Here is a 113,002-nt window from a genome sequence, read left to right as displayed (position 1 = left end):
GACGGGCAGCCGGTGGACGGCTTCGTCGGCGCCCTCCCGCCCGAGCAGGTCCGCGCCTTCCTCGACAAGCACGTGCCGGGCGCCGACGAGCTCGAGGCGCAGGAGCAGGAAGAGTCCGCGCAGGCCGCATTGGCGGAGGGCGACACCGAAGGCGCACTCGAGAAGCTGCAGCACGCGGTTGCGACCGACCCGTCCAACGACGACACCCGCTTCGACTACGTCAAGCTGCTCTTGCAGGAAGGCCGGATCGACGACGCCAAGGTCGCGTTTGCGCCGGTCATTGCCAAGACCTCCCTGGTGCGGCGCTTCGACTCGCTCCAGCGCTGGATGGATGCCCTCGATTTCGCGAAGCCGGTCGGCGGCGGCGCCCCGGCCGTGGCCGACCTCGACGCGCGTATCGCGGCGAACAAACGCGACTTCGAGGCCCGCTTCGACCGCGCCCGCCTGCTCATGGCCGACCAGCGCTGGACCGACGCGATGGACGAGCTGCTCGACATCCTCATGCGGGACAAGAGCTGGAACGAGGACCTCGCGCGCAAGACCTACATCGCGATCCTCGACGTCATCGAACCGCCCAAGGTCAAGGTGGCCGATGGACAGATTCCCCCCGACGATCCGACGGTGGCAAGCTACCGGCGAAGGCTCAGCAGCGTCGTGTTGAGCTGACACCGGCGTCGACTACGATGGCACGCCGATCCATTTCGTTACAAAAGGACAGACTGGCCATGCGTTTTCGTCCCGCCGCTCGCCCGACCGCCGCCGCGCCTTTCGCCGCCCTCGCCTTGCTCGCAGCCGCGCTGCTGGCCGGATGCGGCAGCGGCATCAGTCTGGACGAGCCGATCGAAGGACCGGTATGGCGGCTCGAACAGCTGGGCGACGACCCGGTCGCCCCGAGCGGCGATCCGCAGCGCGACCCGCAGCTCCAGTTCGACCGCCGCAACGGCCAGGTGACCGGCTCGGGCGGCTGCAATCGGGTGACGGGCACCTTCCAGCGCAGCGGCAGCGCCCTCAAGATGAACCAGCTCGCCTCGACCCGCATGGCCTGCGCCGATCCGGCGCGCGGTGCGAACGAAGCGCAGTTCTTCGCCGCACTCCAATCCACGACGAGCTATCGCCTGCAGGGCACCTCGCGCATGACGCTGCTGGATTCGGGCGGCCGGACGCTGGCGGTCCTGAGCGCGCGCTGATCGCCCCGAGGCCCAGCGGGCCGCACTACCAGCGCGCCGGCAAGTCGCGCGCAAGCACCACCTGCCGCTGGACCAGCGACAGGTAGCCGCCGGACTCCAGATCCTTCATCAGCCGGCTCACCATCTCGCGCGAACAGCCGATCTCGCTCGCGATCGCCTGGTGCGTCAGCCGTTCCGCGACGAGGCGCGTGCCATCGGGCTGCGTGATCGCCCGCGACTCGAGCAGGTTCTTCAACCGGCCGTAGACGTCGAGCAGCGCCATGCTGCGGGCGCTTTCGGTGGCGAGGCGGGCGCGGCGGATCAGCCGGACGATCAGCGCCATCGCGAACTCCGGGTCCTTCTCGATGTGGTGCAGCATTGTTTCGCGCGTGACGATGGCGCAGAGTGTGGGCTCCATCGCCTGCACGCTGGCGGAGCGCCGGCCGCCGTCGAGAGACATTTCGCCGACGTAGTCCCCGGGGCCGTGCAGCGCCAGCGTCACCTCGCGCCCGCGCGAGTCCGAGACGAAAGCCCGCAGCCGCCCCGAGAGCACGACGTAGACGGCACTGCCCTCGTCGCCTTCCTCGATCAGCAGGCTGTGCGTGCGGTAGCGGCGCTGCACGCCCAGCGCGGCGAGCTTCTGCACATGCAGCGGCAAGGCGGCTGCGGGATCGGGGCGCGATGCGGCAGTCGATTGCGGCATGCGCGGACTATACGGCCCGCGCCTGCAAATGCGTATGGCCAGACGCCGGGCGACTCAGCCCTCGCCCGCGATCCGCAGCGCCGACACGATCTGCGGCATGCGCGAGACGCGGTAGACCACCTCGCGGATGCTGTTGCTGCCGGTCTTCTGGCGGACGTTCTTGATGTGCGTACGCACGGTGGACATGCGGATGCCCTCCAGGCAGGCGATCTCCTCCGCGCCGTGGCCGGCGCACAGGCGCGCCAGCACGTTCTGCTCCGCCCGCGTCAGGCGCTTGGAGCGCGCGAACATCTGCATCGTGAGCGATTCGCAGCCGGGGCGGCGGCTGCACATCACCAGCACGGTGTCCACGGTCGTGGCCCCATGCAACGCAGCCAGCGGAATGAAGGCCAGCGAGAGCGGGTCGTCCGGGTCATCGAGCTCGATGATGCTGCGGCAGTCGCGCTCGGCATCCTTGAGCGCCTGGCGCAGCTTCGGCTGCAGGCTGGCACTGGCCGGCGCACAGCACGCCGTCGCTGCTACGCAGCGCATGGCCGCTCGACAGCTCCCGGCGGGCGGGAAAGTTGGCGTGCAGGATGCGGCCCGTCAGGTCCAGCAGCAGCAGGCCGTGGTCGATCTCGTCGAGCACACGGGACAGCATGCCGGACTGGATCGCGTCCGGCGGCGACGCGAGCATCCGGTCCGTGGCCAGCAGGTAAGGAAACTGGAACTGGGACGACGTTTCCATTTCGGGCTCCTCATCGATCGGGATGAGGAGAGTTTGGAAGAGCGCCGCCTTCCCGGGGTGTGAGTATTGCCGCGCGCTTTGTGACTTATTCACATCGGCCCGGCGGCGCAACCCCTCAATTGATGAGCCGGTCGAGCGCTTCGCGGTACTTGGCCGCGGTCTTCGCGACGACGTCCGCCGGCAGGCGCGGCGCAGGCGGGGTCTTGTCCCACGGCTTGCCGTTGATGCGCACGGCTTCGAGCCAGTCGCGCACGAACTGCTTGTCGAAGCTCGGCGGGTTGGCACCGGCGGCGAGCGCCTCCTGGTAGCCCTCGACCGGCCAGTAGCGCGAGCTGTCGGGCGTGAGCACCTCGTCCATCAACACCAGCTTGCCAGCCTCGTCCAGGCCGAATTCGAACTTGGTGTCGGCGATGATCATGCCCTTCGACAGCGCAATCTCGGCCGCCGCCTCGTAGATCGCGATGCTGGTGTCGCGGATCTGCTGGGCCAGCGCCGGGCCGACGATCTCGACCACCTTGTCGTAGCTGATGTTCTCGTCATGCTCGCCCGCCGCCGCCTTGGCCGCCGGCGTGAAGATCGGACGCGGCAGCTTGCTCGCGTTGGTCAGCCCTTCCGGGAGCGGCACGCCGCAGACGGCGCGGCTCTCCTGGTATTCCTTCCAGCCGCTGCCCGCGAGGTAGCCGCGCACCACGGCCTCGACCGGAATCGGCTTGAGCCGCTTGACCAGCATCGAGCGCCCCTGCACCTGCGGCACTTCCTCGGGCTTCACCACGCTTTCCGGCGCCTCGCCGGTCAGGTGGTTGGGACACAGGTGGCCCAGCCGGTCGAACCACCAGAGCGCCATCTTCGTGAGGATTTCGCCCTTGCCGGGGATGGGCTCGCCCATGATCACGTCGAAGGCGGAAAGGCGGTCGCTTGCGACCATCAGGATGCGGTCGTTGCCGACGGCATAGTTGTCGCGCACCTTGCCGCGCGCGAGCAGCGGAAGGCTCTGGATGGAAGAGGTGTGGACGGTGGTCATGGCGAAAAGCTGAAAAGCCGTACGAGGCAGGATTCGGGGATTGTGCGCGCGGCGGCAGGCAGAAAAAAGCCACCGCGAAGGTGGCTTCTGCGTCAACGCAAGAGCGTCAGACCACCTTTTGCGCGAGTTCGCCCTTGGCGTACTTCGCAGCCACGACCTGCAGCGAGTCGCCCTTGATCTTGGCGGCCTGGCCTTCGCAGCCGAACTCGATGTAGCGCTGCTTGCAGATCTGCTTGGCGGCTTCGCGCGCGGGCTTGAGCCATTCGCGGGCATCGAACTTCTCGGGGTTCTCGGCCATGAACTTGCGCACCGCGCCGGTCATCGCGAGGCGGATGTCGGTGTCGATGTTGATCTTGCGCACGCCGTGCTTGATGGCTTCCTGGATTTCCTCGACCGGCACGCCGTAGGTTTCCTTCATGTTGCCGCCGTACTGGCGGATGATCGCCAGCAGCTCCTGCGGCACGCTCGACGAGCCGTGCATCACGAGGTGGGTGTTGGGGATGCGCCGGTGGATTTCCTTGATGCGGTCGATCGCGAGGATGTCGCCGGTGGGCTTGCGGGTGAACTTGTAAGCGCCGTGGCTGGTGCCGATGGCGATGGCCAGCGCGTCGATCTGGGTGCGCTTGACGAAGTCGGCCGCCTGCTCGGGGTCGGTCAGCAGCTGCTCGCGGGTCATGGTCGCGTCGGTGCCGTGGCCGTCTTCCTTGTCGCCCTTCATGGTCTCGAGCGAGCCGAGGCAGCCGAGTTCGCCTTCGACGGTGACGCCGACCTTGTGGGCCATGTCGACCACCTTCTTGGAGACGTCGATGTTGTAGTCATAGCTGGCGATGGTCTTGCCGTCGGATTCGAGCGAGCCGTCCATCATCACCGAGCTGAAGCCCAGGTCGATCGCGCCGCGGCACACATCGGGGCTCTGGCCGTGGTCCTGGTGCATCACCAGCGGAATCTGCGGATAGGCCTCGACCGCGGCCTGGATCAGGTGCTTGATGAAGGATTCGCCTGCATATTTGCGGGCACCTGCGCTCGCCTGAAGAATGACCGGAGCGCCGGTTTCCTTGGCCGCTTCCATCACGGCTTGCACCTGTTCGAGGTTGTTGACGTTGAAAGCCGGAATGCCGTAGCCGTTGGCGGCGGCGTGGTCGAGCAGTTCGCGCATCGAGACGAGTGCCATGGAAATACCTCGCGGGAATCTAGGGTGGAAACGGGAAAACTCAGTCGATTCTACGACCCCCTCCCTTTGCGACCCGAGTCAGGAGACCCTGCAGATCTTCAGCATGTTGGTGCCCCCTGGGGCTCCCATGGGCTCGCCGCAGGTGATTGCATACACGTCGCCGGCCTGCACGATGCCGCGCTTCTTGAGGTGCGCCTCGGCCTGCATCAGTGCGGTGTCCCGGTCGCTTTCGGGATCCATCAGCAGCGGCCGCACGTTGCGGTAGAGCGCCATCTTGCGCTGCGTGGACAGCCGCGAGGTCAGCGCGTACATGGGGATGTGGGCGCTGTGCCGGCTCATCCAGAGCGGGGTGGAGCCGGATTCGGTGAGCGCCACGATCGCCTTCGCGCCGAGATGATGCGCGGTGAAGAGCGCGCCCATCGCGATCGACTGGTCGATGCGGCTGTAGCTCTGGCCGCTGAAATCGGCATCGAGGTGCGGGTCTTCGGCCGCCTCGGCGGCTTCGCAGATCTTGCTCATCTCCTGCACGGTTTCGAGCGGATAGCGGCCCGAGGCGGTCTCGGCCGAGAGCATCACGGCGTCGGTGCCGTCGAGCACCGCGTTGGCCACGTCGCTGACCTCGGCGCGCGTCGGCACCGGGTTGGTGATCATCGATTCCATCATCTGCGTGGCGGTGATCACGACCTTGTCCATCTCGCGCGCCATGCGGATCATCTTCTTCTGCAGCGCCGGCACCGCTGCGTTGCCGACCTCCACCGCGAGGTCGCCGCGCGCGACCATGATGCCGTCGCTCGCGCGGAGGATCTCCTCCAGCTTCGGGATGGCTTCGGCGCGCTCGATCTTCGCGATCATCCCCGGCTTGTGGCCGAACTCGGCCGCCGCGACATTGCACAGCTGCCGCGCCATTTCCATGTCGGTCGCGTTCTTCGGGAAGCTCACCGCCACGTAGTCGGCCTGGAAGCTCATGGCGGTCTTGATGTCCTCCATGTCCTTGGCCGTGAGCGCCGGCGCCGTCAGGCCGCCGCCCTGCTTGTTGATGCCCTTGTTGTTGGAAAGCTCGCCGCCGAGCCGCACGATGGTGTGCACCGCGTCGCCCTTGACCGCGGTGACGTCCAGCACGATGAGGCCATCGTTGAGCAGCAGCGCGTCGCCGGCCTTCACGTCGCGCGGCAGGTCCTTGTAGTCGAGGCCGACCTCGTTGACGTCACCGGGCTCGGTGCGCGAGGCATCGAGGACGAACTTCGCGCCCGGGTCCAGCCAGACCTTGCCTTCGGCGAACTTGCCGACGCGGATCTTCGGCCCCTGCAGGTCGGCCATGATCGCGACCTCGCGCCCACTGCGGCGCGCGGCCTCGCGGACCATCGCCGCGCGATCGATGTGGTCTTGCGCGGTGCCGTGGCTGAAGTTCAGCCGCACGACGCTGACCTTGTGCACGATCATCTGCTCGAGCAGATCGAGCCTGCTCGAAGCCGGCCCGAGCGTCGCGACGATCTTGGTGGCATGGCGGGGAAGGCGGGTCGTGCTCATTCAGGTCTCCGATTGTGTATTCCGGACTGTATACACTTTTACCGCCAGCCGCCAGAGCCTTACGAGGCCCTCTTCTCGAGGATCTCGAAGGCCGGGAGCTTCTTGCCTTCGAGCACTTCCAGGAAGGCGCCGCCGCCCGTGGAGATGTAGCCGACCTTGCTCTCGATGCCGTACTTGGCGATCGCGGCCAGCGTATCGCCGCCGCCGGCGATCGAGAACGCCTTGCTCTCGGCGATCGCGTGGGCGATCACCTTCGTGCCGTTCGCGAAAGCGTCGAACTCGAACACGCCGACCGGGCCATTCCACACGATGGTGCCCGCCTCGCGCAGCTGGGCGGCGAGCAGTTCGGCCGTCTTCGGGCCGATGTCGAGGATCAGGTCGTCGTCGGCCACATCCTGAGCCGCCTTGATGGTTGCCGCGGCATCCGCTGCGAAGGTCTTCGCCGTGACCACGTCGACCGGGATCGGCACGCCGGCGCCGCGCTCGCGCATGGCGTCGATCACCGCCTTCGCTTCGTCGATGAGATCGGGCTCGGCGAGCGACTTGCCGATCTTGAGCCCCGAAGCCAGCATGAAGGTGTTCGCGATACCCCCGCCCACGACCAGTTGGTCGACCTTGTCGGCCAGGCTCTTCAGGATGGTGAGCTTGGTGCTGACCTTCGAGCCCGCGACGATCGCGACCAGCGGGCGCTTGGGCTGGGCCAGCGCCTTGGTGATCGCGTCGATCTCGGCCGCCAGCAGCGGACCGGCGCATGCGATCTTCGCGAACTGGGCGATGCCGTAGGTGGTGGCCTCGGCGCGGTGCGCGGTGCCGAAGGCGTCGTTGACATAGATGTCGGTCAGCGCCGCGAGCTTGCGCGAAAGCGCTTCGTCGTTCTTTTTCTCGCCCTTGTTGAGGCGGCAGTTCTCGAGCAGCACGACCTGCCCCGGCTGCACCTGGACCCCATCGACCCAGTCGGCGACCAGCGGCACTTCGCGGCCGAGCAGTTCGCCGAGCCGCTTGGCGACCGGCGCCAGCGAATCCTCGGGCTTGAACTGGCCTTCGGTCGGACGGCCGAGGTGCGAGGTCACCATGACCGCCGCACCGGCGTCGAGCGCCCGGCGGATGCACGGCACCGAGGCGCGGATGCGCGTGTCTTCGGTGATGTTGCCCGCATCGTCCTGCGGCACGTTGAGGTCGGCGCGGATGAACACGCGCTGGCCGGTGACTTTGCCTTGCGCACAGAGGTCGGTGAATCGAAGAACGTTCATGGGATGTCGGCGGAGTGAATGCGAATGAGGGCGCCCCGGCGGGCGGGAGCGGACATTGTAGGTTTCAGCCCACGAGTCCCGGCGTGTGGACGAAGCCTTCCAGCAGCTCGACGAAGCTGGCCGCCGCCGGCGAAAGCGATCGCTTCGACGCGCCGTAGATACAAACTTCGCGATGAAAATCCGGCTGGTCGAGCCGCACCATCTGCAGCCCATGCGCCCGCACCAGGGAAGCCGAGTAGGTCGGGCAGACCGTCAGCCCCAGTCCCGAGGCGACCATGCCCAGCGCGGTGGTCATGTACGAAACCTCCTGCGTCGTCGACCGCAGCATGAAATCGCGCGCGGCGGGTTCGAGTTCGGGCAGCACGCGCTGGCGGAAGTCGCGGGTCGGCGCGATGAAGGTGTAGGGCTCCAGCTCGTGCCAGCGTACCTTGCGGCGGCGGGCAAAAGGATGGTCTGGCGGGCAGATCAGCCAGTGCCGGTCGCGGAACAGTGTCCGTCGCTCGATCGCGCCATCGACCGCCACGTCCTGCCCCACGGCAAGCTCGACTTCGCCGGACACCACGCCGCTCAACAGATGCTCCGGCAGCGTGTCCGCGAGCCGCACGTCGATGTCGGGGTGCCGCGCGCGATACGCAGCGATCACGCGCGGCATCAGCGTGCAAGCCATGAGCTGCGGTGCGGCGAGCCGCAAGACGCCCTTCTTCTTGTCGCGCAGATCGGTCACGCCGGCCACCGCGCCCGCAAGGTCGGCCAAGAGGCGCTGCACCGAAGGCTGGAACTCGCGCCCCGCTTCGGACAGCTGGACACGCCGCGTATGGCGATCGAAGAGCTGCACGCCCATCTCGCGCTCCAGCTCGCGCACCAGCACGCTGAGGGCCGATTGGGTGAGATGCAGACTCGCGGCCGCGGCGGTGAAGCTGCCGGTCTCCGCGACGGCCGCGAAGGCGCGCAACTGGCGCAAAGTCAGATTCATTTGATTGCTTCATCAATCGATGAATTTATTTCGATTGAATCATAAGAAGAACAGCGGCCCAATCCACCCCATCGAGCCCCCGATGGAGACAACCATGCCTGACGAGACTGCCATCGCCGCGCCGCCCGTGCCCGTGCAGGGCCTGCACCACTTCGCATGGCGCTGCCGCGACAGCGAGGAAACGCGCCGCTTCTACGAAGACCTGCTGGGCCTGCCGCTCACGCACGTGATCAAGAGCGACCACGTGCCGAGCACCGGCGAGTACTGCCCCTACGTGCACATCTTTTTCCAGATGCGCGACGGCTCGTACATCGCCTTCTTCGACCTCGGCGACGACATCGCCGCGCTGCCATCACCCAACACGCCCGCCTGGGTCAATCACATCGCGCTGCGCGTCGAGTCGGTCGAGGCGTTGATGGCCGCCAAGTCGCGGCTCGAAGCGGCCGGCGTCGAAGTGCTCGGGCCGACGGACCACCACATCATCGCGTCGATCTACTTCTTCGATCCGAACGGCATCCGGCTCGAACTCACCACGCCCACGGTGCCCCCATCGGAGATGGACGCCCACGCCCTCAAGGCCCGCGCCGCGCTGGACGCATGGTCCGGGCGCAAGGCCGAATTGCGAAGGGCGGCGCATGGCTGAACTTCAACTCGCGGTCATCGACGTCAAGCCCGGCGCCGCGCTCGAAAGCCAGTCGGGCCTGCAGATGCTGCGCCCGCGCATCTACGGCGCGTACCGCGCGCCGGCCGGTCCGAAAAAGCTCGCGGCGATCGTGATGCACCCCACGAGCAACTTCATGGGCCACTACCTGATCGACCCGCTGGCCGAGCGCGGCATCTGCTGCATGGGCCTGAACTCTCGCTACATGGGCAACGACACGGTGCTGCTGATGGAGCGCGCGATCCAGGACCTCGGCGCGGGCGTGAAGCACCTGCGCGCGATGGGCTACGAAAAGGTCGTGCTCATCGGCAACTCGGGCGGCGCGGCGCTGGCGAGCTTCTACCAGGCGCAGGCCGAGAAGCTCACGGCGCACCACTTCGCGGATGGCGATCCGACGCATCTGCATCCGGACGATCTTCCGCCCGTGGACGGCATCGCGCTGTGCGCGGCGCACCTCGGCCGCTCGCGGCTGATGCGCGACTGGATCGACCCCTCGGTCACCGACGAGCACGATCCGCTCTCGGTCGATCCAGAACTCGACATGTACGACGCGCGCCATCGCGTGCCCTACGACGCCGACTTCCTCGCCCGCTTCAGCGCTGCGCAGAAGGCGCGTCTCGACCGCATCGAGCACCGGGCGCTGGAGCGGCTGCGCCAGCTCCGCAGCACGCCGGGCGCACCACGCGACCAGGCCTTCATCGTCTACCGCACGCATGCCGATCCGCGCTGCGTGGATCTGTCGCTCGATGCGAACGACCGCGCGCCGGGCAGCGTCTGGGGCGATGCGCGGCAGGTGAACTATTCGTGCAATGCGATGGGCCGCACGACCTCGCTGACGGCCTTCCTGTCGCAGTGGTCATCGCGCTCGCAGGCCGATGGTCCGACGAACCTCGCACGAACCACCGTGCCCAAGCTTCTGCTGACCTACACCGGCGACCAGTCCACCTTCCCGAGCACGCGCGATGCATGGATGGCGGCCGGCGGCGATCGCATCCGCAACGTCGACATCGTCGGCGGCAACCACTACCTCGCGGGACAGCCGGAGCTCGTGCCGCGCGCCGCGGAGGCCATTGCCGAATGGGCGCACGCCCTGTGAACACGCAGACCCCGATGGAAACCTACACCTTCGCTGCCCCGTACGAACTGCCGAGTTGGCCGTTCGTGCCGCCGCCGGAACTCGAAGGCGCCACGATCGTGCGCCACCCGATCGTGATCGTCGGCGCCGGTCCTGCGGGCCTCACATTGGCCTGCGACCTCGCCAGCCGCGGCGTGCGCGCGGTGCTGCTCGACGAGGACGACACGGTCGGCGTGCGGGGCGCCTCGTCGCGCGGCATCTGCTACGCGCAGAAGAGCCTGGAAATCTTCGCGCGGCTCGGCATCTACGAGCGCATCGCCGAAAAGGGCATCACCTGGTCCTTCGGTCGCACCTTCTCGGAAGACACCGAGGTCTACAACTTCAACCTGAAGACCGACAGCGTTTCGGCGCAACCGCCGTTCATCAACCTGCAGCAGTTCTACATCGAGTGGTTCCTGGTCGATCGCATCGGCGAACTCGGCCTCACGGACCTGCGCTGGAAGAACCGCGTGACAGAGGTGACGCCGCTCGCCGACGGCGTGCGCATCGCGGTGGAGACGCCGGCCGGCAACTACGCCATCGACGCCGACCACCTCATCGACGCCACCGGCGCGAACAGCCCGATTCGCACGCAGCTCGATATCGAGGCACACCCGTCGCGCAGCACCGACCGCTGGTGCATCACCGACGTGCGCTTCAAGAAGCCGCTGCCGGTCGAGCGCTGGACCTGGGTCGATGCACCCTTCAACGAAGGCCGGGCGGTGTGGCAGCACCTGATGGGCGATGGCGTGTGGCGCATCGACTACCAGATGCCGGAAGACTGCGATACCGCCCACATCAGCAAGCCCGAGGTGGCCGGTGCGCGGTTGCGCGAACAGCTCGGCCCGGGCGTGGAGTTCGAGTTCGTGTGGATCGGCCCGTATGGCTACCGCGACCACCTGCTCGACAACTTCCGACACGGCCGCATCCTCTTCATCGGCGATTCCGCGCATGTGGTCAGTCCCTTCGGCGCCCGCGGCGGCAACAGCGGCATCCAGGATGCGGCAAACCTTGGATGGAAGCTCGCGCTCGTCACGCAAGGGCTTGCGGACGATGCGCTGCTCGACACCTACGACGCCGAGCGCCGGCCCGCCGCCGTGGAGAACCTGCGCGTCACCAGCCGCTCCGCGCGCTTCCTTGCGCCACGATCACCGGCCGAACACACGATACGTGGTGCCGTGGTCGCACTTGCGCAGCGCTATCCCTTCGCCCGGGCGCTGGTCAACACCGGCCGCATGTCGGTCGCCAATGACTACCCTGCAGCGGCCCATCTGCCCGCCGGTGCGAAGACGGTCCAGAACCTCCCGCTTCAATGGCAGGACGGAGCACCGACCACGATCGCGGCACTGCTGGCCGAAGGCACGCAATGCCTCGGCCTCTGGTTCGCACCGACACGCGCGCAGGCGGATGCGGCGGCTGAGCTGGATGCATCGCTGCCGTTGCGGCTCGTCGCGGTCGGCGGCGACAGCGGCCTGCCCACGCTGCAGTCCGACGACGTGCTGGCCGGGCATCTCGGCGACGCAGCGCCCGGCAGCCTGTGCATCGTGCGCCCGGACGCCTATCGCGGCGCGCTGCTGAACGACCCGACGCCCGCATCGATCGCCGCCGCGCTCGACACCACGCTCGCGCACCGCCGACCCTGAAAACCATGATCACCGAGCCCCACATCCCCGACCCCGATGGCTTCTACGCGGCCTGGATCGCCGCGCACGAGGGCCTGACCGAAGCCCAGAGCGCCGACTACAACGCGCGGCTCGTGCTGCTGCTGGCCAACCAGTGCGGCGACCAAACCCTGCTGCTGGACTGCATCGCCGCGGCCCGCGACAGCGGCACGCCTCCCCCGACACACAACCCACGCAAACCCACATGAGCACGACCGTTTCCTTCGCTTCTGCCTCGGACACCCGCGAACAGAAGCCGCAGGTGCGCGAACTCGCGCCCGACGTCTACGGCTACATCAGCGACTTCGATCCCAACTGCGGCTTCATCGTCGGCGACGAGCACGTGGTGCTGATCGACACGCGTCCCACACCGCGCATGGCGCGCGACTTCCTGGCCGACATCCGCAAGGTCACCGACAAGCCGATCAAGTTCATCGTGCTCACCCACTACCACGCGGTGCGCGTGATGGGCGCGAGCGCCTTCGACGAGGCCCAGGCCATCATCGCAAGCAGGGGCACGCTGGAATGGGTGCGCGAGCGCGGGCAAGCCGATTTCGATTCGGAAGTCGGCCGCTTCCCGCGCCTCTTCGCCGGCGTCGAGGAAATCCCCGGTCTCACCGAGCCGACGATCAGCTTCGAGCGCGAGATGAGCCTCTGGCTGGGCCAGCGCGAAGTGCGCCTGATGTGCCTTGGCCGGGGCCATTCGGGCGGCGACACCGTCGCATGGCTGCCGGATTGCGGTGTGCTCTTCTCGGGCGACGTGGTCGAAAACCGCTGCGGCGTGTATGCCGGCGATGCCTACATGCAGGACTGGGCCGGCACGCTCGATGCGGTGGCCGCGCTCGAGCCACGCGTGCTGGTGCCCGGCCGCGGCGCGGTGCTTCAGGGCGAAGCCGCCTGCGCCGAAGCCATCTCGCTGACCAAGGCTTTCCTCTCGACGCTGCTTGAGAGCGTGCGATCCGGCATCGCGGCCGGCGATGGCCTGCGCGGCTGCTTCGAGCGCGCCGAGCAGGCGATGAAGCCGCGCTTCGGCGACTGGCCCGTGTTCCAGCACGTGCTGCCCTTCGACGTATCGCGCGCCTACGACGAGCTGCGCGGCATCGAACACCCCGCCATCTGGACCGCCGAGCGCGACCGGGAGCTCTGGCAGATCTTGCGCGGCTAGATGAGCTCGCCCAGCGGCCCGGCGAAGCCGGCTCCGCGGCATTCCTGGCTCGAATCGTGACGGCTCACTGATATCGCATGTAGCCAGCTCGATTGGGGCGACGATCTCGTGCATGATCGCCTCGCCTTTCATCGATGACAGCGACATGCACGTGACGAAACATCTGCTGCCAGCGTTCGCGCTATCGCTCTGCATTGCTCAGGCCCATTCGGCGGGTGCACCCGAGCCCACCCCTTGCCCCGCGCCGGTTCCCGAATCGGCCCGCTGCTACACCGGCAGAGACGACGCCGGCGCCTTCTACTGGATCGCGATCCCGAAGGACTGGAATCGCGTCCTCGTGATGCACGCGCACGGCGGCCCCGAGACCGGCCCGCCGAAGCTGGAGCGCAGCGAGGAAGACCTCAAGCGCTGGGCCGTCACGGTGCGGGCAGGCTATGCGTGGGCCGCGTCGACCTACCGGCGCGGCGGCTACGGCGTGACGATGGCGGCCGAGGACACCGAGCGGCTGCGGCAGATCTTCGTCAGCCATTTCGGCACGCCGCGCCGCACGCTGCTGCACGGGCAGAGCTACGGCGGGAGCGTCGCCTCGAAGGCGGCCGAGCTCTATGCGCCGCCCGGCGCGAAGAGTCCCTATGACGGCGTGGTGCTGACGAGCGGCGTGCTCGGCGGCGGCAACAACGCCTACGACTTCCGGCTCGATCTGCGGGTGGTCTACCAATATCTCTGCCACAACCACCCACGTGCCGACGAACCGCAGTACCCGCTCTGGAAGGGCCTGCCGAAGGATTCGAAGCTCACGCGCGCAGAGCTCGCCGCGCGGGTGAAGGAATGCACCGGCGTCGGCCTGCCCGCAGCGCAGCGCACGCCCGAGCAGGCCGCCCGGCTGAAGACGATCCTCTCGGTCACGAAGATCGACGAGCGCTCGCTCGTCGGCCATCTGTCATGGGCGACGTGGCTGTTCCAGGACCCGGTGCAGTCGCGGCTGGAGGGGCGCAATCCCTTCGGCAACATCGGCGTGGCCTATCGCGGCTCGAACGACGACGCGGCGCTGAATGCGGGCGTCGCGCGTTACGCGGCCGACCCTCAGGCGCAGGGCGAACTGGCGGCCGACAGCCTTCCCACCGGCCGCACCTCGCTGCCGACCGTGACCCTGCATGCGATCGACGATCCGACCGCCTTCGTCGAACTCGAAGACCTCTACCGCCGCATCCGCGAATCGGCCGGCACCGGCGACAAGCTGGTGCAGACCTTCAGCACCGAGCGCGAGCACAGCTATCTGAGCGACTCGGAATATCCGGCGCTCTTCACCGCGTTGCTGGACTGGATCGACAAGGGCGAGAAGCCCACGCCCGAAAGCATCGCGCTACTGTGCAAGGCCGTGATGCCGCGCTATCGCCCGGACGGCAAGAACGATTGCCACATCCAGCCGGGCTGGCATCCGGCTTCGCTGGAAAGCCGGGTCGCGCCACGATCGCCCTGATCGCCTACCAACCCAGGCCCAGGCAGAATTCGCCAGTGAGCGGACGCTGGCGGCGCGCGAGCAACGATTTTGCTCGAGGTCGCGAAGCTACTCCGAAGCGCGTGCACGCCGACCGTTAAGCTGGGAACAATCAGCAAGCATGCCGCCGGTGGTCGGCCGGTTGCAGACCAGTGCTCCTCACAACAGACAGTGTCGGGTATCGGCCTGAAAATACTCAAAATGATGGATTGGGTCCCTATAGTCTTCGTTACGTTCAAGGTTCTCGTGTTCGGCACGGGCATGTTCTTCGCCGTCAAGTGGCACTATGAGCGAGGGAAGAAGGGGAGGGAGAAGCAGAGCGCGGTGCTACGTGCGGGCGGCAAGGTGGCCGCGGTCTTCTTGCTATCGCTCCTGGGCCTCTCGCTCCTCACCTTCGGCCTTGGCAGGATGCTCGGTTTGGACTTGACCTTGCCTTGATGGCCTGGGAATAGTCGGCCGATATCCAGCGATGCGGCAGCCGTTCCTCCAAGTCCAGCGCGCAAGCGTCTGCTGTGGGGAGAGTCAAGGTCGCCTATGGGCGCGAAGGAGTCGGTCCCCGTCGCCGCGCTGATCGCCTGAAGACTCGCCCGGGCCCAGGCGCGCCCTACCAGCCCAGCCCGAGGTGCAGCGGCAGGTAGACCGCCATGCCCGCGAGCATCGTCCCGAGCACGCCGCCGCGCCAGAAGAAATAGGCGACGCCGGCGATCGCACCGTAGAGGCGCGCATCCTGCAGGGTCGTTGTCAGATGGCCCTGCGTCATGACGACCTCGGGAATCACCACCGCGGCCAGCGCGGCAGCCGGCGCGTAGTGCAGGGCGCGATGCGCCCAGTCCGGCAGACCCCACGGCCGGTCGAGGATGAAGAAGAAGCAGCGCGTCAGCACCGTGACACCTGCCAGGCCGACGATGACCGCCAGCGTCCACAGATCGGTCTGCCCGCCGCCGAGACTCACTTCTGGTCCTCCGCATCGGGATCGAGTCCGAACTGCCTCTCGAGCCAGAAGCACAGCAGCACCGCGACACCAATGCCCGCCACGATGTTGAGCTTGAGCGGCAGCGCATAGGCCGCAACCGCGGTCACGCCGGCGACGACCACCGCGAGCACGCGAAGGCGCGTGCTCGCCATCGAGCAGACGATCGCCACCAGGCTCAGCACGCCCGCGAAGCCGAGCCCCCAGCTCTGCGGAATCATGTTCGCCAGCCCGATGCCGAGCAGGCTCAGGCCCATCCATGCCCCCCAGGTCACGCAGTAGTTGCCCGTGAGGTAGGCCTCCTGCGCGCGCTTCTCGGCTTCGGTCTCGGGCGGACGGGTGTACCTGCGCGTGAACATCGCATAGCTCATGTCGGCGGTGAGATAGCCGTGCGTCATGCGGCGCCAGCGCGGCATGTGCATCAGATACGGCCGCAGATGCAGGCTGAAGACCACGAAGCGCAGGTTGACGCAGAAACCCGTCGCCAGGATCACCCAGGCCGGTGCGCCGGCGATCAGCAGCGGGATGGACGCGAGCTGCGAACTGCCCGCGTAGACCAGCAGGGTCATCGCGACCGCCTCGACCACGCTCATGCCGGACTTGAGCATGGCGACGCCGGTCATGAGGCCCCACGCGCCGATGCCGAGGGCGATCGGCGACATGTCGCGAATGCCCTGGCGAAATTCCGGTTGGCGGCGGATCGATCGCGAGAGGAACATCAGCCGAAGACCTGTCCCGGCTTCACGTCGAAGCCTCGCAGGAAATCGGCCACCGGCAGGCGCTTGCCGCCTGCGCGCTGGAGTTCGGAGACGACAACCACCGAGCCCTTGGCCGCGACGGCAATGCCGGTCGGACCGACGGAGAGCACGGTGCCGGGCGCTTCGGACGGCGCTTCGTCACGGGTCTGCGCGGCCCAGAGCTTGATGGTTTCGCCATCGAGCATGCTGCTCGCACCGGGGAATGGATCGAACGCGCGGATGCGCCGCACGATCGCGGCCCCGTCCAGCGACCAATCCACGTTCGCCTCGGCCTTCTCGACCTTGTGCGCGTAGGTCACGCCCTCGCCGGGCTGCGCGACGGCCTGGAGCGCGCCGGCCTGCGCCTGCTCGAGCGCCAGGACGATCATGCGGCCGCCGAGCGCCGCGAGCCGGTCGTGCAGGCGCGCGGTGTTGTCGTCGCCGACCGGCGTGGCTTCGCGCAGCAGCATGTCGCCGGTGTCGAGACCGGCGTCCATCTGCATGATCGTGATGCCGGTCTCGGCGTCGCCGGCTTCGATCGCACGGTGGATCGGCGCGGCCCCGCGCCATCTCGGCAACAGACTCGCGTGGATGTTGAGGCAGCCCAGGCGCGGCGCATCGAGCACCCACTGCGGAAGGATCAGGCCGTAGGCGGCCACGACCATGACTTCGGCTTTCGAATCCGCGATCGCACGGCGCGCGGCCTCGGCGTCGTCGGGATACTTGCCATCGAGCCGCAGGCTTCGCGGCTGGATCACGGGCCATCCGCGCGACACCGCGAACTGCTTGACCGGGGAGGCCTGCAGCTTCATGCCGCGCCCGGCCGGGCGGTCGGGCTGGGTCAGCGTGAGGACGATCTCGTGGCCGGCCGCGGCGATCGCTTCGAGCGCGACGCGGGCGAATTCGGGCGTGCCCGCGAACGCAACCTTCATCGCACTCACCGGTTGATGAGAAAGACGTTCAGGTCATCGCCCGTGTGATAGTGGTCCACCACCCCGTCCGGCCTCACGTAGATATAGAGCAGCCGGCGCGCATTCATCGACCTGTAGCGCCAGCTCCAGACATCGCCATGGAAAGAGCTCACGCGGGTGATCTCGTAGGGCCGCCCGTAGGTGCGCAGCACATCGTCGACGCGCCAGACGCCAGGCTTGATGGTGCTGTCGAAGAGGCCCTCGAAGAGCTCCTGCCGGATGGAAACCACATGACCGCTCGCGTCGACGTCGATGTTCGACACCTCGAAGCCCATCGGCGCACGGGAATACTGGAGCCGTTCGCCGCCGCCCTGCAGCGGATAGGTCGCCGTCGGGGTGCCGAGTTGCAGAAGCGCCTGATCGCGCGTGGTGCCGAGCGGCAGTCGCGTCGGCTCGCTGGCACAACCCGTCAAGACGGACGCCACGACAACGGCCGCGAGCCACGCACGCTTCATGATCACCGCCGCCCTTCGCGCTGTTCGAGTTTCTGTTCTTCGCGCTGCTGCTTGAGCAGCTTGCTCTTGATGCGGTTGCGCTTCAGCGGCGAGAGGTATTCGACGAAGACCTTGCCCAGCAGGTGATCGAGTTCGTGCTGGATGCACACTGCGAGCAGGCCCTCGGCCGCGATGGTCTGCAGCTCGCCTTCGGCATCGAGCGCCGTCACGCGCACCGCGGTGGAGCGCTCCACGCCGTCGTAGATGCCCGGCACCGAGAGGCAGCCTTCTTCATTGACGACCTTTTCGTTGCTCGCCCAGACGATCTCGGGATTGATGAGCACCAGGGGCTCGTCGCGCTCCTCGGATACATCGATCACGACCAGCCGCTCATGCACGTCGATCTGCGTTGCGGCGAGCCCGATGCCCTTCGCGTCGTACATGGTCTCGAGCATGTCGGCGACCAACGTCCTGATGCGCGCATCGACGCCCTGCACTGGTTTGGCCACCGTGTGCAGGCGAGCGTCGGGGTAACTCAAAATGGTTCGTTTTGCCATGAAAGCGGGGAAAAGTTGTCGCTATTTTCGCCATTTCCGCGACGGCTCGACGCGGTGCGCGGGATTTACATTGCCGTATCTAGGGCTTCAGCGCAAAATTCGTAGCAAATTGTGAGGATTCGTACGTTTTGCGTGGCGCAGTGTGTGCACACCATCAACCATGAATAAATTCCGAACCAACGAACGCCTGCGTCCCAGCTTCCTCGCCACGCTGGCAGCCCTCGCCTTGGCGAGTTTCGCAAGCGCGACGGCATCCGCACAAAACTACCCCGTCACGCCGCAGCAGCGCGCAACCGCCCAGCAAACCGCGCAGGCCGGCATTCCCATCAGCGAACTCGCGCCCAACGCACCCGACGAATACACGGTCAAGCCCGGCGACACGCTGTGGGCCATTTCCCGGCTCTATCTCCGCAGCCCGTGGCGCTGGCCCGAGCTGTGGGGCATGAACATCAGCGAGATCTCCAATCCGCACCGGATCTATCCGGGCCAGGTGCTCTACCTCGACAAGACCGGCGGCCGCGCCCGTCTGAGCACCCGGCGCGGCTCCGGCGGGCCCGAAGGCACCATCAAGCTGTCGCCGCGCACGCGCTATGAATCGCTGTCCGGCATGGCGCTGCCGACGCTCAACCCGAGCCTGATCGAACCCTTCCTCGCCGAGCCGGTGGTGGTGGACGACAACACCCTGCGCACGGCACCGCGCATCGTCGCCGGCAACGACAGCCGGGTGCTGCTGTCCCGCGGCGATCGGGCCTATGCACGCGGCGACGTCAATTCGCCGCTCGTCGAAACGGCCGGCCCGATCAAGACCTTCCGGATCTTCCGCGACGCCACACCGCTGAAGGACCCGGCCACCGGCGAGATCCTCGGCTACGAAGCCCAGTACCTCGGCAAGGCCCAGTTGCAGCGCGGCGAGTCGACCCTGAGCGAAATGGTCGACGGCAAGGAGGTCGTCAGCGTCGTGCCGGCCACCATCGACATCGTTTCCGCACGCGAGGAAATGCGCGCCGGCGATCGCCTGTTGCCGGAGCCTCCGCGTGAACTCCTGAGCTACGCCCCTCGCGCCCCGCAGCAGCCGATCGAAGGCCGCATCGTCTCGGTCTACGGCAATGCGGTGCAGTTCGCCGCCCAGAACCAGGTGGTGGCCATCAACAAGGGCCTGCGCGACGGCATCGAGTCCGGACACGTGCTGGCGATCCTCAAGAACGGCGAAACGATCGTCGACAAGACCGGCGCCGCCAAGGAGACGCTGAAGCTGCCGAACGAACGCATCGGCCTCTTGATGGTGTTCCGCCCGTTCGAGAAGGTTTCCTATGCCCTCGTGCTGGAGATCAACGACACGCCGCGGGTGGGCGATCTGCTGGTCAATCCCTGAGGCGCCCGTCGGATTCGAGTGGAACGCGAGGAACTCGCCGCTTGGCTGCGCCTTGCGCTGACACCGGGTGTCGGCAACACGGCCGGGCGCAAGCTGCTGGCCGCGTTCGGACTGCCTTCGCAGGTTTTCACGCAATCGCGAGAGGCGCTCCTCCAGGTCGTGACCGACGCGCAGGCGCAGGCGCTGCAGCGCGTACCCGACGGATTCGAGACACAGCTTCGCCAGACGCTCGACTGGCTGCAGGGCACCGAGGATGAAGGCGTTGTCCGGCGCATCGTGACGCTGGGCGATGTGGGCTATCCGGCTTCGCTGCTCGAAACGGCGGACCCGCCGCTGATGCTCTACCTGCTCGGCGCACCGGCCTTCGATCTCACACAACTCGGCCGCAGCATCGCGATGGTCGGCAGCCGCAATCCCACCGCACAGGGTGAAGAGACCGCGCGCGCATTCGCACGCGCGTTCGGCGAAGCCGGCATCACGGTGATTTCCGGCCTTGCATTGGGCATCGACGGCGCGGCGCACACCGGCGCACTCGAGGCCGGCGGCGCCGCCGACCGTCTCGCGACCGTGGCCGTCGTCGGCACCGGGCTCGATCGCGTCTACCCCGCCCGGCATCGCGATCTCGCGCATCGCATCGCGGCCCACGGCTTGATCGTGAGCGAATACGCGCTCGGCACCCCGCCGCTCAACCAGAACTTTCCGAAGCGCAACCGCATCATCGCGGGCCTCGCGCGCGGCACGCTCGTGGTCGAGGCCGCGCTTCGCTCGGGCTCGTTGATCACCGCGCGGCTGGCTGCGGAACAGGGCATGGAGGTGTTCGCGATCCCCGGTTCGATCCATTCGCCGCAATCGCGCGGCTGCCATGCGCTGATCCGCCAGGGCGCAAAGCTGGTCGAGTCGGTCGGCGACGTCCTCGAAGAGCTGCGGTTCGACGCGCCGGGTCCTGCCGCGCAGCCCGAGCAGGTGGCGGCCGACGAATCCGGCTTGCTCGCCGATCTCGGTTTCGACCCGGTCAGCCTCGATTCGCTGTGCGCCCGCACCGGCTGGGGCGCGGCGGAACTGCAGGCCCGGCTGCTCGAGCTCGAACTGGAAGGCCACGTGGCCCGGCTGCCTGGCGGATTGTTCCAGCGCGTCGCGCGGGGCTGAGTCCCTCTTCACGCAAAGATCGTCGTGTTCGCGCAACTGATGCGGCGCGGCACCTTGACTGGGCTATATTGAACCCATGTTCGAAGTGCTTGTTTTTGTCTACGAAAACTACTGGCGCGGCGATGTGTGCCCCGCACCCGAACAGTTGGGCCGCAAGCTCAGCGCTCAGGGCTTCGATGCGGACGAGATCCGTGAGGCACTGCACTGGCTCGACGGCCTGAATCTCGCCACCCAGGGCATTCAGCTCGTCCGCCACGCCGACAACGCCACTGCCACGGTGGGCGTCCGGAATCGAAGCGATGACGTCATTCCCCAATCGCCGGATTCGATCCGCGTCTACTCGCATTCCGAGCAGGAGCACATCGGCGCGGAGTGCCTCGGCTTCATCAGCTTCCTCGAATCCTCCGGCGTGCTGCCGACGGGCATGCGCGAAATCGTGATCGAACGCGCGATGGCCACGCCCGGCGAGCCGCTGACGGTCGACGAACTCAAGATCATCGTCCTGATGGTGCACTGGTCCACCGGGCTCGAGCCCGACGCACTGGTGCTGGACGAGCTCTGCGACGACACCGACGGTCGCATCGCGCACTGATTGAGCTCGCCCCCCAGCCTCGCTCACTGCGTGTGCTCGGACACCCCCTGCCGGGGGGCAACACCGGCGGCCCGGCAAAGCCGGCTCCACGGTGTTTCACCAGCGGGCCCGGCTCCGCCGGCCCTTGGATTCTGGCGTTGTGGCTACTCTTGGCGGCGCGCAGCGCTCGCCTGTTCGCGGGCAGTCGCGGAACCGGCTTTGCCGGGCCGCTGACTGCGCCCCCGGTAGGGGGTGGGCGGCTACACGAAGTGAGCAAGCCTGGGGGCGAGCCAATTCACGAGCTAGTTCAGCAGACGCTCGGGGTTGGCGTCGAGTTTGGCGAGAGCTTCGCGGGTTGCGCGGACGGTGAGGGTCTCTTCTTCGGCGGGCACGAGCAGGCCGGCCTGCAGGTAGGACGCCAGACGCCCTACCTGGATCAGGAAGCTGCGTCCGTCGCTCGACGCAAACAGGTGAAGCTGCTTGCGCTCGCTGCGCCACACGAACTGCACCTGGCTGACCCGGTCGTTGTGGTCAAGCATGAACCAGTTGCCCACCTGGAGCTCGTGCGCCCAGGCGAGCATGTCTTCGCCGACCTTGGTGCCGGTGTCGGGCACGACCTCGATCGAGGCGGCGTCCACGCCGAGCAGGAGCTCGATACTGGCTGCGTCCAGCGGCACATCCATCGTGCCCTCGTCGGACACGAAATCCTCGAGGTTGGCAAGGCGCTTCGCCATCGCCTCGATCTTGGCCTGCGGGATCGCTTCGGTTTTCGACATGAACGCATCGGACAGGGTCGCGCCGATGGTCTTGATGTGCTGCTCCTGCGTGTCGCCGACGATGCCCAGCAGCGTCATCCCCTGCCGCAGACGCTGCAGCAGCTTCGGCAGGTCCTGGATCACACGAGTGCGGTCGTTGCGGTTCGGCTTGGCGCTCGCGGCCCAGACGAGGTCGGAAGCGGAGCGCTTCAGCATCACGGTCTGCTCGTCCTGCGGGCCGTAACGCAACGCGGCAATGGCCAGCACTTCGGCCCAGACCTTGAACAGGAACTCGCGGATCTCCTCGCGCACCGGCATGTCGTTGAGCATCTTGCGCAACTCGATGGTGTACTGGATCGCCATCGTCTCCTTCTGCTCGACCTGCTGGGCGACGCTCATCACCTTCTGGGCGGTGTCGCTCTGCGTGAGGTACTTGTTGAGGAAGGCGACGAATTCGTCGAACACCAGCTTGAACACGCGCTGGCCCGTTTCGGGGTATTGCTCGATCACCTGCACGACGCGGCGGATCTCGCCTTCGAGCGCGCTGCCCGAGATGGCGGCGGCATCGAAGCCCATCACGCATGAGCCCATGCGGTCGATCAGCATGCGCGCCGGGTGCTGCAGGGTGCCGAAGAATTCAGGCTCGGCGATCGCCACGCGCAGCACCGGCATCTGCAGGCGCGCGAACCACACGCGCGCCGAGAACGGGATGCGCTCCTCCGCGAGGATCGCCTGGAACATCAGCGCCACGATCTCCACGGTGGCCTTGTCGGCCGTCGTCGGCGCCTTCTTCTTGAGCTCGGCGCTGCGGCGGCGAAGGTCCACCGTGGCCTGGAGGACGGCCGTGGCCTCGTCCCCGACGATGTACTGCGATGCGGCCGCCTGGTAGGCGACCTCGGCATCGGCGATGGCGGCGGCAAATGCCGGTGCACCCGCCACGCCCGCCGGCCCACCCACCACGCCGCCGGCTGCCGGCCGATGCTGGCTGATGTCGCCGCCGATGCGCGCCGTTACGAAGCGCTTGAGATTGAGCAGGACGCCCTGGGCCCGCTGACGCGCAACGAGCAGCGGCGAACCACCGGTGGCGCCCATCACGTCGCCGGACGTCACGGCTGCGCCGCCACGCCCCATGCCGACGCCGATCGCGGCCGGGGCGAAGCTGCCCGCGGGCAGGGCATAGCCACCACGTGGGCCCTGCTGCTGCGCCGAGATGCCCATCGACGCGCTTCCCGAGGCATGGGAAGCCGCGAAGCTGCCACCGAGCGCCGCAGCGCCCGAACTCACCGAGCCGGTGCGGCGCACGAAGCTCTTGAGGTCGATCTCCGGCATCACGTTCCGGCTGATCAGGTATGCATTGGCATCCTTGTAGGCATTCACCAGGGCATCGACCATGTGTGTCTGCATCTGGTCCTGGATCTTGATCCAGAGACCCCGGCTCAGCCCGCTGGCGAGCCATTGGTCGACCAGCACCTTGGCGAACGCCTCGGGTTTCAGCACGTCCTTGGCATCGAGCTCGTGAGTCCCTTCGAGATGCTGGACGCGCAGTCGCAGGTCGTTGAGCTCGAAGCTGGCCTTGTCCTGGATGGCCTGTGCGAGCCGCGACGACAGGATGTTCGTCTCGACCACCTCGTCGCCGATCAGCTCCAGGCGCAGCGAATTGGAAGACGAGCCGCCCGATGAACTGCTGGCCAGCGCCTTGCGCCACGCACCACGCGTATGCGCGACCCAGTCGGCCCCGTGCGCCTGAAACGCGAGAAAGCCATCCCGGTTCTCCTGCATGTCCCGCGCGTTGCCGGTCTGAGAGGCCAGCGCCACCAGCCTTTCGCCGATCGCATGGGCCACCGGCTCGATCAGCGCCTCGGTGGCGGCGACGAAACGCTCGCGCGTCTCGCGGGAGATCTGGAGGGAAGAGGCGTGGGACCGCGTGGCCATGGAGGGTCAGTCAGGACGTCTGTTTGATGATTCGACAATCACGAGCTTGCATCGGGAAGAGCAAGCGCACAAGGGCCGGCAATGCTCGGCAACCCCAACACCACGGTCACGCAGCGCCGGCCTTTCATGTTCAGACGGTTGCGCCCGCATTCGGATCGTCCGGATCACCCTCGCGCTTGACCGGCCCCTTGACCAGATCCTCGCGCTTCACCCCGAGCCACATCGCGATGGCCGCGGCGACGAACGCCGACGAGTAGATGCCGAAGAGGATGCCGATGGTCAGCGCCAGCGCGAAGTAGTGCAGCGTCGGGCCGCCGAAGAAGAACATCGAGAGCACCACCAGCTGGGTCGAACCGTGCGTGATGATGGTGCGGCTGATGGTCGAGGTGATCGCGTTGTCGATGACCTCGCGCGTGGTCATCTTGCGGTAGCGCCGGAAGTTCTCGCGCACCCGGTCGAAGATCACCACCGATTCGTTCACCGAGTAGCCCAGCACCGCCAGCACCGCAGCCAGCACCGCCAGCGAGAACTCCCACTGGAAGAAGGCGAAGAAGCCCAGGATGATCACCACATCGTGCAGGTTCGCGAGCACCGTGGCGAGCGCGAACTTCCATTCGAAGCGGAAGGCGAGGTAGATCATGATGCCGACCACCACCATGCCGAGCGCCTTGAGCCCGTTGGTGGTGAGTTCCTCGCCCACCTGCGGCCCGACGAATTCGGTGCCGCGCAAGGTGGCGGAAGGATCGACCACCTTGAGCGCCCCCATCACCTGCTCGCTCTGCTGGGCCGAGGTCTGGCCCTTCTGCACGGGGAGGCGGATCTGCACGTCGCGCGACGTGCCGTAGTTCTGCACCAGCACGTCCTGGTAGCCGAGCTTGCCGATGGTCTCGCGCACCTTGCCGATGTCGACCGGCTGCTGGTAGGCCACTTCCATGACCGTGCCGCCGGTGAACTCGACCGAGAGGTGAAGCCCGCGGTGGAACAGGAAGAACACCGCGAGCAGGAAGGTGACGGCCGACACCGCGTTCAGCACCAGCGCGTGGCGCATGAACGGGATGGTCCTGTGGATACGGAAGAATTCCATGGCTTCTGTCCCTTACTTCGAGCCGGCGGCGACCTGATTGGACGGCTTCCACACGGTGCCGATCGACAGGGTCTTGAGCTTCTTCTTGCTGCCGTACCAGAGATTGACGAGACCGCGCGAGAAGAACACGGCCGAGAACATCGAAGTGACGATGCCGATGCAATGCACGATCGCGAAGCCCCGGATCGGGCCCGAGCCGAAGGCCAGCAGCGCGACGCCGGCGATCAGGGTGGTCACGTTGGAGTCGAGAATCGTGTTCCACGCCCGGTCGTAACCCGCATGGATCGCGGCCTGGGGCGACGCGCCGCCGCGCAGTTCCTCACGAACGCGCTCGTTGATCAGCACGTTCGAATCGATGGCGACGCCGATGGCGAGCGCCATGGCCGCGATGCCCGGCAAGGTCAGCGTGGCCTGCAGCATCGAGAGGATCGCGACCAGCAGCAGCAGGTTGACCGCCAGCGCGATCGACGAGAAGACGCCGAACAGCGCGTAGTAGATGCACATGAACACCATGATGGCCAGGAAGCCGTACATCACGCTGTCGAAGCCCTTCTGGATGTTGTCGGCGCCCAGGCTCGGGCCGACGGTCCGCTCCTGGATGATTTCCATCGGGGCCGCCAGCGAGCCGGCGCGCAGCAGCAGCGCGAGATCGTTCGCTTCGACAACATTCATGGCACCGGAGATCTGGAAGCGGTTGCCCAGCTCGCCGTTGATCGACGGCGCCGTGAGCACTTCGCCGCGGCCCTTTTCGAAGATCAGGATCGCCATGCGCTTGTGCATGTTCTCGCGGCTGACGTCGCGCATGATGCGGCCGCCCTTGGCGTCCATCGTGAGGTCGACCTTCGGTTGCTGCGTCTGCGAGTCGAAGCCGGTTTGGGCGTCGGTGAGGTTCTCGCCGGTGACCAGCACCTGCTTCTTGACGATCACGGGACGCCCCGTGCGATCGAGGAACTTCTCGGAGCCGAACGGCACCGGCCCCGTGCCCTGCTCGGCCGCGCGCCCTTCGGCGCTCTCGTCGACGAGGCGCATTTCGAGCGTGGCGGTGCGGCCGAGGATGTCCTTGGCCTTGGCGGTGTCCTGCACGCCCGGCAGCTGGACCACGATGCGGTCCAGGCCCTGCTGCTGGATCACCGGCTCGGACACGCCGAGTTCGTTGATCCGGTTGTGCAGCGTGGTGATGTTCTGCTTGAGCGCCGCGTCCTGCAGGCGGCGCGCGGCCTCGGGCTTGATCGAGATCGTCAGCTTGTAGTCGGCGCCTTCCTGGCTCGGGGCCGCAACGAGGTCGGGGAACTGGTCCTGGAGCAGCGCCTTCGCCGTCTCGAGGCCGGCCGTGTCACGGAAGCGGACCTCGATGGTCTGGCCGACACGCGTGACCGAGGTGCCACGGACGCTCTTGTCGCGCAGGCCCGTCCGGATATCGCCCGCGAAGGATTCGGCGCGCTTGTCCAAGGCGCCCTGCATGTCGACCTGCAGCAGGAAGTCGACGCCCCCGCGCAGGTCGAGACCGAGGTACATGGGGAAGGCATGCAGCGCGGTCAGCCAGGACGGCGAGCGCGACAGCAGGTTGAGCGCCACCACATAGGGCGGATCGCTCGAATCCGGCACCAGCGCATGTTGCAGCACGTCGCGTGCCTTGAGCTGGTCATCGGTGTTGGTGAACCGCGCGCGCACCGAGGTAGCGTCGAGCGTCAGCAGGTCGGGCGCGAGCCCGGCGGCCTTGAGCGCCTCCTCGACGCGGCTGCGGGTGCCGGCATCGACCTTGATCGTCGATTTGGCTGCCGACACCTGCACTGCAGGCGCCTCGCCGAAGAAATTGGGCAGGGCGTAGATCAGCCCCACGAGCAGCACGATCACGATGATCGCGTACTTCCAAACAGGATATCTGTTCATGATTTCGGCCGGCGAAGCCCGGCCCATTGGTGAAACACCGCGGAACCGGCTCGGCCGGGCCGCCGGTGTTGCCCCCGGCAGGGGTGCCCGAGCACACGAAGTGAGCGAGGCTGGGGGCGAGCATTATTTGATTGCGCCCTTCGGAAGCACCTGGACGACGGCGGTGCGCTGGATCTGGATTTCCACACCCTTGGCGATTTCGATGGTCAGGTACTGGTCGCCGAGCTGAGTGATCTTGCCGAGCACGCCACCCGCGGTGGCGACTTCATCGCCCTTGGCGAGCGCCTCGATCATGGCGCGGGCCTCTTTCTGGCGCTTCATCTGCGGCCGGATCATGACGAAGTACAGCACCACGAACATGAGGAGCAGCGGCAGCATGCTCCCGAGCGACGACAGCATGTCGCCGCCCCCGGCAGCGGGCGCGGACTGGGCGAAAGCAGAAGAAATGAACAAGGGAATCTCCAGCAGAGGAAGAAAACAAGCGCGCCGGCCTCCCGTCCAACACGAGAGGTCCGCCGGTCCGCGGCGCTGCGAACACGCCGCGCAGCGCGGGGCCTGGCCGCGCACAGCATCGGGCATTGTAGATGTTGCGGGCTTGTTGCTCGCCCCCAGCCTCGCTCACTTCGTGTGCTCGGGCACCCCTGCCGGGGGCAACACCAGCGGCCCGGCCAAGCCGGTTCCGCGGTGTTTCACCAATGGGCCGGGCTTTGCCGGCGCGAAGCGTTACGCAGCGGCTCGGGCCGCTTGCGGGTTGCGCCACTTGGCGATGAGGTCGGCCCAGCGGGTGCGGGTCGCGGCCAGGTTGCGTTCCTTGACGTGGCCGTAGCCGCGGATCTGCTCGGGCAGGCTCGCGATCTCGACCGCCAGCGCATGGTTGGCAGCGGTCAGCCCGCCCAGCACCTCGTCGATGCTCGCGCGGTATTCGCCGATCAGGGCGCGCTCGGTCTTGCGCTCCTCGGTGCGGCCGAAGACGTCGAGCGCCGTGCCGCGCAGGCCCTTGAGCTTCGCCAGCAGGCGGAAGCCCGTCAGCATGGCCGGGCCGAATTTCTGCTTCTGGAGCTGGCCCTTGGCGTTCTTCTTCGCGATCAGTGGCGGCGCAAGGTGGTAGTTGAGCTTGAAGTCCTTGCCCATCTGCCCCTCGAACATGCCCTCGATCCGCGCAAGGAAGGCCGGGTCGCTCTGCAGGCGCGCGACCTCGTACTCGTCCTTGTAGGCCATCAGCTTGAACAGGTATCGCGCGACCGCCTCGCTGAGGCTGGTCTTGCCCAGCGCCGACTCGGCCTTCTGCACCTTGGCGACGAAGGCCTTGTACTCCTGCGCATAAGCGGCGTTCTGGTAACCGGTGAGGAACTCGACGCGGCGCGCGACCAGCGTGTCGACCGAATCGCGCTTCTTGAACTCGATGACCTGGCCGGGCTGGGCGCGCTTTTGCACTTCCTGCGGCCGCTCTGCCGCCTGCCGGCCCCACTCGAAGGCCATCTTGTTGTTCTCGACCGCCACGGCGTTGAGCTCGATCGCGCGCATCAGCGATGCATGCTCCAGGGGAGCCACCCCTTCTGCCACGCATAGCCAAGGATCATCGGGTTGACGTAGATGCTGTCACCCATCAGCGAGGTCGCCGCCGCGTCGGCATCGAAGGCGCCGACCGCATCGGCGCCGACCGCGCGCGCAATCTCGGCGGCGCAGGCCTCCTGCGGGTTCTGCCAGTTGGCGTTGCGCACGAACGCCGCCGTCGGGCTGCTGTGGCTGTTGAGCGCCACATGCGTGCGTCCTTCGCGCATGCGCGCCATCGTCTCGGCATTCACGCTGACGAGCGGATCGCAGGCGAGGACCAGATCGGCCGCGGCGGTGCCGACGCGCGTGGTGCGGATGTCGTCCTGCGTGTCGCCGATGAGCACGTGGCTCCAGGTCGCACCGCCCTTCTGCGCCAGCCCGGCCGCGTCCTGCGTGACGATGCCCTTGCCTTCGATGTGCGCCGCCATGCCGAGCAACTGGCCGATGGTGATCACGCCGGTGCCACCGACCCCGGCCACCACCACACCCCAGACATGCCCGCCCGCGAGCGAAGGCAGCGCGGGTTCGGCCAGTGCGCCGAGTTCGGCGGGCGCAGCGCTGCCCTTGGCCTTCTTCTTGAGCTGGCTGCCCTCCACGGTCACGAAGCTCGGGCAGAAGCCCTTCAGGCAGCTCATATCCTTGTTGCAAGTGCTCTGGTTGATGGTGCGCTTGCGGCCGAACTCGGTTTCGAGCGGCTCGACAGACAGGCAGTTGCTCTGCACGCTGCAATCGCCGCAGCCTTCGCAGACCAGTTCGTTGATGACCACGCGCCGGGCCGGATCGACCGCCGTGCCGCGCTTGCGGCGGCGGCGCTTCTCGGTGGCGCAGGTCTGGTCGTAGATGATCGCCGTCGTGCCCTTGATCTCGCGGAACTCGCGCTGGATCTCGTCGAGCTGGTCACGGTGCCGCACCTTGACGTTGTCGCCCGGCACGTGCACGCCCTCGTACTTCTCGGGCTCGTCGGTGACCACGACCACCTTCGCCGCGCCCTCGGCGTGCAGGCTTTCGGCGATCTGCAGCACCGAATGACCCTCGGGCCGCTCGCCGACCTGCTGGCCGCCGGTCATCGCAACCGCGTCGTTGTAGAGGATCTTGTAGGTGATGTTCACGCCGGCCGCGATGCTCTGGCGGATCGCCAGCAGGCCGCTGTGGAAGTAGGTGCCGTCGCCGAGGTTCGCGAAGACGTGCTGCTCGTTCGTGAACGGCTGCTGGCCGACCCATGGCACGCCCTCGCCGCCCATCTGCGTGAAGCCGATGGTCGAGCGGTCCATCCAGGTCGCCATGAAGTGGCAGCCGATGCCGGCCATCGCGCGCGACCCTTCGGGCACCACGGTGCTGGTGTTGTGGGGGCAGCCAGAGCAGAACCACGGCTGGCGCACCGCTTCAGCTGCACTGACGATCTGCGGCCCGGCCATGGCGCGTTCCTTGGCTTCGAGGATCGCGAGCTGCGCATCGATACGGGCGGCCATGTCGGCGCCGGCGGCCGCGAGGATGCCGGTCTTCTTCAGGCGCTGCGCGATCGCCTTGGCGATCAGCGCCGGGTTGAGGTCGGCATTGGCGCGCAGCAGGGTGTGCGCGGTCGGGTTGGGCATCGACCATTCGCCGCCCGAGTAGCCCTCGGCCTCGTGAACTTCGCCTTCGTCGAACTTGCCGACCACGTTGGGGCGAACGTCGCCGCGCCAGTTGTAAAGCTCTTCCTTGAGCTGGTATTCGATGACCTGCCGCTTTTCCTCGACCACGAGGATTTCCTGGAGGCCGGTCGCGAACGCGCGCGTGAGCTGGGCCTCGAGCGGCCACACCACGGCGACCTTGTGCAGCCGGATGCCGAGCTGGCGACAGGCGGCGTCGTCGAGGCCGAGATCGATCAGCGCCTGCCGCGTGTCGTTGAAGGCCTTGCCGCTGGCCATGATGCCGAAGCGGTCGTTCGGCCCTTCGATCACGTTGTGATTGAGCCGGTTGGCGCGGATGTAAGCGAGCGCGGCGTACCACTTGTAGTGCATCAGGCGCGCTTCCTGTTCCAGCGCGTGGTCGGGCCAGCGGATGTGCAGGCCGCCCGGGGGCATCTGGAAATCGGCGGGCATGACGATCTCGACGCGCTCGGGGTCGATCATCGCGGTGGCGCTCGATTCGACGATTTCCTGGATCGTCTTCATGCCCGACCAGATGCCGGCGAAGCGGCTCATCGCGAAGGCGTGGATGCCCAGGTCGAGGATTTCCTGCACGTTGGCCGGGAAGAACACCGGCGTGCCGCAGGCCTTGAAGATGTGGTCGCTCTGGTGCGCCGCGGTGGAGCTCTTGGAGATGTGGTCGTCGCCAGCCACCGCGATCACGCCGCCCCACGGCGTGGTGCCGGCCATGTTGGCGTGCTTGAAGACGTCCGAGCAGCGGTCCACGCCCGGGCCCTTGCCATACCAGATGCCGAAGACGCCGTCGAACTTGTGGGTGCCCGGCGGCGCGAAGCCGAGCTGCTGCGTGCCCCAGAGCGCGGTGGCCGCGAGTTCCTCGTTCACGCCCGGCTGGAAGACGATGTTCTGCTGCTTGAGGTATTTGCTCGCCTTCCACAGCGCCTGGTCGTAGCCGCCGAGCGGGGAGCCGCGGTAGCCGCTGATGAAGCCTGCCGTGTTCCTGCCCTGCAGCTGGTCCCGCAGTCGCTGCAGCATCGGCAGCTTGACCAGGGCCTGGACGCCGCTCATGAAAGCGCGGCCGTAGTCCAGTGAATACTTGTCGTCGAGCGTGACCGTTTCGAGGGCCTTGCGGATGTGCTCGGGCAGGGGGGCGTTCATCGTGATGTCTCCAGTCCAGTGGCTTTGCCTTGTGGGCGTGGCTTGCAAGGCCTCCGGGTTGGAAACCTCTCGGCCATCATGTCGCAAAGTGTATGCCTGCGGTTCCGACAGGTGTTTGCTTTCTTTGCCCGCTACGCCATGCTTTCAGAAAGACTCTTTCTTAAAATTGCGAAATATGGAAAGCATCGATAAGTTCGACCTCGCAATCCTGCAAGAACTGCAGGCCGACGGGCGGCTGACCAACGCCGAACTTGCGCAGCGCGTCGGGCTCTCGGCCGCCCCTGCTGGCGCCGGGTGCGCGCGCTGGAGGAAGCCGGCTACATCAAGGGCTATCACGCCGAGATCGACCGGCACAAGATCGGGCTCGGCGTGCTCGCTTTCGTGCGCGTCGACACCGAACGCACCACCGGCGACCTCACGCGCAAGCTCGAGGACGCGATCCGCAAGCTGCCGGAAGTGATCGCCTGCCACTACATCAGCGGCACCGGCACCTTCGAGCTTCAGGTGGTGGCGCAGGACCTGGACAGCTTCTCGCGCTTCGCGCTGCAGCACCTGCTGAATCTGCCGAACGTGAAGGACATCCATACGAGCTTCTCACTCGGCGAGGTCAAGGCCAGCCATGCGCTGCCGCTGGGCCACCTCGAACGGTAACGGTACGGCCCAGGCCAGAAATCCCGTGGAACCGGCTTTGCCGGGCCGCCGGGATTGCCCCCTGCAAGGGGGTGGAGAGCGACACGAAGTGCGCGAGCCTGGGGGTGCGCTCTAATAGCTTCAATGCCGCCGATCTCTCCCCAGGAAACGCCTTCCGCCCTCGCGCTGCCTCCGCGCATCGGCCCCCTCGAACCCTTGAAGCTCCCCGTGTTCCGCATGCTGTGGAGCACGTGGCTCATCGCCAACATCTGCATGTGGATGAACGACGTGGCGGCGGCGTGGATGATGACCTCGCTCACGACCTCGCCGATGTGGGTGGCGCTGGTGCAGTCGGCGTCCACGCTGCCTGTGTTCCTGCTCGGGCTGCCGAGCGGTGCGCTGGCCGACATCCTCGACCGGCGGCGCTGGCTGGTCGCGACTCAGTTCTGGCTCGCGGGTGCGGCGATCGTGCTGTGCCTCGGCGGTGGTGTTCGGCCTCATGACCGCGCCGCTGCTGCTTGGGCTGACCTTCGCCAATGGCATCGGCCTCGCGATGCGCTGGCCGGTGTTCTCGGCGATCGTGCCCGAACTGGTGCCGCGCACGCACCTGCCGGCCGCCCTCGGGCTCAACGGCATCGCGATGAACGCCTCGCGCATCATCGGTCCGCTGCTGGCGGGCACGCTGATCGCGAGCGCCGGCACGGTGTGGGTGTTCGGGCTCAATGCGGTGATGTGCGTGGCCTCGGGCTTCGTGGTGCTGCACTGGCGGCGCGAGCACACGCCCAGCCCGCTCGGCCGCGAAAAGCTCGTCAGCGCGATGCGCGTGGGGGTGCAGTTCGTGCGGCAGTCGCGGCGCATGCGCGCGGTGCTCACGCGGGTGGCGATCTCGTTCCTGCATTCGACCGCGCTGCTGGCGCTGCTGCCGCTCTTGGCGCGCAACCTCCACGGCGGCGGCGCCGGCACGTTCACACTGCTGCTGGCCGCGATGGGCGCGGGCGCGATCGTGGCGGTGCTGTTCCTGCCCCGGCTGCGGCAGGCGATGACGCGCGACCAGCTCGTGCTGCGTGGCACGGTGCTGCAATCCGGCGCGGCGGCGGTGATGGCGGTGGCGCCGAATGCGTGGGTGGCGGTGCCGGCGATGCTCCTCTCCGGCATGGCGTGGATCACCGTCGCCAATTCGCTGTCGGTGTCGGCCCAGCTCGCGCTGCCCGACTGGGTCCGGGCACGTGGCATGTCGATGTACCAGATGGGGATCATGGGCGCGAGCGCCTTCGGCGCCGCCCTGTGGGGGCAGGTGGCCGAACTCACGTCGCTCTACACCAGCCTGGGCGTAGCGGCAGTGAGCGGTGTGGTCTGCATGTGGACCGCCGTGCGCTACGTGACCGACGGCACCGGCGAGGAGGACGACACCCGCCCCGCCACGCAAGGCTGGACCCGGGGCCCGCCCGACAGCCCGCCCGACGAGGAAGGCCGCGTCGTCATCACGGTCGAGTACCTGATCGACCCGGCACGCGCCGCCGCCTTCCGCCTCGTGATGCACGAGACGCGCCGCGCGCGGCTGAGCCAAGGCGCGATCGCGTGGGACCTGCTGCACGACACCGCCGAACCCAGCCGCTACGTCGAGCAGATCACCGACGAGTCCTGGACCGAGCACCTCCGACGCTTCCATCGCGCCACGGCGGCGGACATGGCGCTGCGCGAGCGGCGACTGGCCTTCCACAAGGGGGAATCGCTGCCCGTGATCACGCGCTACATCGTCCATCGTTGAGTCACAATCCGCGGCCATGAGCTTTCGCCTCCTCGGCCTCCTCGTCGTGAGTATCATCGTGGCGCTCGCCGCCGTGGCATTCGCAGTGGCATTGACGCGCGACGACGGCGCGCCGCCCGGCACCTTCCCGCCACCCGCGCCGCCCGGCACCCTTCCGATCGCGGTGGTCGGCGACTCCAACAGCCATTCGTACCAGGACCATGTCGCTTTTTGGCGCGGCGGCGAGGCGCGCGGCGGCCCCCTGCACGATCGCACCTTCCAATGGACCGAGGTGCTCGCGCTGCTGCGCGGCAACGAGCTCGATTTCGGCCCCTGGGTGCGCTGGGGACGACCCTGGTGGTCGGCCTTTGCGCGCGATCTCGTCGGCCTGCCGCCTTCGCGTTCGCCGATCAAGGAGGACTACCTCTACAACTTCGCGTACTCAGGCGCGGCCTGCAAGGAGCTCATGGGCGACAGGCGCGGCCTGCGTTTCCCGCAGGTGCCGCGGCTGATCGCCCTCATGAACGCGCAGCCCGAGCGCTGGCGCCACGGCGTGGTGGTGATCTACATGGGCCTCAACGACTGGGCCTTCCGCCTGGACACCATGGCGCGCGATCCCGACTCGCCCGAATTGCGCGGCGCGATCGACTACTGCACGCAGCAGATCACCCGGTCGATCCATGCGATCCATGCATCACACCCCTCCGTCCGGATCCTGGTTTCCGGCTGGGTCAACGAGGCCGACGACCCGCAACAGCTCGACAAATACCGCGACGCGGTCTCGTCGACCAACATCCGCAAGGCGCTGGCCCGCGCAAACGCGGCGCTGCGCGGGATCGCCGAGGCCGATCCGAAGCGGATCGCCTTCTTCGACGCCGATGCATGGTTCATCGAACGCTGGGGCATGCGCGGCCCGGATGGCGAACCATCGACCAGGACCGTCCGCGTCGGCTCGCTCGTCGTCACGAACACGCTGGGCGACGAGCCCGGCAACGCCTTGCTCCGGGACGACCACGCCGGCTTGGCGTGGAACGCGATGTGGGCCCAGTCCATGCTCGCGCAGCTGCGCGAATCCTTCGGGCTTCCGCTGACGCCGATCACCGACGAAGAGGTGGCCCGCTTCGTCGAGGCGCCGCCGTCGGCCCCTAATTGAAGAAGAGCAGCCGCGTGACCAGCGTGTGGCCGGCCTCCGCGTACATCAGCCCGACGAGCACCAGGAGGGCCAGCGGCGGCACCAGGATGGCGTAGACCAGCGACAGCCGCTCCCACGCCATGTGCATGAAGACCGAGACGATCAGCCCCGCCTTCAGCAGCATGAAGAGAACGATGAGCGACCAGCGCAGCAGGCCCTGGAAGTGGAAGTAGTCGACCAGGTACGACATCGTGCTCAGCACGAAGAGCAGCCCCCAGATCTTGAAGTAGAGGCTGATCGGATGTTGCTGGCCTGACGTGCCTGATGTTCCGGACGGATTCATGGTCGACCTCACCAGAGATAGAACAGCGCGAAGATGAACACCCACACCAGATCGACGAAGTGCCAGTACAGCCCTGCGATCTCGACGATCTGGTAGTTGCCGCTCTTGTCGTAATGGCCGCGCAGCAGCCGGGCGGCGGTCACGAGCAGGTAGATCACGCCCGCCGTCACGTGCAGCCCGTGAAAGCCGGTGATCATGAAGAAGGCCGAGCCGAACTGCGCCGCGCCCATCGGATTGCCCCAGGGCCGAACACCCTCCTCGAGGATGAGCTTGGACCACTCGAAGGCCTGCATGCCGACGAAGATCTCGCCGAAGGTGGCGGTCACGATCATCAGCGTGGCTGCGTTGATCTTGTCGCGGCGATAGGCGCAGTTGACCGCCATGGCCATCGTGCCGCTGCTGCTGATGAGGATGAAAGTCATGATCGCGATCAGCAGCAGGGGCACGTCCGCGCCGCCGACGTGCAGCGCGAACACCTCGCTCGGATTGGGCCACTTCGCGGTGGTCGACACGCGCACCGTCATGTAGCCGATGAGGAAGCAGCTGAAGATGAAGGTGTCGCTCAGGAGGAAGATCCACATCATCGCCTTGCCCCACGAGACGTGGAAGGCGCGGCGATCGGACGACCAGTCGGAGATCAGGCCGCGCAGCCCTTCGAGGGCGGCAGTGCCCGCAGCGGAATGGGGAGCGACAGTCACCGAACTCATGGAAGCCCCCTTCTCAGGCAGTGCCACAGACGAAGCGCGCCACGTCCGGCGTCACCCAGGACAGCATGGCGAACAGCGCCAGCCAGACCGCCAGCATGAAATGCCAGTAGCGCGCGCACAGCGCGATGCGCCATGCGCCGCCCTCGGGTTCGCGCCGGAAGGCGCGCATGACCCAGGCCCAGGCCAACAATCCGCCGGCCACGTGCAGTCCGTGCATCGCGGTCAGCAGATAGAAGAAGCTGCCGGCCGGATTGCCCGCGGGCATCACCTGCGCGGCCAGGAGCGCATTCCAGGCCCAGAGCTGCACACAGAGGAAGGCGATCGCGCAAAGGCCGCCGGCGAGCAGCAGCCCGCGCGCGCGCACCGCATCCTCACGGCGCGACGCCGCGCTCGCGCGCTCGAAGGTCACGCTGCCAGCGACGAGCAGCGCCGTGCTGATCCAGAGCTGCCACGGCAGCGCGAGCGTCACCGCATCGCTGCTGTTCATGCGTATCAGGTAGGCCATCCCGAAGAGCGAGAAGAGCGCCGTGACCACCCCCATGAAAACCCAGAGACCGATGCTCGCCGCGTTCGCGCGCGCGTCACCGGGACCGCGGCCGCTGCCGTGGTCGAGGCGCGAGGCGACCAGCGTGGCGGTCATGCCGGCACTCCATGGGCTTCGCCGCCCTTGCCGTGGGCCTCGGGCTCCACGCCACCGGCTTCCGGCGGTGCGTTCTGCGGGATGTAGTCCTCCTTTGCACCGGGCGTTCCATAGGCGTAGGCCCAGCGATAGACCGCCGGCAGGCGCGGCCCCCAGTTGCCGTGCGGCGGCGGGGTCGTGGGTGTCTGCCATTCGAGCGACGCGGCCTTCCACGGATTGGCGGCCGCCGGCCGGCCGCGCCACACGCTCCAGGCGAGGTTGAGGATGAAGATGAACTGCGCTGCGCCGACGACAAGCGCAACCACCGTGATGAACTCGTTCAGCGCGAACGCCGACTGCGGGATGAACTTGTAGCCATCGAAGTTGTAGTAGCGCCTTGGCATGCCGAGCACGCCCAGGTAGTGCATCGGAAAGTAGATCAGGTAGGTGCCGAGGAAGGTGATCCAGAAATGCAGATGCCCGAGCCGGTCGTCCAACATGCGGCCGGAGACCTTCGGGAACCAGTGGTAGATGCCCCCGAACACCACCAGGAGCGGCGCCACGCCCATCACCATGTGGAAGTGCGCGACCACGAAGTAGGTGCCCGACAAGGGGATGTCCACGCTCACGTTGCCGAGGAAGAGCCCCGTGAGCCCGCCGATCGCGAAGGTGCAGACGAAGGCCAGCGCGAACAGCATCGGCACCGAGAGGTGGATGTCGCCGCGCCAGAGCGTGAGCAGCCAGTTGTAGACCTTGATCGCGGTCGGGATCGCGATGATGAGCGTGGTGGTCGCGAAGAAGAAGCCGAAGTACGGATTGGTGCCGGCCACGAACATGTGGTGCGCCCAGACGACCACGCTGAGCCCGCCGATCGCGACGATGGCCCACACCATCATCCGGTAGCCGAAGATGCACTTGCGTGCGTGCACGCTGATCAGGTCGGAGACGATGCCGAAAGCCGGCAGCGCCACAATGTAGACCTCCGGGTGGCCGAAGAACCAGAAGAGATGCTGGAACAGCAGCGGGCTGCCGCCCTTGTAGTTCGTGACCTGCCCCATCGACACCAGGGCGGGCATGAAGAAGCTGGTGCCCAGCGTGCGGTCCAGGAGCAGCATCACGCCGCTGACGAAAAGCGCCGGAAAGCCCAGCAGGGCGAGGATGGTCGCGACGAAGATGCCCCAGACCGTGAGCGGCATGCGCATCAGCGTCATGCCCTGGCAGCGCGCCTGAAGCACCGTGGTCACGTAGTTGAGGCCGCCCATCGTCGTGGCGACGATGAAGATGAGGAGCGACACCAGCATCAGCTGGATGCCGCCCTCGTAGCCCGGCGTGCCGGGCAGGATCGACTGCGGCGGATAGAGCGTCCAGCCTGCGCCGGTCGGTCCGCTGCCGACGAAGAAGCTCGCCATCAGCACCAGCACCGAGAGCAGGTACACCCAGAAGCTCAGCATGTTGAGGTAGGGGAACACCATGTCCCGCGCGCCGACCATCAGCGGGATGAGGTAGTTGCCGAAGCCGCCGAGAAAGAGCGCGGTGAGCAGGTAGATCACCATGATCATCCCGTGCATCGTGACGAACTGGTAGTAGCGCTCGGGGTTGATGAACTCGAAATGGCCCGGGAAGCCGAGCTGCAGCCGCATCAGGTTCGACAGCACGAGCCCGACCACGCCGACCGCGATCGCGGTGCAGGCGTATTGCACCGCGATCACCTTGTGGTCCTGGCTCCAGACGTAGCGCGTCAGGAAGGTCCTGGGCTCGTGTTGATGCCCGCTGTCGTCTTCGTCGTGCGGATTCATCGCTGTGCCTTCTGTTCTGTGGCGGCCTGCGCGGGCGCGCTGCCAAGGCTCTGGATGTAGGCCACCAGTGCATCCAGCTCTTCCTTGCTCAGGTCGATCTTCGGCATGACCGGCGGGAAGCCCTTCACGCGCCGCGCCGCCGGGTCGGTGATGAAACTGCGCAGGTACGCCTCGTCCACCAGCGCGCGGGAGTCGTCGTCCATCGTCTCGGTCTTGCCGAACAGGCCCTTCCAGGTCGGCCCGACGCGCGGGCTGCCGTCGATGGTGTGGCAGGCCACGCACCCCTTGGACTCGGAGAGCGCGCGCCCCTGCTCGATGCGCGCACCGGCGCCTGCCGCGCCTTCGCCCGACGGTGCCGGCGCCGCCTTGACCTGGGTCTTCGCGAAGGTCGGCAGCGTCGCCTGCCGGGCCTGGAACGCGGTGGCGTCCTCCACCACCACGAAGCCGCGCATGTTCGGATGACCCACGCCGCAGAGCTGCGCGCACAGCGCCTCGTAGCGCCCCGCGACCGTCGGCGTGAACCAGAAGCGGCTGACCTGCCCCGGCACGCTGTTCATCCGCGCGCGGAAGGGCGGCACATAGAAGTCGTGCAGCACGTCGTGCGAGCGGATCAGCACCAGCACCGGCTTGCCGAGCGGCAGGTGCACTTCGTTGGCCGCAACCAGCAGGTCGTCCTGCCCCGCCGGATCGGCCGGATCGAGGCCGAAGGGATTGCCGCCATTGACGAAGCGCGCGTCGGTCGCGCCGAGCTTGCCGTCCGCGCCCGGAAAGCGGTAGCGCCACTGCCACTGCAGGCCGACCACTTCGAGCACCATCGCATCGGGCGGCGACCGCACGTAGCTCGCATAGACGACCAGCCCCGGCGCGAGCAGCGCGACGATGCCGATCGAGGTGCCGAGGATCAGCCAGCGCTCTAGCTTGCGGTTCTCCGGCTCAAGCTGCGCGCGGCGGCCTTCGCGATGGCGAAAGCGGACCAGCGCGTAGACGACGAACAGGTTGATCGCGACAAAGAAGATGCCGGTGATGATCAGGGTGATCGTCAGCGTGTCGTCCATCGACTTCCAGTTGGACGCGAGCGGCGTGGTCCACCACGGGCTGAAGAGGTGGAACAGCACCGAGCCGACCACGATGACGACGAGGACGATGGCCATGACCATGGGCGGCTCCTCGTCTCGTCATCGCCATCGTGCAGCCTGCGGCCTCAGCGAAACGCCGGGACCTGCCGCGCTTCGCCCTCGAACAGCGCTTCAGGGTGCGCCGTCCGCAGCAGCGTCTCGATCTCCCGCGCGCGCGGTCGCGGCGGGTCCACCATCAGCAGGATCCACCCCTCTTCCATCGCGCCCTCGAAGCGCTGCAGGCAGGGACTCGGGATGGAAATGCCGATCATGCTGGCCGACCAGGCGCCGATCGCGCCGCCCATCACGCCCAGCACCACCACCATCTCCCATTCGGGCTCATCGCCCATGACAGGGAAGTCGAGGCCCGCGATCAGGCCGAGGATCATTCCGCAGGCGCTGCCGATGGCCCATCCAGTCTTTACGGCGTGGACGAGGTCCGAGGTCTGCCAGACATTCGCGGCGTGGAGGCCGGCCATGTCCGCGCCTTCCGAAGCGGCGAAATGAATGTGCGCAACGTCGACGCGCGCCTGCAGGAGATCGTGCATCGCGCGCCTGGCGCTCGCCAGGTCCGGCATGAGCCAGTAAATGCGTCTGCGCATGGCACCCTCCTTTCCGTCTTGCGACGAATAAGGAACCATGACGACTTATATGCCCATGGGGCGCGTTGATCAAGTCGGATCGGCGGATCAGCCCAACGGCAGCAGGAGCCGGAGCACTCCGCCGGCGGTGACGAGGCGGCCCGGGTCGTGGGTCTCCTCGAGCACGCCGCTCAACCGCCTCACCAGACTCGGGCTGCGCCGCGCGCGCCAGACAAGGAGGTTGGCGAGCCACGGATGGTCGTTGATGCGATTGGCCTGCTCGTAGGCCGCGAAACGCGGCTTCAGGGCGTCGAGCGCGGCCTCGTAGCGCGCGCAGACCGCTGCGCCCGATCCGGCGTCGCGCGCTTCGGCGATCGTCTCTGCCGCGAGCATGCCGGTCTCCAGCGCCTTGCCGATGCCCTCGCCGGTGAACTGGTAGGTGCTGCCCGCGGCCTCGCCCGCGACCAGCATCCCGGACCGCGACCAGCGCGCGCCTTCGAGCGAACAGCGCAATGGGGCGCCCTTGAAGGGGCCGAGCGGCTCGCCGCCCTCCATCAACTCGCGTGCCGGCGCGTGGATGCGCTTGAAGGCATCGAACAGGTCGCGCAGGTTCACGTCGCCGTCGTGCGTCACGCCGACCCCGATGTTGAACACGCCGGCGGCGCACGGAAAGATCCAGCCGTAGCCGCGCCGCAGCGCGCGGTGCCAGACCACTTCGAGACCCGTGCAGCGCGCCGCCATCGCCTCGTGCTTCACGTAGCCGCGCAGCGCGATGCCGCTCGGCGCCTTGCGCGTGACGAGGCCCGCGGCCGCCAGCGGACCCGATGCCGCGCCGGTGGCGAGCACGGTCCATTTCGCCGTCACCGCCCGCGAGACGCCGCCCGGCAGCGCCAGCCGCGCGCCGGTCACGCGCTGCTTCGCATCGACCAGCGGCGCCTCGAACTTCGCCGGCGCGAGCCAGCGCGCGCCAGCCGCAAGCGCCGCCTGCCGGAGGATCTCGTCGAGCTCGCGGCGCGGCAGAACCGCCAGCCGCGCAGGCACCTCGACCCGCCCGCCGCTCGGGCCCACGCAGCCGACCTGCGTCGAGGCGCGGGCGCGCGCGAGCACTTCGCCCTGCACGCCGAGGCGCGCGAGCGCGCGATGCGCATCCGGGATCAGGCCGTCGCCGCAGACCTTGTCGCGCGGGAAGTCGTGCTGGTCCACCAGCAGGACATCGAGTCCGGCACGCGCCAGCACCTGCGCGCAGGCGCTGCCGGCCGGTCCGGCGCCGATCACGAGCACGTCGCACACGGACGATGGAGGCATCGACGGATTGGGCATCGCAGGTTCCAGGGAGAGGCCGCAGATATTACGTCCGGCATCCGGCGTGAGGCGGCGGCAACGCATCGCATGGAGGGCATCGCCACGAGCCGCGCATCGAGATCGATCATCGGGTTTGCACTGGCGCTGGTCGTCCTCGCCGCGGCGCGGTGGACCATTCGAGGAATCGCAGACGGCCGTGCATCAGCCAAAGCACCGGCTCGAAACGCCAATTTGACCAATCGGTCACTTAAAGATGCCGCCTCTCGCCGCAGTTACTGTTCGTCTCCGAACACTCGATATCTACTTCGGGAAAACTCTAACGATTCTTTTTTGACCAAATGGATAATTTAGCCACGTCAAGATGAATAAGGTGCCGCCCGATGAGTTCGACCCGACCGCGCAGCCGCTTCTGGTCCGATCTGACCAGCGAAGAGTTTTCCCGCCTCGATCGTTCGCGGCTGATCGCCGTGCTGCCGGTTGGCGCCACTGAGCAGCACGGCCCGCATCTGCCGATGTCCACCGACACGGCCACCATCGACGGCATGGTGCAGGCGACCCTTCCGCACCTGCCGGACGACCTGCCGGTGCTTTTCCTGCCCACCGTGCCGTACGGCAAGAGCAACGAGCATTCGCGCTTCCCCGGCACGCTGACCGTCTCCGCCACCACGCTGATCTCGCTGTGGACCGACATCGGCGCCAGCGTGGCGCGCGCCGGCGTGCGCAAGCTGGTGCTCTACAACAGCCATGGCGGGCAGATGTCGGTGATGGACATCGTCGCGCGCGACCTGCGCGAGGCGCACGGGATGATGGTCGTCGCCGCCAACTGGTACACGCTGGGCTTGCCGGAAGGCCTCTTCACCGCGCACGAAGGCAAGCACGGCGTGCATGCCGGCGACCTCGAAAGCTCGGTGATGCTGCACCTCGCGCCCGACGACGTGCGGCCCGAGAAATTCCGCAACTTCCACTCGATGACGGAAGACCTCGCGAAGGAGAACAAATATCTCTCGATCACGCCCAGCGGCAAGCTCGGCTGGCAGATGCATGACATCAACCCCGCGGGTGCCGCTGGCGACGCGACCCGCGCCACCGCGGCCAAGGGCCGAGGCGGTGCTCGACCACGTCGGCCAGCGCTTCGCCCTGCTGCTGCAAGAGGTCGACCGCTTCCCGCTCGAACGCCTCGACAACCAGCCGGCCTCGGCAATGAACATCACCAGCATCCCCGCGCAGCCGCTGGTCAGCCTGCGCAACGTCAGCAAGCGCTTCGCCAACGGCACGCTGGCGCTGCAGGGCATGACGCTCGACTGCGGCGAACACGACTTCATCAGCTTCCTCGGCCCCTCGGGCTGCGGCAAGAGCACCGCGCTGCGCCTGATCGCCGGCCTCACGCGCATCAGTTCGGGCGAAGTGAGGTGGTCGAAGACCGCCGCCGAATCGCCCGGAATCGACCGCGAACTGGGCTTCGTCTTCCAGGAGCCGACGCTCATGCCCTGGGCCAAGGTGTTCGACAACGTCTGGCTGCCGCTGAAGCTTGCCGGCGTCAAACGCGACGCGGCCGAGCCGGTCGTCAAGCAGGCGCTCGAAATGGTCGGGCTCTCGCGCTTCGCCGACGTCTATCCGCGCGAACTGTCCGGCGGCATGAAGATGCGCGTGTCGATCGCGCGCGCACTGGTCACCCGGCCGCGCCTGCTGCTGATGGACGAGCCCTTCGCCGCGCTCGACGAGATGACGCGGATCAAGCTCAACAACGACCTGCTCGCCATCTGGCGCGAGCACCGCTTCTCGATCATCTTCGTCACGCACAGCGTCTACGAATCGGTCTATCTGTCGAACCGCATCGTCGTGATGGCACCGCGGCCCGGCCGCGTGATCGAGGAGATCCGCATCGACGAGCCGTACCCGCGCGGCGAGGCCTTCCGCACCTCCAGCCGCTACAACGCGCACTGCACCGCGGCGTCGCAGTCCTTGCACGGAGCCCTCCATGGCGTCGACATCGATCACTGACAACCCGGCGCTCGCCGACGTGCAGGCCACCCCTTCGGCCGCCGACCTGCAGGCGCGCGACGACCGCATTCGCCGCCGCGAATCGCTGCTGCGCATCGCGGTGCCCACCGTCGTCATTGCGGGCCTTCTGCTCCTGTGGGAAGTGCTGGTGCGCGTGAACAATGTGCCGCACTACATCATTCCCGCGCCGTCGCTGATCCTCACCACGCTGGTCGACAACTGGGACACGCTCTCCGGCGCACTGTGGTTCACCGTCAAGCTCACATTGCTCGCTTTGGTGGCGGCGATCGTCGGCGGCGTGCTGCTCGCGATCGCGTTCGCGCTTTTCAAGTGGGTGGAGATCGGGCTGTTCCCGATCGCGGTGATCCTGCAGGTGACGCCCATCATCGCGATCGCGCCGCTGATCCTGATCTATGTGTCGAGCACCACCGCTGCGCTGCTGCTGTGCGCGTGGATCGTGGCCTTCTTCCCGATCCTGTCGAACACGGTGATCGGGCTCAAGAGCGCGGACAGCAACCTGCGCGATCTCTTCCAGCTCTACAAGGCCTCGCCGTGGCAGCTGTTCCGCTACCTGCTGGTGCCGAGCGCGCTGCCGTACTTCATGGCCGGGCTGAAGATCGCCGGCGGGCTGAGCCTGATCGGCGCGGTGGTCGCCGAGTTCACGGCCGGCACCGCGGGGCGCGAAACGGGCCTCGCATCGCGCATCCTGGAGTCGAGCTTCCGCACCGAGATCCCGATGATGTTCGCGGCGCTGCTGCTGGTGTCTCTGCTCGGCATCGTGATCTTCCTGGTGTTCGCGGCCCTTTCCCGCGCGGTACTCGGCCATTGGCACGAAAGCGAAATGAAGAGGGAGCGGTGACATGAGCGCACGCCCGATCGAACGCCCCGCTGCGCCGGAGGTCGACTGGTCTGCCGTCGCGCAGGACCTGCATGGCCTCAACGTGATCGTCTCGGCGGGCCAGCGCAAGCAGCTGTCGAAGGACTTCTACTGGTACAGCCCGATCCTCACGGAACAGCTCGCCGGCTGCGTGGCCGATCTCGTCGTCAAGGTCTCGACCGAGGACGACGTGCGGCAGGCCGCCGCGGTCGCGGCGAAGTGGAAGCTGCCGATCACGGTGCGCGCGGGCGGCACCGGCAACTACGGCCAGTGCGTGCCGCTCGAAGGCGGCCTGGTGCTCGACGTGACGCAGATGAGCCGCGTGCTCGAGATCGCCGACGGCCGCGTGCGCGTGCAGGCCGGCGCGCGCATGCACGACATCGAACTGGCCGTCGCCGAGACCGGGCAGGCACTGCGCATGTGGCCGTCGACCCGGCATGTCGCGTCGATCGGCGGCTTCATCGCGGGCGGCTTCGGCGGCATCGGCTCGATCCGGCACGGCATCCTGCGCGACCCGGGCAACCTGCTGCGCGCACGCGTGATGACGGTGGAACGCGAGCCCCGCATCATCGAGCTGCAGGGCGACGAGATCCAGCAGGTGCACCACGCCTACGGCACCAATGGCGTCATCACCGAGGTGGAAGTGGCGTTGAGCCCCGCCGTGGAGTGGGTGCATTGCATCGCGCTCTTCGACACCTATCGCGGCGTGCTGGACTTCGGCGTCGCGGCCAGCACGCCGTCGCTGGAGCTTTTTCTTCTCTCGGCGGTCGATGCGCGCTTCTCGCCGTACTACGCAACATTGGGTTCGCACTTTCCGCGGGACAAGCACGCGATGTTCGCGATGGTGGCGCCTGATTCGATGGCCGACTTTCGCGCGCTCGTCGCCGCCCATGGCGGCAGCATCTCGCTCGCAGGCACCGAGGCCCAGCTCCACGCCGCCGGCCTGCCGCCCGCCTACGAGTGCGCCTACAACCACACCACGCTTCAGGCGCTGAAGGTCGATCGCACCTGGACCTACCTTCAGGTGGCGTATGCACAGCCCTTCGACCCGGCGGTGGTGGACCGGCACATCGCGATCTTCGGCGACGACGTGCTGCAGCACCACGAGTTCGCGCGCGCCGGCGGCGAGTACGGCACCTTCGCGATCCTGCTGGTGCGCTGGAAAGGCGAGGCGCACCAGTACGAGGTGATCCGCGAGATCGAATCGCAGGGCGGCTGCCAGATCTTCAACCCACATGTCGTGACCATCGAGGACGGCGGCATGAAGACCATCGACACGCAGCAGATCGAGTTCAAGAAGCGCGGCGACCCGATGGGCCTGATGAACCCCGGCAAGACGCGCGGCTGGCGGCCCGAAATGGCCAGAGACGCCTGATCTTTTTCCAACGACAGAGACAACCCGAGGAACCACCATGCACTTCGCACCCAACTTCATCGCACGTGGCCTGGTCGCCGCGCTCATTGCCGGCAGCGCCGCCGCCGCGCTCGCGCAGGACAAGGTCGTGCTCGCCACCAACTGGCGTGCGCAACCGGGCCACGGCGGCTTCTACCAGGCGCTCGCCGACGGCACCTACAAGAAGTACGGACTGGACGTGGACATCCAGCAGGGTGGCCCGCAGGTCAACAACCGTCCGATGCTGCCGGCCGGCAAGGTCGACTTCCTGATGACGGGCAACATGCTGATGGCCTTCGACAACATCAAGCAAAAGGTACCGACGGTCGTGGTCGCGGCCTACTTCCAGAAGGACCCGCAGGCCATCATCGCCCACCCGGGCCAGGGCTTCGACACCTTCGCGGACCTCGCCAAGGCCAAGACGGTGCTGCTCGCGAAGGACGGCCAGATCAGCTACTGGCAGTGGATGAAGAAGGCCTACGGCATGCGTGACGAGCAGGTGCGCCCGTATAACTACAGCCTGTCGCAGTTCCTCGCCGACAAGCAATCGGTGCAGCAAGCCTACGCCACCTCCGAGCCGCTCGCGGTCGAGAAGCAGGCCGGCTTCAAGCCGGTGGTGCTGTCGCTGGCCGATGCGGGCTGGTCGACCTACGGCATGGTGATCGAAACGCGCCAGGATCTGGTGAAGAACAAGCCCGACATGGTCCGCCGCTTCGTCGAGGCGTCGAACATCGGCTACTACAACTACCTGTATGGTGATCGCAAGGCGGCGGACGACCTTATCAAGAAGATCAATCCCGACATCACCGACGAGTACATCGAGAAGTCGATCCCGATCCTGCGCGCGCACATCGACGTAGGCGACGCGACCACCAAGGGCATCGGTGCGATGAGCGACGAGCGCATGAAGGACTTCTACGACAAGTCCGTCTCGGCCGGCCTCTACAAGCCCACCGATTTCAACTGGCGCGACGCCTACACCACGCAGTTCGTCAACAAGAGAACGGGCGTCGAGCTACGCAAGGCGGCCGCCCGATAAGCAAGCAAGCCGCGAACATGGTCGAGCGCACCCTCACCGTGCAGGTCGCGCGCATCGCGCGCCAGACGCCGGAGATCCTGTCCTTCGAGCTCACGCATCCGATGGGCCGCCTGCTCCCGGGCTACCGGGCAGGCGCGCACATCGACGTGCACATGCCCGGCGGGTTCACGCGGCAGTACTCGCTGGCGCGTGACGCCGGCGCGCAGGACGGTGCCTCGTCGTACCTGATCGGCGTCAAGCTCGAGCCGGCGAGCCGCGGCGGATCGCATTCGATGCACATGCGCGTGCGCGAAGGCGACCTGCTGCCGGTCAGCACGCCGCGCAACACCTTCCCGATCCGCGAGGAGGCGAAACACCACATCTTGCTCGCGGGCGGCATCGGCATGACGCCGCTGCTCGCGATGGCGCAGGCGCTGGCGCGCGCAGGGGCAGATTTCCAGCTCTACCTCTTCGTGCGCAGCGAGGAGCATCTCGCCTTCGCCGAGGTGCTGCACGATCCCGCCATCGCATCGCGCCTGCGCGTGCACTTCGACGATGGCGATGCGTCGCGCAAGATCAACCTGCGCCAGCTCCTGGCGGCGCGCAAGCCCGGCACGCACCTCTACGTCTGCGGGCCTGCGGGCTTCATGCAGGCGGTGCGGCACGCCGCCGCGCACTGGCCCGACGACGTGGTGCACACCGAGTACTTCGCCGCGCCGGCCGATGCCGCCGGCGGCACCGGCAAGCCATTCATCCTGCAGCTCAGGCGCCGAGGCATCACCGTGCCGGTCGCCGGCGACCAGACCGCGGTCGATGCACTGCATGCCTTCGGCATCGACGTGCCCGTCTCCTGCGAGCAGGGCCTGTGCGGCACCTGCGTGGTGGATGCGGACGGCGAGGGCGCCGAGCATCGCGACTTCTGCCTCACCCGCGGCGAACGCGTGAAGAAAGTAGCGCTGTGTTGTTCGCGCGCAAAGGGCGATGAGCTCGCGATCGATCTGTGACCCGTGTCGTTGACCGCTCTCTGGCACCATGCATCCCCCATGAGCACCGCACGCAGCAGCGCCCCGCTGAAATCCGTCGAAGACGGCCCCGAGACCCCGGCCACGCGCGGCCGCGCGCGAAAGTACACGCAGGTGCTCGCGGTGATCTACCAGGCGGCGGTGGAGGTATTCGCGAACGACGGGCTGGCCGGCGCATCCACGCAGGCGATCGCCGACAAGGCGGGACTGTCGAAGGCGCAGCTGCACTACTACATCGAGAGCAAGGAAGCGCTCTACCGCCAGATCCTGCAGGACATCATCAACGACTGGATCGGTGTCTTCGGCTTCAGCGACGAAGCCTTCGGACCGCGCAAGGTGCTGTCGGACCTCGTCCATCGCAAGATGATGTTCTCGTTCGAGCATCCGCTGCGCTCGCGCATCTTCACGGCCGAAATGATGCGCGGCGCGCCGGTGCTCGGGGAGATGATGGGCACGAGCAAGCAGCGCACCGAGCAGGCGGTGGCAGTGATCCAGAACTGGATCAACCAGGGGCTCATGGGGCCGGTCGATCCGATGCTGTTCCTCTTCCACCTCTGGGCGGTCACGCAGTTCTATGCGGACCACGCGACGCAGGTGGCGTACTTCCGGAACACCGCCGAGGGCGACGACAAGGACCGGCGCTACCTGATCGAGCAGGTGACCGACTTCCTGCTCAAGGGCGCATCGGTGCGCTGAAGCCTCCTCGCTTCAGTGCTGGGGCAAATACATCGTGGCTTCCACCTCGACGAGCACGTCGTCACCCGGCAGGAAGCGCGACACCTCGACCACCGTACTCACCGGCGGCTCGCCCGGATAGAACAGACCGCGCACGCGGTTGTACGGCGCGTAGTTCGGCAGGTGCCGGAAGTACTGCACCAGCTTCACCACGTCGTCCATGGTGCCGCCGTGCTCGGCGGCGATCTGGCGGATGCGTTCGAGGACGAACCAGCTCTGCGCGACGATCGGGGCCTCGAAGATGTCGACCGACATCTGCCCGGTGGCGTAGCCCAGCGGTCGCAGCGCCTCGCGCGCCGCTTCGGGGATGTCGTCGTAGCCCGCGACCGCGCGGCGCGTGAGCGGGTCGACCGCAACCACGCCGCTCATGAAGACGAAGTCCCCCACGCGCTTGGCGGCCGCGTAGTTGGCCATCGGTTTGCCCATGCTCATTCAGTGTTCTCCACAATGCGGCCCGCACGGATGACGGTGCGTCGCCGCCCGCGTGGGTCCAGTAGTTCATATTCGTCGGCGGCAGCCAGCAGCACGAGGTCCGCCGGGCAGCCGGGTGCGATGCGGCCGTCCCACGCGAGCCGCAGCGCCTTCGCCGGGCTGACCGTGATCGCATCGAGCCAGTCGGACGCGGGCGCGAGATGCGCCATCTGCACGCCGAGCCCGAAGGTCTCGATCAGGTCATAGCTGCCGTAGGGATAGAAGGCATCCTGCACGTTGTCGGTCGCAAGGCTGGCGCGTAAGCCGAGCGCTGCGGCCTCGCGGATGCGCGTGATGCCGCGCTCCAGCGGCGTGCGGTCCCACGCGCCCTGCAGATAGAGGTTGGTGGTCGGCAGCGCGACGAGGTGAATGCCCGTCTGCGCACACAGGGACAGCGTGTCGTGCGCCGCCGCATCGTCCTGGATCGAGAGCGAGCAGGCATGCCCGCAGGTCACGCGCCCGGCGAGGCCACGCGCAATGGCGAGCTGGGCGATGGTGCGCAGCCCGGTCGCCTGCACATCGAGCCCTTCGTCGACGTGGAAGTCGAGCGCGAGTCCGTGCTCCTGCGCGAGGTCGAAAACGCGCCCCAGCTTGTGGACGATGCCTTCGTTGCGATAGACGAACGCGCCGAGCACGCCGTTCGCGCGCTTCACGGCGCGCGCGATGCGCTCACCCGCCTCGGCCTCGGCGAAAAGATCGAGCGGCGTGAGCGCCACGAACTGAAGCTCGATGCGCTCGCGCCATGCCTCGCGCAGTTCTTCGAACACCGCGAGCGATGCGGGCGCGCTCGCCTCGCCCCAGTCGAGATGAGTGCGCAGTGCGCGTGTGCCGGCACGCCACGCATCGTCGAGCGCGCGGGTCATCCGGGCGCGCAGCGCATCGGCGGTCCAGCCCGCGCGGTGCGCGGCCATGCGGCCGATGGCCGCGAAGAGATCGCCCTCTGCCGCGCCGACTTCACGCACGGTGTAGTTCTTGTCGATGTGCGAGTGCGCATCGACCAGGCCGCTGAGCAAGGTGCCCCGCGCCGGCTGCGCCGAGGGCGTGATCGTCTTGACCACGCCGCCATCGATCGACACGTCGAACGCCTCCGCGCCCTGCGCCACGAAGGCTCGCAGCCGCGGAGGAATGCGTACCGCTTCGAGCTTCATGCGCCCACCGTGCGCGGCAGCGCACGCAACCAGCCGAGCCCGTCGCTGGTGCCGTTCGCGACCGCGCCGCGCCGGGGCCGGTACTCGCAGCCGACCCACCCCTGCCAGCCGCACTGCGCCGACACCTCGTCGATGACGTCGAAGAGATAGGGGTAGTTCATCTCCCCGACGTCGGGCTCGTGCCGCTCGGGCACGCCCGCGATCTGGAAGTGGCCGACGCGGCCCGTGGGCAGGTACCTGCGGATCTTCATCGCCACGTCACCCTCGACGATCTGGCAGTGGTAGAGGTCCATTTGCACCTGCACGTTGAGCGCGCCGACGGCCAGGACAATCTCGTGCGCGTGGTCCTGCCGGTTGAGGAAGAAGCGCGGGATGTCGCGCGTGTTGATCGGCTCCAGCAGCAGGTCGCGCCCGGCCTTGGCCGCTTCGACCGCGGCCCAGCGCAGGTTGTCGAGGTAGGTCGGCTGCACGGTCTCGCGCTCCAGGCCTTCGGGCACGAGGCCCGCCATGACGTGGATGCGCGGACACGAGAGCGCGACCGCGTAGTCGATGGCCTTGCGGATGCCTTCGCGGAACTCGGCTTCGCGCCCCGGCACGCAGGCGATCCCGCGATCGCCGCGATCCCAGTCGCCGGGCGGGCCGTTGAAGAGCACCTGCTCGAGGCCGTTCGCCGACAGCCGCGCCGCGAGCTCGCGCGCGTCATAGGCGTAGGGGAAGAGATATTCGACGGCCCGGAAGCCATCCTTGGCGGCGGCTTCGAAGCGGTCGAGAAAGTCGAGCTCCGGATAGAGCATCGAAAGATTGGCTGCAAAACGGGGCATCTGTGGCTCCAAAGGCCGGGTCACCAGCGGGCGCCGAAATTGCGGCGCAGGTCATTGATTTGGGCATCACTCAGCGCAGCAGGTGTACCTTGCGGCAGGAAACGGCTCATGAACCGGAGCTTCGCCGTCTCTTCCAGCTCTTCGAGCACGGCCATCGCAGCGGCTGGCGTGTCGTGCCAGACATTCGGGCCGAGGCGTTCGAGCACCACCGCGCGGATCGGCGTGCCCTGCGTGCCGTAGCGCTCGATGATCTGCGCGACCAGCGCGGCGGCCTCCGGCGCACCGGGCCGATGGTAGGGCACCACCGGCACATGGCCGACCTTCATCACGAAATACGGCGTGAGGGCGGGAAGCAGCTCCTTCTCGGATGCATCGAGCGTGAGCGCCACGCAATGGGTGCTGTGGGTGTGGATCACGCAGCGCGTGCCCGCATCGAAGTTCCTCGCCGCGCCGTAGATGCGCGCATGCAGCGCGATGGTCTTGCTGGCGAGGTCGCCATGGAGCTGCCGCAGGTTCGCGTCGAGCCGTGCGAGCCGCCCCGGATCGAGATGGCCGAGACACGCATCGGTCGGCGTGATGAGGAAACCGTCGTCGAGCCTCACGCTGATGTTGCCAGCCGTCGCATGGACATAGCCACGCTCGAACAGGCTGCGGCCGATGCGGCAGATTTCCTCTCGGAGATGGGCGTCACTCATTCGAAAAATGTAAAGGCTTTGGAGAAGAAATCGTCCGTGCCGAAGTTCCCGGACTTCAACGCAATATGCAGGCCAGCGCCGCCCGCGGCGTCGCTGCGCGCATGGCACCACGGAACGCCCGGATCGATCTGCGCGCCGATCTGCAACTGCGCGATACCCAGGGCCTGCACGCAGGCGCCTGATGTTTCACCGCCTGCGACCACGAGCTGGCGCACGCCGCGCTCGACCAGGCCGCGCGCAATGGCGGCGATGGTGCGCTCCACCATCGCGCCGGCTTCCGGGGCACCGAGGCGACCCTGCACGGATTTCACGGCCGACGCGTCGGCGGTCGAATAGACGAGCACCGGCCCGCGTTCGAGCAGCGGCGTAGCCCATTCGAGTGCCTGCGCAGCCACATCGACACCGGCAGCGATCCGAAGCGGATCGATCGCGAGCGCGGGCCGGCCTGCCGCCACGAAGTCGGCCACCTGTCGGTTGGTCGCGAGCGAGCAGCTTCCGGACACGACAGCGCGCAGCCCCCGGCCTTCGGCAGCGCGCTCGCGGCGAACGACGGTGCAATGCCGAAGTTCGCCGGCAACCCGATCGCCACGCCCGAACCGGCGGTGACCAGCGGCATGTCCACCAACGCCGGGCCGAGCCGCATCAGGTCGTCGTTGGAGACCGCATCGACGATCGCGACGCCAGCGCCTTCGGATCGCAGTTGCGCGATGCGCTCGCGGATCGCCGCCGCGCCGCGCGCCACCGTCGAATAGTCGATGAGCCCCACCTTGCGCCGTGTCTGGGCCTGCATGACGCGCACCAGGTTCGCATCGGTCATCGGCGTGAGCGGATGGTTCTGCATGCCGCTCTCGCTCAGCAGCACGTCGCCCGCGAAAAGGTAGCCCTTGAACACGGTGCGCTTGTTGTCCGGAAAGGCCGGCGTCGCGATGGTGAAGTCGCAGCCGAGCGCGTCCATCAGCGCCTCGGTCACCGGGCCGATGTTGCCCCTGGGCGTGCTGTCGAAGGTGGAGCAGTACTTGAAGTAGATCTGCCGCGCGCCCTGTGCCTGCAGCCAGCGCAGCGCCTCCAGCGATTGCGCGATGGCCTCTTCCGGCGCGATGGTGCGCGACTTGAGCGCAACCACCACCGCGTCCACATGGGCACCCAGCGGGGCCGCCGGCACGCCGATGGTCTGCACCGCACGCATGCCCGCGCGCACGAGGTTGTTCGCGAGATCGGTCGCACCCGTGAAGTCATCGGCGATGCAGCCGAGCAGGACGCTCATTGCCTGACTTTGGATGGCGGCAGCTCGATGCCGGGGAAGATCTTGATCACCGCGCTGTCGTCCTCCTTCGCATGGCCGGCGGTCGATGCCTGCATGAACATCTGGTGCGCGGTGGATGCGAGCGGCAGCGGAAACTTGCTCGCGCGTGCGGTGTCGAGCACCAGTCCAAGGTCCTTCACGAAGATGTCGACCGCCGACAGCGGCGTGTAGTCGCCCGCGAGCACGTGCGCCATGCGGTTCTCGAACATCCAGCTGTTGCCCGCACTGTGGGTGATGACCTCGTACAGCGCCTCGGGCGAAACGCCTTCGCGCAGTCCGAGCGCCATCGCTTCGGCGGCGGCTGCGATGTGCACGCCGGCCAGAAGCTGGTTGATGATCTTCACCTTGCTGCCCGCGCCCGCGCGATCGCCGAGCCGATACACCTTGCCGGCCATGCCTTCGAGCACGTCGTCTGCCTTTGCATAGGCCTCGGGCTTCGCGGAACTCATCACCGTCATCTGCCCACTCGCCGCCTTGGCCGCGCCGCCCGAAATCGGCGCATCGACGTAGTGGATGCCGAGCGCGCCGAGCCGTTCTTCGAGCAGGGCGGACCAATGGGGGTCCACCGTCGAGCACATGACGAACGCGCTGCCCGGCTTCATCGCCGCAGCCGCGCCGTGTTCGCCGAAAAGCACCGACTCGGTCTGCTGTGCGTTGACCACGACCGAGACGACGACGTCGCATGCGCCCGCCACCTGCGCGGGCGTGCCCCACGCGACGCCGCCGTGCTCCGCGAACTGCAATGCGGCGCCGGGCCGCATGTCGCACACATGCATTTCGAAGCCCCGGCTGCGCAGCGTGGCTGCGATGCCGGCGCCCATGGCGCCCAGGCCGATGAGTCCCGCCTTCTTCATGGAGACTCCCTTGGAAGTCGAACGAAGGCCGGCGCAGCACGAAGGCGCCACGTCGGCACGAACTCGCGATCTTAGGAATCCGCCCTCGTGCCGTACAGCCGGACTAACCCCGCTCGGCTGCTCAGCGCGACGCCAGCGCGTGCCGTGCTGCACGCACGACGCTCTCTGCATCGACACCGAAGAACCTGCGCAGCGCGGCGCGCGTGTCGCTGCGGCCGAAGCCGTCCGTGCCGAGCGTGAGATAGCGGCGGCCCTGCGGCACGAAGGCACGGATGCTTTCGGGCACGGCCCGCACATAGTCCGTCGCCGCGATCACCGGGCCGCTGCCGCCTGCGAGCTGCTGCGCGATGAAGGGCATGCCCGGATCGGCATCGCCGGCAAGCGCGCGCGCCTCGCAAGCCTGGCCGTCGCGCGCGAGCTCGCTCCAGCTCGTGACGCTGAGCACCTCGGCCTCGATGCCTTCGGCGGCCAGCAGCTCGGCGGCCTTGACCACTTCGGTGAGGATCGCGCCGGAGCCGAGCAGCGTGAGCTTCGCGTCCTTCCGGCCGCTCAGGCGATAGCAGCCGCGCAGCACCTGTGCCTGTGCACCCGCCGGAAGATCCGGCTGCGCGTAGTTCTCGTTCATGAGCGTGACGTAATAGAACACGTCCTTCTGCTCGACCAGCATTTCGCGGATGCCGGCGTCGACGATCACCGCCATCTCGCCCGCGAAGGCCGGGTCGTAGGCCTTGCAGTTCGGGATGGTCGCGGCAATGAGGTGGCTCGATCCGTCCTGGTGCTGCAGGCCTTCGCCGCCGAGCGTGGTGCGGCCCGAGGTCGCGCCGAGCAGGAAGCCACGCGGCCGCTGGTCGGCGGCCGCCCAGATCTGGTCGCCCACGCGCTGGAAGCCGAACATCGAGTAGTAGATGTAGAACGGCAGCATCGCCAGACCATGCACGCTGTAGCTGGTGGCGGCGGCGGTCCAGCTCGCGATCGCACCGGCCTCGCTGATGCCTTCCTCGAGGATCTGCCCGTCGGTCGCCTCGCGGTACGAGAGCACCGAGCCGATGTCCTCCGGCGCATAACGCTGGCCCACGCTCGAATAGATGCCGACCTGCTTGAAGAGGTTGGCCATGCCGAAGGTGCGCGCCTCGTCGGCGACGATCGGCACCACGCGCGGACCGAGCGTGGCGTCCTTCAGGAGATTGCCCAGCAGGCGCACGAAGGCCATGGTGGTGCTCATCTCCTTGCCGCCCGCCGCGACCGCGAACTGCGCGTAGGCCGCGATGTCCGGCTTGGCCACTCCATCGCACGCGGTCTCGCGGCGCGGCATGCTGCCACCCAGCGCCGCCCGATGGCCAAGCAGGTAGTGCATCTCGGGGCTGTCGGCCGCGGGCCGGTAGAACGCGGCCGTCGTCGCCTGCTCGTCGGTGAGCGGCAGGTCGAAGCGGTTGCGGAATTCGATGAGGTCCGTGTCGTCGAGCTTCTTCTGGGAGTGCGTGGTCATCCTGCCCTGCCCCGCGCTGCCCATGCCGTAGCCCTTCTTGGTGTGCGCCAGGATCACGGTCGGCTGGCCGCGATGCGCTGCCGCCGCGGCATACGCGGCGTGGATCTTCACGAGGTCGTGGCCGCCGCGCTTGAGGCGGTCGATCTGCTCGTCGGTCAATCCTTCGACAAGCCGCGCGAGCTCCGGGTCCTGGCCGAAGAAGGTCTCGCGGTTGTAGCGGCCGTCCTTCGCGGCAAAGGTCTGCATCTGGCCGTCGACCGTGTTCGCGAAGGCCCGCGTGAGCGCGCCGTGCACGTCGCGCGCGAAAAGCCCGTCCCAGTCGCTGCCCCACACCAGCTTGATGACGTTCCAGCCCGCCCCGGCGAAGAGCTTCTCGAGCTCGTCGATGATCCGCCCGTTGCCGCGCACCGGCCCGTCGAGCCGCTGCAGGTTGCAGTTGACGACCCACACGAGGTTGTCGAGCTTCTCGCGCGCAGCGAGCGTGAGCGCGCTCATCGATTCCGGCTCGTCCATCTCGCCGTCGCCGAACACGCCCCAGACCTTGCGGCCTTCGCAGTCCAGCAGGCCGCGGTGCGTGAGATAGCGCATGAAGCGCGCGTGATAGATCGAGCTGATCGGCCCGATGCCCATCGAGCCGGTCGGGAACTGCCAGAAGTCCGGCATCAGGTACGGATGCGGGTAGCTGCTCAGGCCGCGCGCGCCCTGGCCATCGGCGAAGGCCGGTGCCGTGAGCTCCTGGCGGTAGTGCGTCAGGTCCTCTTTGCTGAGCCGCCCTTCGAGGAAGGCGCGCGCATACACGCCCGGCGCGCTGTGCGGCTGGAAGAAGACGAGGTCGCCCCGATGCGTCGCCGTTCGCGCATGAAAGAAATGATTGAAGCCGGTCTCGAACAGATCCGCCGCACTCGCGTAGCTCGCGATGTGGCCGCCGAGTTCGCCATACGCCTGGTTGGCGCGCACCACCATCGCGAGCGCATTCCAGCGCATCAGCGATGCGAGCCGCTCCTCGATCGCGAGATCGCCGGGGAACGGCGGCTGCGCTTCGACCGCGATGGTGTTGACGTAAGGGGTCGACAGTTCGGGCTGCCAGCCGATGCGCTGCGCGCGGGCCATGCGCGCGAGTTCGTCGAGCATCCAGCGTGCGCGCGCCGGGCCTTGCGTTTCCGCCAGCGCGACGAACGCCTCGCGCCATTCGGCGGTTTCCACGGGGTCCGGGTCGTGCAAGGCGGTGTCGATCAAAGCGCGGAGCTGGCCGGGCGGAATCGGAGCGTTCATGGCTGCACTCTAGGCCGCAGTCGTTGGAATGGGGTGCTGTTCTCTATACCGTTTCATGGATATATGCCGCATAAAATGCCGTCGATTCAAGCATTCTCAGCATTTGATGGAACTTGACGCGATCGATCTTCGCATTGTTGATGAGCTGCAGCGCGACGGCTCGCTCTCCAATGTCGAGTTGGCGCGCCGGGTCCATCTTTCGCCGTCGCCGTGCCTCGCGCGCGTGAAGGCGCTGGAGAACAGCGGCGTCATCCAGCGCTATGTGGCGCTTGCCAGCGCGAGCGCGCTCGGCTTGGGACTGAACGTGTTCATCTCGATCAGCCTCAAGACGCAGAGCAAGCAGTCGCTCGCCGATTTCGAACAGCGGATCGCCGAGCACGACGAAGTCATGGAGTGCTACCTCATGACCGGCGACAGCGACTACCTGATCCGCGTGGCCGTTGCCGATATCGCCGCGCTGGAGAAATTCATCCTCGAACAGCTCACGCCGATCAGCGGCATCGAGAAGATCCGATCCAGCTTTGCGCTCAAGCAAGTGCGTTACAAGACGGCGCTGCCATTGCCCTGAGCGGGCGCGGGCGAGAACACGGCAGCGGCCAACATCGCCGACCCGAGCAAGTACGAGAGCCACTGGCCCGGCAATGGCGCCGGCTTAGCGGCCTACGGCCCCGGCGGCGCCGCCGCACGCCCGCGCTCGGCGACCGTGATGATCACGAAGGACGACGGCGGCATCGTGGGTCTTTGACCAGTGCCGGCGAAGCCAGGCCGTTCGCGAAACACCGCGGAACCGGCTCCGCCGGTCCGCCGGTGTTGCCCCCGGAAGGGGTGCCCGAGCTACACGAAGTGAGCGAGGCTGGGGGCGATCCCTACTTCGGCCAGAGGGCCCAAAGGCGCAGGGGTTGGTTCATCCGCGCGGCGACGCGGCCCGCTTCCGCCCCCGTCCCGGCAAAGTAGTCGGCCCGAACAGCGCCGACGATCGCGCTGCCGGTGTCCTGCGCCACCACCAGCTTCGCAAGGGTGAACGTGGGCCCCGGCGACGCGAGCCACACGGGTGTGCCGTACGGAATGCTGTCCCGGTCGACCGCAATCGAGCGCCCCGGCGTCAGCGGCACCCCCTGCGCGCCCACGGGCCCGGACGCCGCATCGACCTCGCTCAAGGCTTCCTCGCGGAAGAACACGTAGCGCGGATTGCTCCACAGCAGTGGCTGGAGGCGCTGCGGGTTCTGCGCGACCCACTGCTTGGTGTCGTCGGGCCATGCGCTGATCTTCGTCACACCCTGGCTGATGAGCCATTGCTGCACGCTGCGGTAAGGCTGCTCGTTGGTGGCCGAGAAGGCCACGCGGACCATGTGCTGCGAGCCGTCCGGCTCGGTCATGCGCAAGCGGCCCGAGCCCTGGATGTGCAGCATGAGCACGTCGATCGGATCGGCGAGCCACGCGATTTCGCGGCCGCGCAGCGCGGCCTGGGCCTGCGGCAGCGTGTCGATTTCCTGCCGCGTGAACCACGGCCGCTTCGGGACAAGCCCCGCGGGCGCCTGGTAGATCGGGTAGGTGTTCGTCGCCGTCGGGCGGCGCGTCGCCTCGAACACCGGTTCGTAGTAGCTGGTGAGCTTGCCGTCGGTGGGACCGGTGTAGGCCTCGACGCGATAGGGCTGCAGGCGCTGCATCATCCATTCACGCTGCTCGTCGTTCTCGGCCAGCGACAGCTGCCGCACTTCGCGGCACAAGGGCGCGATGGCCGCATTGGGCCGTGCGCAGCTGGTGATCATCGCGATCCAGCCTTCGTGCAGGGCGTCGTCATTGAAGCCCGGAAGCTCCGACCACGCGACCGGCACCCAGCGACTCTTGGGGTGTGCGAGCGAACCGGTGAGCGGACCGAGGTCGCGCGGCGGCGGCGTCGTGGCCGGCGGCGCCTGCGAGCGCCATTCGGGCTGCCGGGTGCCGGTGGAACAGGCGGCGAGCGTTGCTACGATCGCGAGTCCAACCAGCCACTGGAGTCCTTTTTTCATGGGTCTGATTTTGCTCGAAGCCCTGGCCGCCGGCGTCGTCTTCATCCTCATCATCTGGTGGACCATGTTCTCGGGCCGCAAGCGCGGTGAGCTGCACGACGACGAGACCGCGGCCGGGGATGCGCCCCAGCGCGACGAACCGCCGGCGCGCGACTGACGTTACATGCCGAAACCGCGGCAACGACTCGAAACCCCGGCGAGCTCCTGATAATCGACCGGCCTTTTTCCATCATCCAAAGGAAGGACTCCAATGAAAAGAATCGTACTTGCCACCTGCGCCGCGGTTTACGTGCTCGCAGGCTGCGCGAACATGAGCGAATCCCAGAAGAGCACCGCGACGACCACCGGCATCGGCGCCGGCATCGGCGCGCTGGCGGGCGCAGCGATTGGCTCCGCCACCGGCCACAGTGCCGGCACCGGTGCGGCGATCGGCGCACTGGCGGGCGCGGGGGCGGCTACCTGTGGTCGCAGCGCATGGAAAACCAGAAGCGCCAGATGGAAGCCGCCACGCGCGGCACCGGCGTCGCGGTGACGCAGACGCAGAACAACGAGCTCAAGCTCGCGATCCCGAGCGACATCTCCTTCGATGTCGGCCGCTCGGTGATCAAGCCGAACTTCTCGCCGATCCTCGACCAGTTCGCGCAGGGCCTGCGCAACAACCCGAACGCCGAGGTCCGCATCATCGGCCACACCGACAGCACCGGCACCGACGCGATCAACGATCCGCTGTCGATCCAGCGCGCGGCCGCCACGCGCGACTACCTCGTGTCGCGCGGCGTGTCGCCCACGGCCTTCAAGATCGACGGCCGCGGCTCGCGCGAGCCGGTCGCCGACAACAGCACCCCGGCAGGCCGCGCCCAAAACCGCCGCGTAGAAATCTACGTCGGCGAAAGAGGCCAAGGCTAACCCCCAGCCTCGCCCACTTCGTGTGGCTCTGCACCCCCTTGCAGGGGCAACCCCAGCGGCCCGGCAAAGCCGGTTCCGCGGGGTTATTGAGCTCACCCCCAGCCTCGCCCACCTCGTGTGGCTCTGCACCCCCTTGCAGGGGGCAACCCCAGCGGCCCGGCAAAGCCGGTTCCGCGGGGTTATTGAGCTCACCCCCAGCCTCGCCCACTTCGTGTGGCTCTGCACCCCCTTGCAGGGGGCAACCCCAGCGGCCCGGCAAAGCCGGTTCCGCGGGGTTTCTGGCCTTAACGGTGCAATCGGCGTCACATGCCCCGGAGCAGGTTGGCCAGCTCGACGGCCGACTTCACTTCCATTTTTTCGAACACGCGCGCGCGGTGGACCTCCACCGTGCGCACGCTGATGGAGAGCTGATCGGCGATCAGCTTGTTGGGCAACCCCTCGATCACGCAGTTCATCACGTCCCGCTCGCGGTCGGTGAGTTCGTCGACGCGCCGCCTCAGCAGCTCGCGGGTGCGCTGCGCCTCGATCGCGCGCAGCGACGCGCCGAGCGCATGCTCGATGCGGTCGACCAGCGCGTTGTCGGAGAAGGGCTTCTCGCAGAAGTCGAAGGCGCCGCGCTTGACCGCATCCACCGCGGTCGGAACGTCCGCATGGCCGGTCAGGAAGATCACCGGCAGCGCCTCCAGGAGGCCGCGTTCCGCGAGCCGATCGAACAGCACCAGGCCGCTGGTGCCAGTGCATGCGGACGTCGAGCAACAGGCAGTGCGGCTGATTGCGCAGCGGCTCTTCGGCCAGGCGTTCCTCGAAGGCCTCCGCGCTCGGAAAGCTCTCGCTCGCCAGCCGGCGCGAGCGCAGCAACCAGGCCAGGGCCTCGCGCACGCTCGCGTCGTCGTCGACGATGAAGATCAGGGCATCGATGAGAGGTTGCATGAAGAAAACCGGATGAATCGAAATGGGTGAGGCGCGCGCCTCAGACCGTTGGAAGGGTGAAGCGGAAGACCGTGCCGCGCGGCTGCCGCGGCTCGAAGATCAGCACGCCGCCGTGCTGCTCGACCACGGTGCGGCAGAGGCTGAGGCCCAGGCCCATGCCGTCCGAGCGCGTGGTGAAGAACGGCGTGAACAGACGCGCCGCCACGTCGTCGCCGATGCCGGCACCGAAGTCCGTGACCGAGAACTCGAGCCAGCGGCGCGCATCGGCCGGCGTGCCCGCCTCGGCGCCGCGGCCGATCGCGCCCGCGCGAACCACCTTGATGCGCAGCACACGATCGGCCAGCCCGGGCACGTCCATCGCCTGCATGCCATTGCGCGCCAGATTCAGCAGCACCTGCTCGACCAGCGTGCGATCGCAATAGACCATCGGCAGACGCTCGTCGAGCACGACCTCGACATCCACGCCGAGCTTGCGTGCCTGCAGCCGCACCAGCGGCAGCACCGCGTCGATGAGCGCCTGCGGCGCCACCGCCTCGCGCGTACGGTCGCGCCGTCGCACGAAGTCGTGCACGCTGCGGATCACCTGGCCCGCGCGGTCGGCCTGTTCGGCGATGCGGCGCACCGCCATCGCGACATCGTCATGGTCGCTGTCGCCCGACGGACCCTTGGCCTGCAGCAGATTCAGCGAACCGGTCGCATAGCTCGCGATGGCCGCCAGCGGCTGCGTCAGTTCGTGACTGAGCAGCGACGCCATTTCGCCCACGGTGGCGAGGCGCGCGCTGGCCTGCAGTCGCTCCTGGCTCGCGCGCGAGAGCTCCTCGATGCGGCGCTGCTCGCTGATGTCGATGAACGCACTCATCCAACCCGTCTGCAAACCATGTGCGTTGATCAGCGGCGCCTCGAAGATGAGCACCGGAAAGCGGCTGCCGTCCTTGCGCATGAAGACCGATTCGAAGCCCTCGCGCGGCGGCACCGCGCCGGCCATGCGCACCGCCTGTCGGCGCTGGTATTCGTGCGCGAGTTCGGTCGGCCAGTAGGGCGCCTCGCGCCCGCCGTTCATGAGTTCTTCCGCGCTGAACCCGACCATCTCGCAGAACGCCGGATTCACGTAGGTGATACGGCCCTGCAGGTCGCGCGCCCGCAGGCCGGTGATGACCGAGTCCTCCATGGCCTTGCGAAAAGCGAGTGCGTCGGCGAGGTCGTTCTCGGCGCGCTGGCGGCGCCGCGTGTCGCGCGCCAGCAGCACCAGCACAGACACCAGCGCGATCGAGATGCCGGTGACCAGCGCGGTGAGCACGTTCGGAAAAAGGTCCGGCACCGCACGCCAGCCGTCGACGCGCAGCATGACCGGCGCACCCGGCAGGTCGATCAGCTGCTGCGCGGTGAACACGCGCGTGCCCATGCGCCGCTGCGCGCCGATCGCCACGAGGCGCGTGCCGTCGAGCTCGGTGAAGGCGACTTCCTGGCCCCGGCTCAGCGTCGGCGCGACCAGTTCGATCAGGATGTCGCGCAGCGAGTAGGCCGCCACGAGGTAGCCGCCGCCCTCGACCGGCAGGCACATCTCCATGACCTCGAGCCCGTTGCCCTGCGCGATCGGGACATAGTGGCTCGGCGAGAACGCGGGGGCGACGAGCTTGCGCGCCGTGACGCAGGCGAGGGAGACATCGGCGAAGCTTTCCGCGCGGCGCTGTTCATCGAAGACGCGGCGGCGGTACGGCGTGTCGGACGCCGCAAGCGTGTGCATCGCCGGATCGAGCCATTCCAGCCGCAGCCATTCGCGGTGCTCGCGCAGCAGCGCCGCGGCACGCGCCTCCCACTGTTCGGCATTGACGTCGCCGGCGAGCGAGGCGCGCAGCGTCTGCGAATTGCGCTGAAGATCGCCGCGAAGGTCCGCCACCGCATCGGCCGTGTCCCGCTCCAGCGCCGACTGGGTCTGCTCGATCTCATGCCGGCCCGCGAGCCAGACCACGGTCACCAGCAGCGCCAGCACGAGGATGGCCAGCAGCACCCACAGGAACCAGCGCCGCCACACCGAGCGCAGAAAGCGCAGCCGCACAAAGGCGGGCCGAAGCGCGCGGGCGACGGGCAAGGTGGAGGGCGCGGACACCGGTTTGCTTCAGAGCACGCAGTGGGACAGCGCCGGCAACTGGGTGCGCGCGCGCTCCACCTGCAGCGCATCGATGTCGAAGAGCACCACGGCCTCGTCCACGGGCTGCTGCGCGACGACCGTGCCCCAGGGGTCCACCACCATCGACTGGCCCCAGGTGTGCCGCCCGTTCTCGTGCGTGCCGCCCTGCGCGGGCGCCACCACCCAGGCGAGGTTTTCGATCGCGCGCGCACGCAGCAGCACTTCCCAGTGAGCCGCACCGGTGGTGCGCGTGAAAGCGCTGGGCACGAGCATCAGCTCCGCACCCTCGCGCGCCAGCGCGCGATAGAGCTCGGGAAATCGCAGGTCATAGCAGACGCTGAGGCCTATGCGCCAGCGGTGGCCGTCGCGCGACGGCAGCTCGAACAGCACGGGTTGGCTGCCCGGTGCGATCACGCGGCGCTCGTCGTAGCGCTCGCGGCCGTTGTCGAAATAGAAGAGATGGATCTTGTCGTAGCGCGCCACGCACGCGCCGTCGGGCGCATACACGAGCGAGCTGTTGAACACGTGGTTGTCGTCGCCGGTTTCCAGCGGCAGCGTGCCGCCGACGATCCACAGGCCGAATTCGCGCGCGGCATCCGCCAGGAAGTTCTGCACCCTGCCCGCGCCGGCGGTCTCGCGCAGCCCGAGCTTGTCGGTGTCGCGCGCGCCCATCATGCAGAAATACTCGGGCAGGACGGCGAGTTCGGCACCCTCGGCGGCGGCCTCGGCCAGCAGTGAATGGGCGCGTGCGAGATTGGCCTCGCGCTCGATGGACGACACCATCTGGATTGCTGCGACTTTCATGGGCGGTAACTCCTTCTCCTCATCGCGGGGCCGGCGCGGCGGGCGCTCCCGCGGCTTCCGACGCCGGGCGGCGCGGCACCCGGGTGATCTTCGGATCGGTCCAGGTGCCATCGATCTTGAACTCCTGCGTGGCGGCCGCGACCAGCGGCCGGCTCAGCACCATCTGCGCAAGGAAGGTGCCAAGGCCGATCGCCGGATTGATCGCGGTGGCCACGAGCGCGGCGGTCCCGGCGTTGATCTCGGGCACGACCACGACGCGCAGGCTTTGCGTCTCGCGCGCGAGGTCGGCGGAGCCGTCCATCAGCACGGCCGCGTTGACGCCCTTCATCTGCAGGTTGTTGGTGGAGGCTACACCCTGGTCGATCTTCACGTCGCCGCGCAGGAAATCGAAGGCGAAACCCTCGCTGAACACGTCGCGGAAATCGAGCGTGAGCCGCCGCGGCAGGGCCTGCAGGCTGAGCACGCCGAGCAGCTTGGCGATGCCCGGATCGGCCTTGAGGAATTGCCCCGATTCGACGTTGATCTGCAACTGCCCGCCGAGGCTCGGGGAGTCGAGCGAGAGGGGCGAGCCGTTCCAGTTCACGTCGCCCTCGAGCCGTCCGCGGCCGCGGCCCACCACGTCCTTCATGCCGAAGCGGCCGAGCAGCGCACCGGCGTCGGCGATCTCGAGCTTGAAGTCCATGCTGGTGCGCCGCGCGTCGCGGACAGCGCTCGTCGCACCGGGCGCGGCGGCCCAGCTTCCCTGCGCGGTGAAGGTCGCGTCGGGATTGATCATCGCAAGCCGGTTGAGGCGCCATTCGCGGCCCAGGCCGCCTCGGTTGACCGCATCGATCTCGGCGCGACCGAGCCGGTGCCCGAAAAGCTCGAAGTCGTCGACGACGATGTCGAGCGCCGGCAGTGTGCTTGGCTGCTCGTCGAGCAGCGATTCGACCGCCGTGGCCTCGGAACGCGCAATCTTGAGCCGCGCCAGCCGCGCGTACAGGCGCCCGGCCTGCGCATGGCGGTATTCCGCATAGCCGCTGAGTTCGGTCGAATCGATGTTGGCACGCCAGAGCGGGCCGTCGCGCGTGCCGCCGAGCACGACGTTGTGCAGCGTCCGCCCGCCGAAGGCAAGCTCCTGCGCACGCAGGGCGATGAGCGTCGGCAGGAAGTCGTCCACCGCATCGCTGCCGGCGTCCGACGCCGCCCTGCCGCCGCCCGAGCTTCCGGTGGCTTCGCCGAAAAGCGCCTGCCATGCCGCGATGTCGAGCCGCTCGAAACGCAGGTTCGCGAACACGCCGCGCTCGGGCGGCGCGGCCGATTCGCCCCCTGCCAGCCCGACGCCGATGCCGCCGCGCAGCACGCGCGCATCGTCGCCGGAGACGTCGCGCACGTAGGTCGCCGAGGCAGCGCGGCCGAGTTCCGCGGAGATCTGGTCGATGACCACCGGTTTCGCGCCACCCGACCGGGTCTCACGCGACACCACCTTCTTTTCGACCCGCAGGGGCATCGACTCGTCCGCCGCCTTGGTCAGCGGATGCGGCAATTGCAGGCCGAGTCCCTGCAAGCTGCTGGTGACCAGGAACTCGGGCGTGCCATCGCGCACCGAGAGGTTCGCGGTGTAGGCGGTGCTGCCCGACGCGTTCTTCGCCGGGCGCGCGAGCCAGTCGACCTCGCGCGTGGCGCGCAGTCCTTCGGCGGTCGCGGTGCCCTGGACACGGAAGCTCATGTCGGTCGAGGCGCCGAAGCGGCCGCTTCCCTCGATGCGCACCGTGCCGCCCGCGGCGCGGGCCTGGACGCCGGCCAGCGAGAAACCCGCCTCGGTGAAGTTGAGCGTGCCGCGCGCCTGCGTGAGGGACGGCGCGGCCGGCGCGAGCTGGAGTTCGTTGTCGAACAGCGCGACGCTGGCCTGCACCTTCGATTTCTCCATCGTCGCCAGCGGCAGTTCGAGCCGCAGCTTGTAGTCGGCCTGGCCGGTGGCGCGCACGGCGGCGAGCGTCGATTCGGCCGGACCGGCGAGCGGCCCGCCGGCCTTCAGCATCTCGCCGAGCGGCCCCTTGGCCTGCGCGTCGACCTTGAGCAGCGCCGCATGGTGGGACATGTCGGCGATCTGCGCCTCGGCCTTCGTGACCTCGACGCCGGAGGCGCCGGCGAGGCGGCCACGCGCGTTGTGCACCAGCATGCCCGCGCGCTCGAAGACGAGCTCGCCGGACAGGGCCGTCAGCGCGGGCCGGGCGGCGGCGCCACGCACGGGCGGCACGTACGCATAGGTTACGTCGGCCACGCGCGCCGCGATGCGGAAGTCGCCATGCTTCGGGTCCATGAAGGGCATGTCGTGCAGGTCGCCCCGGACTCTGAAGTCCACCGCGCTCGCACTGCCCCTGGTCACCGCGTCGCGGACGTAGTCGCGCGTGGGCTTGGGGATTTCGAGCGGAAGGTAGCGATACACGCGGGTGCCGTCCGCGCGGCTGAGCCGGCCCTGCAGGTCGAGCACGCCCGGCAGGCGTCCGCCGCCGCGCGACACCGCCGGATCGCTGGTGCGCCAGCTCGCCGTCGCCTCGCCCTCCGCGTCGGCGTTGGAAAAGCGCAGTCCCGAAACCTGGAGCTGGACCGCCGGACCGTCGATCTTCCACTGAAGCTGGGTAGAGAGCTGGTCGATGGGGATCACCGGCTCCTCGAACACGCCCGGGAAGTCGAGAGCGCCCTTGGCGATCGACGCGGTGGCATTGCCGCCGGCCTGGTTCGCATCGAACTCGACCGTCGCGCCACGCACGCCGGGAACCCCGACGGGCGGCCGAGGCGGCTCCGCGGCCGCTGCGGTGTTCGCCGCCGCGCCCGCGTGCTGCCCGCCGCGGACACCTGCGGGCCGGGCCGGCTCGGCTGCCGGCTCGGCCTCTTCGCCCGGCTGCGATGCGATGCTGAAATTGCTGATGCGACCGCGCACCTGGTACTTGTCCGGCGCCCCCGGCGAGCCTTGCCAGTTGCCGTCGATGCGTTCCACGAGCCCGCGCAGGCCGTAGGAATCGATGAGCTTGCGCGACGCATCGCCGATCGGGAGACGGTCCGCGATCAGCGCCAGCGCCGCGAGGTCGAGCCGGTCGGCACGGAAGGCGCCGCGTTCCGCCACGTGGCCTTTCGCGGGCGCGTGCTGCAGCCAGATGTTCCCGCCCGGCCATCGGACGCCATCGGCGGTCTCGAACTGCAGGTTGCTGGTCGAGAACTCGAAGGTGCCCTCGTCGACGCGGCCGGCGAGGCGGCCGGTAACGCCCTGCAGCACCAGCGGTTGAAGTTCCTTCGCGAGCGAGGCGTCGACCTTCGTCAGCGCGAGATCGGCCACGGCGCCCGAAAGCTGGCCGTCCACGACGTCGGCCCACAGCCGCAGGCCGCCGCTGCCTTCGCGAATCCGGGCGTCGAGGTCGACGTAGCGGCCGAGCCGGGTCACGTCGATGTAGGGGAGGTTGCCGAAGAGCTCCCCGTGCCAGGTCTTCCAGTTGCCGCTGCGCACGGAAAGAAGCGGCTGCCGGAAATCGCCGAGCAGCGTGAAGCGCTCGCCCCATCCGGCCGGCGGGGTGGCGTCGATGCGCATCTGGTGCCTGCGGCCGCCGTTGCGGGCCACGAACTGCACGTCGGTCAGCAGCAGCGGTTCGGTCTTGCGGCCTTCATCGATCCAGCGCACGGTGCCGCCCTGCACCACGACTTCGCGCTGTGCGAAGAACCAGTCGGCGCCGTTGCCGCCGCCGCTGGTCTCGGTGGTCATCTGCAGCCCCGCGATGTGCAGCTTGCCGTCGGCATCGCGGCGGACGTCGACCTGAGGCTGCTCGATGTAGAGCTGCTCGAAGCTCAGGTTCCAGACGGATCGCGGCGACACGCTGGCCACCACGCGCATCAGGCGCAGGGCTTCCTGCCGGCGCGCGTCCTGGAGCACCACGTCGCGCAGCTCGACTGTGGGAAAGAAGCTGCCCGATCGCGCCTCGATCGAGCCGATGCGCACCGGTACGCCGATGGCGCGTGTGGCCTGGGCCTCGAGCGCACCACGGTAATCGCCGATTCGCGGCACAATCCAGACGTGTAGGACAACGACGGACAGCGCCAGCAGCAGCCATGCGCCGACGAGAAGACCCAGCAGCCAGCGCGCCGCCACAGCGGTGACCTTGAGCAGACGTGAAGGGGAAGACGTCGTCGTGTCGTTCATTGAGGATCGCGCTGTGCCGGGAATTATGACTGCCAGCCCCCAACCGGGTTCCACCCACCCCCACCCCGTGTCGCATCGGCCATCGCCACCCTCCGGCTTCCCCTCGCCCATCTCGGGCCATTCTCGTTTCGTGCAGCGGCTGCGCCGCCGCTATGCCGCGGAACTCCCGCTGCTGCCGCCGGGTGCGCCGGTGCTGGCCCACATGGCCGCGGCCTACGAATCCCTTCGCGGCCGCGGGGACAATGCGGCCGACGCACTGCGCATCGTGCGCCAGCTCGTCATGGAGCGGCTCATCACGCTCGATTGCGACGAACAGGCGCCGCTGGCGGTCGTGACCACCGCGGTGACCGAGCTCGCCGAGTTCGCGCTCGACGTCGCCTGCCACGAGGCCTGCGCGGAACTCGATGCGATGCACGGCTCGCCGGTCGGCGTGAACGGCGAACGCGCCCAGCTCTGGGTCGTGGGCATGGGCAAGCTCGGCGCGCGCGAGCTCAACGTGTCGAGCGACATCGACCTCATCTATCTCTACGACCATGACGGCGAGACCGCCGGCGACGTCGACGGGCGCGGCAGGCTGTCCAACCAGGAGTACTTCGCACGGGCGGTCAAGCGCATCTACGCGCTGGTCGGCGACACCACCGAACACGGCTTCGTGTTCCGCATCGACCTCGCGCTGCGGCCCAACGGCAACTCGGGACCCAGCGTGGTTTCGCTCGACGCGCTCGAAGAGTACTTCCAGGTCCAGGGCCGCGAATGGGAGCGCTTTGCGTGGCTCAAGAGCCGCGTGGTCGCGCCGCGGTCGGTGGTGGCCAGCGGCTCGGCTCAGGCATTGCGTGGCGTGGTGCTGCCCTTCGTGTTCCGCCGCTATCTGGACTACAGCGTGTTCGACTCGCTGCGCACGCTGCACCGCCAGATCCGCGAGCAGGCCTCGCGCCGCAGCGCGGGCCGTCCCGAGCGCGCGAACGACGTGAAGCTGTCGCGCGGCGGCATCCGCGAGATCGAATTCACGGTGCAACTGCTGCAGGTGGTGCGCGGCGGCCAGTTTCCCGAGCTTCGCACCCGTCCGACCCTCGATGCGCTGCAACGCCTCGCGCGCGCCAACCTGATGCCGCAGGAGACGGCGGATGCGCTGGCGTCGGCCTATGAGTTCCTGCGCCGGGTGGAGCACCGCATCCAGTACCTGGATGACCAGCAGACGCATGTGCTGCCGGTCAACGACGACGACGTGCGGTGGATCGCAGAGTCGCTGGGCTATGCGGACTGCTGCGCCTTTCTCGCGCAGCTCGACACGCATCGCGAACTGGTCGCACAGGAATTCGACAAGCTGCTCGGCGGCAAGGCGCCCTGCAAGGGCTGCAACGGCAACGGGCGCAGCACCCCCTCCACCGATCTCTCCGACCTGATCGAGGAACTGCCCGAGCCTTTCGCCGAGCGCATCAAGGTCTGGTGCGACAGCCCGCGCGTCCTGGCGCTGCGCGACGAGACACGCGCACGGCTGCGCCAACTGGTGCAGCGAACCGGCCAGTGGCTGCGCGAGCCCGACAGCGAAGCACCCGGCAAGGTCGGCCACCACGTCGAAGGCGCGCTGCGCTGGGCCGATTGGATCGAGCCCTTGCTGCGCCGCGAGAACTACATCGCGCTGCTGGTCGAGCGACCCGCGGTGCAGGAGCGCCTGCTGCGCCTGCTCGGCTCGGCGAAATGGCCTGCGCGCTATCTCATGCAGCACCCGGGCGTCATCGATGAACTGGCGAGCGACGAGATGCTGTCGGGCCGCTTCGTGGTTTCCGATTTCGAGCGCGAGCTCGAGGCACGCCGCGCGTCGCTCATGCGCACCGGCGAGGCCGACGAGGAGCGGCTCCTGAATCTGCTGCGCCACGCGCATCACGCCGAGGTGTTCCGCACGCTCGCGCGCGACGTCGATGACCGCATCACGGTCGAGCAGGTGGCCGACGACCTGAGCGCGCTGGCGGATTCGGTGCTGCGCGTGACCGCGCGATGGTGCTGGCCGCATGTGCGCAACCCGCATCGCGAAGAGCCGCAGTTCGCGATCATCGGCTACGGAAAACTGGGCGGCAAGGAACTGGGTTACGGCAGCGATCTGGACATCGTCTTCGTCTACGACGATGACGACGAGCGCGCCGGCGAGGTCTACGCGGCCTATGTGCGCAAGCTGATCAACTGGCTCACGGTGAAGACGCGCGAAGGCGACCTCTTCGAGATCGACACTGCGCTGCGGCCCAACGGCAATTCGGGGCTGCTCACGACGAGCTTCGAGGCCTACGAGAAATACCAGCTCGGCCGCGGCAGCAACACGGCGTGGACCTGGGAACACCAGGCGATGACGCGCGCGCGCTTCGTGCTGGGCGAGCCGTCGCTGGGCGAGCGCTTCGATCGCGTTCGCGAGGCGGTCATCACCGCGCCGCGCGACCGCGACGCGCTCAAGGCCGAGATCGTCGCGATGCGCGAGAAGGTGCGCGCGTCGCGCCCGGTGAAGCCCGATCGCTTCGACGTCAAGCACAGCGCCGGTGGCATGGTGGATGCCGAGTTCGCGGTGCAGTTCCTGCTGCTGTCGGCGGCCAAGGACCACCCGGAACTGATCCCGAACGTCGGCAACATCGCGCTGCTGCTGCGTGCGGAAGACGCGGGCCTGTTGCCCGAAGGCGTCGGCCGGAAGGCGGCTGCGGCGTATCGCGAGCTGCGCAGGGTGCAGCATCGGGCGCGGCTCAACGAGGAGCCGACGCAGGTTCCGCTGACAGCGCTCGCGGCCGAGCGCGAAGCGATGCTGGCACTTTGGAAGACGGTCTTTGGCTGAGGCGCAGCGCCTGACATGCCAACGCGCCCTGGCGTTGACCGCGGGCGCGGCGCTCCTCTTTCTCGCCGGCTGCGCGAGCGGCCCACGCGGTGGCCGCGACGGCGCCGGGGCCAATCCGCCCGGCAATCTCGGGCAGGTTCCCGACGCGGAACCGCGCATCGAATCCATCCGCAGCAGCGGGGGCACCAGCAAGCCGTATGTGGTGATGGGCAGGTCCTACGTGCCCATCGTGGACGACCGGCCCTTCCGCGAGACCGGGCTCGCATCGTGGTACGGAACCAAGTTCCATCGCCAGTCGACCGCGAGCGGGGAGCCCTACGACATGTACGCGATGACCGCGGCGCACAAGACCTTGCCGCTGCCGAGCTACGTGCGAGTACGCAATCCGGCCAACGGACGCGAGGCGATCGTGCGGGTGAACGATCGCGGGCCGTTCCGCGACGACCGCATCATCGACCTGAGCTACACCGCAGCGCTCAAGCTAGACCTGCTGCGAGGGGTCGCGCCGGTCGAGATCGAGCGCATCACGAACGAGGACATCCGAACGGGTGCATGGCGCCGCGGCAATACCGACATGGATGCGACGCAGCTGGCTCAACGGCCCACGCCCGCGGCTGGGCCCGTCCAGGTCACGGCAGCCGCCGAGAGCGTTGCCGTGCCCGTGGCGCTGACTGCGCCGGTCGCGGCCACGCCGCGCGTGGAAACGCTGGAGGTGTCGGCGTTGCCGCCAATGGCGCCGCTCGAGGCGCCGACAGCGGCGCCAAGGGATACGTCACCGCTGCCCGCCGGATCAGCGGCTGCAAGTCCCTCCCGGGGATTCTGGGTGCAGCTTGGCGCCTTCAGTCAGCGCGATGGTGCCGTGCGCTTCCAGCAACAAGTCGCGCGCGAACTGCCCGCCCTGGCGCCCACCCTCAATGTGTTCAGCGAGCGCGGCACGCATCGCCTGCAGGCCGGCCCCTATGTCTCGCGCGACCTCGCCCGCGACACCGCCGAGCAAATCCGCAACGGACTCCAGCTAGCCCCCGTCATCGTCGAACGCCGCTGATCGGGGTGGGCCGGCGCAGCCAAGCCCGTTCGTGGAACACCGCGGAACCGGCTTTGCCGGGCCGCTGGTGTTGCCCCCGGTAGGGGTGCCCGAGCCACACGAAGTGGGCGAGGCTGGGGGCGAGCTCGCTACGCCCCTGGTACTCGGGCTTGGGCCCGAGCGAGGCGGCAAGTTCCTTGCGGTAGCGGTTGAGTTCCTGCACCGTCTTGAAGCTGCGGTTCATGAGCAGGCTGAGGTTGTGCAGGATGCGGTCGCCGACCTTGGTTTCCCAGACGCCGTCGAACTTGATCTGCTTGTCGAGCCAGTGCTCGAGCCAGTTCGGATCAGGGACGCGGCTCTGGATGGTGTCCTTGGGGAACAGCGCCTTGTTGACGTGCAGGTTGGTCGGATGCAGCGCCTGCGCGGTGCGGCGCGCGCTGGCCATGAGCACGCCGACCTTGGTGAAGGCGGCGCGTGCATCGTCGCCGAACTTCTCGAGCGCGCGCCTCATGTAGCGCAGGTACGCGCCGCCATGGCGGGCTTCGTCCTGGCTGAGCGTCGTGTAGATGTGCTTGATGACCGGCTCGGTGTGCCACTCGGCCGCGCGGCGGTACCAGTGGTTGAGGCGGATTTCGCCGCAGAAGTGCAGCATCAGCGTCTCCAGCGGCGGGGCCGGATCGAAGTCGAAGCGCACATCGTGCAGCTCCTGCTCGGTCGGCGCGTGCTGCGGGCTGAAGCGCTTCAGGTATTCCATCAACACCAGCGAGTGCTTTTGCTCCTCGAAGAACCAGATCGACATGAACGCGGAAAAATCACTGTCGTGCCGATTGTCCCGCAGGAACATCTCGGTGGCGGGCAGCGCCGCCCACTCCGTGATCGCGTTCATCTTGATGGTCTGGGCCTGCTCTTCGGAAAGAAGAGCGCCGTCGAACGACTGCCACGGAATGTCCTTGTCCATGTCCCAGCGGACGGATTCGAGTTGTCTGAAGAGTTCCGGGTACAGCATAGGGTTCTTTCTTGAGCCGCAGGATTTTAATCGGCAGGGTTTGGCGGCCCCGTGACACGCGAGCGATGATGCGGATTGCGCACCGGGGCGGCGCAGGTTTTCGCCCCTCCTCTTCGAAGGGAATTCGCGATGCGAAGCTCGATCCGGATCTGTCTGGCCCTCATTTCCGCCTGCGGGGCCGTGACCGCCGCCGCGCAGGACGCGACGCCGCCCGCCTGCCCCGCGATCCTCCAGCACACCTTCCCGCGGCTGCAGGACGAAAAACCCCAGGCCCTGTGCCAGTATGCCGGCAAGGTCGTGCTGGTGGTGAACACGGCAAGCTTCTGCGGCTTCACGCCCCAGTACAAAGGCCTGGAAGCACTCGACGCCAAGTACCGGTCGCGCGGACTGGTGGTGCTGGGCTTTCCTTCGAACGACTTCGCGCAGGAGTCGGGCTCGAACAAGGAGATCGCGGATTTCTGCGAAAGCACCTTCGGCGTCAAGTTTCCGATGTTCACCAAGAGCTCGGTGCGAGGACCCGAAGCAAACCCGCTGTTCAAGGAGTTGGCCCACGCATCAGGGACCACGCCGAAGTGGAATTTCTACAAGTACCTGATCGCACGCGACGGCAAGGTCGTGGAGTCCTATTCGAGCCTCACGTCACCGGATGACCGGGGCTTCATCCGCGACGTGGAAAAGCAGCTCGCGGCCGCCCCGAATTGACGGCATCTTTACCAAAGCGTCACAAATGTTTACCTCTGGGCGGGGAACCGGGTCGCGGGGTCGCGCTCATACGATTTCGGATGTGAACACCCGACGTTTTTCATGTTGCGAGGTCTTCCAGGCGCCTGCCGTTTGGTTGAAATCCCGAGGCGATTCTTCTCCTCCTCCCTCCCTCCCTCCTTCGTTTCGGGGCGCCTCGCAACATTTTTCACTCGCCCCCAGGCTTGCTCACTTCGTGTAGCGGCCAACCCCCGACCGGGGGCAACACCAGCAGCCCGGCAAAGCCGGTTCCGCGGTGTTTTACGAACAAAAGCCCGCGTCTGCGGGCTTTCATCTTTTAGGGCAAACCTGTGGCTGCTTCAGGGCAGGGTGTCGGCGAAGCTCGGGCGCAGCATCAGCTTGTCGTAGAGCTTGACGAGGTTGGCGTGGTCGCTGCGCCAGTCGATTTCCGGGAAGCGGTAGCTGATCCATCCGAGCGCGCACCCGACCGCGATGTCGGACAGGCTCAGGTGGATGCCGCTGCAGAAAGGCTTGTCGCCCAAGCCCTTGGCCATCGCGGCAATGCCGGCGAGAACCTTGGCCCGCTGCCGCTCGATCCAGGCCTCGGCTGCGCTCGCCCTCGCTCCGATGCGCCCAGGTGGCCTCGAGTCGCCACAGGACGCCGGCGTCCATCACGCCATCGGCCAGCGCTTCCCAGGTCTTGACCTCGGCGCGCTCGCGGCTCTGCTGCGGAATCAGCTTGCCGACCGGCGAGAGTGTGTCGAGGTATTCGACGATCACGCGCGAATCGAACATCGCTTCGCTGCCGTCCATGATGAGGCAAGGGACCTTGCCAAGCGGATTGGCGCTGGAAATCGTGGTGTCGTCAGACCAGACGTCTTCGATCACGAACTGGTAGTCGAGCCGCTTTTCGGCCATGACCACGCGCACCTTGCGCACGTAAGGACTGGCAGCGGATCCGATCAGTTTCATGCGGGCATTCCCCCCATCAGGGTCATCGTTGTAGCGCTTTGATTCTATGAGAACGGGGCCCGTGCGAATCCGCCTCGCCATGGCCTTCTTCGGGGGCGCTGCGGCCGACTGAAATTGCCGGAAAAAGGGCACGACCTAAAATTCGCGCATGAGTTTCTCCACCGTCTCCGCCCTTTCCCCGCTCGACGGCCGTTATGCGGCCAAGCTGGCGACCCTGCGTCCACTGATGAGCGAACAGGGCTACATGCACCGGCGCGTGCAGGTGGAAGTGGCCTGGTTCATCGCCCTTTCCGACTGCGGTTTCGCCGAGTTCAAGCCCCTCACGGGTGGCGCCCGCAAGTACCTGCTCGGGCTGGTTTCCAACTTCTCGGAAGCCGATGCGATCGCCATCAAGCAGATCGAAAAGACCACCAACCACGATGTGAAAGCCGTCGAGTACTGGATCAAGTCCAGGTTCGAGGCCCGCCCCGAACTGCTCGCCGCCTCCGAATTCGTGCACTTCGCCTGCACGAGCGAAGACATCAACAACACCAGCCACGCCCTGCAGATCCAGGCGGCGCGCGAGAAGGTCGTGCTGCCGGCGATCGACGGCATCATCACGACGCTGCGCGAGATGGCGATCAAGTTCGCCGACGTGTCGATGCTCTCGCGCACGCACGGGCAGACCGCCAGCCCGACCACCGTCGGCAAGGAAATCGCCAACGTTGCCGTGCGCCTCTCGAAGGCGCGCGAGCAGATCGCGGCAGTGAAATTGCTGGGCAAGATGAACGGCGCGGTCGGCAACTACAACGCGCACATGGCGGCCTGGCCCGATTTCGACTGGGAAGCCTTCAGCCGCAAGGTGGTCGAGACGCCCGCTCCCCTGGGCCTGGGCCTGACCTTCCAGCCCTACAGCATCCAGATCGAGCCGCACGACTACATGGCCGAGTTGTTCGATGCCGTTGCGCGCCTCAACACGATCCTCGTCGACTTCTCGCGCGACATCTGGGGCTACGTCAGCCTCGGCTATTTCAAGCAGCGCCTGAAGAAGGGCGAGATCGGCTCGTCGACGATGCCGCACAAGGTCAACCCGATCGACTTCGAGAACGCGGAAGGCAACCTGGGCCCGGCGAACGCGCTCCTGCGCCACCTGAGCGAGAAGCTGCCGATCAGCCGCTGGCAACGCGACCTGACTGATAGCACCGTGCTGCGCAACATCGGCGTGGCGCTCGGCTACGCAACGCTGGCCTATGCGAGCCTCGCGATCGGCCTTGGCAAGCTCGAGCTCAACGAGGAAGCCCTGGCGGCGGACCTCGACGCATCATGGGAGGTGCTCGCCGAGCCCATCCAGACCGTGATGCGCCGCTTCGGCGTGCAGGGTGCGTACGAGCAGCTCAAGGAAGTCACGCGCGGCAAGACGGTGACGGCTGAAGCGCTGCACGGGCTCATCCGCTCTCTGGAGATCCCGGAAGCCGAGAAGGAGCGCCTGCTCGCGATGACCCCCGCCAGCTACATCGGCAAGGCCGCCGAACTGGCCCGGCGGGCATGAGGGCCCCCACGCTCGGCACTTCGTGTCGTCGCTGCCCCCCGAGGGGGCTGACCCGCCTTGGGGCGGCCCGGCGGCGAATAGAGGCCCCCACGCTCGGCACTTCGTGTCGTCGCTGCCCCCCGAGGGGGCTGATCCGCCTTGGGGCGGCCCGGCGGCGAATCTGATGGCGCTCAAGTCGACCATCTTCAAGGCCAACCTCGCTGTCGCCGACATCGATCACGGCTATTACGCCGATCACGCGCTGACCTTGGCCCGGCATCCGAGCGAGACCGACGAGCGGATGATGATCCGTCTTGCCGCGCTGGCGCTCAACGCGCACAAACTGCAGGACATCTGCAACGGCGACGGCACGTTGGCTTTCGGCGCCGGGTTGTCGAATCCGGACGAGCCCGATGTCTGGCTGCGCGACTTCACCGGCCAGACCAGGCTCTGGATCGAGGTCGGGCAGCCCGAAGACAAGCCGATCGTGAAAGCCTGCGGCAAGTCCGAAGAAGTCATCGTCTACGCCTTCAACCACGCGGCCGAGATCTGGTGGCGCGGCATCGAGGGCAAGCTGACGCGGCCGCAGAACCTGTCGGTGTTCCGCATCCCGACCGCCGCATCGCAATCGCTCGCGACGCTCGCCCAGCGCTCGATGCAGTTGCAGGCCACGATCCAGGAAGGCGTGCTGATGCTCGGCGACGGCACGCACCACGTCGACATCGAGCCGGTACTGTTGCTCCCCCCAGGCTTGCTCGCTCCGCGTAGCCGCCCACCCCCGACCGGGGGCGCTGCCGGTGGCCCGGCAAAGCCGGTTCCACGGCAGCCCGCGAACGCGGCGCGCTACGCGCAGCCGGCGCGCTAAAGATGTCGCGGGGAATGGGGTGTCGGCCGGCGCAGCCAGGCCCGTTCGTGAAACACCGCGGAACCGGCTTCGCCGGGCCGCTGGTGTTGCCCCCGGAGAGGGGGTGCAGAGCCACACGAAGTGGGCGAGGCTGGGGGCGAGCTACATCATCGCGCCGCAGCGCCAGCACTGCTCGAAACCGCCTTCGACGAGTTCGCCGCATCGGCACTGCCAGCGCCGCTGGGGCCGGTGCCGCAGTTCGTCGAGCAGGCGCTCGGCGAGCTCGCGCTGCGCGTCGTCCTCGATCCAGACTTCCGGCAGGCATTGGTCGGGCGGCAGCTGGCCCGCCGCAGCGCCCAGATATTCGCGCTGCACTGAAGCCTCGACGCCGCCTTCGCGCAGCGCATGCACCCACAGCGTCGCGATGGCAAGGTTGGGCGCTTGCGCGATGCGGCGCATGGGGGTCAGCCTCCGCTTGCGGAGCCTTCGGGGGCCGGCTCGACGGCCTCGCCTTCGGGCCGGACGTGTTCGGCTTCACGGGCGCGCTCCGCATACCGGTTGAAGCGCCGGGCCGAGTCCTGCATCGTGATGCGGCGCCACGTCGAGCGCTTCTCCGCCGGCGTCATCGCGGGCCAATGCTGGACTTCGTCGAAGGTCCGTCCGCAGCCCTTGCATTCATCGTCGCCCTGGCTGGTGGAGCAGATCGCGATGCAGGGCGTGTCCGGCGTGGTCTGGTACCAGGTGAGCCAGGCGTCCCAAGCCTTGGCCGGAAAGCCGACTTCGTCGACCTCGTCTTCATGGTGGAAGACCATCAGCGCATAGACCTCCGCGAGCGCCCGCAACTCGGGTGCCAGGGTGATGCCGTCCGGCGAAGGCTTCCGGTCGCGCCAGTAGTTGATGGCGGCCTCGATGTCGGTGATGTGAATGGCGGCCATAGGTCGAAAAATGCAAGGCGGCGATCATAGTCCGGCAATTTCCCGCGACCTGCAACGGATTTGATCGCTATCGAATAAATAGCATCAAACCTTTGCACGGCAACGCTTTCCGGCGCCTTTCCCTTGAATCTCCCGGCAAGTCGGGTTGCCACGATGCGGCCTGGATGCTCTAATTCCGCCCACGAAGGGGAGTAGCTCCCACCCGCTTCATCGAGCAGCGGGTTTCGCCAGGTCGTCAATACGAAGCACAACACTTCCGGCCTGTCGGGCAGCCCCACGCTGTCGAGCAAGACCTTCGATCTGAACCTGTGCAGGTTTGATCGAAGCGATTGCATGTTCCACGAGGACCATGGTCCTCATCCGAGCGCTTCATCCGACCTGCATGGAAGGAATCGAAACGAACAGAGGACTTTATGGAACAGTTTCTGACCCCCGAGTTTTGGGTCGCAGTCGGCCAGATCATCATGATCGACATCCTGCTCGGTGGCGACAACGCCGTCGTGATTGCGCTGGCCTGTCGCAAGCTACCGCCGGCGCAGCGCACGAAGGGCATTCTCTGGGGCACCGCGGGCGCGATTGTGCTGCGCGTCGTCCTGATCTTCTTCGCACTCACCCTGCTGGCGATCCCGTTCCTGAAGCTCGCGGGCGCGCTGCTGCTCGTGTGGATCGGCGTCAAGCTCCTCGTGCCTGAACATGACGATGCCCACGGCGACATCGCCGCGAGCGACAAGCTCTGGGCAGCGGTCAAGACGGTGATCGTGGCCGACCTCGTGATGAGCGTGGACAACGTGATCGCGATCGCCGGCGCTGCGCAAGGCGCCGGCGAGGGGCACCAGATGGCGCTGGTGATCTTCGGCCTGCTCGTGAGCATCCCGATCATCGTCTGGGGCAGCCAGCTGGTCATCAAGCTGATGGACCGCTTCCCGTTCATCATCACGCTCGGCGGCATGCTGCTGGGCTGGATCGCCGGCACGATGGCCGTGTCGGACCCCGCCATCGCCAGCCCCGCCGACTGGACCTGGGTGCCGAAGCTGCCGCAAGGCGACGTGGTCCGCTATGCCGCCGGTGTCATCGGCGCGCTGCTGGTGCTCGCGATCGGCAAGTGGCTGGCCGCCCGCCAGGCCAAGCCGGGCGAGACCCTCACCGCCTGATCCGCTCTCTGAATCCAATGTCGCTGCCAATCCAACCAACGAAAGAAGGAGCACTCATGGAAAAGATCATTCTTTACGTCGACGACCCCGGCCATGCGCGCGAGTTTCTCGAGCGGATGGCCGCCTCGGAGGCCGATGTCGGCGTTTGCCACTGGGTGCTCGTGGCCTGCGCGCCACGCATGACGCACCGCATCAGCAAGTGGGTCAGCCACAGCGCGCGCGAGAACTGGCGCGGCAAGTGGTTCGCGAAGGTCCAGGAGCAGCTCCTGCCCTTGCTGCAGCAGCAGGGCAGCCAGGTCACGCCGATCCTGGCCAAGGGACCGCTGACGGAGCTGACCAAGCGACTGAAGCTCGAGCACGGTACAGCCCGCGTGGTCGATGCGCGCCGCCCGAAGGTGGGCGTCGACCTCGAGCCGGTGGCGCCGGACCCGGCCCCACCCGGGCAGTCGAGCTGGGCGCTGCCGGGCGCGCTGCTCGGCATGGGCGCGCTGCTGATGCTGGCCGGCGAGATGTCCGATTGAAGGTACGCTGTCCGAATGCGTCTTCTCATCAAATGGCTTCTGAGCGCGCTGGCGCTCCTGGCCGTCGCCTATGTCTACAGCGGCGTCCAGGTCACGACCTACACCTCGGCGCTTCTCGCCGCCGCGGTGATCGGCTTTCTGAACATGTTCGTGCGCCCGGTGCTGGTAGTGCTGACCCTCCCGGTCACCATCGTCACGCTGGGGCTGTTCCTGTTCGTGATCAACGCGCTGCTCTTCTGGGCGGCTTCGGGCTTGCTGCCGGGCTTGCACGTCGACGGCTTCGTCGCCGCGCTGATCGGATCGCTGCTCTATTCGATCCTGGGCTTGATCATCGAATCGGCGCTGGGGGGCCTGTTCACCGAACGCTGACCGCCGCTACCTGTTCTCGCGCATCTCCGCGGCCTGCTCCTTCACAAGCGCCTCCACCGCGCGCGCGCGTGTATCGATGATCGAGGCTTCGAAGTTGTCCACGGTGGCGCCCGGCGTTTTTGCGTTGGCGCGAATCAGATCCTGCGCCGCCTTCAGGCGGTCTCTCGCCGCCGGGTAGTCCAGGGTCGCGACGTTGGCTTCGGCGTCGGCGCGGATCGCGCGGACGGTGTCGTTCTGTGCGCCGTACAGGCTGGACAGCGTCCGCCAAGCGGTCGCATCCCGAGGATGCGTCGCGACCCAGTCGCGCAGAGGCTGGATCATCGGCGCCGGATTGCGCGTCGCCGCGGCGGCCTGCGCGGCGAGCAGCATTTCAGGCCGATCCTTGGCCTTGGGATTGAGCAGCGCCGCCGCGGCGGGCGCAGCGCCTGCCGCCAGCTCGATCTCCGCCGAGAGCAATCGCGCCAACCGTGCGGCCGAAGGATCGGCCGAGGTGCGCGTCTGAAGCTGCTGCAGCAGGGCGCGGGCCGCCTTGAAATCACGCAGCTCGCTCGCTGACAGCGCCGCGGCATAGAGGGTGCCGGCCTGTTGCGCGGGCGAACTCCGGGCGAACTCGCCGGCGGAGGGCGCATCGACCCACTGGCGCAGCACATCGACGCCGGGACGGGTCAGGACGCGCGCACGGGCAGCGATCATCGCGTGGTCCATGAGCAGCGGCACGGGCGTCTTCGCTCCGGGCTGCATTTGGAAGCGCGCCTGCATGTCCGCGATCCGCTCGCCGGTCAGCGGGTGGCTGCGCAGGTAGGGATACGAGCCGTTGTCGTTGAGACGCGATGCGTACTGGAGCTTCTCGAACATCGAAGCCGCACCCTGCGGCGCATAGCCCGCCTGCGTCATGACGCCGAAGCCGATCCGGTCGGCCTCGCGCTCCATGTCGCGCGAGAAGCTCAGCTGGTTCTGCATGAATGCCGCCTGGCTTCCCATCATCACCGCCTGGCCCGCATCGGCATTGCGGCTCTTGCTCGCCGCGATCACGCCGAGGATCATGCCCGCGAGCATCAGCGGCAGCTGCTTGTTCTGCGAAGTCATCATGCGCGCGATATGCCGCTGCGTGACGTGCGACATTTCGTGTCCGAGCACCGTGGCGAGCTCGTCACGGCTGCCGACCACCGCGATCAGCCCCAGGTTGACGCCCAGATAACCGCCGGGCAGCGCAAAGGCGTTGATGTTGCGATCGCGGCCGAGAAGGATGGTCCAGGCGAAGCGCTCGTCCAGTTCGGGCGTGAGCTCGCCGCGCGTCCGTGCCGCGGCCAGCAGCTTCTGCCAGATGTCGTTCACGTACTCGAGCAGCACGGGATCGTCGATGTAGTCCGTATCGCGGTAGAGCTCGCGGGCGATCTGGTCGCCGAGATGCCGCTCGGCCGCGGCGGTCATTTCGCCGTCGCCCATGCTGGGCAACTGGGCGGCGGCCGGGACCGGGAAGGCCAGCTGCGCAGCGATCACGAGGGCGGCGCACAAGGCACGCAGCGGGCGGCGGCGGGCAGCAGACGGCGGCATGGTGGGGGAATCAGAGGATGAAGTCATCAAAGCGCGGCGTTCGTCGTCATCGTCTCGGCCTCGTATGATGCGCCAGTCAGCGGAACGTTCACAAATGAGCTCTCTCACCCATTTCGATGCCCAGGGCCGGGCCCACATGGTCGACGTGGCTGCCAAGCCGGCCACCCACCGCGTGGCGGTGGCCTCCGGCCGCATCGAGATGCAGGCCTCGACGCTGGCGCTGATCGAATCCGGCACGGCGAAGAAAGGCGACGTACTCGGCGTCGCCCGGATCGCGGGTATCCAGGCGGCCAAGAAGACCAGCGACCTGATTCCGCTATGCCACCCGCTGGCGCTGACGCGTGTCGCGCTCGATTTCACGCTCACGGACAGCCCGGTGCCACAGGTCAGTTGCACCGCGACGGTCGAAACGGTCGGGCCAACCGGGGTCGAGATGGAGGCGCTGACCGCGGTCCAGGTGGCGCTCTTGACCGTCTACGACATGTGCAAGGCGGTCGACCGGGGGATGACGATCACCGACGTTCGCGTGCTGGAGAAGCACGGCGGGAAGTCGGGGAGCTACGTGGCGGGCTGAAGCGCGCTGCCACCTTCAACGCAAGAGCTCGCTCACCGGGGTAAAGCCGTCCCGGCGAGGCAGAAGTACCGCATTTCGTTGCCGCACCCGGAATCGGCAAACCAATTCGTTGGGCTTGCTGGTCACATTTCGCCTCGCATTCAGACAATTCGCGCAAGCGTGCGGAATTTGACCTATGGCCGCCCAGAAAAGACAGACGGTGGTTCGCCGCTGATCAGCGGCTCTAGTGCTCCAAGAAGAGGGCAACACAATCAGAAACATCTGATTTTGCAGGTCGCCCTGCGAGCCGAAAGCCCCGCACAGTGAAAAAACAGCTCTGTTCACGCTCCTTCGCCGGAGGCCTTGTCGCCCGCGGCTTCACGTTGATCGAAGTGATGATCACGGTCGCCATCGTCGCGATCCTGGCGGCAGTGGCGATTCCTTCGTACAGGGACTACATCCGCCGGGGCCAGATTCCGGAGGCCTTCAATGCACTGTCCGACTACCGGACCAAGATGGAGCAGTACTACCAGGACAACCGGAACTACGGATCGGCCGCGGCTTGCGCCAACAACCCCACGGCCAACAACTGGAACACGTTCCCGACTTCACTCAAGTACTTCACGTACACCTGCGCGACAAACACCACCGCAGGCGACGCCACGCAACAGAGCTACACGATCACTGCAACCGGCAGTGGCGGCCAGGCCACCGGCCATGTGTACACGATCGACCAGAACGGCAACCGGACGACCACCCAGTTCAAAGGCGCCGCGGTGACCGCGGCGTGCTGGCTGACCTCGAGCACCTCGTGCTGAGTCAACGAAGCGGGTCACCCACCATGCGTCAACGCGGCTTCACCCTCGTCGAACTCGTTGTCGCGATCGCCGTGCTGGGGCTGATCATGTTCGCCGTCTTGCCGAGCGTCGGCACCTGGCTCGACAACACCCGAGTCCGGAACGTTGCGGCATCCCTGCAGAACGGCCTCCAGCTGGCCCGCGGCGAGGCCGTGCGGCGCAACCAGAGCGTGTCGTTCTGGCTGGTGAGCCTCAATGATCCATCGACGCTGAGCAACGACTGCGCCTTGTCGAACACCAGCGCTTCCTGGGTGGTGAGTGTCAATTCGCCCGTTGGGCATTGCGCCGACCAGCCGTCGACCGTCTCCTCGCCGATGATCGTGACGGGTCGCGCTGTCGGTGACGCGGGTGGCCGGGTCTCCGTCAAGGCCGTGCAGACCGACGGCACGACCGCCGGCACCGCGGTCACCTTCAACGGGTTCGGCCGCATCGACGCAACCACCAACACACCGATCGCGAAGATCGACGTGACCGGGACAGGCGCGACCACCAACTACCGGGCGCTGCGCATTGCCATCACTGCGGCGGGCCAGGTCCAGATGTGCGACCCCGACCCGAGTGTTGCGGCCGGCGATCCGCGCAAGTGCCCGTGAGGCGAGGACACCATGCAGGCAATCAATGTTGAGTGCCCTGGGAAGCGATTGGCGCTCGCAGGATCCAGGAAGGTCCGTGGCGTGGCGATGATCGAGGTCCTCGTGGCGCTGCTCCTCTTCATGCTCGGTGTGCTCGGAATGGTCGGACTCCAGAGTTCGATGACGCGCGCGCAGACCGAGTCCAAGGTCCGCTCGGACGCGGCCTATCTCGCGAGCGAACTGATCGGTCGCATGTGGTCCGACCTGACCAACTACACCACGTACAACGGCAGTGGCTGCGCCACGCAGACCCGCTGCAAGGAATGGCAGACCAAGGTGGCGAACAGCCTGCCGGGCGGCCTCGGCGCCGTGACCGTCGATGCGACCACGGGCAACGTGTCGGTCACCGTCAGCTGGACGATGCCGAGCGGCGACACGCACCAGTACGTCACACAGACCACCGTGGCGAAGGCGGGGAGCTGAGATGCGCAACCCCAGAACTCGCGCTTCCTCGCTGTCGGCTCTCCGGGGCTTCACCCTCGTCGAGCTGATGGTCGGCCTGGTGCTCGGGCTGCTGACCGTGCTGTTGATCACGCAGGTGATGGCGCTGGCCGAGGGCAAGAAGCGCACGGTCGCCTCGGGCAGCGATGCGCAGGTGAACGGCGCCCTTTCGCTCTTCACGATCCAGCGCGACATCGAGATGGCGGGTTACGGGGCGACCTCGAGCCCGGATGCGCTGGGCTGCACGGTGAAGTACCAGTACGACACCACCGGCGCTGCCTCGACGCTCACGCTGGCACCCGTCGTCATCGACGACGGCGCTAACGGTGCGCCGGACACGATCACGATTCTGCTAGGCCGCACCACGAGCTTTTCGGTGCCGCTTCTTCTGACCGGCGTCCATCTGCAGACCGACAATCACTTCACGGTCAGCTCCTCGCTGGGCGCGACGGCCGGCAACATGATGATCGCGGTGCCGAAGACGCAGGATGCGAACAACTGGTGCACGCTGTTCAACGTCACCAGCGACACGTCCTCATCCGCGACCACGCTGAGCAGCACGAACATTCCGCACGTGTACGGCACCGGCGGCAAGTGGAACCAGAACAGCCTCTTCCCGACGTCCGGCTACATCAACGGCAGCTACCTGGTGAACATGGGCTCGATGGTCTACAGGAAGTATTCCGTCGACAGCTCCAACAATCTCCAGGTGTCCGAGCTCTCGTCCACCACCGGCTCCATGTCGACGGCGCAGGAGTTGTATCCGCAGATCGTCAACCTGCAGGCCCTCTACGGCAAGGACACCGACGGCGACGGCGTGGTCGATACCTACGACAACACCACGCCGACCACCAACGCAGGCTGGCTCCAGGTGCTCGCGATCCGGGTGGCCGTCGTGGCCCGAAGCAACCAGTACGAGAAGGACATCGTGACGACCAGCGCGCCCCTGTGGGACGTCGGCACGACCGCCACGATCAACGCCGCCACCACCTGCGGCGCGAGCAACTGCATCTCGCTCAATGTGAACCAACTCGCCGACTGGCAGCACTACCGCTACAAGGTCTACGACACCATCGTGCCGCTGCGCAATGTGCTCTGGAACAACTGAGTGACCGCCATGCGCCTGCCATCATCCCCCTCCTCGACGCGCGACGGCTCCGACGCTCGCCGGCACAGCGCGATCAGCAAGGTGTCGCGCTGATGTTCGCGCTGATCACGCTCGTGGTCCTGCTGATCGGCACGCTGGCCCTCGTGCGCTCCGTCGACACCAGCACGCTGCTCATGGGCAACATCGGCTTCAAGCGGGACGCCACCGTCACGGCGGACCAGGCCTCACAGATCGCCATCAACTGGCTTACGGTCAACAACTCCACCCTCAATTCCGACATTCCGGCGAGCGGCTACTACGCCAGCAACCAGGAACTTGCGTCCGACGGCGTCACGGTCAAGCCTCCGGTGGACGTCACGGGTCAGCAACTGGCCGGCACGGCCAATCGCCAATTGGTGGACTGGGACGGCGATGGCTGCAAGTCCGCAATCAGCGGCAGCTACAACGGGTGCAGCGTGCTGTCCGCGAGTGCCGGCCAGATCAACGGCAACAACGCCCGCTTTGTCGTATTCCGCCTTTGCAGCAAGGCGGGCGACTACACGCTCGACACGACCATCAACTGCGTGCAGCCCATTGCGACCAGCGGGAACACAGCTGCCAAGAAGGGCGAGCTGAACTACGCCGACTCGGCGCGCTTCACCAGCAGCACCGGCCCGTTCTACCGCGTGGTCGTGAGGGTGCTCGGCGCGCGCAACACCGCGAGCTACACCGAGACCATCGTGCATTTCTGATTTCTGACGAGGGAGCGCCGTTCGGCGCCAGCAGAGGAACCTTGACCATGAAGAACAAACCGACTGCCGCTGACATCCACGCGCCGGGCAAGCCCGCATTCCGCCTCACCGCCGTGCTGTGCGCGCTGCTGGCCGCCTCGTTCGCGCCCATGGCTGGCGCCGGCGTGACCGACCTGTCGAACCAGCCCCTGGCCACGCTGCCCACCGTCAAGGCCAAGCCCAACCTGCTGTTCGTGATGGACACCTCGGGGTCGATGAGCTGGAGTTATATGCCCGATGACCTGGGCTACTACTCGAACGCAGTATGGGATTACGTGCCTCACGACACGTGGTACGGCTACTGGTCGCCCCAGTGCAACGGCGTGGCCTACGACCCGACCTCGGTCTACAACCCCCCTCAAGTCGGACGGCACGCCCTATCCCAATGCAAGCTTCGCCGCCGCCTGGACCGACGGCTACACAGGTGGCAACAGTACAACCAACCTGGGCAATAGCTACTACTACAGCTACAGCGGCAGTCAGCCGAAGATGGGGTGGGCTTACACCAGCAGCGGGGTCGTCAGCAACAACTTCTACAAGGAGTGCAGCAGCGCCATCGGCAGTGCACCCGGCAGCGGCGTGTTCTCGAAGGTCACGATGACCAGCAGCTCAGCCGACGCGCAGAACTACGCGAACTGGTATTCGTATTACCGCAAGCGCTATCTGCTGATGCGAACCGCCATGGGCCGCGCGATCAACGCCCTGGACTCGAACTATCGCGTCGGCTTCAGCACCATCTACGATTCGGCCGCCCAGGATGGCAAAAACAACTTCGTGGACGTCTCGGACTTCGACGCGACCCAGAAGGTCAAGTTCTACAACAGCCTGTATGGCGTCGCGCCGAGCGGAAACACGCCCCTGCCCACCGCGCTGTCCACGGCCGGTCGCTACTTCGCCCACATGATCTCGGGCCAATCCAGCGACCCGGTGCAATACGCCTGCCAGCGCAACTACACGCTGATGTCCACCGACGGCTACTGGAACGTCAACAACAGCGTGCGGCTCGACGGCAAGACCGCGATCGGCCAGCAGGACGGCACGGAGCTTCGTCCCATGAAAGACGACGCCGTTTCCATCGTGACGAAGGTCACCACCTACACGGCTCCGGCGACACAGAGCGTCACCGTCAACCTTTCGAGTGCACAGACCTTTACCCGAACTGCGACCACGATTTCGTCGACGAACACCGGCACCACCAAGAAGCCGAAATACAACGTCACGACGCAAACGCAGGTCTATACGGAGAGGACGCAATCCCGGACTGACGTCACGCCGCAATCGAGTACGGCGTCCTACACTGTCACTGTGGTGACGACAGACGGTGTAGACGGCAGCCCCGTCACTAGCCCCGTCACCTATTCCTCCTGGATCAACGCCGCCACGACATCTACCGTCGTGCAGGGCCCCGACGGGGGCGCCCCACCGACAGGCAGCAGCAGCAAGTGGGTGAACAGCGGCAGCGCCGTCGTGACGACACAGACCACGGCCGGCAACAATCAAACGACGTATTCGAGCGCCGTGGGGGTTGGGGGCCCTGGGTCACGGGAACCACCAACACCTCGTCTCCTGTCGTGGGTAGCTACGACAATGGAACGATCGTCTCAACGGCATCGACTTCGGGCGGCTCGCCGAACACGCTGGCCGATGTCGCCGAGTACTACTACAACACGCCCCTTCGCACCAGCGTGCTCGGCAACTGCACGTCGAGCAGTTCAGGCAGCAGCCAGGACCTCTGCGCCAACATCGTGCGCCCCCTCGGCTCCGACAGTGCCACGTGGCAGCACATGAACACCTTCACCATCGGCCTTGGCGCCAGCGGCACCCTGCCCTACGACAAGAACTATCTGACACAAACATCGGGCGCCTTCGCGGACCTCAAAAGCGGCGCCATCAACTGGCCCACGCCCAACCCCAGTGGGGATGCCACGAACATCGACGATCTGTGGCATGCCGCGGTCAACGGGCGCGGGCAGTACTACTCGGCACTCAACGCGACTCTCCTCAGCGAGGCCATCAACGGCGTGGTCACGACCGTCCAGAAAACCAATGGCTCGGCGGCGGCGGCATCGACCAGCTCCCTGCAACTCGTGGCGGGAACCAACAACCAGGTCTACCAGGCCAGCTACACCACGGGGTCGTGGACCGGAGACCTGCTGGCCTTCGCGCTCAACGGTGCGGACGCCTCGGTGGCCTCCACGCCGACCTGGTCGGCACAGGCCCTGCTCGACACCGCATCGGTCGGCTCCCGCAAGATCTACTTCAACAGCTCGGGAACGCTGCAGACGTTCTCGTACAGCAACCTGAGCACCGCGCAGAAAGCGTACTTCGACAACCTCTGCTCCCAGTCCGTCGTGGCTTCCCAATGCGCGGGGCTGTCGGCCAGCGACAAGACACTGGCCAACACCGGCTCCAACCTCGTCAGCTACCTGAGCGGCGTCCGGACCTACGAATCGGCGAACGGCTCGGTCGCCGCGCTCTACCGCCAGCGCGAGCACGTGCTCGGCGACATCATCAACGGCGCGCCGGTCTACGTCGGCAAGCCGCCGTTCAGCTACGCCGACGCCGGCTACGCGACCTTCCTGTCGAACCAGTCTTCGCGCAAACCCGTCGTGTATGTGGCCGCGAACGACGGCATGCTGCACGCGTTCTCCGCCGACACCGGCGACGGCGGCAAGGAACTCTGGGCCTTCATCCCGAGTGCCGTGATGCCGAATCTCTACAAGCTGGCGGATGCGAGCTATGCATCGAAGCACCAGTACTTCGTCGATGGCGCGCCGGTGATGGCAGACATCCAGGTCGGGGGCACCTGGAAGACGATCCTGGTCGGCGGCCTCAACGAAGGCGGCCAGGGCTACTACGCGCTCGACATCACGGATCCCGCCAACCCCGCGGTGTTGTGGGAGTTCACGGACACCAATCTGGGCCTCACCTACGGCAATCCGGTCGTGACCAAGCGTGCCGACGGCACCTGGGTGGTGGCCTTCGGCTCCGGCTACAACAACACGAGCGGCGACGGCATGGGGCACCTGTACGTGCTGAACGCCAACACCGGCGCCAAGCTGCTCGACATTTCCACCGGCGCCGGCAGCAGCGCCAGCCCGAGCGGCACGGCAAAGATCAATGTCTGGGTCGACGATCCGTCCAACAACACCGCCAAGCGCTTCTATGGCGGCGATCTGCTGGGCAACCTGTGGCGTTTCGACACCGACAACCTCGTGCAGCCCAACAGGGCGGCGTTGCAGCTCGCGAAGTTCCAGATCAATTCGACCACGCCGCAACCCATCACGACCAAGCCCGAGACGGTGCAGGTCAAGGGCGAGCCGGTGATCGTGGTGGCGACGGGTCGCTACCTCGGGGTGTCCGACATCACCGACAAGACGCAGGAAAGCATCTATGCCGTCAAGGACCCGCTGACCTCGACCGGATGGGGCGATGTGCGGGCCAGCAACAGCTTCGTCCAGCAGACCTTCACCGTGAGCGGAACGACCGTCTCGGTGACCACCAAGACGGTGGACTGGACGGCCAAGGGCGGCTGGTGGGTCGACTTCCCGAATTCAGGCGAACGCGTGGCCACGAACCTCGGCCTGCAGTTCAACACCCTGGCGATCGTCACCGCGATTCCCAATGGCGATGCCTGCGCATCCGGCGGCTCCAGCTGGCGCTACTACCTCAACGTGGCCAATGGCGGTCCGGTGACCAACAATCCTGCCGGCATGCTCTGGAGCAGCAACTCCCTGGTGGTCGGCATGAGCTGGGTCAAGGACAGCAACGGCAATGTGCGGATCCTCTACCAGAACAGCAACGGCGGGCTCACGCCTGAAATCCCGCCGACCGTGCCGTCGGCCGGCTCAGGAAGCGCGCACAGGACGTCCTGGCGCGAACTCGCGAACTAGCGGGTTGCAGCGATGGCGGCCGGGGTTGTACGCGGGGGTACGCTTTGCGGCGACTCTGTGCGGGCGCGATCCGGACTCCTGCGAAACCCGCTCTTCGTTTGCGCCGTGCTGTCGGTGGCGCTTCACGCCATGCTGCTCACCCTGCGGACGGGACCGGAGACGAGGCCTCATCGCGGCACTCAGGTCGCCCAAGGGCCGGGCAGCGTGCAGGTTCGGCTCGTGCAACCCGATCACGCGCCCATGACGACCGCCACGGTTGCCGGTACCCCGGGGCCACAAGACCGCGAATCGGCGCCCGACGCGACGCGCTCGACCGGGAAACAGGCCCTGTCCGGATCGGCTTCGCATTCGGCGCCAAAGACCCCCGGCGAGATCGGCACGGGTTCGACCGACGCGGCCGCAAAATCACCGGCCATTCCGCAAACCCCGACATCGGGCGACGACGACTACGTCCCGCGCCCACTCCTGTCGGTACCTCCGGTCGCGCTTGCGCCGGTCATCATCGGCGAACCTGCCGGCGAAGCATCGACAGGACGCCTCACCGGGGTTCTTTCACTCTTCATCGACGACCAGGGCCAAGTGCGGCGAGTCGTCGCCGAGCCACCCTATCTGCCTCCGGCATTCGAGCAGGCGGCGCGAGATGCATTCATGGCCACGCGGTTCTCGCCGGGCCAGATGGACGGACAAACGGTGAAGGCGCGAGTGCGGGTTGAGGTGGTGTTTGACGACACGCCGCTGGCGGGGCCGTGAGGCCATTGCGCATCGGATGCTGGCTATACTGCCCTGTCACATCTTGAAGATGTGATCGGGATTGGTCTCCCGAATGCATCCCTGCGACGAAAGCCGCAGTCTCTCCCGCAGAGCATCTGCGGCTTTTTCGCTCGTGCCTCCATTTTTTGGCGGCTCGAACGGGGAGCCGCAAGGCTCGCCGGTTCTCGCAAGGGGTGCCCGGTAGACCAACCTGTTCGAGTCGCCGCCTCCGATTGGTCTCGGCAGCGGCGGTTTTTGCAAACCGCACCCTTTGGAGGCCTTTGATGGCTAAATCCTCTCGCTCGCCCGCGCAATCGCTGCGCAAGGTGGCGTCATCCGCCCTGCAGATCACCGACGAGTTCTGCCACCTCAAGGAAGTGCATCGCGCCTACGCGTGCCTCGAAGGCCTGCTCTCGCCGGTCCACCGGGCGATGCACTACGAGGAGTTCAGCTTCGAGCCCGGCGATCTGCGTGCGCTGGTGACCGTGATCAATTTGGAACTGCAGCGGCGCACCGAGCCGGTCGATGAGGCGATCCGTTCGTTGGAAAAGGCGCTCAGGGCCAAGGCTAAGTGAGACGCAGCTTACGGGCCGCCAACGCAAATACGGCCTCTGCCGACTTCTCGCTGCAACTCAAACCGCCCTTCGCCTCGTTCGCTGTGATCAACTCTCGGGAGGACTTTCACCTCCAAGAGTGCGCCCATGCTGGGCGCACAAAAGAAGGCCGCCCGAGGGCGGCCTTCTTTTGAGAGAGGGGTGTGATTATCGGCAGGCAGCAGGAGCGAACTTCTCAAGCACTGTACCCGCAGTCGCGGTAATACCTGCGGCCTTTGCGCTGGCGGTGCCAACGGACGTGCAGGCCCAATCGATAGCGCCGGTGTCTCCGGCCTTGAGAGCCGCGGCGAGGGACTCGCCCGTAGCATCCTTGCGAACCCAAGGGGTCAAGAGGATCGTGTTGGCGGCAGCGCCCAGGCCAACGGCCGAGGCATTATAGGTAACCGTGATCACGCCAGTCGTGCCGTCCATCTGAATGGAGGTGACGTACTTGGAGTTGGCACCCGTGTTGTTCGCTTGGGCATTCCAAGTGGCGGCAACGTTGGTGAGATCGGTAGTGGTGGTTGTTCCCTCCGTGGCGAGAGCCGTTTTCGCAGGCTCGACCAGGTTCAGGCCTTCGGTGATTCGCGAGCGCACGACGTAGTCCTGATATGCCGGCAGCGCCACAGCAGCCAAGATACCAATGATCGCCACAACGATCATCAATTCGATAAGGGTGAAGCCGGCTTGTGCGCGGCGAGCGAGGGAACGACGGTTCATTTCACTACTCCAGGTTGGTTTCAAGGGGCCCGAGGAGAGCCCCCGGTGCGCTGGAGTAACCGCAGCATCCATGCCATGCCCATCACCGTCGTCTGAAGCCCCGAAAAGCGGGAACTTGTTCACGTTCTCGTTACAACGTGTGACAAACCTTGTTGCATCGGCCAAACACGGTCTGACATTTTTGTCACCCCGCTGCCAAAGCTCGTCAAAGTTCGAGCATGCCAGCGGCCTGCAGCCACCGGATGTCCCACCCCGTCTTGCCGTCCGGACACGATCCTTTGGCCAGTGCCTCGATCTGGCTCATGATCTCGGCGGTTTCCGCGGGCTTGGTGTGGGTGATGTAGATCGGGAAGTCCTTGCCCGGCGCGATCTGCGCCAGTTCGTCGGCCAGGGCGCACGGCGACAGATGCAGGCTGCGCTGCGCCAGCGCCTTCTCCCGGTTGCTGAACGCGGTCTCGATCACGAGCATGCCGACGTCGAGCTGGTTCACGCGGTCCCAGAAGGGCGCGTTGCGCTCCGTATCGCCGCTGAAGACCCAGTGGGCTCCCCCTTCGCGGAGCGCACCGCGAAACCGCAGGCCGGCACGGTATGAACCGCCGGCAGGACTTCGACGTTCTTGAGCGCGCCGGTGCCAAGCTGCAATTGCTGCCCGATCACCAGGTCATGAAAGCTCACGAACGGCGCCTCGCGGCTCGGAATGCTCCCGAAATCGGGCCAGATGACGTTGTTGAAGACATGGGCCCGCAAGGCCTCGATGGTGGCGCGCAGCGCATGCACGCGCAGCGGCCGCGTGCGGCGGCTGACGATGGCGTCGAGCATCAGCGGCAGCGCCGCCACGTGGTCGAGATGCGAATGCGTGAGCAGCACATCGTCGATGCCGGCCATCTCGTCGAGGGTCAGGTCGCCGACGCCGGTTCCAGCGTCGACCAGCAGGTCGCTGTCGACCAGGAAGGAAGTCGTGCGGCAGTCCTTGGCGATGGCGCCGGAGCACCCCAATACACGAACCTGCATGAGCTGGACCTTGATCTTTCAGCCCGTCGGCTGCCTATTTGGATTCGAATCGGGTCGCACCGTCCCAATCTGGGTCTTTTGGCTGCAACGCCGATGAGGCTAATCGCTGTTCATAGAGCCGGTAAAGGACTTTTTGGCATTCATGGCGAGCAGGGGCGCAAGCATAGCTTGGCCGTGCCGCCAATCCTGCGCGCGGTAGGCCGAAAGCACCTGATTCCAGCGATCGAGCGCGTCGTGGTCGACAGCGCCCGCCTCGCCCGCCATGCCGACGGGCGTGAAGATCCGCACCGCCTCCAGCTTGCCCTGGACGCGGACGCAATCGAGCTCCTGCCATACGATCGATGGCGCAAGGGCCCGCGTCGCTTCGGTGGCGACAATTTCGACGCCGTAGTGCACGCCGAGTCCCTCGATCCGCGACGCGAGATTGACCGCGTCGCCGACCACCGTGTAGCTGCGGCGAATGGCGGAGCCCATGTCGCCGACGCTCATGACGCCCGAATTGAGCCCGATGCCGACGTTGATCTGCGGCCGGCCCGTTCGGCGGTGGATTTCATTCAGCTCCCGCACCGCCGCGACCATGTCGACGGCCGCCCGGACGGCCAGCTCGGCATGGTTCGGGGTATCCACAGGCGCCCCCCAGAACGCCATGACGCAATCGCCGATGTACTTGTCGACCGTTCCCCGATGCGCACTGATGACCTCGGTCAGGCGGCTGAAGATCACGTTCAGGAAGTCCTGCAGATCGACCGGCGCCATGTTTTCCGCCATCCGCGTGAATCCGCGCATGTCGCAGAACATCACGGTGAGTTCCCTGCTCTGGGCGCGCATGCTGTAGCGCGTGGGGTCCGCCTGCATTTCGGCGACCAGTTCGCGGGGCACGTAGGTGCCGAACAGGTTGGCCAGCCGCCGGCTCGCACGGGCCTCGACCAGGTAGCCCCAGCTCATGTTGAGGACGAAGGCCGCCGCGATCATGGCCAGCGTGGCGCCCAGGGGCAGCACGAGGTTCGCGCGCACGAAGAGCAAGGCATTGATCCCGACCACCGCCGCGACGGTGAGCATCGCAATCACCACCGCGCGCTGCGCCGTGCCGAGAGAAAGTCCGAACGCCAGGACGAGCCCCGCAAGGATCAGCACGATCGACTCGTAGCCCACCGTGTAGTCGGGGACGCCGTACAGCCGGCCATCGAGCAGGCCGGAAATGATGTTGGCATGCACTTCGACCCCGGGAAAGGCGGCGCCGGCCGGCGTGGAGCGAAGATCCTCCAGTCCCGGTGCGCTGGACCCGACCAGCACGATCTTGCCTTTCAGTTCGCCGGGCGCGAGCGCCCCGCGGATCACGTCGACCGCGGGGATGTGCCGGAAGGAACCGCCCGCGGCGCCGCCCGGGCCGCGATACGGGACGAGGATGCTGGCCGAGCCGTCCAGCGGAACCCGCACCTGCCCCGCGTCATTGGCGAGCGCGAGCGACTGCATCGGCGGAGCGCTGCCTGACGCGCCGCCCGGCGCAAAGACCGGCACCAGCGCGCGCGAGTCCGTGGCCATGCGGAAGACAGCCAGCGCCAGGGATTCGTAGTAGCCGGGCTGAGCGACCTGCCCTGTGTAGCGCGCGATCAGCGGCACCGAACGGACGACCCCGTCCTGGTCGGCATCGAGCAGCACGTTGAGGAAGCCGGCCGCCGGAGCGCCCTGGGCCAGCTGCGGGATGCTTCCGACGAATCCGTTCCATTGCGTCGCGTACTCGCGCCCTTCCGGAAAGCTGTCCGGCGCCAGGACGGGCGCCGGCAGCTGCCCCCTCGATCGCGGCTCCTTGCTCCGGGTGAAGTAGTAGCCGAGCGCCACCGGCCGACCGGAAAGCGCATTCGCGAAGATGGTGTCCGGGTCCACCTGCGGTCGGAAGCGCCTGATTGCCTCAACGGCCTGGGGTTGGCCGGCGAAGGGGCCCTCTTCCAGGCGCTGCAGGGCGTCTTGCGCCGAGAACGCATCCGGCTCGACAAAGAGCACGTCGAAGCCGAGCACGTCCGCCTGCTGGCGATCGATCAGTTCGGTGGTGAGCCGGGCCAGCTGGTCGCGGCGCCAGGGCCATTGCCCCATTTGCTGCAGGCTCGCGTCGTCGATGTCGACGATGACGATGCGTGGATCGAGCGTCCGCGGCATCGTGGCGCGCAGGCGCGCGTCGTAGATGAAGTAGTCGAGCGCGTCGAGGAAAGGCGATCGCCACAACCCGCCCGCATGCGCCAGGGCAAGGACGACGGGCAGCAGCGTGATGGCGATCCGCGCCCAGTGCCGGCGCAGCGCGGTCATGGCGGCGAGCCCCCGCGACTTGCGATCGCGGGCGAAAGATCAGCTGACGACGAACTGCATCCGGGTGCCGCCGAGCTCGAGCACGTCGCCGTCCTGCAGCGCGACGGCCTCGCTGCCGAGCGGCTCGCCGTTGAGCGCCGTGCCGCCGTCGATCGGCGCCACCACATAGCCGTGCAGGCGACGGGTGACCGCGGCAACGGCCACCCCCGGCTTGCCGATGGTCGTGACGACCTTTTGAAGCGAGAGCTCGCGGCCGGCTCCGCTGCCGGACAGAACGCGGATGACCGCGACGCCCGCGGTGCCGCCGCCAAGCGGGGCCTGCACGGTCGGAGCGGACGAAAGGGGAATGGGCCCCGAAGGCGCTGGAGGAACGACCGCGCGTGTCGCCGTGGGAGCTTCCGCGGCGCCCGAACCGGCAACGTAGCGGATCTTGTATTTGCCGACCTCGATGATGTCGTTCTGCTCGAGGGCCTGCTTCTTGATCGGCCGCCCATTGACGTAGGTGCCGTTGGTGCTGTTGAGATCTTCCAGGTAGACATCGCCGCCGATCATGTGCAGCACGGCATGTTCGCCGCTGATGGCGAGATTGTCGACAACGATGTCGTTGTACGGCCGCCGTCCGAGCGTGGTGCGGTCTTTGGCAAGCGTCACTTCCTTGATGACGACGCCGTCGATCGAGACGATCAATTTCGGCATGGCCGACTCCTGGATATCCTTTTTTGTTCACAGCGGCCTTTTTTGGAAGTCCTTGTTCTCAAGCGGTGGTCTCGGGCACTCCTGCTCCACCGGCCCGGGCCAAAACAACGGAAATGTTATCCCGGCCACCATTTTCATTCGCCGCTGTAACCAAAAGTGTTGCTTTCTCCGGGAGCGCGTGATCTTCCGATAAAAGTGTGAAAAGCTGCGCGTCCGGGACCATCTCGCTCAAGCCGTCCGAACATAGCAGAAAGAGGTCGCCCGGTTGCACGGTGTGATCGTGCATTTCGAGCTCGACATGCCGCTCGATGCCAAGCGCACGGGTCACCAGATTGCGGTGAGGCGACTGGGCCGCCTGCTGCGGCGTGATGGCGCCCGCATCGAGCTGCTCCTGCAGCAGCGAATGGTCGCGCGTGAGCAACTCGAGCTTGTTGCCGCGCAGCCGGTAGCAGCGCGAATCCCCGATGTGGCCCACGATGACCCGCCGCTGCCCGAAGGTCGCGAGCACGAGGGTGGTCCCCATGCCCTGAAGCTGGACATTGGCAATGCCCGCCTCGAGGATGGCGGCGTTGGCCTCGTCCGTCCCCGCCTGCAGCGCACGGCGGATCGCCTTGGGATGCGCGTGCGGCCCCGCGTGGGCCAGCCACCGCCCGAAGCTCGCCTGCAGCAGCGCGATCGCCATGCCGCTCGCCACCTCGCCGCCGTTGTAGCCGCCCATGCCGTCGGCCAGCAGAACCAGGCCCAAGGACGCATCGAAAGCGATGGTGTCTTCGTTGTTGGCGCGCACGCGGCCCGGGTCCGTGAGCGCGGCAAATTCCCATGACAACGCACCGGCTTCGACGGATGCGGGTGCGCTCGTGTTCGACATGGATGTGCGGATGGTGAGGATCAGGTGGCCAGCTTCTGGGTATGACCGCGCTTTTGCAGCCAGCGACCGACCAGCACCACGAAGATGGCACCGGTCACTGCGCCGGCATAGTGAAGCCACGGATTCGCGGCCAGGACGTCGCGCAGGATCGTATCGCTCGCGATCGTCTCGCCGCCGACCCAGCCGATCAGGGCGGCGCCAAGCATGACGATGAGCGGGAAACGTTCCATAAGCTTGATCATGAGCGTACTGCCAAAAATCACCAGCGGAATGCTGATCGCCAGGCCGAGGACGAGAAGCACCATGCTGCCCTGGGCGGCCGCGGCGACGGCGATCACATTGTCCAGACTCATGACCAGGTCGGCCAGAAGAATGGTGCGCACGGCGGCCAACATCGTGCCGTATTGCTTGTCTTCGCCTTCGCCTTCCTCTTCTTCGCTGAGCAACTGCGTGCCGATCCAGAGCAGCAAGGCGCCGCCGATGATCTGCAGGTAAGGAAGCGCCAGCAACTTGGCCGCGACCACGGTGAGCACCACGCGCAGCACCACCGCGGCACCGGAGCCGAACAGCACGGCCGTGCGCTGCTGGTGCGGTGGCAGCGCACGTGCGGCCATCGCGATGACCACGGCGTTGTCGCCGGACAGGATGATGTTGATCCAGACGATCTTGAGCAGACCTATCCAGAAGTCCGTCGTTTGTAGAAGTTCCATGTCTCGTATCCCACTGTTATTTTGATTAAAAAAGCGCCCGCAACGTGAATTGCGGGCGCCTTCGTTCTTGGGGTCAGAACGCGAGCAACAAACTCAGATCAGCGCCTTCAGGCGTTTTGCCAGTTCCGAGAAGTTGCGGGTGACGGTGAAGCCGCACTCTTCCATGATCGCCAGCTTCGCGTCCGCCGTGTCGGCGCCGCCGGAGATCAGCGCGCCGGCATGGCCCATGCGCTTGCCGGGAGGCGCGGTGACGCCGGCGATGAAGCCGACGACCGGCTTCTTCATGTTGTCCTTGCACCAGCGGGCGGCGTCGGCCTCGTCGGGACCGCCGATTTCGCCGATCATGATCACGGCGTCGGTGTCGGGGTCGTCGTTGAAGGCCTTCATCACGTCGATGTGCTTCAGACCATTGATCGGGTCGCCGCCGATACCGACCGCGCTCGATTGGCCAAGGCCGATCTCGGTGAGCTGCGCCACGGCTTCATAGGTCAGCGTGCCGGAGCGGCTGACCACGCCGATGCGGCCCTTGCGATGGATGTGGCCGGGCATGATGCCGATCTTGATCTCGTCGGGCGTGATCAGGCCGGGGCAGTTCGGGCCGAGCAGCAGCGTCTTCTTGCCGCCGGCGGCTTCCTTGGCCTTCATCTTGTTGCGCACTTCGAGCATGTCGCGAACCGGAATGCCTTCGGTGATGCAGATCGCCATGTCGAGGTCGGCCTCGACGGCTTCCCAGATCGCGGCGGCGGCGCCGGGTGGCGGCACATAGATCACCGACACGGTCGCGCCGGTCTGCTGGGCGGCTTCCTTGACCGAGCCGTAGATCGGGATGTTGAAGATCGACTCGCCGGCCTTCTTCGGATTCACGCCAGCGACGAAGCAGTTCTTGCCGTTCGCGTATTCCTGGCACTTCTCGGTGTGGAACTGGCCGGTCTTGCCGGTGATGCCCTGCGTGATGACTTTGGTGTCTTTGTTGATGTAGATCGACATGACTGTTCCTTACTTGACCGCTGCCACGACCTTCTGGGCCGCTTCCGCCATGGTGTCGGCGCTGATGATCGGCAGACCGGAGTCGGCCAGGAGCTTCTTGCCTTCGGCTTCGTTCGTGCCCTTCATGCGCACGACCAGCGGCACTTGCAGGTTCACGGCCTTGCACGCGGCGATCACGCCGGTGGCGATGGTGTCGCACTTCATGATGCCGCCGAAGATGTTGACCAGGATGGCCTTCACGTTCTTGTTCTTCAGCATGATCTTGAAGGCCTCGGTCACCTTCTCGGGGTGGCGCCGCCGCCCACGTCGAGGAAGTTCGCCGGCTCACCGCCGAAGAGCTTGATGGTGTCCATGGTGGCCATGGCGAGGCCGGCGCCGTTCACGAGGCAGCCGATGTTGCCGTCGAGGCTGATGTAGGCGAGGTCGAACTTGCTGGCTTCGACTTCGGCCGGATCTTCTTCGTCCAGGTCGCGCAGCGCCACGATCTCGGGGTGGCGGAACAGCGCGTTGCTGTCGAAGTTGAACTTGGCGTCGAGGGCGACGATGTTGCCCTTGCTGTCACGGTTGAGCGGATTGATCTCGACCAGCGAGGCATCCGTTTCCATGTAGCAGGTGTAGAGCTTCTTGAAGACGTCCACGGCTTGGGCGGTGGAGTCGGCCGGGATGCCGATGGCGTCGGCGATCTTCTTGGCCTGCGCGTCGCCGAGACCCGTGAGCGGGTCGACGAACTCGGTGACGATCTTCTCGGGGGTGGAATGCGCCACTTCCTCGATGTCCATGCCGCCTTCGCTGGAGGCGATGACCGCGACCTTCTGCGTGGCGCGATCGGTCACGACGGAGACGTAGTATTCCTTCTGGATGTCGGCGCCGTCCTCGATGTAGAGGCGGCGGACCTTCTGGCCTTCAGGACCGGTCTGGTGGGTCTTGAGTTGCATGCCGAGGATCTCGCCGGCCAGCCTCTTGACGTCCTCGATGGTCTTGGCGACCTTGACGCCGCCACCCTTGCCCCGGCCACCCGCGTGGATCTGCGCCTTGACAACCCACACGGGGCCGCCGAGCTTCTGGGCGGCCTCGACCGCCTCCTGCACTGTGTACGCCGGAATGCCTCGCGGCACAGGCACGCCGAACTTGGCAAGAATTTCCTTGCCTTGGTACTCGTGAATCTTCATGAGGGTGTCTCTCGGAACGGAGGTTGGAGAACGGGAGATATTTCGCTGTTGTCCACGGGCTACGGCGCCGGGCTGGCGGGAGCGGCGGACAGCAGGCGACTGTATCATGGTGCGCCGCACCACGAGCTGACGCCTGTTTGCGGTCAATACGTAGTTACGCCAGCGACACTTTCTCCAGAGGCTCCACCATGCCCAAGGTCTTCATCGACGGCGAAGCCGGCACCACCGGTCTCCAGATCCGCGAGCGGCTCCAGAACATGCCGCACGTCGAGCTCGTCAGCATCGCGCCCGAGTTGCGAAAGGACGCCACCGCCAAGCGCGAGCTGATGGCGGGCGTGGATCTCGTCGTTCTCTGCCTGCATGACGACGCGGCGCGCGAATCGGTGGCACTGATCGACCAGCTCGAAGGCCGCCGTCCGAAGATCATCGACGCCTCGACCGCGCACCGCGTGGCGCCGGGATGGGTCTACGGCTTCCCCGAACTCGCGGCCGGCCAGAAGGACGCCGTCGCCCGGGCCGAGCGCGTGGCCAACCCGGGCTGCTATGCGACGGGCGCCATCGCCATGGTCCGCCCGCTGGTCGACGCGGGGCTGCTGCCGCCCGGCTTTTCGATCGCACTGCCTTCCGTGAGCGGCTATTCCGGTGGCGGGCGCACCATGATCGAGGCCTACGAGAAGGGCGAGGCGCCGCCCTACGAAACCTACGCGCTCGGCCTCAAGCACAAGCACATCCCTGAAATCATGAAGTACACGGGCCTCACCAACCGCCCGGTGTTCATTCCTGCCGTCGGCAACTTCAAGCAGGGCATGCTCGTCCAGCTTCCTCTGCACCTGGACGACCTGCCGGACCGCCCGAAAGCCAGCGACCTGCACGACGCGCTGGCCGCGCACTACGCGAAGAGCAACACGCCGGAGCATTTCGTGAAAGTGCTGCCGCCCACGGCGGACGGCAAGCTCGAGGCGACCGCGCTCAACGACACCAACCAGCTCGAGATCCGCGTGTTCCCGAACGAGGACCATCGTCATGCCGTGGTCATCGCCCGCCTCGACAACCTCGGCAAGGGCGCGAGCGGCGCCGCGGTGCAGAACCTGCGGCTGATGCTCGGCATCTAGCGAGCAACCTATTCCTCGTCGGGGTCGTACCTCAGTACCTTTGCGATCACGCCGGTCGCGAAGCCGCGAGCCATCATGAATCGCATCTGACGCGCCCGTTCGGCGGCGTCCTGCGGCGGCGCATCGAAGCGGCGCCGCCAGACTGCGAGCGCGCGGTCGAGCTCCGTCTCCTGCAGGCTCGCGACCGCATCGGCCACCGCCTCGGGCGCAATGCCCTTGTGCAGCAGTTCCTGGCGCACGCGCGTGGCGCCGAGCCGGGCCGCGCGCTGATGCAACACCGACTGCACCACCCTCGCCTCGCTGATGAAGTCCTTGGCCGTCAGTTCGTCGAGCGCACGGGCCAAGGCACCGGCTCTTCCTCGTACTTGCGCAGCTTCCTGCTCGAGTTCGGCGCGCGAGTGTTCGCGCTGGCTGAGCAGGCGCAGGGCGCGACCCTTGAGCGACGGGCCCGCCCTTCCCTCTTCCGTTTTACTTGTCACCCTTCGCAGGCTTTTCGGACGATGCCTCGGCCGCCGATTCGGCCAGGAGCGGGATGCCCAGTGATTCGCGCACCTTGTTCTCGATCTCGCGCGCCAGTTCGCGGTTCTCGCGCAGGAATTCGCGCGCGTTGTCGCGGCCCTGCCCGATCTTTTCGCCGTTGTAGGCATACCGGGCGCCCGACTTGTCGATGATCTTCGCGTTCACGCCCATGTCGATGATCTCGCCCTCGCGGCTGATGCCTTCACCGAACAGGATGTCGAACTCGGCTGTCTTGAAGGGCGGCGATACCTTGTTCTTGACCACCTTGACCTTGGTCTCGTTGCCGATCGCCTCGTCGCCCTTCTTGATGGTGCCGATGCGGCGGATGTCCAGGCGCACCGAGGCGTAGAACTTGAGCGCGTTGCCGCCGGTCGTGGTTTCGGGCGAACCGAACATCACGCCGATCTTCATGCGGATCTGGTTGATGAAGATGACCATGCAGTTGGTCTTCTTGATCGTGGCCGTGAGCTTGCGCAGGGCCTGACTCATCAGCCGGGCCTGCAGGCCGTGCAGCGAGTCGCCCATCTCGCCTTCGATTTCGGCCTTGGGCGTGAGCGCGGCGACCGAGTCGACCACGATCAGGTCGACCGCACCGGAGCGCACCAGCGAATCGACGATCTCGAGCGCCTGCTCGCCGGTGTCGGGCTGGCTGATGAGCAGGTCGGACAGATTGACGCCGAGCTTCTGCGCATATTGCACGTCGAGCGCGTGCTCGGCATCGACGAAGGCGCAGGTGCCGGCCTGGCGCTGCATCTCGGCGATGACCTGCAGCGTGAGCGTGGTCTTGCCCGAGGATTCCGGACCGTAGATCTCGATCACCCGGCCGCGCGGCAGGCCGCCGACGCCGAGCGCGATATCGAGGCCCAGCGAGCCGGTGGAGACCACCTGGATGTCTTCCAGCACCTCGCCCTCCCCCAGACGCATGATCGTGCCCTTGCCGAACTGCTTCTCGATCTGGGCCAGGGCCGCCTGCAAGGCCTTGGCCTTTTCGCTGTTGGGGCCGGAGAGGTTTGCGCCCTTGACGGCTGCGTCCATGTGAAAGCTCCTTGAAGATCAACGGGTTGTGGTGGATTCATCCCGCTGCGCTTAATCACAGGCTGGATGCTTGAACAGTAGTGTAGGGGTCAATGGATTGCTGTTGGCTCATTTTTTGGTCAGTTTGATTTACTATCGATTTGCCATGGCCGATCTACCCTCTTCCATCGACCACGACGCATGGCGTCAAACCCACCTGGGCCGTCTGCTGGGCCATGCGATGCGCCGCTTCGACGAGCGCGTGCTCAGCCTGATGGCGCACGACGCGGAGGTCCCGCTGGCGCTCTCGAACCTCGCGGCACGCGCACAGGTCAGCGCCGCCCACATCCACATCACCCGCCACCTCTCGCGCGACGGTTCGCGCCTCACTGAACTGGCCGAACGCGCCGGCATGACCAAGCAGGCGATGGGCACGCTGGTCGACCAGTGCGAAGCCTGGGGCCTCGTCACGCGCGAGCCCGATCCACTCGACGCCCGCGCCCGCCGCGTGATGTTCTCCGCCGATGGCCTCGCATGGCTGGAAGCCTTCCGCCGCGCCGTCGCGCAGGCCGAATCCGAGTTCCGCGCCAGCGTAGGCGACGAGATCGCCACGGTAGTAACCATCGGCCTCGAAGCCTACGCAGCCGCCTAAAATTTGAGAGAGCCCGGCACGGTGCGGCCAGATCCAGGAACCCCGCGGATCCGGCTCCGCCGGTCCGCCGGGGTTGCCCCCGGAGAGGGGTGCAGAGCCACACGAAGTGGGCGAGGCTGGGGGTGAACTCAAGATGCGAATACTCATTGCAGAAGACGATCAGGTGCTGGCAGACGCCCTGCTGCGCAGCCTGCGCACCTCCGGCGCGGCGGTCGATCATGTGGCGACGGGTTCGCAGGCCGATGCGGCCCTGATGACCAACAGCGAATTCGATCTGCTGATCCTCGACCTCGGCCTGCCCAACATGCACGGCCTCGAGATCCTCAAGCGCCTGCGCGCGCGCGGCTCGCAACTGCCGGTGCTCGTGCTCACCGCCGCGGACAGCGTGGAGGAGCGCGTCAAGGGCCTCGACTACGGCGCCGACGACTACATGGCCAAGCCCTTCTCGCTGCAGGAGCTGGAAGCTCGGGTGCGCGCGCTCACGCGGCGCGGCATGGGCGGCACGAGCAATGCCATCAAGCACGGACCGCTCGTCTACGACCAGGCCGGCCGCGTCGCGACCATCGACGGCAAGATGATCGAGCTGTCCGCGCGCGAGCTCGGCCTGCTCGAGGTGCTGCTGCAGCGCGCCGGGCGCCTCGTGAGCAAAGACCAGCTCGTCGAGCGCCTGTGCGAGTGGGGCGAAGAGGTCAGCCTGAACGCGATCGAGGTCTACATCCACCGCCTGCGCAAGAAGATCGAAAAAGGCCCGGTGCGCATCGCGACCGTGCGCGGCCTCGGCTACTGCCTCGAAAAAATCCCTTCCTGACCAGCCGCTCGCCGGCTTGATGATCACCCGGTGAAACTCTTTCAGCGCGCCCAGCGCTCCTTATTCGGCGAGATCCTCGACTGGATGCTCACGCCGCTCCTGCTGCTGGTGCCGGTGAGCATCGGCGTGACCTGGCTCGTGGCCCAGGGCATCGCCAACGCGCCGTTCGATCGAGCGCTCGAATCCAACATTCAGACGCTCGCGCGGCTGGTCGACGTGGACCATGGCCGCATCCAGTTCGTGCTGCCGCAGCCGGCGCGCGAAATCCTCGGGGGCGACGAGGCGGATCGCGTGTACTACCAACTGCTCGACGAGCACGGCGGGCTGCTCAGCGGCGAGCCCGAGGTTCCTCCGCCCAGCTCCGACGAGCCGCCGATGCCCGGCGTGGTCTACCTGCGCGACGGGCTGATCCAGGGGCAGCAGGTGCGCATCGCTTCGCTATGGATCGCCGGCAGCAACCCCGAGACGCCGATGGCCCTGCTGCAAGTGGCCGAGACGCGCGAGAAGCAATCGGTGCTGGCCACGGAAATCATCAAGGGCGTGCTGCTGCCGCAGTTCGCGATCCTGCCGCTGGCAGTGCTGCTGATCTGGCTGGCCCTGGTGCGCGGGATCAAGCCGCTGTCGGTGGTGGAGGCGCGCATCCGCGAGCGCCGGCCGGGCGACCTGAGCCCGCTGGACGAGTCCTCGGTGCCGCTCGAAGTGGTGCCGCTGGTGCTCTCGGTCAACGACCTGCTGCGCAAGCTCAACGACTCGATCGGAACGCAGAAGCGCTTTCTCGCGGATGCGGCGCATCAGCTGAAGACACCGCTGGCGGGCCTGCGCATGCAGGCCGACCTCGCCCAGCGCGAAGGCGCGAACGCGGAGGAGCTCAAGCAGTCCCTCAAGCAGATCGGCCGCGCCAGCGTGCGCGCGACGCACACCGTGAACCAGCTCCTGTCGCTCGCGCGCGCGGAAGGCACCGGCGCCAACATCGGCCGACAGTCCTGCGACATCGCGCGACTCACGATCGAGGTGGTGCGCGAAGCGGTGCCGCGCGCGATCGACAAGCGCATCGACCTCGGCTACGAGGGCGCCCAGCCCGGCGCGGCCGGGGTGGCGATCGAAGGCAATCCCACGCTGCTCAAGGAGCTGGTGCGCAACCTCGTCGACAACGCGCTCAACTACACGCCCTCGACCCCGGAGCGCCCCGGCGTCATCACCGCGCGCGTGCTGGCCGACCCGTTCGGCCGCATCGTGGTGCTGCAGGTCGAGGACAACGGCCCCGGCATCCCCGAAGACGAACGCGAGCTCGTGTTCGAGCCGTTCTACCGGGTGCTGGGCAACGAAGCCGACGGATCGGGCCTGGGCCTGCCGATCGTGCGCGAGATTGCGCGCCAGCATTTCGCGACCGTTCGGCTGGAAGACGCCCATCCGGGCCAGCACCCGCCGGGCACGCTGGTCAGCCTGCGCTTCGACGGCAACGAGGGCGAACGCCGCGCCGGCGGGCCGCACTGAGCAGCACTAGACCTTGCCGGGATCGGCCTTGCGAATCTCCAGCATCTGCGGCCGCACCTGCTGCTGAAGCCGCTGCGGCTCGCGCTCGCTGAAACTCGCGGGCTGCGTGCCGAACAAGGCGAGCGCGCCCTGCGACCAGGCGTAGTAGCCGAGGTTCGCGACGACCAGAAGAACGACCAGCAGCCGCAGCATCATCGCGCCGAAGGGGCAGGGCGCACGCTGACTTCGGCGCTGGTGATCGTCTTCATGCCGGAGGCTGTCCGCACCAGCAGTTCGCCGCCCCAGCCCACGCCTTCGCAGCGGCCTTCAGCGCCGTCGCTAAGGCGCACGTCGCGCCCGCGCAGCACATCGCGTGCCGCGAAGCGCGGCGCGAAGGGGACGAAGCCCTGCGCATCGAAAAGTTGCACGCTTTCCACCAGCGGCACCGCAATCTCGCGCAGCACCTCCCCCGGCGTCGCCTGCGGGCGCCACTCCTGCAGCCAGGCGGGCGCAGTGCTGAGCCCGGCAGCTTCGCGCGGGCCGATGTTGATACCGATGCCGATCACCAGATAACGCTCGGCCGCATCGGGCTGGAGCAGGGCGGTTTCGATCAGGATGCCGCCGAGTTTGCGTTCCCCGACCCAGAGATCGTTCGGCCACTTGAGCGAAAGGCCCGCCGAATTCGAAGGATCGAGGCTTTCCGCCACGCTGACGCCGACCGCGAGCGAGAGCCCCGACCAATCGCGCGGCGCGAGCGGCAAGCCGAGCGAGAAAGTCAGCGATGAAGGCTGGCGAGCATCCTGCGCGCTCTGCCAGTTCCGGCCCAACCGGCCGCGACCGGCGGTCTGCCTTTCGGCCACCAGCAGCACGGGGGCGCGGTTGCCGTCGCGTGCGCGCCGCATGAGTTCGCTGCTGGTCGAGTCGATCTCGGCGACGACTTCCACGCTCACCCCCGGCAGCCTCTGCGCCAGGGCGTTCGCGATCTCGTCCTCGAACCAGGGCGCAGCCATCCTCAACGCCCCCGGACTTCGCGGCCTTGGCGCTCTTGACCTTGTCCTTCTTCTTCGGTTCCTTGCGCGCTTCGGCGGCGACCTTCTTGCCCTTCTTTGCGCTCTTGGCTTCCTTGTCCTTCTTCTTGCCCTTGTTCTTCTTCTCGTCGGACTTGGGCGCAAGCAAAGTGCCTCGACAGTTCTTTGACCCGCACCAGCAGGGGAACTCCGCCTTGAGCTTCTTCGTATAAGGCTCGTCGATGATCAGCCCGTAGTCGTAGCTGAGCTCTTCCCCGGCCGCGATGTTGCGCAGGGCCTTGATGAAGACCCGGCCGTCCTGCTCGTCGGCTTCGCAGCTCGGGTCGCAGGAATGGTTGATCCAGCGTGCCGCGTTGCCTTTCACGCCGCCATCGATCACACGCTCGTCGTCGATGTGGAAGTAGAAGGTGTGATTGGGCTGCGACGGATCGTGCGGATGCCGGCGCAGCGCCTCTTTCCAGGTGATGACCTCACCCTTGTATTCGATGAGCGTTTCGCCCTCCGCGATATCCTGCACGGCGAAAACGCCATTGCCGTGGACGTCGGAGCGCCGGGTCTGGATGCGGCGGCCACCACCTGAAACGAAGGACTTGGAAGGCATCGGCGAAGTCTGATAGTTTGAATATGTACGCATGCGCGTGCGTGCGCGCACGCGAGAAGCGCCAGATTGTAAGGATGACGAGTCAATGAAGACTTTGGTGATTGCAGAGAAGCCATCGGTGGCCCAGGACATCGTCCGGGCGCTCACGCCCGTGGCCGGCAAGTTCGACAAGCACGAAGATCATTTCGAGAACGAGAAGTACGTCGTCACGAGTGCCGTGGGCCACCTGGTCGAGATCCAGGCGCCCGAAGAGTTCGACGTGAAGCGGGGCAAGTGGAGCTTTGCCAACCTGCCGGTGATCCCGCCGCGCTTCGACCTGAAGCCGGTCGACAAGACCAAGTCGCGCCTCGCCGCCGTGGTGAAGCAGGCCAAGCGCAAGGACGTGACCGAACTCGTGAACGCCTGCGACGCGGGCCGCGAAGGGGAACTCATCTTCCGGCTCATCGAACAGTACGCGGGCGGCAAGTCGTCGCTGGGCAAGCCGGTCAAGCGGCTGTGGCTGCAGTCGATGACGCCGCAGGCCATCCGCGATGGCTTCGACCAGCTGCGCAGCGACCAGCAGATGAAGGGCCTTGCCGATGCGGCGCGTTCGCGCTCGGAAGCCGACTGGCTGGTCGGCATCAACGGCACGCGCGCGATGACCGCCTTCAATTCGCGCGACGGCGGCTTCTTCCTGACGACCGTCGGCCGCGTGCAGACGCCCACGCTGTCGGTGGTGGTCGAGCGCGAAGAGAAGATCCGCAAGTTCGTGAGCCGCGACTACTGGGAAGTGCACGGCACCTTCCTGGCCGAGGCCGGCGAGTACCCCGGCAAGTGGTTCAACCCCGACTGGAAGAAGCCGCCGCCCGGACCCGATGGCGTCGCCGATCCGGAGCAGCGCGCCGACCGTGTCTGGAGCGAGCGCGAAGCCCTCGAAGTCGCCGAGGCCGCGCGCGGCAAGGTCGCCAGCGTCACCGAAGAAAGCAAGCCCACCACGCAGGCATCGCCGCTGCTGTTCGACCTCACCTCGCTGCAGCGCGAAGCCAACAGCCGCTTCGGCTTCAGCGCGAAGACCACGCTGGCGCTCGCGCAAAGCCTGTACGAGCGCCACAAGGCGCTGACCTATCCGCGGACCGATTCGCGCGCGCTGCCCGAGGACTACCTGCCGGTGGTCAAGCAGACGATGGGCATGCTGGCGAACAGCGGCATGCGCCACCTCGCGCCCTTCGCGCAGCAGGCGATCGACGGCAACTACGTCAAGCCGTCCAAGCGCATCTTCGACAACGCCAAGGTCAGCGACCACTTTGCGATCATCCCGACGCTGCAGGCGCCGAGCGGCCTGTCCGACGCCGAGCAGAAGCTCTACGACTTCGTGGTGCGGCGCTTCCTGTCGGTGTTCTTCCCGAGCGCCGAGTACCAGGTGACGACGCGCATCAGCACCGTGGAGCACGCGGGCAGGAAATACCCGTTCCGCTCCGACGGCAAGGTGCTGGTCAAGGCGGGCTGGCTCGCCATCTACGGCAAGGAAGCGCAAGACGAAGAGAAGGAAGACGACAAGGACGGCAAGCGCCTCGTGCCGGTCAAGCCCGGCGAGCAGGTCAAGGTCCAGTCCGCCGAGATCAAGGGCCTCAAGACCCGCCCGCCCGCGCGCTATTCCGAAGCGACGCTGCTCGGCGCCATGGAAGGCGCCGGCAAGACCATCGACGACGACGAGCTGCGTGCCGCAATGCACGAGAAGGGCCTCGGCACGCCAGCCACGCGCGCGGCCATCATCGAAGGCCTGCTGACCGAGAAGTACATCCACCGCGAGGGCCGCGAGCTCATCCCCACCGCGAAGGCCTTCCAGCTCATGACGCTGCTGCGCGGCCTCGGCGTGGAGGAGCTTTCCAAGGCCGAGCTCACCGGCGAATGGGAATACAAGCTCGCGCAGATGGAGCACGGCAAGCTCAGCCGCGAAGCCTTCATGCACGAGATCGCCGAGATGACGCAGCACATCGTCAAGAAGGCGAAGGAATACGACCGCGACACCGTTCCCGGCGACTACGTGACGCTCAAGACGCCCTGCCCGAACTGCGGCGGCGTCGTGAAGGAAAACTACCGCCGCTATTCATGCACCGGCAAGCCCGGGCAGGAACCCTGCGGCTTCTCGTTCGGCAAGTCGCCGGCGGGCCGCACCTTCGAGTTCGAAGAAGCAGACCAGTTGCTGCGCGACAAGCACATCGGTCCGCTGGACGGCTTCCGCTCCAAGGCGGGTTGGCCCTTCACCTCGGAGATCGTGCTGCGCTACGACGACGAGGCGAAGAACTGGAAGCTCGAGTTCGACTTCGGCGACGACAAGAATGCCGAGACCGGCGAGATCGTGGATTTCGCGGGCCAGGAATCGCTCGGCCCATGCCCGAAGTGCGGCGCGCGTGTCTTCGAACACGGCAGCAACTACGTCTGCGAGAAATCCGTGCCGACCAACGACCAGCCCACGCCGAGCTGCGACTTCAAGACCGGCAAGATCATCCTGCAGCAGCCGGTGGACCGCGCGCAGGCCGAGAAGCTGCTCAGCACCGGAAAGACCGACCTGCTCGACAAGTTCGTCTCCACACGCACGCGCCGCGCCTTCAAGGCCTTCCTGACGTGGAACAAGGACGAAGGCAAGGTGACGTTCGAGTTCGAGCCCCGCACCAGCAAGTTCCCGCCGCGCAAGACCTTCGCCAAGGCAGCGCCCGCGGCGGCGAAGAAGGCTGCACCGGCCAAGAAGGCCGCGGCGAAGAAGGCTGCGGCGCCCAAGGCCCCGCGCAAGCCCGCGGCCGGATTGAAGCCCAGCGACGCGCTGGCTGCGGTGATCGGGGCGGAACCCGTGCCGCGCACCGAGGTCATCAAGAAGCTGTGGGACTACATCAAGGCCAACGGCCTGCAGGATGCGGCCAACAAGCGCGCGATCAATGCCGATGCGAAGCTCAAGCCGGTGTTCGGCAAGGACCAGGTCACGATGTTCGAACTCGCCGGCATCGTCGGCAAGCACCTGAGCTGAACGTTCAGCGCATCAGCAGCGCCTGCCGCAGCAGGCGTGCTGCGCGATTGCGGATGCGTCCCGGCGCGGTGCGCAGCGGCCCGTGCGCGCTGACCTTGGCGGTCGCGCAAGCCCACAGGAAGTCCTCCAGGATCGCGGTGTCGTCGAGCGTTTCGGTGCTGCCGTACTTGTGGAACTCGGGGTGCCACTGCGTGGCCGCGATGTAGCTGCGCCCCCGGTCGGGCTTGCGCCGGATGGCCTCGGCCACGTGGTCCGGAATGCTCCATGCATCGACCTCGAAGCCGGGCGCGAGGTCCTTCACGCCCTGGTGGTGGATGCTGTTGACGCGCGCGGTCTCCATGCCCGGATAGAGCTTCGACAGCCGCGAGCCCGGCGTGACGCGGATGTCGTGGAAGTTCTGGTCGTAGGCCACCGGGTCGCGATGCCGCTGTGCGTTGGGGTGCTGAGCCTCGATGTCCTGGTAGAGCGTGCCGCCGAAGGCCACGTTGATCAGTTGCAGGCCGCGGCAGACGCCGAAGATCGGTTTGCCGACCTGCTCGAAGGCTTCGACCAGCGCGAGGTCGTACAGGTCGCGGATGCGGTCGCCGACCCATGCGTCCTTGAGCGGCACCTCGCCGTAGCTGCCGGGCCAGACATCGGCGCCGCCGTGCATCACCACGCCGTCCAGCCATTCGGCGTAGTGCGACAGCTTGGTGTCGCCGCGCGCGGTCTCGCCGGTGGGGCAGGGGACCATCACCACCATCGCGCCCGCGGACATGAGCCAGTGCGTGATCGACTGCTCCACGTACTGCAGCGTCTTGTTGGTGAACAGAGAACGCGCCGGGTCCGCGTGAGAGAAACAGGCTGAGAGGCCGATCTTCAGGCGGCCGGATACGGTTTGTGCCATCGTGTTCCGGGAAACGTGCGGCTGAGCCACGCTGTTGACTTGGCGTTCATTCTGAAACGATTCCGCGGCAGCTGCACGGCATCCAGTCGTGGCTGAACCGCGCGGGGCGCTTCCGTTCGCTCGGCGACGGGCAGGTGCTCGGCGTCGCCGAGCGACAGCTTCAAATGCCTTCAGGCTTGCGCAGGGTTTGCATCCGATCGATCGAATGCACCTTGATCTTGCGCACCTCCGAGCCCTGCCGCACCGTGAGCTCGACGTCGCCTTCGGCGACCGGCCGCTTCCAGAGCTGCTTGTAGAAGGCCTCGAGGGTGGTGACCTCGATGCCGTCGATCTCGAGCACCACGTCGCCGGGGTGCAGGCCCGCTTCGAGCGCCGGCCCCGCGCGGTCGACACGCACGATCTCCACATGCCCGCCGCGTTCGGACGACGAAACGCCCAGCCACGGCCGGATGCTCGCACGCGTGCGCCCGTTGGCCTGCAGTTCCGCGAGCACCGGCCGCAGCAGATCGACCGGCACGAACATGTTGCCCGGCAGCGTGCGCTCCGGCCCCGCGGCCTCCAGCACGAACAGGCTGCCGATGCCGAGCAGCTCGCCGCGGCTGTTGAAAAGCGACGCACCGCTGTGATTGGCCACGGGCGGGCTGGTGAAGATCGCGCTTTCGATGTGGTATTCCCAGTATCCGGAGAACGGCCGCGTCGAGATCAGCCGGGTGAAACCGACCTCGGTGCCCCGGCTGCTGCCGGTGGCGACCAGAAGCGGCTCGCCGTTCTTCAGGCTCGCGATTCCGGCCATCGGCACCGGCTCGATGCCCCGCAGCGGCACCAGCGGGCGCACGAGGCCGAAGCCCGTCGCGAGGTCATAGGCGACCTGCCGCGCCGGAAGGACCCTATCGTCCTGGGTGATGACCTCGATGGTCTCGGCTTCGAGCAGCAGGTAACCGATGGTGAGGATCAGCCCGTCCGGCCCGATCACCACGCCCGAGCCCGAGCGCCGCTGGCCGAGGCTCTCGGCGGAGGTCGCCCCTCGGTCGCGGTCACGTCGAGCGCGACGACCGCATCGCCGGCCCGCTTGAGTGCGCGCACCTGTGCGTTCATCGTGGCGGTCTCGGCCGGCGTCGCGGCGACCGCGGCAAGGCCGACCCATGCGGCGGCACATGCGAGAAGAGCGCCGAGCCATCGAACGCGATGCAGGACACCGCTCGATGCCAGCGAAGATCGAATGCCTGATCCTTGCGTCCGCATGACCGCGCTCCCGGGAACGATGGTTCCCCATGGTGCGCCGCCGGCGCGTGACCCGCAAGCGAGGAAGCGCTCGCCCGGAAGCAGCGCCGAAAAGCAACAGTTGTGCCAGTCGAGTAGAATGGCGGGTTCGTTTCGATGCCCGGACGAAGCATTTCGTCAGGTCGCCGGCAGGTCCATAACCGGTTCGAAACCCGCACACTGCCTTCGTAGCTTGCTGAAGCGAACGGCGCTTTGTCCGCTTCGGTGGGCGCATGGCCCCGGCCGGGCCGCGCTTGAACCGGCCGACCGTTTTTTCTATCCAATCACGACAACCATTCAAAGGTAATTCATGCCAAAGGAAGAACTGATCGAAATGAACGGCGCAGTCACCGAAGTGCTGCCCGATTCCCGCTATCGCGTGACCCTCGACAACGGCCATCAACTGATCGCCTACAGCGGCGGCAAGATGCGCAAGCACCACATCCGCATCCTGGCCGGCGACAAGGTCTCGCTCGAGCTCTCGCCCTACGACCTGACGAAGGGCCGCATCACGTTCCGTCACCTTGAACGCCGTGGTCCTCCGCCGGTGGGTGGCAACAATCCGCAACGCCGCTGATCCCGCAGTGACCGGTCCGGCCGCCGACTTCGCGCAGCTCCCGCTTTCGCCGCAAACGCTGGCGAACCTCGAGCAGCTCGGCTACACGCAGATGACGCCGATCCAGGCGGCCAGCCTGCCGGCGGCGCTGCTCGGCAAGGATCTCATCGCCCAGGCCAGGACGGGCAGCGGCAAGACGGCCGCTTTCGGGCTTGCGTTGCTGGCCAATCTCAATCCGCGCCGCTTCGCGGTCCAGGCCCTGGTGCTGTGCCCGACGCGCGAACTCGCCGACCAGGTCACGACGGAAATCCGCCGCCTTGCGCGGGCCGCGGAGAACATCAAGGTGGTCACGCTCTGCGGTGGTGTCGCGCTGCGTGGGCAGCTGGCCAGCCTCGAGCACGGCGCGCACATCGTGGTCGGCACGCCGGGCCGCGTCATGGACCACCTCGAGCGAGGCAGCCTCGATCTCGAAGCGCTCAACACGCTGGTGCTCGACGAAGCCGATCGCATGCTCGACATGGGCTTCTTCGACGACATCGCCAAGGTCGTGCGGCAATGTCCTCCGGAGCGCCAGACGCTGCTGTTCTCGGCCACCTACCCTGAAGGCATCGAACGGCTCGCCGCGCAGTTCATGAAGAGCCCGCAGCAGATCACGGTGCAGACCCAGCACGAGGCCGGCAAGATCCGGCAGTACTGGTACGAAGTGCGCGACGATGAACGCCTGCACGCGGTGAGCCTGCTGCTCAGCCATTTCCGTCCCCTCAGCACACTGGCCTTCTGCAACACCAAGCAGCAGTGCCGCGATCTCGTGCAGGTGCTCCAGGCGCAGGGTTTCAGCGCACTGGCGCTGTTCGGCGAACTCGACCAGCGCGAGCGCGACCAGGTGCTCGTGCAGTTCGCCAACCGGAGCTGCTCGGTGCTGGTGGCCACCGACGTCGCGGCGCGGGGCCTCGACATCGCGCAGCTCGAAGCGGTGATCAACGTCGACGTCACGCCCGACCCCGAGGTCCACATCCACCGCGTCGGCCGCACCGGCCGGGGCGATGCGGAAGGGCTCGCGCTCAGCCTTGCGAGCATGGACGAGATGGGCAGCGTCGGAAAAATCGAGCAGTTGCAGGGCCGCGAATCCGACTGGCACCCGCTGGCCGAACTCACCGTTGGCGCCGACGCAGCGCCCCTGCAGCCGCCCATGGCCACGCTGCAGATCACGGGCGGCCGCAAGGAGAA

At 67.0% G+C, this 113,002-nt stretch carries 96 protein-coding genes and 13 pseudogenes (2 of these 109 running past the window's edge); 51 read left to right on the top strand and 58 right to left on the bottom strand.

Going from position 1 to position 113,002, the window contains the following annotated elements:
* Both ACQ858_RS23200 and ACQ858_RS23195 read left to right on the top strand, forming a co-directional pair.
* On the top strand, positions 1–666 hold the 3' portion of the coding sequence (locus ACQ858_RS23200) for a tetratricopeptide repeat protein (RefSeq protein ID WP_431274840.1). The gene continues 255 nt to the left of window position 1, outside the view; only the last 666 of its 921 coding nucleotides appear in the window; its start codon lies beyond the left edge, outside the window; it ends in the stop codon at positions 664–666.
* A gap of 59 nt (positions 667–725) precedes the next feature.
* Complete coding sequence (locus ACQ858_RS23195) at positions 726–1,187, top strand: META domain-containing protein (RefSeq protein ID WP_431274839.1); 462 nt, start codon at positions 726–728, stop codon at positions 1,185–1,187.
* A gap of 25 nt (positions 1,188–1,212) precedes the next feature.
* On the opposite strand, the gene ACQ858_RS23190 is transcribed toward ACQ858_RS23195, so the two are convergent.
* The 8 genes from ACQ858_RS23190 to ACQ858_RS23155 form a co-directional block, all read right to left on the bottom strand.
* Entirely contained in the window at positions 1,213–1,869 is a 657-nt protein-coding gene (locus ACQ858_RS23190) for a Crp/Fnr family transcriptional regulator (protein WP_431274838.1), read from the bottom strand.
* Positions 1,870–1,923: 54 nt separating this feature from the next.
* Positions 1,924–2,400: a helix-turn-helix transcriptional regulator gene (locus ACQ858_RS23185; RefSeq protein WP_431274837.1), complete on the bottom strand. Its 477-nt coding sequence runs from the start codon at positions 2,398–2,400 to the stop codon at positions 1,924–1,926.
* A complete protein-coding gene (locus ACQ858_RS23180) occupies positions 2,282–2,596 on the bottom strand; it encodes a hypothetical protein (protein WP_431274836.1) in 315 nt (104 codons plus the stop codon). The genes ACQ858_RS23185 and ACQ858_RS23180 overlap by 119 nt, the downstream gene beginning before the upstream one ends.
* Positions 2,597–2,711: 115 nt before the next feature.
* Positions 2,712–3,617: a phosphoribosylaminoimidazolesuccinocarboxamide synthase gene (locus tag ACQ858_RS23175; protein WP_431274835.1), complete on the bottom strand. Its 906-nt coding sequence runs from the start codon at positions 3,615–3,617 to the stop codon at positions 2,712–2,714.
* Between the two features lie 106 nt (positions 3,618–3,723).
* Entirely contained in the window at positions 3,724–4,788 is a 1,065-nt protein-coding gene (fba, locus tag ACQ858_RS23170; protein WP_431274834.1) for a class II fructose-bisphosphate aldolase, read from the bottom strand.
* A 78-nt stretch (positions 4,789–4,866) separates the two neighbouring features.
* Complete coding sequence (gene pyk / locus ACQ858_RS23165) at positions 4,867–6,315, bottom strand: pyruvate kinase (protein WP_431274833.1); 1,449 nt, start codon at positions 6,313–6,315, stop codon at positions 4,867–4,869.
* Between the two features lie 59 nt (positions 6,316–6,374).
* Positions 6,375–7,565 carry a phosphoglycerate kinase gene (locus tag ACQ858_RS23160; protein ID WP_431274832.1) on the bottom strand — a complete coding sequence of 397 codons (1,191 nt, stop codon included), beginning with the start codon at positions 7,563–7,565 and terminating at the stop codon, positions 6,375–6,377.
* Positions 7,566–7,629: 64 nt separating this feature from the next.
* Positions 7,630–8,538: a LysR family transcriptional regulator gene (locus ACQ858_RS23155; RefSeq protein ID WP_431274831.1), complete on the bottom strand. Its 909-nt coding sequence runs from the start codon at positions 8,536–8,538 to the stop codon at positions 7,630–7,632.
* Positions 8,539–8,632: 94 nt separating this feature from the next.
* Between ACQ858_RS23155 and ACQ858_RS23150 the strand changes: the two genes are divergently transcribed.
* The 7 genes from ACQ858_RS23150 to ACQ858_RS23120 all read left to right on the top strand — a co-directional run bounded on the left by ACQ858_RS23150 (position 8,633) and on the right by ACQ858_RS23120 (position 15,075).
* Entirely contained in the window at positions 8,633–9,181 is a 549-nt protein-coding gene (locus ACQ858_RS23150) for a VOC family protein (protein WP_431274830.1), read from the top strand.
* A complete protein-coding gene (locus ACQ858_RS23145; RefSeq protein ID WP_431274829.1) occupies positions 9,174–10,295 on the top strand; it encodes an alpha/beta hydrolase family protein in 1,122 nt (373 codons plus the stop codon). The genes ACQ858_RS23150 and ACQ858_RS23145 overlap by 8 nt, the downstream gene beginning before the upstream one ends.
* A gap of 14 nt (positions 10,296–10,309) precedes the next feature.
* Positions 10,310–11,956 carry an FAD-dependent monooxygenase gene (locus ACQ858_RS23140; protein ID WP_431276933.1) on the top strand — a complete coding sequence of 549 codons (1,647 nt, stop codon included), beginning with the start codon at positions 10,310–10,312 and terminating at the stop codon, positions 11,954–11,956.
* A gap of 5 nt (positions 11,957–11,961) precedes the next feature.
* The gene (locus ACQ858_RS23135) at positions 11,962–12,183 is read left to right on the top strand and encodes a DUF2783 domain-containing protein (RefSeq protein ID WP_431274828.1); all 222 of its coding nucleotides are present in this window, start codon (positions 11,962–11,964) and stop codon (positions 12,181–12,183) included.
* Complete coding sequence (locus tag ACQ858_RS23130; RefSeq protein ID WP_431274827.1) at positions 12,180–13,139, top strand: MBL fold metallo-hydrolase; 960 nt, start codon at positions 12,180–12,182, stop codon at positions 13,137–13,139. Before ACQ858_RS23135 ends, ACQ858_RS23130 begins: the two co-directional genes overlap by 4 nt.
* Positions 13,140–13,251: 112 nt before the next feature.
* Positions 13,252–14,619: an alpha/beta hydrolase family protein gene (locus ACQ858_RS23125; RefSeq protein WP_431274826.1), complete on the top strand. Its 1,368-nt coding sequence runs from the start codon at positions 13,252–13,254 to the stop codon at positions 14,617–14,619.
* A gap of 219 nt (positions 14,620–14,838) precedes the next feature.
* Positions 14,839–15,075, top strand: coding sequence for a hypothetical protein (locus ACQ858_RS23120; RefSeq protein WP_431276932.1), 237 nt, complete (start codon positions 14,839–14,841; stop codon positions 15,073–15,075).
* Between the two features lie 166 nt (positions 15,076–15,241).
* Here ACQ858_RS23120 and ACQ858_RS23115 read toward each other — a convergent pair whose 3' ends face one another.
* Genes ACQ858_RS23115 through def form a run of 5 tightly spaced genes read right to left on the bottom strand, consistent with a single transcriptional unit; the run spans position 15,242 to position 18,306 of the window.
* The gene (locus ACQ858_RS23115; protein WP_431274825.1) at positions 15,242–15,589 is read right to left on the bottom strand and encodes an AzlD domain-containing protein; all 348 of its coding nucleotides are present in this window, start codon (positions 15,587–15,589) and stop codon (positions 15,242–15,244) included.
* Positions 15,586–16,326, bottom strand: coding sequence for an AzlC family ABC transporter permease (locus ACQ858_RS23110; RefSeq protein ID WP_431274824.1), 741 nt, complete (start codon positions 16,324–16,326; stop codon positions 15,586–15,588). The genes ACQ858_RS23115 and ACQ858_RS23110 overlap by 4 nt, the downstream gene beginning before the upstream one ends.
* Complete coding sequence (fmt, locus tag ACQ858_RS23105) at positions 16,326–17,276, bottom strand: methionyl-tRNA formyltransferase (protein ID WP_431274823.1); 951 nt, start codon at positions 17,274–17,276, stop codon at positions 16,326–16,328. Before fmt ends, ACQ858_RS23110 begins: the two co-directional genes overlap by 1 nt.
* Before the next feature lie 5 nt (positions 17,277–17,281).
* On the bottom strand, positions 17,282–17,770 hold the full coding sequence (locus tag ACQ858_RS23100) for a hypothetical protein (protein ID WP_431274822.1): 489 nt from the start codon (positions 17,768–17,770) through the stop codon (positions 17,282–17,284).
* A gap of 2 nt (positions 17,771–17,772) precedes the next feature.
* Complete coding sequence (def, locus tag ACQ858_RS23095; RefSeq protein WP_431274821.1) at positions 17,773–18,306, bottom strand: peptide deformylase; 534 nt, start codon at positions 18,304–18,306, stop codon at positions 17,773–17,775.
* Between the two features lie 160 nt (positions 18,307–18,466).
* On the opposite strand from def, the gene ACQ858_RS23090 reads away from it, so the two are divergent.
* From ACQ858_RS23090 to ACQ858_RS23080, 3 genes are all read left to right on the top strand, one after another.
* Complete coding sequence (locus ACQ858_RS23090; RefSeq protein WP_431274820.1) at positions 18,467–19,678, top strand: LysM peptidoglycan-binding domain-containing protein; 1,212 nt, start codon at positions 18,467–18,469, stop codon at positions 19,676–19,678.
* 18 nt (positions 19,679–19,696) lie between these two features.
* Positions 19,697–20,824, top strand: a complete 1,128-nt coding sequence (gene dprA / locus ACQ858_RS23085; protein WP_431274819.1) for a DNA-processing protein DprA — start codon at positions 19,697–19,699, stop codon at positions 20,822–20,824.
* Positions 20,825–20,900: 76 nt separating this feature from the next.
* A complete protein-coding gene (locus ACQ858_RS23080) occupies positions 20,901–21,416 on the top strand; it encodes a DUF494 family protein (RefSeq protein ID WP_431274818.1) in 516 nt (171 codons plus the stop codon).
* Between the two features lie 281 nt (positions 21,417–21,697).
* On the opposite strand, the gene ACQ858_RS23075 is transcribed toward ACQ858_RS23080, so the two are convergent.
* The 5 genes and pseudogenes from ACQ858_RS23075 to ACQ858_RS23055 all read right to left on the bottom strand — a co-directional run bounded on the left by ACQ858_RS23075 (position 21,698) and on the right by ACQ858_RS23055 (position 31,393).
* Positions 21,698–24,082: a DUF1631 family protein gene (locus ACQ858_RS23075; RefSeq protein ID WP_431274817.1), complete on the bottom strand. Its 2,385-nt coding sequence runs from the start codon at positions 24,080–24,082 to the stop codon at positions 21,698–21,700.
* Positions 24,083–24,212: 130 nt separating this feature from the next.
* On the bottom strand, positions 24,213–25,166 hold the full coding sequence (gene secF / locus ACQ858_RS23070; protein ID WP_431274816.1) for a protein translocase subunit SecF: 954 nt from the start codon (positions 25,164–25,166) through the stop codon (positions 24,213–24,215).
* 12 nt (positions 25,167–25,178) lie between these two features.
* Entirely contained in the window at positions 25,179–27,056 is a 1,878-nt protein-coding gene (gene secD, locus ACQ858_RS23065; RefSeq protein WP_431274815.1) for a protein translocase subunit SecD, read from the bottom strand.
* Between the two features lie 123 nt (positions 27,057–27,179).
* A complete protein-coding gene (gene yajC, locus ACQ858_RS23060; protein WP_431274814.1) occupies positions 27,180–27,509 on the bottom strand; it encodes a preprotein translocase subunit YajC in 330 nt (109 codons plus the stop codon).
* Between the two features lie 270 nt (positions 27,510–27,779).
* A pseudogene (locus tag ACQ858_RS23055) lies at positions 27,780–31,393 on the bottom strand (indolepyruvate ferredoxin oxidoreductase family protein).
* A 175-nt stretch (positions 31,394–31,568) separates the two neighbouring features.
* On the opposite strand from ACQ858_RS23055, the pseudogene ACQ858_RS23050 reads away from it, so the two are divergent.
* From ACQ858_RS23050 to ACQ858_RS23040, 3 genes and pseudogenes are all read left to right on the top strand, one after another.
* A pseudogene (locus ACQ858_RS23050) lies at positions 31,569–32,044 on the top strand (Lrp/AsnC family transcriptional regulator).
* A 123-nt stretch (positions 32,045–32,167) separates the two neighbouring features.
* Positions 32,168–33,791: pseudogene (locus tag ACQ858_RS23045) on the top strand (MFS transporter).
* 16 nt (positions 33,792–33,807) lie between these two features.
* A complete protein-coding gene (locus ACQ858_RS23040) occupies positions 33,808–34,923 on the top strand; it encodes an SGNH/GDSL hydrolase family protein (RefSeq protein ID WP_431274813.1) in 1,116 nt (371 codons plus the stop codon).
* On the opposite strand, the gene ACQ858_RS23035 is transcribed toward ACQ858_RS23040, so the two are convergent.
* From ACQ858_RS23035 to ACQ858_RS23005, 7 genes are all read right to left on the bottom strand, one after another.
* On the bottom strand, positions 34,916–35,245 hold the full coding sequence (locus ACQ858_RS23035; RefSeq protein ID WP_431274812.1) for a cytochrome C oxidase subunit IV family protein: 330 nt from the start codon (positions 35,243–35,245) through the stop codon (positions 34,916–34,918). The genes ACQ858_RS23040 and ACQ858_RS23035 overlap by 8 nt on opposite strands.
* An 8-nt stretch (positions 35,246–35,253) precedes the next feature.
* Positions 35,254–35,952, bottom strand: a complete 699-nt coding sequence (locus tag ACQ858_RS23030) for a heme-copper oxidase subunit III family protein (RefSeq protein ID WP_431274811.1) — start codon at positions 35,950–35,952, stop codon at positions 35,254–35,256.
* Between the two features lie 13 nt (positions 35,953–35,965).
* Entirely contained in the window at positions 35,966–36,592 is a 627-nt protein-coding gene (locus ACQ858_RS23025; RefSeq protein ID WP_431274810.1) for a cytochrome c oxidase subunit 3, read from the bottom strand.
* On the bottom strand, positions 36,589–38,367 hold the full coding sequence (locus tag ACQ858_RS23020) for a cytochrome c oxidase subunit I (RefSeq protein ID WP_431274809.1): 1,779 nt from the start codon (positions 38,365–38,367) through the stop codon (positions 36,589–36,591). Before ACQ858_RS23020 ends, ACQ858_RS23025 begins: the two co-directional genes overlap by 4 nt.
* Positions 38,364–39,524 (bottom strand): cytochrome c oxidase subunit II, encoded by a 1,161-nt coding sequence (locus ACQ858_RS23015; RefSeq protein WP_431274808.1) that lies wholly within the window; start codon positions 39,522–39,524, stop codon positions 38,364–38,366. Before ACQ858_RS23015 ends, ACQ858_RS23020 begins: the two co-directional genes overlap by 4 nt.
* Positions 39,525–39,568: 44 nt before the next feature.
* On the bottom strand, positions 39,569–40,084 hold the full coding sequence (locus ACQ858_RS23010) for a DUF1269 domain-containing protein (RefSeq protein WP_431274807.1): 516 nt from the start codon (positions 40,082–40,084) through the stop codon (positions 39,569–39,571).
* An 87-nt stretch (positions 40,085–40,171) separates the two neighbouring features.
* Positions 40,172–41,368 (bottom strand): NAD(P)/FAD-dependent oxidoreductase, encoded by a 1,197-nt coding sequence (locus tag ACQ858_RS23005; protein WP_431274806.1) that lies wholly within the window; start codon positions 41,366–41,368, stop codon positions 40,172–40,174.
* Positions 41,369–41,745: 377 nt separating this feature from the next.
* On the opposite strand from ACQ858_RS23005, the pseudogene ACQ858_RS23000 reads away from it, so the two are divergent.
* From ACQ858_RS23000 to ACQ858_RS22970, 7 genes and pseudogenes are all read left to right on the top strand, one after another.
* Positions 41,746–42,559 (top strand): annotated as a pseudogene (locus ACQ858_RS23000) (creatininase family protein); the annotation flags it as partial.
* Positions 42,560–42,565: 6 nt separating this feature from the next.
* On the top strand, positions 42,566–43,366 hold the full coding sequence (locus tag ACQ858_RS22995) for an ABC transporter ATP-binding protein (protein WP_431276931.1): 801 nt from the start codon (positions 42,566–42,568) through the stop codon (positions 43,364–43,366).
* Complete coding sequence (locus ACQ858_RS22990; RefSeq protein WP_431274805.1) at positions 43,344–44,225, top strand: ABC transporter permease; 882 nt, start codon at positions 43,344–43,346, stop codon at positions 44,223–44,225. The genes ACQ858_RS22995 and ACQ858_RS22990 overlap by 23 nt, the downstream gene beginning before the upstream one ends.
* Before the next feature lies 1 nt (position 44,226).
* Positions 44,227–45,618, top strand: a complete 1,392-nt coding sequence (locus ACQ858_RS22985) for an FAD-binding oxidoreductase (RefSeq protein ID WP_431274804.1) — start codon at positions 44,227–44,229, stop codon at positions 45,616–45,618.
* Between the two features lie 37 nt (positions 45,619–45,655).
* Positions 45,656–46,675 carry an ABC transporter substrate-binding protein gene (locus ACQ858_RS22980; protein WP_431274803.1) on the top strand — a complete coding sequence of 340 codons (1,020 nt, stop codon included), beginning with the start codon at positions 45,656–45,658 and terminating at the stop codon, positions 46,673–46,675.
* A 17-nt stretch (positions 46,676–46,692) separates the two neighbouring features.
* A complete protein-coding gene (locus tag ACQ858_RS22975; protein ID WP_431274802.1) occupies positions 46,693–47,658 on the top strand; it encodes a PDR/VanB family oxidoreductase in 966 nt (321 codons plus the stop codon).
* A 39-nt stretch (positions 47,659–47,697) separates the two neighbouring features.
* Positions 47,698–48,372 carry a TetR family transcriptional regulator C-terminal domain-containing protein gene (locus ACQ858_RS22970; protein WP_431274801.1) on the top strand — a complete coding sequence of 225 codons (675 nt, stop codon included), beginning with the start codon at positions 47,698–47,700 and terminating at the stop codon, positions 48,370–48,372.
* 12 nt (positions 48,373–48,384) lie between these two features.
* Here the strand turns inward: ACQ858_RS22970 and ACQ858_RS22965 are convergent, their stop codons facing one another.
* From ACQ858_RS22965 to mdeB, 7 genes and pseudogenes are all read right to left on the bottom strand, one after another.
* Positions 48,385–48,843, bottom strand: a complete 459-nt coding sequence (locus ACQ858_RS22965; protein ID WP_431274800.1) for a RidA family protein — start codon at positions 48,841–48,843, stop codon at positions 48,385–48,387.
* Positions 48,840–50,030 carry an amidohydrolase family protein gene (locus ACQ858_RS22960; RefSeq protein ID WP_431274799.1) on the bottom strand — a complete coding sequence of 397 codons (1,191 nt, stop codon included), beginning with the start codon at positions 50,028–50,030 and terminating at the stop codon, positions 48,840–48,842. Before ACQ858_RS22960 ends, ACQ858_RS22965 begins: the two co-directional genes overlap by 4 nt.
* Positions 50,027–50,851 (bottom strand): 2-oxo-tetronate isomerase, encoded by an 825-nt coding sequence (otnI, locus tag ACQ858_RS22955; RefSeq protein ID WP_431274798.1) that lies wholly within the window; start codon positions 50,849–50,851, stop codon positions 50,027–50,029. The genes ACQ858_RS22960 and otnI overlap by 4 nt, the downstream gene beginning before the upstream one ends.
* Before the next feature lie 20 nt (positions 50,852–50,871).
* Positions 50,872–51,546 carry an aldolase gene (locus ACQ858_RS22950; protein WP_431274797.1) on the bottom strand — a complete coding sequence of 225 codons (675 nt, stop codon included), beginning with the start codon at positions 51,544–51,546 and terminating at the stop codon, positions 50,872–50,874.
* Positions 51,543–52,810 (bottom strand): annotated as a pseudogene (gene otnK, locus ACQ858_RS22945) (3-oxo-tetronate kinase). Before otnK ends, ACQ858_RS22950 begins: the two are co-directional and overlap by 4 nt.
* Positions 52,807–53,703: an L-threonate dehydrogenase gene (gene ltnD / locus ACQ858_RS22940; RefSeq protein WP_431274796.1), complete on the bottom strand. Its 897-nt coding sequence runs from the start codon at positions 53,701–53,703 to the stop codon at positions 52,807–52,809. Before ltnD ends, otnK begins: the two are co-directional and overlap by 4 nt.
* Positions 53,704–53,824: 121 nt before the next feature.
* Positions 53,825–56,461 carry an alpha-ketoglutarate dehydrogenase gene (gene mdeB / locus ACQ858_RS22935; protein ID WP_431274795.1) on the bottom strand — a complete coding sequence of 879 codons (2,637 nt, stop codon included), beginning with the start codon at positions 56,459–56,461 and terminating at the stop codon, positions 53,825–53,827.
* A gap of 106 nt (positions 56,462–56,567) precedes the next feature.
* Here mdeB and ACQ858_RS22930 point away from each other — a divergent pair, with 106 nt between their 5' ends.
* Positions 56,568–57,029 carry an Lrp/AsnC family transcriptional regulator gene (locus tag ACQ858_RS22930; protein WP_431274794.1) on the top strand — a complete coding sequence of 154 codons (462 nt, stop codon included), beginning with the start codon at positions 56,568–56,570 and terminating at the stop codon, positions 57,027–57,029.
* 298 nt (positions 57,030–57,327) lie between these two features.
* On the opposite strand, the gene mltA is transcribed toward ACQ858_RS22930, so the two are convergent.
* Complete coding sequence (mltA, locus tag ACQ858_RS22925; protein ID WP_431274793.1) at positions 57,328–58,470, bottom strand: murein transglycosylase A; 1,143 nt, start codon at positions 58,468–58,470, stop codon at positions 57,328–57,330.
* Between mltA and ACQ858_RS22920 the strand changes: the two genes are divergently transcribed.
* Both ACQ858_RS22920 and ACQ858_RS22915 read left to right on the top strand, forming a co-directional pair.
* Complete coding sequence (locus tag ACQ858_RS22920; protein ID WP_431274792.1) at positions 58,469–58,627, top strand: hypothetical protein; 159 nt, start codon at positions 58,469–58,471, stop codon at positions 58,625–58,627. The genes mltA and ACQ858_RS22920 overlap by 2 nt on opposite strands.
* 93 nt (positions 58,628–58,720) lie before the next feature.
* A pseudogene (locus tag ACQ858_RS22915) lies at positions 58,721–59,376 on the top strand (OmpA family protein).
* 302 nt (positions 59,377–59,678) lie between these two features.
* Here ACQ858_RS22915 and ACQ858_RS22910 read toward each other — a convergent pair.
* The 4 genes and pseudogenes from ACQ858_RS22910 to ACQ858_RS22895 all read right to left on the bottom strand — a co-directional run bounded on the left by ACQ858_RS22910 (position 59,679) and on the right by ACQ858_RS22895 (position 67,409).
* Positions 59,679–60,306 (bottom strand): annotated as a pseudogene (locus tag ACQ858_RS22910) (response regulator transcription factor).
* A 40-nt stretch (positions 60,307–60,346) separates the two neighbouring features.
* Positions 60,347–62,395, bottom strand: coding sequence for a two-component system sensor histidine kinase NtrB (locus ACQ858_RS22905; protein ID WP_431276930.1), 2,049 nt, complete (start codon positions 62,393–62,395; stop codon positions 60,347–60,349).
* A 27-nt stretch (positions 62,396–62,422) separates the two neighbouring features.
* A complete protein-coding gene (locus ACQ858_RS22900) occupies positions 62,423–63,238 on the bottom strand; it encodes a carbon-nitrogen hydrolase family protein (RefSeq protein WP_431274791.1) in 816 nt (271 codons plus the stop codon).
* A gap of 19 nt (positions 63,239–63,257) precedes the next feature.
* Positions 63,258–67,409 (bottom strand): YhdP family protein, encoded by a 4,152-nt coding sequence (locus ACQ858_RS22895; protein ID WP_431274790.1) that lies wholly within the window; start codon positions 67,407–67,409, stop codon positions 63,258–63,260.
* A gap of 25 nt (positions 67,410–67,434) precedes the next feature.
* On the opposite strand from ACQ858_RS22895, the gene glnE reads away from it, so the two are divergent.
* On the top strand, positions 67,435–70,221 hold the full coding sequence (glnE, locus tag ACQ858_RS22890; protein ID WP_431274789.1) for a bifunctional [glutamate--ammonia ligase]-adenylyl-L-tyrosine phosphorylase/[glutamate--ammonia-ligase] adenylyltransferase: 2,787 nt from the start codon (positions 67,435–67,437) through the stop codon (positions 70,219–70,221).
* A gap of 28 nt (positions 70,222–70,249) precedes the next feature.
* On the top strand, positions 70,250–71,266 hold the full coding sequence (locus tag ACQ858_RS22885) for a septal ring lytic transglycosylase RlpA family protein (protein WP_431276929.1): 1,017 nt from the start codon (positions 70,250–70,252) through the stop codon (positions 71,264–71,266).
* 157 nt (positions 71,267–71,423) lie between these two features.
* On the opposite strand, the pseudogene ACQ858_RS22880 reads toward ACQ858_RS22885, so the two are convergent.
* Positions 71,424–72,251, bottom strand: a pseudogene (locus ACQ858_RS22880) (ferritin-like domain-containing protein); the annotation flags it as partial.
* 129 nt (positions 72,252–72,380) lie between these two features.
* Here ACQ858_RS22880 and ACQ858_RS22875 point away from each other — a divergent pair.
* Positions 72,381–72,953, top strand: coding sequence for a glutathione peroxidase (locus ACQ858_RS22875; protein ID WP_431274788.1), 573 nt, complete (start codon positions 72,381–72,383; stop codon positions 72,951–72,953).
* 359 nt (positions 72,954–73,312) lie between these two features.
* On the opposite strand, the pseudogene ACQ858_RS22870 reads toward ACQ858_RS22875, so the two are convergent.
* Positions 73,313–73,925: pseudogene (locus ACQ858_RS22870) on the bottom strand (glutathione S-transferase N-terminal domain-containing protein).
* 148 nt (positions 73,926–74,073) lie between these two features.
* Here ACQ858_RS22870 and purB point away from each other — a divergent pair.
* Together purB and ACQ858_RS22860 are read left to right on the top strand one after the other, a co-directional pair.
* The gene (purB, locus tag ACQ858_RS22865) at positions 74,074–75,453 is read left to right on the top strand and encodes an adenylosuccinate lyase (protein ID WP_431274787.1); all 1,380 of its coding nucleotides are present in this window, start codon (positions 74,074–74,076) and stop codon (positions 75,451–75,453) included.
* A 163-nt stretch (positions 75,454–75,616) separates the two neighbouring features.
* Positions 75,617–76,165, top strand: a pseudogene (locus ACQ858_RS22860) (YaeQ family protein); the annotation flags it as partial.
* Between the two features lie 273 nt (positions 76,166–76,438).
* Here ACQ858_RS22860 and ACQ858_RS22855 read toward each other — a convergent pair.
* Positions 76,439–76,735 carry a DUF2007 domain-containing protein gene (locus tag ACQ858_RS22855; protein ID WP_431274786.1) on the bottom strand — a complete coding sequence of 99 codons (297 nt, stop codon included), beginning with the start codon at positions 76,733–76,735 and terminating at the stop codon, positions 76,439–76,441.
* A 5-nt stretch (positions 76,736–76,740) separates the two neighbouring features.
* Positions 76,741–77,211: a DUF3717 domain-containing protein gene (locus ACQ858_RS22850; protein ID WP_431274785.1), complete on the bottom strand. Its 471-nt coding sequence runs from the start codon at positions 77,209–77,211 to the stop codon at positions 76,741–76,743.
* Between the two features lie 413 nt (positions 77,212–77,624).
* Between ACQ858_RS22850 and ACQ858_RS22845 the strand changes: the two genes are divergently transcribed.
* Genes ACQ858_RS22845 through ACQ858_RS22835 form a run of 3 tightly spaced genes read left to right on the top strand, consistent with a single transcriptional unit; the run spans position 77,625 to position 79,252 of the window.
* The gene (locus ACQ858_RS22845; protein ID WP_431274784.1) at positions 77,625–78,362 is read left to right on the top strand and encodes a TerC family protein; all 738 of its coding nucleotides are present in this window, start codon (positions 77,625–77,627) and stop codon (positions 78,360–78,362) included.
* A gap of 56 nt (positions 78,363–78,418) precedes the next feature.
* Entirely contained in the window at positions 78,419–78,883 is a 465-nt protein-coding gene (locus ACQ858_RS22840) for a hypothetical protein (RefSeq protein WP_431274783.1), read from the top strand.
* A gap of 15 nt (positions 78,884–78,898) precedes the next feature.
* A complete protein-coding gene (locus ACQ858_RS22835; RefSeq protein WP_431274782.1) occupies positions 78,899–79,252 on the top strand; it encodes a phage holin family protein in 354 nt (117 codons plus the stop codon).
* A 6-nt stretch (positions 79,253–79,258) separates the two neighbouring features.
* On the opposite strand, the gene ACQ858_RS22830 is transcribed toward ACQ858_RS22835, so the two are convergent.
* Positions 79,259–80,806, bottom strand: coding sequence for a M48 family metalloprotease (locus tag ACQ858_RS22830; protein ID WP_431274781.1), 1,548 nt, complete (start codon positions 80,804–80,806; stop codon positions 79,259–79,261).
* Between the two features lie 94 nt (positions 80,807–80,900).
* Here ACQ858_RS22830 and moaC point away from each other — a divergent pair, with 94 nt between their 5' ends.
* The 11 genes from moaC (at position 80,901) to ACQ858_RS22775 (ending at position 90,385) form a co-directional block, all read left to right on the top strand.
* A complete protein-coding gene (gene moaC, locus ACQ858_RS22825) occupies positions 80,901–81,380 on the top strand; it encodes a cyclic pyranopterin monophosphate synthase MoaC (RefSeq protein ID WP_431274780.1) in 480 nt (159 codons plus the stop codon).
* Between the two features lie 302 nt (positions 81,381–81,682).
* On the top strand, positions 81,683–82,177 hold the full coding sequence (locus ACQ858_RS22820) for a type IV pilin protein (protein WP_431274779.1): 495 nt from the start codon (positions 81,683–81,685) through the stop codon (positions 82,175–82,177).
* A gap of 23 nt (positions 82,178–82,200) precedes the next feature.
* Positions 82,201–82,809, top strand: coding sequence for a GspH/FimT family pseudopilin (locus ACQ858_RS22815; RefSeq protein WP_431274778.1), 609 nt, complete (start codon positions 82,201–82,203; stop codon positions 82,807–82,809).
* An 87-nt stretch (positions 82,810–82,896) separates the two neighbouring features.
* Positions 82,897–83,271, top strand: coding sequence for a type IV pilus modification PilV family protein (locus ACQ858_RS22810; protein ID WP_431274777.1), 375 nt, complete (start codon positions 82,897–82,899; stop codon positions 83,269–83,271).
* 1 nt (position 83,272) lies between these two features.
* Positions 83,273–84,397 carry a PilW family protein gene (locus ACQ858_RS22805; protein WP_431274776.1) on the top strand — a complete coding sequence of 375 codons (1,125 nt, stop codon included), beginning with the start codon at positions 83,273–83,275 and terminating at the stop codon, positions 84,395–84,397.
* Between the two features lie 92 nt (positions 84,398–84,489).
* On the top strand, positions 84,490–85,128 hold the full coding sequence (locus tag ACQ858_RS22800; protein ID WP_431274775.1) for a pilus assembly PilX family protein: 639 nt from the start codon (positions 84,490–84,492) through the stop codon (positions 85,126–85,128).
* A gap of 47 nt (positions 85,129–85,175) precedes the next feature.
* Positions 85,176–85,622, top strand: coding sequence for a hypothetical protein (locus tag ACQ858_RS22795; protein ID WP_431274774.1), 447 nt, complete (start codon positions 85,176–85,178; stop codon positions 85,620–85,622).
* Between the two features lie 34 nt (positions 85,623–85,656).
* Positions 85,657–86,955, top strand: a complete 1,299-nt coding sequence (locus tag ACQ858_RS22790) for a hypothetical protein (RefSeq protein ID WP_431274773.1) — start codon at positions 85,657–85,659, stop codon at positions 86,953–86,955.
* Positions 86,952–89,060: a pilus assembly protein gene (locus ACQ858_RS22785; protein ID WP_431276928.1), complete on the top strand. Its 2,109-nt coding sequence runs from the start codon at positions 86,952–86,954 to the stop codon at positions 89,058–89,060. Before ACQ858_RS22790 ends, ACQ858_RS22785 begins: the two co-directional genes overlap by 4 nt.
* A 129-nt stretch (positions 89,061–89,189) precedes the next feature.
* Entirely contained in the window at positions 89,190–89,810 is a 621-nt protein-coding gene (locus ACQ858_RS22780; protein WP_431274772.1) for a hypothetical protein, read from the top strand.
* A gap of 284 nt (positions 89,811–90,094) precedes the next feature.
* On the top strand, positions 90,095–90,385 hold the full coding sequence (locus ACQ858_RS22775; RefSeq protein WP_431274771.1) for a hypothetical protein: 291 nt from the start codon (positions 90,095–90,097) through the stop codon (positions 90,383–90,385).
* Between the two features lie 186 nt (positions 90,386–90,571).
* Here ACQ858_RS22775 and ACQ858_RS22770 read toward each other — a convergent pair whose 3' ends face one another.
* From ACQ858_RS22770 to sucC, 8 genes and pseudogenes are all read right to left on the bottom strand, one after another.
* On the bottom strand, positions 90,572–91,123 hold the full coding sequence (locus tag ACQ858_RS22770) for a pilin (protein WP_431274770.1): 552 nt from the start codon (positions 91,121–91,123) through the stop codon (positions 90,572–90,574).
* A gap of 205 nt (positions 91,124–91,328) precedes the next feature.
* A pseudogene (locus tag ACQ858_RS22765) lies at positions 91,329–92,134 on the bottom strand (3',5'-cyclic-nucleotide phosphodiesterase).
* A gap of 99 nt (positions 92,135–92,233) precedes the next feature.
* A complete protein-coding gene (locus ACQ858_RS22760) occupies positions 92,234–94,435 on the bottom strand; it encodes a CHASE2 domain-containing protein (RefSeq protein WP_431274769.1) in 2,202 nt (733 codons plus the stop codon).
* Between the two features lie 39 nt (positions 94,436–94,474).
* Complete coding sequence (locus ACQ858_RS22755; protein ID WP_431274768.1) at positions 94,475–95,131, bottom strand: FHA domain-containing protein; 657 nt, start codon at positions 95,129–95,131, stop codon at positions 94,475–94,477.
* A gap of 58 nt (positions 95,132–95,189) precedes the next feature.
* Positions 95,190–95,999, bottom strand: coding sequence for a Stp1/IreP family PP2C-type Ser/Thr phosphatase (locus ACQ858_RS22750; RefSeq protein ID WP_431274767.1), 810 nt, complete (start codon positions 95,997–95,999; stop codon positions 95,190–95,192).
* 20 nt (positions 96,000–96,019) lie between these two features.
* A complete protein-coding gene (locus ACQ858_RS22745) occupies positions 96,020–96,709 on the bottom strand; it encodes a TerC family protein (protein ID WP_431274766.1) in 690 nt (229 codons plus the stop codon).
* Between the two features lie 93 nt (positions 96,710–96,802).
* Complete coding sequence (gene sucD / locus ACQ858_RS22740; RefSeq protein ID WP_431274765.1) at positions 96,803–97,696, bottom strand: succinate--CoA ligase subunit alpha; 894 nt, start codon at positions 97,694–97,696, stop codon at positions 96,803–96,805.
* 9 nt (positions 97,697–97,705) lie between these two features.
* A pseudogene (gene sucC, locus ACQ858_RS22735) lies at positions 97,706–98,865 on the bottom strand (ADP-forming succinate--CoA ligase subunit beta).
* Positions 98,866–99,053: 188 nt separating this feature from the next.
* On the opposite strand from sucC, the gene argC reads away from it, so the two are divergent.
* On the top strand, positions 99,054–99,977 hold the full coding sequence (argC, locus tag ACQ858_RS22730; RefSeq protein ID WP_431274764.1) for an N-acetyl-gamma-glutamyl-phosphate reductase: 924 nt from the start codon (positions 99,054–99,056) through the stop codon (positions 99,975–99,977).
* Between the two features lie 8 nt (positions 99,978–99,985).
* On the opposite strand, the gene recX is transcribed toward argC, so the two are convergent.
* Both recX and recA read right to left on the bottom strand, forming a co-directional pair.
* Positions 99,986–100,456, bottom strand: a complete 471-nt coding sequence (gene recX, locus ACQ858_RS22725; protein ID WP_431274763.1) for a recombination regulator RecX — start codon at positions 100,454–100,456, stop codon at positions 99,986–99,988.
* Positions 100,446–101,531: a recombinase RecA gene (recA, locus tag ACQ858_RS22720; RefSeq protein WP_431274762.1), complete on the bottom strand. Its 1,086-nt coding sequence runs from the start codon at positions 101,529–101,531 to the stop codon at positions 100,446–100,448. The genes recX and recA overlap by 11 nt, the downstream gene beginning before the upstream one ends.
* A gap of 145 nt (positions 101,532–101,676) precedes the next feature.
* Between recA and ACQ858_RS22715 the strand changes: the two genes are divergently transcribed.
* From ACQ858_RS22715 to ACQ858_RS22705, 3 genes are all read left to right on the top strand, one after another.
* Positions 101,677–102,162 (top strand): MarR family winged helix-turn-helix transcriptional regulator, encoded by a 486-nt coding sequence (locus ACQ858_RS22715; RefSeq protein ID WP_431274761.1) that lies wholly within the window; start codon positions 101,677–101,679, stop codon positions 102,160–102,162.
* A 133-nt stretch (positions 102,163–102,295) separates the two neighbouring features.
* Positions 102,296–102,970: a response regulator gene (locus tag ACQ858_RS22710; RefSeq protein ID WP_431274760.1), complete on the top strand. Its 675-nt coding sequence runs from the start codon at positions 102,296–102,298 to the stop codon at positions 102,968–102,970.
* 30 nt (positions 102,971–103,000) lie between these two features.
* Positions 103,001–104,464, top strand: coding sequence for a sensor histidine kinase N-terminal domain-containing protein (locus tag ACQ858_RS22705; protein WP_431274759.1), 1,464 nt, complete (start codon positions 103,001–103,003; stop codon positions 104,462–104,464).
* A 6-nt stretch (positions 104,465–104,470) separates the two neighbouring features.
* On the opposite strand, the gene ACQ858_RS22700 is transcribed toward ACQ858_RS22705, so the two are convergent.
* The 3 genes and pseudogenes from ACQ858_RS22700 to ACQ858_RS22690 all read right to left on the bottom strand — a co-directional run.
* A complete protein-coding gene (locus ACQ858_RS22700; RefSeq protein WP_431274758.1) occupies positions 104,471–104,659 on the bottom strand; it encodes a sporulation protein in 189 nt (62 codons plus the stop codon).
* Positions 104,656–105,453: a biotin--[acetyl-CoA-carboxylase] ligase gene (locus tag ACQ858_RS22695; RefSeq protein ID WP_431274757.1), complete on the bottom strand. Its 798-nt coding sequence runs from the start codon at positions 105,451–105,453 to the stop codon at positions 104,656–104,658. Before ACQ858_RS22695 ends, ACQ858_RS22700 begins: the two co-directional genes overlap by 4 nt.
* Before the next feature lie 13 nt (positions 105,454–105,466).
* A pseudogene (locus ACQ858_RS22690) lies at positions 105,467–106,072 on the bottom strand (SET domain-containing protein); the annotation flags it as partial.
* Positions 106,073–106,157: 85 nt separating this feature from the next.
* Here ACQ858_RS22690 and ACQ858_RS22685 point away from each other — a divergent pair.
* On the top strand, positions 106,158–109,073 hold the full coding sequence (locus ACQ858_RS22685) for a DNA topoisomerase III (protein WP_431274756.1): 2,916 nt from the start codon (positions 106,158–106,160) through the stop codon (positions 109,071–109,073).
* A 4-nt stretch (positions 109,074–109,077) separates the two neighbouring features.
* On the opposite strand, the gene ACQ858_RS22680 is transcribed toward ACQ858_RS22685, so the two are convergent.
* From ACQ858_RS22680 to ACQ858_RS22670, 3 genes are all read right to left on the bottom strand, one after another.
* On the bottom strand, positions 109,078–109,959 hold the full coding sequence (locus tag ACQ858_RS22680) for a gamma-glutamyl-gamma-aminobutyrate hydrolase family protein (protein WP_431274755.1): 882 nt from the start codon (positions 109,957–109,959) through the stop codon (positions 109,078–109,080).
* 160 nt (positions 109,960–110,119) lie between these two features.
* The gene (locus ACQ858_RS22675; RefSeq protein ID WP_431274754.1) at positions 110,120–110,935 is read right to left on the bottom strand and encodes a S1C family serine protease; all 816 of its coding nucleotides are present in this window, start codon (positions 110,933–110,935) and stop codon (positions 110,120–110,122) included.
* The gene (locus tag ACQ858_RS22670; protein ID WP_431274753.1) at positions 110,929–111,201 is read right to left on the bottom strand and encodes a hypothetical protein; all 273 of its coding nucleotides are present in this window, start codon (positions 111,199–111,201) and stop codon (positions 110,929–110,931) included. Before ACQ858_RS22670 ends, ACQ858_RS22675 begins: the two co-directional genes overlap by 7 nt.
* A 328-nt stretch (positions 111,202–111,529) precedes the next feature.
* On the opposite strand from ACQ858_RS22670, the gene infA reads away from it, so the two are divergent.
* Positions 111,530–111,796 carry a translation initiation factor IF-1 gene (gene infA, locus ACQ858_RS22665; RefSeq protein WP_184530795.1) on the top strand — a complete coding sequence of 89 codons (267 nt, stop codon included), beginning with the start codon at positions 111,530–111,532 and terminating at the stop codon, positions 111,794–111,796.
* Positions 111,797–111,803: 7 nt separating this feature from the next.
* On the top strand, positions 111,804–113,002 hold the 5' portion of the coding sequence (gene dbpA / locus ACQ858_RS22660) for an ATP-dependent RNA helicase DbpA (RefSeq protein WP_431274752.1). It continues 202 nt past the right edge of the window; the window shows 1,199 of its 1,401 coding nt (coding positions 1–1,199); its start codon is at positions 111,804–111,806; its stop codon lies off the right edge, out of view.

The sequence above is a fragment of the Variovorax ureilyticus genome (assembly GCF_050632185.1).
In the GTDB taxonomy this organism is placed as follows: Bacteria; Pseudomonadota; Gammaproteobacteria; order Burkholderiales; family Burkholderiaceae_C; genus Variovorax; species Variovorax ureilyticus_A.
The sequence above is the reverse complement of the archived record's forward strand: the minus strand, read 5'-3'. Positions and strand labels throughout refer to the sequence as shown.

Bases quoted from the DNA above. Each gene is read 5' to 3' on its own strand.
- ACQ858_RS23195 (WP_431274839.1), top strand. From the start codon at position 726: ATGCGTTTTCGTCCCGCCGCTCGCCCGACCGCCGCCGCGCCTTTCGCC.
- ACQ858_RS23190 (WP_431274838.1), bottom strand. From the start codon at position 1,869: ATGCCGCAATCGACTGCCGCATCGCGCCCCGATCCCGCAGCCGCCTTG.
- ACQ858_RS23185 (WP_431274837.1), bottom strand. From the start codon at position 2,400: ATGCGCTGCGTAGCAGCGACGGCGTGCTGTGCGCCGGCCAGTGCCAGC.
- ACQ858_RS23180 (WP_431274836.1), bottom strand. From the start codon at position 2,596: ATGGAAACGTCGTCCCAGTTCCAGTTTCCTTACCTGCTGGCCACGGAC.
- ACQ858_RS23175 (WP_431274835.1), bottom strand. From the start codon at position 3,617: ATGACCACCGTCCACACCTCTTCCATCCAGAGCCTTCCGCTGCTCGCG.
- fba (WP_431274834.1), bottom strand. From the start codon at position 4,788: ATGGCACTCGTCTCGATGCGCGAACTGCTCGACCACGCCGCCGCCAAC.
- pyk (WP_431274833.1), bottom strand. From the start codon at position 6,315: ATGAGCACGACCCGCCTTCCCCGCCATGCCACCAAGATCGTCGCGACG.
- ACQ858_RS23160 (WP_431274832.1), bottom strand. From the start codon at position 7,565: ATGAACGTTCTTCGATTCACCGACCTCTGTGCGCAAGGCAAAGTCACC.
- ACQ858_RS23155 (WP_431274831.1), bottom strand. From the start codon at position 8,538: ATGAATCTGACTTTGCGCCAGTTGCGCGCCTTCGCGGCCGTCGCGGAG.
- ACQ858_RS23150 (WP_431274830.1), top strand. From the start codon at position 8,633: ATGCCTGACGAGACTGCCATCGCCGCGCCGCCCGTGCCCGTGCAGGGC.
- ACQ858_RS23145 (WP_431274829.1), top strand. From the start codon at position 9,174: ATGGCTGAACTTCAACTCGCGGTCATCGACGTCAAGCCCGGCGCCGCG.
- ACQ858_RS23140 (WP_431276933.1), top strand. From the start codon at position 10,310: ATGGAAACCTACACCTTCGCTGCCCCGTACGAACTGCCGAGTTGGCCG.
- ACQ858_RS23135 (WP_431274828.1), top strand. From the start codon at position 11,962: ATGATCACCGAGCCCCACATCCCCGACCCCGATGGCTTCTACGCGGCC.
- ACQ858_RS23130 (WP_431274827.1), top strand. From the start codon at position 12,180: ATGAGCACGACCGTTTCCTTCGCTTCTGCCTCGGACACCCGCGAACAG.
- ACQ858_RS23125 (WP_431274826.1), top strand. From the start codon at position 13,252: ATGATCGCCTCGCCTTTCATCGATGACAGCGACATGCACGTGACGAAA.
- ACQ858_RS23120 (WP_431276932.1), top strand. From the start codon at position 14,839: ATGATGGATTGGGTCCCTATAGTCTTCGTTACGTTCAAGGTTCTCGTG.
- ACQ858_RS23110 (WP_431274824.1), bottom strand. From the start codon at position 16,326: ATGTTCCTCTCGCGATCGATCCGCCGCCAACCGGAATTTCGCCAGGGC.
- fmt (WP_431274823.1), bottom strand. From the start codon at position 17,276: ATGAAGGTTGCGTTCGCGGGCACGCCCGAATTCGCCCGCGTCGCGCTC.
- ACQ858_RS23100 (WP_431274822.1), bottom strand. From the start codon at position 17,770: ATGAAGCGTGCGTGGCTCGCGGCCGTTGTCGTGGCGTCCGTCTTGACG.
- def (WP_431274821.1), bottom strand. From the start codon at position 18,306: ATGGCAAAACGAACCATTTTGAGTTACCCCGACGCTCGCCTGCACACG.
- ACQ858_RS23090 (WP_431274820.1), top strand. From the start codon at position 18,467: ATGAATAAATTCCGAACCAACGAACGCCTGCGTCCCAGCTTCCTCGCC.
- ACQ858_RS23080 (WP_431274818.1), top strand. From the start codon at position 20,901: ATGTTCGAAGTGCTTGTTTTTGTCTACGAAAACTACTGGCGCGGCGAT.
- ACQ858_RS23075 (WP_431274817.1), bottom strand. From the start codon at position 24,082: ATGGCCACGCGGTCCCACGCCTCTTCCCTCCAGATCTCCCGCGAGACG.
- secF (WP_431274816.1), bottom strand. From the start codon at position 25,166: ATGGAATTCTTCCGTATCCACAGGACCATCCCGTTCATGCGCCACGCG.
- secD (WP_431274815.1), bottom strand. From the start codon at position 27,056: ATGAACAGATATCCTGTTTGGAAGTACGCGATCATCGTGATCGTGCTG.
- ACQ858_RS23040 (WP_431274813.1), top strand. From the start codon at position 33,808: ATGAGCTTTCGCCTCCTCGGCCTCCTCGTCGTGAGTATCATCGTGGCG.
- ACQ858_RS23035 (WP_431274812.1), bottom strand. From the start codon at position 35,245: ATGAATCCGTCCGGAACATCAGGCACGTCAGGCCAGCAACATCCGATC.
- ACQ858_RS23030 (WP_431274811.1), bottom strand. From the start codon at position 35,952: ATGAGTTCGGTGACTGTCGCTCCCCATTCCGCTGCGGGCACTGCCGCC.
- ACQ858_RS23025 (WP_431274810.1), bottom strand. From the start codon at position 36,592: ATGACCGCCACGCTGGTCGCCTCGCGCCTCGACCACGGCAGCGGCCGC.
- ACQ858_RS23020 (WP_431274809.1), bottom strand. From the start codon at position 38,367: ATGAATCCGCACGACGAAGACGACAGCGGGCATCAACACGAGCCCAGG.
- ACQ858_RS23015 (WP_431274808.1), bottom strand. From the start codon at position 39,524: ATGGTCATGGCCATCGTCCTCGTCGTCATCGTGGTCGGCTCGGTGCTG.
- ACQ858_RS23010 (WP_431274807.1), bottom strand. From the start codon at position 40,084: ATGCGCAGACGCATTTACTGGCTCATGCCGGACCTGGCGAGCGCCAGG.
- ACQ858_RS23005 (WP_431274806.1), bottom strand. From the start codon at position 41,368: ATGCCTCCATCGTCCGTGTGCGACGTGCTCGTGATCGGCGCCGGACCG.
- ACQ858_RS22995 (WP_431276931.1), top strand. From the start codon at position 42,566: ATGAACATCACCAGCATCCCCGCGCAGCCGCTGGTCAGCCTGCGCAAC.
- ACQ858_RS22990 (WP_431274805.1), top strand. From the start codon at position 43,344: ATGGCGTCGACATCGATCACTGACAACCCGGCGCTCGCCGACGTGCAG.
- ACQ858_RS22985 (WP_431274804.1), top strand. From the start codon at position 44,227: ATGAGCGCACGCCCGATCGAACGCCCCGCTGCGCCGGAGGTCGACTGG.
- ACQ858_RS22980 (WP_431274803.1), top strand. From the start codon at position 45,656: ATGCACTTCGCACCCAACTTCATCGCACGTGGCCTGGTCGCCGCGCTC.
- ACQ858_RS22975 (WP_431274802.1), top strand. From the start codon at position 46,693: ATGGTCGAGCGCACCCTCACCGTGCAGGTCGCGCGCATCGCGCGCCAG.
- ACQ858_RS22970 (WP_431274801.1), top strand. From the start codon at position 47,698: ATGAGCACCGCACGCAGCAGCGCCCCGCTGAAATCCGTCGAAGACGGC.
- ACQ858_RS22965 (WP_431274800.1), bottom strand. From the start codon at position 48,843: ATGAGCATGGGCAAACCGATGGCCAACTACGCGGCCGCCAAGCGCGTG.
- ACQ858_RS22960 (WP_431274799.1), bottom strand. From the start codon at position 50,030: ATGAAGCTCGAAGCGGTACGCATTCCTCCGCGGCTGCGAGCCTTCGTG.
- otnI (WP_431274798.1), bottom strand. From the start codon at position 50,851: ATGCCCCGTTTTGCAGCCAATCTTTCGATGCTCTATCCGGAGCTCGAC.
- ACQ858_RS22950 (WP_431274797.1), bottom strand. From the start codon at position 51,546: ATGAGTGACGCCCATCTCCGAGAGGAAATCTGCCGCATCGGCCGCAGC.
- ltnD (WP_431274796.1), bottom strand. From the start codon at position 53,703: ATGAAGAAGGCGGGACTCATCGGCCTGGGCGCCATGGGCGCCGGCATC.
- mdeB (WP_431274795.1), bottom strand. From the start codon at position 56,461: ATGAACGCTCCGATTCCGCCCGGCCAGCTCCGCGCTTTGATCGACACC.
- ACQ858_RS22930 (WP_431274794.1), top strand. From the start codon at position 56,568: ATGGAACTTGACGCGATCGATCTTCGCATTGTTGATGAGCTGCAGCGC.
- ACQ858_RS22920 (WP_431274792.1), top strand. From the start codon at position 58,469: ATGGGTCTGATTTTGCTCGAAGCCCTGGCCGCCGGCGTCGTCTTCATC.
- mltA (WP_431274793.1), bottom strand. From the start codon at position 58,470: ATGAAAAAAGGACTCCAGTGGCTGGTTGGACTCGCGATCGTAGCAACG.
- ACQ858_RS22900 (WP_431274791.1), bottom strand. From the start codon at position 63,238: ATGAAAGTCGCAGCAATCCAGATGGTGTCGTCCATCGAGCGCGAGGCC.
- ACQ858_RS22895 (WP_431274790.1), bottom strand. From the start codon at position 67,409: ATGAACGACACGACGACGTCTTCCCCTTCACGTCTGCTCAAGGTCACC.
- glnE (WP_431274789.1), top strand. From the start codon at position 67,435: ATGACTGCCAGCCCCCAACCGGGTTCCACCCACCCCCACCCCGTGTCG.
- ACQ858_RS22875 (WP_431274788.1), top strand. From the start codon at position 72,381: ATGCGAAGCTCGATCCGGATCTGTCTGGCCCTCATTTCCGCCTGCGGG.
- purB (WP_431274787.1), top strand. From the start codon at position 74,074: ATGAGTTTCTCCACCGTCTCCGCCCTTTCCCCGCTCGACGGCCGTTAT.
- ACQ858_RS22855 (WP_431274786.1), bottom strand. From the start codon at position 76,735: ATGCGCCGCATCGCGCAAGCGCCCAACCTTGCCATCGCGACGCTGTGG.
- ACQ858_RS22850 (WP_431274785.1), bottom strand. From the start codon at position 77,211: ATGGCCGCCATTCACATCACCGACATCGAGGCCGCCATCAACTACTGG.
- ACQ858_RS22845 (WP_431274784.1), top strand. From the start codon at position 77,625: ATGGAACAGTTTCTGACCCCCGAGTTTTGGGTCGCAGTCGGCCAGATC.
- ACQ858_RS22840 (WP_431274783.1), top strand. From the start codon at position 78,419: ATGGAAAAGATCATTCTTTACGTCGACGACCCCGGCCATGCGCGCGAG.
- ACQ858_RS22835 (WP_431274782.1), top strand. From the start codon at position 78,899: ATGCGTCTTCTCATCAAATGGCTTCTGAGCGCGCTGGCGCTCCTGGCC.
- ACQ858_RS22830 (WP_431274781.1), bottom strand. From the start codon at position 80,806: ATGCCGCCGTCTGCTGCCCGCCGCCGCCCGCTGCGTGCCTTGTGCGCC.
- moaC (WP_431274780.1), top strand. From the start codon at position 80,901: ATGAGCTCTCTCACCCATTTCGATGCCCAGGGCCGGGCCCACATGGTC.
- ACQ858_RS22815 (WP_431274778.1), top strand. From the start codon at position 82,201: ATGCGTCAACGCGGCTTCACCCTCGTCGAACTCGTTGTCGCGATCGCC.
- ACQ858_RS22810 (WP_431274777.1), top strand. From the start codon at position 82,897: ATGATCGAGGTCCTCGTGGCGCTGCTCCTCTTCATGCTCGGTGTGCTC.
- ACQ858_RS22805 (WP_431274776.1), top strand. From the start codon at position 83,273: ATGCGCAACCCCAGAACTCGCGCTTCCTCGCTGTCGGCTCTCCGGGGC.
- ACQ858_RS22800 (WP_431274775.1), top strand. From the start codon at position 84,490: ATGTTCGCGCTGATCACGCTCGTGGTCCTGCTGATCGGCACGCTGGCC.
- ACQ858_RS22795 (WP_431274774.1), top strand. From the start codon at position 85,176: ATGAAGAACAAACCGACTGCCGCTGACATCCACGCGCCGGGCAAGCCC.
- ACQ858_RS22790 (WP_431274773.1), top strand. From the start codon at position 85,657: ATGGGGTGGGCTTACACCAGCAGCGGGGTCGTCAGCAACAACTTCTAC.
- ACQ858_RS22785 (WP_431276928.1), top strand. From the start codon at position 86,952: ATGAACACCTTCACCATCGGCCTTGGCGCCAGCGGCACCCTGCCCTAC.
- ACQ858_RS22780 (WP_431274772.1), top strand. From the start codon at position 89,190: ATGCTGCTCACCCTGCGGACGGGACCGGAGACGAGGCCTCATCGCGGC.
- ACQ858_RS22775 (WP_431274771.1), top strand. From the start codon at position 90,095: ATGGCTAAATCCTCTCGCTCGCCCGCGCAATCGCTGCGCAAGGTGGCG.
- ACQ858_RS22770 (WP_431274770.1), bottom strand. From the start codon at position 91,123: ATGAACCGTCGTTCCCTCGCTCGCCGCGCACAAGCCGGCTTCACCCTT.
- ACQ858_RS22760 (WP_431274769.1), bottom strand. From the start codon at position 94,435: ATGACCGCGCTGCGCCGGCACTGGGCGCGGATCGCCATCACGCTGCTG.
- ACQ858_RS22755 (WP_431274768.1), bottom strand. From the start codon at position 95,131: ATGCCGAAATTGATCGTCTCGATCGACGGCGTCGTCATCAAGGAAGTG.
- ACQ858_RS22750 (WP_431274767.1), bottom strand. From the start codon at position 95,999: ATGTCGAACACGAGCGCACCCGCATCCGTCGAAGCCGGTGCGTTGTCA.
- ACQ858_RS22745 (WP_431274766.1), bottom strand. From the start codon at position 96,709: ATGGAACTTCTACAAACGACGGACTTCTGGATAGGTCTGCTCAAGATC.
- sucD (WP_431274765.1), bottom strand. From the start codon at position 97,696: ATGTCGATCTACATCAACAAAGACACCAAAGTCATCACGCAGGGCATC.
- argC (WP_431274764.1), top strand. From the start codon at position 99,054: ATGCCCAAGGTCTTCATCGACGGCGAAGCCGGCACCACCGGTCTCCAG.
- recA (WP_431274762.1), bottom strand. From the start codon at position 101,531: ATGGACGCAGCCGTCAAGGGCGCAAACCTCTCCGGCCCCAACAGCGAA.
- ACQ858_RS22715 (WP_431274761.1), top strand. From the start codon at position 101,677: ATGGCCGATCTACCCTCTTCCATCGACCACGACGCATGGCGTCAAACC.
- ACQ858_RS22710 (WP_431274760.1), top strand. From the start codon at position 102,296: ATGCGAATACTCATTGCAGAAGACGATCAGGTGCTGGCAGACGCCCTG.
- ACQ858_RS22700 (WP_431274758.1), bottom strand. From the start codon at position 104,659: ATGATGCTGCGGCTGCTGGTCGTTCTTCTGGTCGTCGCGAACCTCGGC.
- ACQ858_RS22695 (WP_431274757.1), bottom strand. From the start codon at position 105,453: ATGGCTGCGCCCTGGTTCGAGGACGAGATCGCGAACGCCCTGGCGCAG.
- ACQ858_RS22685 (WP_431274756.1), top strand. From the start codon at position 106,158: ATGAAGACTTTGGTGATTGCAGAGAAGCCATCGGTGGCCCAGGACATC.
- ACQ858_RS22680 (WP_431274755.1), bottom strand. From the start codon at position 109,959: ATGGCACAAACCGTATCCGGCCGCCTGAAGATCGGCCTCTCAGCCTGT.
- ACQ858_RS22670 (WP_431274753.1), bottom strand. From the start codon at position 111,201: ATGCGGACGCAAGGATCAGGCATTCGATCTTCGCTGGCATCGAGCGGT.
- infA (WP_184530795.1), top strand. From the start codon at position 111,530: ATGCCAAAGGAAGAACTGATCGAAATGAACGGCGCAGTCACCGAAGTG.